Below are 113752 nucleotides of genomic sequence, written 5' to 3' on the forward strand. Positions count from 1 at the left end.
GCCGCCCCACCGCGCCACCGTGTCGTCGGCCTGGACGTTCGCGCGCAGCCGCCGGGCCGCCTGCGCGAGCACCTGGTCACCGGCCGCGTGCCCGTCGGAGTCGTTCACGGCGGTGAACCCGTCCAGGTCGACGAACACGACCGCGGCCTTGCCGCCGGACGCCTGCCGCGACAGCACCTCCCGCGTGCGCTCCTCGAAGTAGGACCGGTTCGGAAGGCCCGTCAGGCCGTCGTGGAAGGTCAGATGGGCGACCTGCCGTTGTAGCGCCGCCCGCTCGCTCAGGTCGCGGGTGGTGACCAGCAGCCGCGACGGCGCCCCGTCCGAGCCCTTGTAGCGGGAGATCGTGGACTCCGTCGGCAGCCACGTCCCGTCCGCCGCGCGCAGCCGGCACGACACCCGCAGCGCGTCCTGCGGCCCGACGTCGCCGGACGGCTCGTCCAGGAACTCGGTGAACACCTGCTGGACGCGCGGCAGGTCCTCCGGGTGGATGATCTCGTTCAGCGGCCGGCCGAGCAGCTCGTCCTGGGTGTAGCGGTAGGTCCGCAGGGCGCCCGCGCTGGCGTGCCGGACGGTGGCGTCCAGGTCGCAGATCAGCACCGCGTCGTTGATGCTCTCCGACAGCGCCCGGAAGTGCTCCTCGCCGGTGTCCACGGCCCGGCGCAGCGCCTCGTTCTCCCGCAGCAGCGCGGCCAGCCGCGCGATCAGCACCAGCGCGGCCGAGCCCGCGGCGATCGAGATCGCCGGCTCCAGGCCGTCGTTGCCGGCGATCGAGTGGCCCGCGATGAACAGCGCGGCCGCGGCGGCCACCGCGGCGGGCGCGAGACCGGGGCCGAGCATGCGGCCGCACTCCTCGGCGGGCGCCGCGACGTCCTCGGGGATGTCGTCGACCGGCAGCTCCGGCTCGGCCGCCGGGCCCGTCCACGGCACCAGCAGCAGGAGCAGCAGCCCCGCCAGGCGCAGGATGTCGGAGGGGTCCTCGGCGGACCCGCCCCCGTCCAGCCGGACGAAGGTGGTCACGATGTCGGCCGCCGCGATGGCGGCCAGCGCGCCGTACCCCATCCAGGCGAGGCGGCGGTGCCCGCGCGCGGCGCCGAGGACGAACGGCAGCGCCCCGCAGACGAACACGATGTCGATCAGCGGGTACAGCAGCTCCAGCAGGAACTCCGGCGGCGACTCCCCCGACCGGTGGTACAGGTTCCCGAACAGGGCCACCCAGCCGAGGACGAACAGCGCGCAGGCGCAGACATAGGTGTCGGCGGCGTAGCGCAGCCAGGTCCCCGTGTCGCGGGGCAGCCGGATCGGCGCGACCAGGCCCGTGACGAGCGCGACCAGCGCGAGCAGGTAGAACAGGTCGGGCACCGACAGCGACAGCGCGCTGCGGCCCGAGCCGTACGCCAGCGCGCCGCCGACCGCACCCACGAACCAGGAGGCGGCGGCGATGCCGTACCACCGCCAGGACGCGCGCCAGATGCCGGCGGGAGCGCCGGCCGGGTCGGCGGACGGGCCGTCGGGACGCCGGGACGACAGCAGCAGGGAGATCGCCGCGGCGCCCGCGGCGCCCGCCTCGGTCCAGGCGATGAAGGCGCGGCCGCCCCAGCCGAGCAGCGAGCCGGTGGCGTACAGCACACCGACGATCGCCGCCAAGGCGACCGGCAGCGCACGCGGCGGAACCCGCCTGGCGTAGTCGCCGCTCATCGCGCCGTGTCCCTTCCTGCCCGATGGGCTGGTCGGCCCTGGCGGAGGCCGCGCCGTGCCAGGGGAGTTCGGGGTCCACGACCCCCGCCGCCTGGATAACGGCCCGAAGGTCACGGATCGTGCCCCGCGCCGGATCGGCGCGGACCGGTGGCGAGCGCACCGGCCTCGCCTGCCGGCAATCAGCGACGTTGCTGCACTACGGGATCACCGTGTCGCTCACTGTACGTTCGGTAGGTCACGGAGCGATTGAGGCTGGGCGACCTTCCCGCGACGAACGGCCTCGTCTCGGATCCGTTTGGGACGTCCGAAAGCCGAACGTCACCGGATCGCCGCCTTGCCCGGGATTACCCTGCGTCACAGGGAACGGTGAGCAACGGGGGATCCGTACCACCTGCGGGAGGCGCTCATGCGACAGCACACGACCATCCTCGTCCCGGCCGTCCTGGCCTCGGTGGCCGCGCTCCTCGCGGCCTGCTCGTCCTCGCCGTCCGGGGGCGGGCAGGGACGGACCCCGCCGCCGGCGTCCGCTTCCCCGTCCGGGACCGCGAGCGGCACGCCGGGCATGCCCCGCACCGTCACCGACGGCCTCAAGGTGCCGTGGGCCGTGGCGTTCCTGCCCGGAGGCGACGCGCTGGTCACCGAACGCGACACCGCCCGGCTCCTGCGCGTCGCGCCGTCCGGCCGCAAGACGACGGTCGGCACGGTGCCCGGCGTGGACGCGCAAGGTGAGGGCGGCCTCCTCGGCGTCGCCGTGTCCCCGTCTTACGGAACCGACCATTTCGTCTACCTGTACTACACGGCCGCGTCCGACAACCGTGTCGTGCGCGCCACCTATGACGGCCGTCTCGGCGACCTGAAACCGATCGTCACCGGCATCCCCAAGGGCGCCATCCACAACGGCGGGCGCCTGGCTTTCGGTCCGGACAAGATGCTCTACGTCACCACCGGCGAGACCGGCGAGGGCGGCAAGGCCCAGGACAGGAACTCCCTCGGCGGCAAGATCCTCCGCGTCACCCCCGACGGCGCGCCCGCGCCCGGCAACCCGTTCGGCACCCGCGTCTGGACGTACGGGCACCGCAACGTCCAGGGCCTCGCCTGGGACGGTGCGGGCCGCATGTACGCCACCGAGTTCGGCCAGGACCGCTTCGACGAGATCAACCTGATCGTCAAGGGCCGCAACTACGGCTGGCCGGTGGTCGAAGGGGTCGGCCACCGCAAGGGCTTCACCGACCCGCTCCTGACCTGGACGACCGACCAGGCGTCGCCGTCCGGCCTCGCCTACGCGGACGGTTCCCTGTGGGCCGCCGCGCTGCGCGGCGAGCGCCTCTGGCAGATCCCCCTCGACAACGGCGAGGCGGGACGCCCCATCGCCCGCTTCCAGGGCCGCTACGGACGGCTGCGTGCGGTCGCCCGCACGCCCACCGGCTCGCTGTGGGTGACGACCAGCAACCAGGACGGCCGAGGCACCCCCCGGCCAGGCGACGACCGCATCCTCGACATCCCCCTCCACTGACCCACCCGACACGCCCCAAACCACCGGAGCAGGCGCATCCGCGTGGGAAATGCTCGGTAGCCCGGAACGGCCTGGTCGTGCCGGGCCGTTCCGGGATGCGGAGACGGCCCGGCTTCGCATATCGGGCGTCCCGGGCTTCGCCGGGACGCCTGCCAGGTACGGGACGCCCTGGGCACCGCCCCGGACGTCCGGGGCGGTGCGGGTCAGGAGGCGCCGAGCTTCTCCAGGATCAGTTCGCGGGCGCGGCCGGCGTCGGCCTGGCCGCGGGTGGCCTTCATCACGGCGCCGACGAGGGCGCCGGCGGCGGCGACCTTCCCGGCGCGGATCTTGTCGGCCACGTCCGCGTTGCCGGCGATCACCTGGTCGATGACCGAGGACAGCTCGCCCTCGTCGCTGACGACCTTCAGGCCCCGCGCGGCGACGACCTCGTCCGGGCCGCCCTCGCCCGCGAGGACGCCCTCGAACACCTTGCGGGCCAGCTTGTCGTTCAGTTCCCCCGCGGTGATCATCGCCTGGACGCGGGCGACCTGCTCGGGCGTGATCGGCAGCTCGGCCAGCTCGACGCCCTGCTCGGTGGCGCGCCGCGACAGCTCGTTCATCCACCACTTGCGGGCCGCGGCGGCGTCGGTGCCCTGCGCGACCGTCGCCTCGATGAGGTCGACGGCGCCGGCGTTCACGACGTCCCGCAGCTCCAGGTCCGACAGGTTCCACTCCCGCTGGATGCGGCGGCGGCGCGCGGCCGGAAGCTCCGGCAGGGACGCCCGCACCTCCTCCACCCACTCCCGCGACGGCGCCATCGGCACCAGGTCGGGCTCGGGGAAGTAGCGGTAGTCCTGCGCCTCCTCCTTGCTGCGCCCGCTCGTGGTGCGGCCGGTGTCCTCGTGGAAGTGGCGGGTCTCCTGGACGACGGTGCCTCCGGCGTCCAGCACGCCCGCCTGGCGCTCGATCTCCGAGCGGACGGACCGCTCGACCGACCGCAGCGAGTTGACGTTCTTGGTCTCGGTCCGCGTGCCCCACTTCTCGGCGCCGCGCGGCATCAGCGAGACGTTCACGTCGCAGCGCATCGAGCCCTGCTCCATGCGCACGTCCGACACGCCCAGGGAACGGACCAGCTCGCGCAGCTCCGTCGCGTACGCCCGCGCCACCAGCGGCGCCCGGTCGCCGGTCGCCGGGATCGGCTTGGTGACGATCTCCACCAGCGGGATGCCCGCCCGGTTGTAGTCGACGAGGGAGTACTCGGCGCCGTGGATGCGCCCGGTCGAGCCGCCCACGTGCAGCGACTTGCCGGTGTCCTCCTCCATGTGGACGCGCTCGATGCCGATCCGGTACTTCTCGCCGTCGACCTCGACGTCCAGGTGGCCGTCCACGCAGAGCGGCTCGTCGTACTGCGAGATCTGGTAGTTCTTCGGCATGTCCGGGTAGAAGTAGTTCTTCCGGGCGAACCGGCACCACTCCACGATGTCGCAGTTCAGCGCGAGGCCGATCTTGATGATGCCCTCGATCGCGGCGTGGTTGGTGACCGGCAGCGATCCCGGCAGCCCCAGGCACACCGGGCACACCTGCGTGTTCGGCTCCGCGCCGAACGCCGTCGGGCACCCGCAGAACATCTTGGACGCGGTACCGAGCTCGATGTGGGTCTCGATACCGAGCACCGGCTCGAACTTCGCCAGCGCCTCGTCGTAGTCCATCAGGACCGGAGTGCTCACTTCGCCTCCACCAGTTCCGGGGCCTTGGCCAGCAGCGGCCCGCCCCAGCGGTCTTCGAGGGCCCGCTCGACGGCGGCGCCGACGCGGTAGACGCGGTCGTCGCCGAGGACGGGGGCCATGATCTGCAGGCCGACGGGCAGGCCGTCCGACAGGCCGCAGGGCACCGAGATCGCGGCGTTGCCGGTGAGGTTGGCCGGGATCGTGCACAGGTCGGCCAGGTACATGGCGACCGGGTCGTCGGCGCGCTCGCCGATCGGGAACGCGGTGGTCGGCGTGGTCGGCGAGACCAGCACGTCCACCTGCTCGAACGCGGCCTCGAAGTCGCGCTTGATCAGGGTGCGGACCTGCTGCGCCTTGCCGTAGTAGGCGTCGTAGTAGCCCGACGACAGCGCGTAGGTGCCGAGCATGATGCGCCGCTTGACCTCGGGCCCGAAGCCCTCGGCGCGGGTCAGCGCCATGACCTCCTCGGCGCTGCGGCTGCCGTCGTCGCCGACGCGCAGGCCGTACCGCATCGCGTCGAAGCGCGCCAGGTTGGACGAGCACTCCGACGGCGCGATCAGGTAGTAGGCGGGCAGCGCGTAGGAGAAGTTCGGGCAGGACACCTCGACGACCTTCGCGCCGAGGGCCTCCAGCAGCTCGACCGCCTCGTTGAAGCGCGCGGAGACGCCCGCCTCGTAGCCCTCGCCCGCGAACTCCTTCACGACCCCGACGCGCAGCCCGTTGACGTCGGCGCGGCGCGCGGCCTCCACGACCGGCGGGACGGCCTGGTCCACCGAGGTGGAGTCCATCACGTCATGGCCGCTGAACGCCTCGTGCAGCAGCGCCGCGTCCAGCACGTTGCGGGCGAACGGGCCCGGCGTGTCGAGCGAGGACGCGAACGCGATGACGCCGTAGCGCGACGAGCCGCCGTACGTGGGCTTCATGCCGACGATGCCGGTGACGGCGGCGGGCTGCCGGATGGAGCCGCCGGTGTCGGTGCCGGTGGACAGCGGCGCCTCGTACGCGGCGACCGCCGCCGACGACCCGCCGGACGACCCGCCCGGGACCCGCTCCAGGTCCCACGGGTTGCGGGAGGTGACGTAGGCGCTGTTCTCCGTGGACGAGCCCATCGCGAACTCGTCCATGTTCGTCTTGCCGAGGATCACCAGCCCGGCCTGCCGCAGCCGCGCCGTCACGGTCGCGTCGTACGGCGGCCGCCAGCCCTCAAGGATCTTGGATCCGGCGGTCGTGGGCATGTCCGCGGTGGTGAACACGTCCTTGTGCGCGATGGGGACGCCGGCCAGCGGGCCGAGCTCCTCCCCCGCCGCGCGCCGCTCGTCCACCCCGCGAGCCTGCGCCAGCGTCGTCTCGCGGTCGACGTGCAGGAACGCGTTGACGCTGCCGTCCACCGCCGCGATGCGGTCCAGGTGCGCCTCGGCCACCTCGACGGCCGACGCCTCACCCGAGGCGATCAGCTCCCCGAGCTCCGCCGCACTCTTCCTCACCAGCTCACTCACCGCTCAGGCCTCCTCGTCCAGGATCCGCGGCACGCGGAAGCGCTGCTCCTCGGCGGCCGGGGCGCCGGCGAGTGCCTGCTCGGGCCGGAGGCACTGCCGCACCTCGTCCGTCCGGTAGACGTTGGTCAGCGGCAGCGCGTGGGAGGTGGGCGGGATGTCCTCCGCCGCGACCTCCTGCACCCGCGCGACCGCGGAGATGATCTGGTCGAGCTGGGCGGCGAGATGGTCGAGCTCATCGTCGCCGAGCGCCAGCCGGGACAGCCGGGCGAGGTGCGAGACCTCGTCACGGGAGATGGCGGACATTCGAGAAACCGTTCCTGCGATGAAGTGGGTTCACGGCCATCCTATGGGCCAGCACCGCCGCCTCCCGACCCGTTTACGCGGGCGCGCCCGGGGCGGGTCGGCGAGACCGTCCGTTTGATCCCCGCACGGAGGGAACGCTTCTTGCGTCCACCCCCGGGACGAGGAGAGGAGACCGCCGTGACCATCGGCGGCAGCATCGCCCTGATCATTATCGGCGCGATCCTGGCATACGCAGTCAACTACGACATCAGCGGGATCGACATCCGGCTGGTCGGCGTCATCCTGATGATCGGCGGCGTGATCGGCCTGGTCGTCGGCATCGTGCGGATCATGTCCGCCCGGCGCGCCGTCGACCGCCGGCCCCCGCCGGCAGCGGTCCGCGAGGAGTACTACCCGGACGAGTACGAGGCCCGCCGCCGCTACTGACCGCGGACACCGACGCACGCACCACGCCCGGCAGCGGGCACAGGGCGCCGCCTTCCCCGGGCGGCGCCCCGCCCGCGCGTCCGCCGACGGACGACTTGAGCTCGGCGCGGTAGGCGTCCTGCCGTGCGCAGGCACGTGAGCCCGCGCCCTGTTACGGGGCGCCTGCCAGAAGGCGGCGCTCCGCCGCGGCCCGGTCCTTCGGCGTATGGCAGAGCACCGCGCAGGGAGTCCCCGGCAGCGAGCGCATCGGCGGGGCGATCCTAGGGTCCGGCCGGCTTCGCGGACACCGGGACGGCCACGCGGGCGATCCCACGGCCATGCGGTCGGCGCCTTGGGGGCGGCGGCCCGCCGGGCAGGTCAGGCGCCTCCGGGGGCCTTGACCGAGGGAACGGCGAAGGAGTAGAGCCAGTCGGTCGCGGTCGCTGCGTCCATGGGGCGGCAGAAGTGCCAGCCCTGGGCGGCGTCGCAGCCCATCTCGCGGAGCCTCTCGGCGGTCGCGGGGTCCTCGACGCCCTCGGCGACCGAGCGCAGGCCGAGGGTGCGGACGAGGTCGACGATCGAGCGGACGATGACGGCGTCGTCGGGCGAGTCGGCCAGGCGCCGCACGAACGAGGAGTCGATCTTGATCTCCTCGACGGGCAGGCGCTTGAGCCGGACGAGGGAGGAGTAGCCGGTGCCGAAGTCGTCCAGGCTGAGCGGGATGCCGAGCTCGGCGAGGGCGCTGACGGTGTCGGAGGCGTAGGCGGGCTCGTTCATCAGGATGCGCTCGGTGATCTCCAGCTGGAGCGCGGCGGCGGGCAGGCCGCGGGCGAGCAGGCCCTCCTCGATGACCTCGGTGAGGCCGGTGTCGAGCAGGTCGCGTCCCGAGGCGTTCACCGCCACCTGGACGGGCATGTCGGCCCGCCACCACGCGGCGGTCTGGGCGAGCGCGGCCTGCACCACGTAGTGGGTGATCGAGCGCATCAGGTAGGTCTGCTCGGCGACCGACAGGAACGCCTCGGGTTCCAGGAGGCCCTGGTCGGGGTGGCGCCAGCGCAGCAGGGCCTCCATGCCGACGAGGTGGCCGTCCCGCAGCGCGATCTTCGGCTGGTAGAACAGCTCCAGCTCGGAGCGGTCGAGGGCGCGGCGCAGGTCGCCGAGCATGCTGAGCCGGGCCGGGGAGTTGCGGTCCTTGCCGGGCGAGTACGTCTCGACGCCGGTCCGGGCCTCCTTGGCGTTGTACATGGCGACGTCGGCGCGTTGCAGCAGCAGCTCGAAGTCGGGCGCGTGGTCGGGGAACAGCGCGATGCCGACGCTGGCCTCCAGGTCGAACGACATGCCGTCCAGCCGGACGGGTTCGGACAGCGCGGCGCGCAGCCGGGCGGCGACCTCGCGGGCGGCGGCCTCGTCCCGGACGGTGGGCAGCAGCACCGCGAACTCGTCGCCGCCGAGCCGCGCGACGAGGTCGCCGGGGCGGACGCTGTGGGTGAGCCGGTGCGCGACGAGCTGCAGCAGCCGGTCGCCGGTGGGGTGCCCGAGGGTGTCGTTGACCTCCTTGAACCGGTCGAGGTCGAGCAGGAACAGCCCGGCGCGCTGGTCCGGCGGTTCGGCCGCCTTGCGCCGCCGGGCCCCGAGGCCGGCGGCGCGCGGGAGCCGCCGGTCCGCGCCGCGCGCCTCGGCGAGGGCCTCCTCGGTGCGGACGATCAGCAGCTTGCGGTTGGGCAGGCCGGTCAGCCCGTCGTGCAGCGCCTGGTGCTCGCGCCGGACCGAGACGGAGGCGTTGAGGTAGACGGCGATGAACGGCAGGACGATCAGCGGCACGAAGACGGCGGACCGGTCCATCGCGATCACCATCAGCGGGGCGAGGCCGAGCAGCGCCAGGTGCACGAGGACCTGGTAGGCGAGGTCCCAGCGGAGCGCCTTGACGAGCGAGACGCGGGCGTGCAGCGCGACGGCGGCGCCGACGAGGGTGTCGTTGCAGGCGAAGTAGACGGCGCCGGCGAGCGCGATCGCGGGCAGGTCGGAGCCGTGCGGCACCCACAGATGCGAGGGGGTCGCGAGGTCGCCGGAGAGCGCGAGGACGAGCTGGGCGGCGGCCAGGCTGAGGGTGTACTGGGCGACGTTGAAGGCGATGCGGTGCGGGGAGCGGCCGCGGAAGATCCCGCAGGTGATCACGGCGGCGGCCTGGAGGGCGGCGGCGATGGGCAGCCCCGCGTACAGCAGCGCGGCGAACGAGAACGTGGTCGAGGTGGTGGCGCCGTTGTTCTCGGTGCTCCCGGGCGTGATGATCGGCCTCAGCTCGCCGAAGATGATGAAGCAGGCGAGGATCCAGAACACCGGGGTGCCGGCGAGGGCGTCCAGGTCGGCGCGGGTCAGCCCGGAGAACGCGGCGACCCCGGCGGCGACGCCGAGCAGGATGACGACGACGAAGTAGATCCACAACGGGGAGCCACGGCGTGGCGCCGTGTTCCGCGTGTTGTTCGGGTCCTTCATCACATCCTCGGGGGGCTGCGGGGGGCCGTCCCCCGGCACCGGGCGTCCCCGACCTCGGGGGACGCCCCCCGGGTGTTACGTCCGGAGATTTCAGGTGTGGGTCGTGATGTGAGGGAGGGTACGGCCTTCGCTCAACTTCGCGAAACCGGTTGCGTACGTTCCGTTATTTCCTTTCCACGCCCGTCCCTCGGCGGTGGGTAGTGGAAGTGTACCCCTGAGTAACGCAACCCTGGTCGAAACCCTCGCAACCACACCGTGTTAGACCTCGGCGCGCATAGTTACGTTTTTGGCCGCATCTGGCCCATCGGACAGGAGGACCCGGAACCCCTCCTCGGCGAGGACCGGGACGCCCAACTTGACCGCTTTGTCGTATTTCGACCCTGGGCTGTCGCCGACGACCACGAAGCCCGTCTTCTTCGACACCGAGCCGGACACCTTGCCGCCGAGCCGCTGCACCGCCTCGGTCGCCGAGTCGCGGCTGAACCCCTCCAGCGACCCGGTGATCACCACCGTGACGCCCTCCAGCGGGCGCGGGCCCGCGGCGCCCTCGTCCTCCATCCGGACACCGGCGGCCCGCCACTTGTCGACGATCTCGCGGTGCCAGGGCTCCTCGAACCACTTCTTGATCGACGCGGCGATGGTCGGGCCGACGCCGTCGACCGCGGCGAGCTCCTCCTCCGACGCCTCGGCGATCGCGTCCAGCGAGCGCATCTCGCGCGCGAGGTCCTGGGCGGCGGACGGCCCCACGTGCCGGATCGACAGCGCCACCAGCACCCGCCACAGCGGCTGCCGCTTGGCCTTCTCCAGCTCCTCGAAGAGGATCTCGACCGTCTTCTTCGGCTCGCCCTCCTTGTTGGCGAAGAACGACACGACCTTCGGCTCGCCGGTCTTCGGGTCGGTCTTGGTCGTCCCGGTCCGCTGGTCGAGGACGAGGCTCCTGATCGGGAGCAGCTGGTCGACGGTGATGTGGAACAGGTCGCCCTCGTTCTTCACCGGCGGGTCGCTCGGCTCCAGCGGCTGGGTGAGCGCCGTCGCCGCGACGTAGCCGAGCGCCTCGATGTCGAGCACCTTGCGGCTCGCCAGGTAGAACAGCCGCTCGCGCAGCTGGCCGGGGCAGCTCCTGGCGTTCGGGCAGCGGATGTCGACGTCGCCCTCCTTCTCGTACGCCAGCTCCGTCCCGCACTCGGGGCACGTGCCCGGCATGACGAACTCGCGCTCCGACCCGTCGCGCAGCCCGGTCACCGGCGCGACGATCTCGGGGATGACGTCGCCCGCCTTGCGCAGCACGACCGTGTCGCCGATCAGCACGCCCTTGCGCCTGACCTCGCTCGCGTTGTGCAGCGTCGCCCGCTCGACCGTGGACCCGGCGACCTTGATCGGCTCCATCACCCCGTAGGGGGTGACGCGCCCCGTCCGCCCCACCCCGACCTTGATGTCGAGGAGCTTGGTGTTGACCTCCTCGGGCGGGTACTTCCACGCGATCGCCCAGCGCGGCGCCCGGCTCGTCGACCCGAGCCGCCGCTGCAGCGCGAACTGGTCGACCTTGACCACGACCCCGTCGATCTCGTAGGCGGTGCCGTGCCGGTCCTCGCCGTACTCCTCGATGTACTCGCGGACGGCGCCGAGCCCGCCGACGACCTTGTAGCGGTCGCTGACCGGCAGGCCCCAGCCGCGCATCAGCTCGTACGCGCCGGACTGGCTGTCGGGCTGCGTTCCGCCCCGCCACGCGCCGAACCCGTGGACGAGCATGCCGAGCGGGCGGTGCGCGGTGACCCGCGGGTCCTTCTGCCGCAGCGAGCCCGCCGCCGCGTTGCGCGGGTTGGCGAAGGGCTCCTTGCCCGCCTCGATCTGGACCGCGTTGACCTGCTCGAACCCCTCGACCGGCAGGAAGACCTCGCCGCGGACCTCCAGCACGTCCGGCCAGCCGTCGCCGGCCAGCCGGGCGGGGATGTCGGCGATGGTGCGGACGTTGTTGGTGACGTCCTCGCCGGTGCGCCCGTCGCCGCGGGTGACCCCGCGCGTGAGCCGCCCCTCCTCGTAGGTCAGCGCGATCGCCAGACCGTCGATCTTCAGCTCGCACAGGTAGCCGGCGACCTCGCCGACCTCCTTGACGACCCGCTCGTCCCAGGCGAGCAGCTCGTCGGCGCTCATGGCGTTGTCCAGGCTCTGCATCCGCTCCAGGTGCTGGACGGTCGCGAAGTCGGTGACGATCGGCGCGCCGACCCGCTGCGTCGGCGAGTCGGGCGTGACCAGCTCCGGATGCCGCTCCTCCAGCGCGCGGATGTCGCGCATCATCCGGTCGTACTCGGCGTCGGAGAGCGTCGGCTGGTCGAGGACGTAGTACCGGTAGTTGGCCTCGTCGAGCCGCTCGCTCAGCTCCTTGTGGCGCTGCCGCGCCTCGGCCGGAACGCCGTCGCTCATGGTCATGCCCCCATTCTCGCCAACGGGTCCGACAATCGGCCGCACGAGGGGCGGTCGGCCGAGCGTGTCGGACTCCGATCCATGCTCGTTACTTTTGTCCACATCTGTCATCTTGTTGGCCGCATCGGCCGCGGTCCGCCGCCCGGCGGCGGCTTGACGGCCCGACCGACAGTCGGTCACCTCTCCGGGACGAACCGGGATCCCCCGGTAGCGAGATCATCAACAGCGTCCCCGCGGGGCACGCCCTGGCTCCCTCGCCCGCCCCAACGGCGTCCACGTCCCCCCGACATTGGTCGAACTGCGCGTGTAAGCATCTCTTCGACCGAAATGCCGACGGGGCGAATCACCAGGCGGCACACTCTTCCCCCGGGCCGGGGGATGCCAGGAAGGGAGACACGTGCTCGACGCACGACATGTCATCATCACTCACTCCGCGGCCGACCGCGCGGCGGCGATCCTCGGCTACAACCGCGCCCAGGCCAGGACCTGGCTCGACAGGGAGAAGCGCAAGGGCCGCGTCGTCGACCGGCTGCCGCACCCGTTCAGCGGGAAGCGCAGCCGCTCCGGCCACTTCGTCCTCATCGACGAAACACTGATCATGCAGCTGACCCGCACCGAGAAGGGCGAGTGGCTGGCCACCGGCTGCGAGTTCTTCCCGGCCTGGCTGCGGGCCCGCGGCCTGGGCGGCGAGAAGATCGACCCGTTCGCGCTGGCGAGCAACGAACTGACCGCCCGGATCGGCTTCAGCGAGCACGCCCTGGACCGCTACGCCCAACGCACGGCGGGCTTCCCCGAGCGCCGGCTGAGCGACTGGGAGAAGGACCAGGCCAAGGCCGAACTACGGCGGCAGTTGTCCCGCGACGCCCACGCTTCGCGCGAACGCCCCGCCTGGTACCGCTCGCGCACACCCAACGACTTCTTCGTCGTCGCCGAGGGCGGAGAGATCTGCATCCCGATGCGGCACACCCCCGGCAGCGCCACGCCGTTCACCGCGCTGACGGTCCTGCACCAGTCGATGAGGCTGTTCGACAAGACACCGGACGATCTGGCCAGAGCCTGCCAGTTCACCCCGGAGGCACTGGAGCAGGCGGCCCTCCTCTCCACCAACGGCGACAAGCCGGGCACGTGGCTCTCAACCCAGATCACCGGCTCAGGCCAACTGTCGTGGCATCCGCCCCGTGGCCACCGCCCGTACCCCGGAGCCAGGTTCTACGTCCACGCAGGCTCGGTCTTCCTCCCAGCCGCCTGGGATAAGCAGAGCCGCCAACCCCTAGTAATCCTCGGCAGCCACCGCATCAGACTGCCCCTCGCCCAGCGCATCCTCGCCTGGCTCCGGGGCCGCTTCGCCCTACGCGTGAGCTGACACGGCACGAGCCGGCGACAAAGAACGGCGGCTCGACCCCACCAGCTAGGAAGAAGGTCTTGCCGCCGCTTGCCAGGAGGGGCTTACACGGTTTCAGCCGCAGCGCGCTCGCCGCGAAGCGTTTCGGGTCACTCGGCGGCTTCGTGGAGCATGCGGGCGGTTTCGCGGGAGCGCTTCAGGGCTGCGCGGACGTGGCGAGGGGAGGCGCCTGCCATTCCGCAGGTCGGGGTGATCACGACTTGTTCCGCCAGTTGCCTGGGTGGGAAGCCGAAGCGGCGCCACAGGTCCCGCACCGGTTCGGCGGTCGCCTTGAGGGGCGGGAGGGCTGCGTCGGTGGCGGGGACTGCGCCTAGGAGCAGGGCTATCCCTGCGTCGATCGCCTCTCCTACCTCGTCGTCGTCGCGTCTTGGGACCAGGCGCAGGTCGATGGAGAGGGCCTTTGCGCCGGCGCCGCGCAGGAGGTTGTAAGGGACGTTCCGGGCGCAGCAGTGGACGACGGGGTAGGCGTCCGTCGCATCGATCACGGTGCGGAGGGCCTCTTCGGCGATCGGCTCCTCGATCGCGCGGAGGCGGGAGAAGCCGCTGGCGGTCGGGACCGTCCCGGCCAGGGCGGCGGGCAGGCTGGGCTCGTCCAGCTGGAGGACGATCTGCGCCGCCGGCAGTCGGCGCTGGACGTCGGCCACGTGGGCGGCGACGCCCTCGGCCAGCGAGGCGGTCAGGTCGCGGACGGCGCCGGGGTCCTTGAGGGCCCGGTCGCCGTGCCGCAGTTCGATCGAGGCGGCCAGGGTCCAGGGGCCGCAGACCTGGATCTTGAACGGGCCGTCGTGGGCGCCCGCGAGTTCCTCCAGGACGTCCAGGTCGCGGGCGAGGTGGTCGCGGGAGCGCTGCGTGTCGCGGCCCGGGCGGTCGGAGAAGCGCCAGCCGGACGGCTCCAGGTGCACGGGCATCTCGACCAGCAGGCCGGCGGTCCGTCCCGCCAGGTCGGCGCCGGGGCCGCGGGCGGGCAGTTCGGGCAGGTGCGGCAGGTCGGGCAGTTCTCCGAGGACGATCCGCAGCGCCTCGGCGGGGTCCTCTCCCGGATAGGACCCGACGCCGGTCGCCGTCCCGGCCTGCCACGGAAAGCTCGTCACCCTCGAAGCCTATCGGCGCCGCGATGCGCTGATCACAGCAGCGCGGCGAGCCGGTCGAGGTTGCGGAGGGTGTCGTCCTCCGGCTCGGTGCGCAGGTGGAACAGGACCTCGTCGGCGCCCGCGGCCTCCAGTTCGGCGACGGCCTCCGGTCTGCCCGGGACGGCGAAGACGGTGACCGGCATCCGGCGGTTCGTTCGTTCGCGCAGGTCAGCGATGCGGGTGGCGAGGTCGCCGGTTCCGTAGAGCGGCATCCATCCGTCGCCGTACTCGGCGACACGGTCGAGCGCCGTCGGCCCCGAGCCGCCGACCAGTACGGGCGGATGCGGGTCCTGGACGGGCTTAGGGTAGGAGAACACCGGGGCGAAGTCGACGAACTCGCCGTGGAACTCGGCGTGTTCCTGCGTCCACAGCTCCTTGACCGCGAGGACCCGTTCGCGCATCAGCCGCATCCGGGTCGCCGGGTCGGTGCCGTGGTTGCGCATCTCCTCCCGGTTCCAGCCGGCGCCGACGCCGAGCGCGGCGCGGCCGCCGGAGACCAGGTCGAGGGAGGCGACCTCCTTCGCCAGGGTGATCGGGTCGCGCTGGACGACCAGCGCGACGCCCGTCCCGAGCCGGAGCCGCGCGGTGACGGCGGCGGCCGCCGACAGGACGACGAACGGGTCGAGCGTCCGGTAGTAGACGCGCGGCAGGTCGCCGCCGCCCGGATAGGCCGTCTCCCGGCTCACCGGGATGTGCGTGTGCTCGGTGACGAACAGGGACCCGAACCCGCGCTCCTCCAGCGCCCGTCCGAGCGCGGCGGGGCCGATCCCCTCATCGGTCACGAACGTGGAGACTCCGAACCGCATCGCACTCTCCTTCCGGCGCCCTGGTCAGGCGGTGACGCGCGCGGTCTCGGCGATCGTGGCGGACGCGAGGACGCGGTCGCCGTCGTAGAGGACGGCGGCCTGGCCGGTCGCCACTCCCCGCGCGGGGGTGGCCAGCCGGATGCGGAGATCGTCCCCGGTCTGCTCGGCCGTGCAGTCGTAGACCTCGCCGTGCGCGCGGAGCTGGACCTGGCAGCCGAAGGGACGCTGCGGGGCCTCGCTCAGCCACACCGGGCGCTCACCGGTGATCTCGTGGACGTCCAGCGACTCGCGCGGCCCGACGGTCACGGTGTTGGTGACCGGGGAGATGTCGAGGACGTAGCGGGGCCGGCCGTCCGGCGCCGGGGTGCCGATCCGCAGGCCCTTGCGCTGGCCGATCGTGTAGGCGTACGCGCCGTCGTGCTCGCCGACCTCGTTGCCGTCGGCGTCGACGATCGGGCCGGGCGCCGCCCCCAGCCGCTCCGCGAGGAAGCCCCGGGTGTCGCCGTCGGCGATGAAGCAGATGTCGTGGCTGTCGGGCTTGTCGGCGACCTGGATGCCGCGCCGCTCCGCCTCCCGCCGGATGTCGGCCTTGGAGGTGTCGCCGAGCGGGAACAGGGCGTGCGCGAGCTGCTCGGGCGTGCAGACGGCCAGCACGTACGACTGGTCCTTGCCCGCGTCGACGCCGCGGCGCAGGACGCCGCCGTCGAGCCGCGCGTAGTGGCCGGTGCAGACGGCGTCGAACCCGAGCGCCATCGCGCGGTCCAGCAGCGCGGCGAACTTGATCTTCTCGTTGCAGCGCAGGCACGGGTTCGGGGTGCGGCCCGCCGCGTACTCGCTGACGAAGTCCTCCACGACGTCCCGGTGGAAGCGTTCGGCGAGGTCCCAGACGTAGAACGGGATGCCGATCACGTCGGCGGCGCGGCGGGCGTCCCTGGAGTCCTCCAGGGTGCAGCATCCGCGCGCCCCCGTCCGGTACGACTGGGGGTTGCTGGACAGGGCCATGTGGACGCCGGTCACGTCGTGCCCGGCCTCGGCGGCGCGGGCGGCGGCCACGGCGGAGTCGACGCCGCCCGACATGGCGGCGAGTACACGGAGAGGCATAGTCCTTCGAGCGTACGCGGCGTGGCCCGGTCCGCCGACGTCATTTCCGCGTACGATTGGGGCCGCTATGGGAATCTTCCGCCGTCCGCGCGAGGCGTCAGCCGCCGCACCGCCCGCCATCAGCGAGTTCTGGGAGTGGTGGGCGCAGGCCCGCCCGACGATCGAGGCCTCGCTGGCCGCCGGGCCGGAGCAGTCCGAGGAGTCCGATCCGGCCGTGCCCGGCGAGGGCCTGTCCGCCGAGACGATGGAGGAGCTGTCCCGCCGCGTCCACAAGATCCATCCCGGGCTGCAGTGGGAGATCGGCGGCGCCGACGACCGCAACCCCTCGCTGACCGTCACCGGCGGCGGCGACCCCGAACTGCGCGGCCTGACCGAGCGCTGGGCGCGCTCCGCCCCGGCCGGCTCCGCGGCGGGCGGCTGGAGCTTCCACCCGTCCCGCCAGGCCGACCCGGAGATGCTCGGGCAGGACCTCATCCTCGGCGACCACGAGTTCGACCTGGAGTACGTCCGGCTCGGCATGCGCGCCGACGCCGACCGCGCCCGCGTGCACATCACCGCCTACCACCCCGACTTCCTGTTCGTCTCCGAGGAGCAGCAGCTCCAGGTCGCGCTGAACGTCCTGCACTGGGCGCTCGGCGAGGACGACGTGGCCCGCTGGGTCGGCGAGATCACGATCGCGACCGAGGCGCCGATCGACTCGCTGCCGCCGTCCATGCTGTCCGCGGTCGTGGAGCAGATCTCCGAGCCGTTCGCCGAGCCCGCCTGGCTGACCGGCGAGGGCCGCACGCCCCGCGGCCACCCCGCCCGCCTCGGCGCCCGGTTCCCGCTGCACCGGCAGGACTACCCGCTCTGCGACCTGCACGTGGCGATCAGCGTCCCGTACGCCAACAGCAACCCCGACCGGCTGCCCGTCGAGCCGTCGTCGGGCGCGCTGCGCGCGTTCGAGAAGAAGCTCGCCAGGCTCGGCGACCGGGCCGTCCTCGCCGTCCGCGAGACGGGCGACGGCCTGCGCGTCTTCCACCTGTACGCCGACCCCGACTCCGGCGTCATCTCCGAGCTCGACCAGCTCGCCGCCGGCTGGCCGGAGGGCAAGGCCAAGGTCGCCTCCACCAACGACCCCGGCTGGCGAGCCCTCGCTCCGTATCAGCCGTAACTCCCAGGGGGGCGACCCCCTGGAACCCCCGTTGCGAGCCGGGCGATCCTCACGCCACGGTGCGGGTTTCCGTGCCCGTGCGGGTTCTCGTCGTGTCGCTGCGGTCGCCCGGCTCGACGGGCATGCGCGTTGCGCTCGCTGCGCTCGCTCCACGCGCCTGCCCGTGACCGGAAGCTGAGGTTCGAGCCTGGGGGTCGACGTTCGAGCCTGGAGGTCGACGTTCGAACCTGAGGGGACGGCGTTCGAGTCCGGGGGTTAGTTGCTCGCGTCGACCTTGCGGTAGCGGGCCTCGCAGAAGTTGTAGAGGCCGAAGGTTATGACGCCCAGGGCTATGGCGGCCAGGCCCCAGGGGCCGGCGGGGGTGTCGGCGAACTCGCGGAGGGTTCCGTCCAGGCCCTGGGCCTTGTCGGGCTGGAAGCTGATGGCCGCGTAGGCGAGGAAGGCGCCGACGGCGGCGACGACGAGGCCGCGGGCGGTGTTGCCGACCATGGCGAGGGGCTTGACGACGCGGCGGGCGGTCCTGCCCATCTCCCAGGACTTCAGTTCCTTCATGAACTTGTGCCGGAAAGCGTTCACGACCATGACCGCGCCCACGACGACGAAGCCCACCGCGACCGCCAGGACGAGCCAGCGGCCCCCGGGCGCGTCCATGAGCCGCCCGGTGTAGGTCTTGGACTGCTTGTCGCTGGACGAGCCGTGGTGGCCGAAGAGGAACGCGAGGGTCCCCACGAACGCGACCGCGTAGATGACGGCGCGTGCGGCCGACCCCAGGCGCTTGGTCGCCTTGTCGCCGTCCGGGACGGGACGGCCGAGCAGGGCCTCCGCGACCTGCCAGAGGACGAGCGCGGCGAAACCGACCGCCATCAGCCCGATGAGGACGAGGCCGCCCGGCTTGTCGGCGATGGTCTCCAGCGCGCCCGTGCGGTCGGCCTCCTTCCCGCCGCCGCCGAAGGCGACCTGGAGGGCCAGCCAGCCGATGAGGAGGTAGAGCAGGCCGCGCGCGACCAGCCCCACCCGGGACATGTGGTGGAACCAGGGGTGTCCCGCCGCCTGCTTGAGCCCGTGGCTCACATCCGTCGTCACGGCCACGCTGTCCCCGTTCAAGGGACGGTCAAACCAGCGTCAGCTGAGACCCGCGCGGCGGGCGCGCTCGACTACCGGGCCGATGGCGCCGGCGAGGGCCTTCACGTCGGCCTCCGTACTGGTGTGGCCGAGGGAGAAGCGCAGCGAGCCGCGGGCGCGTTCGGCCCCCGCGTCCATGGCGACCAGGACGTGGCTGGGCTGGGAGACGCCCGCCGAGCACGCCGAGCCGGTGGAGCAGGCGATGCCGCGCGCGTCCAGCAGCATGAGGAGGGCGTCGCCCTCGCAGCCGGGGAAGGAGAAGTGCGCGTTGCCGGGGAGGCGGTCGTCCGGGTCGCCGTTCAGCACCGCCTCGGGGACGGCGTCCCGCACGGCGGCGATCAGCTCGTCGCGCAGCCCGGCGAGGCGGGCGGCCTCGGCGTCGCGGTGGGCGAGCGCGGCCTGGACGGCGGCGGCGAACCCCGCGATGGCGGGGGCGTCGAGCGTCCCGGACCGGACGTCGCGCTCCTGGCCGCCGCCGTGCAGCAGCGGCACCGGGTCGAGGAACACCGGCGGCTTCGGCTTGGCCAGCAGCAGGGCGCCGACGCCGATGGGGCCGCCGAGCTTGTGGCCGGTGATGGTCAGGGCCTGCGCGCCGCTCGCCGCGAACCCGACGGGCAGCTGGCCCGCGGCCTGGACGGCGTCGGTGTGCAGCGGGACGCCGCGCTCCCCGGCGGCGGCGGCCAGCTCGGCGACGGGCTGGACGGTGCCGACCTCGTTGTTGGCCCACATCACGGTGGCGAGCGCCACGTCGTCGCCGGAGCCGAGCAGTTCGCGCAGCGCGTCGGGGGTGACGCGGCCGAGCCCGTCGACCGGGACGACGTCGACCCGGGCGCCCTCGTGGGCGGCGAGCCACTGGACCGCGTCCAGGACGGCGTGGTGCTCGACGGCGCCGACGAGCACGCGGGTGCGGGCCGGGTCGGCGGCGCGGCGCGCCCAGTAGATCCCCTTGACGGCGAGGTTGTCGGCCTCGGTGCCGCCGGAGGTGAACACGACCTCGCTCGGGCGGGCGCCGAACGCCTCGGCGATGATCTCGCGGGACTCCTCGACGACGCGCCGGGCCCGCCGGCCCGCCGCGTGCAGCGACGAGGGGTTGCCGAGCTCGCGCAGCTCCGCCGTCATCGCCTCGACGGCCTCGGGCCGCATCGGAGTGGTCGCCGCATGGTCGAGGTAGGTCACCACGCGGACAACAGTATCCGCGCCCTTCCTGTTCCCTTCGCGGGGCCGGGGGGACGGCCGGAACCCGCCTCGCGACCAGGGCGGAATAGCGGCCGGTACGGCGCTGTTGGCCGTATACCGTCCAGCCGGTACAGTAGGAGCGTCATGAAACGAGAAGCCCTCCTGGACGCCGCCGAGTCCGTGCTCTTCGAGCAGGGGACGCAGGCGCTGACGCTCAGCGCGGTCGCCGACCGCGCCGGCGTCAGCAAGGGAGGGCTGCTCTACCACTTCCCCACCAAGGAGGCGCTCGTGCGGGCCATGGTGGCGCGGGTCATCGAGGAGTTCGACGGCCTGATCGCCTCCCACGACGACGGCACGCCGGGCTCCTACACCCGCGCCTACGTCGAGGCCACGTTCGAGATCCTCACCGGTGAGGCCCGCGCCTACCGGCGGTGGTCGGCCATCACGGCCGCGGCCGCCGACCCCGAGCAGGCCGAGCCGCTGAACGAGGCGATGCGCCGCTGGCACGCGCCCGACCCGGCGGGCGGTCCCGACCCGGGCAACGCGGCGGTCGTCAGGCTGGCGGCCGAGGGCCTCTGGGAGGTGGTCAGCCATGACCCCGGGCTGTACGACGCCGAACAGCTCCGAGCGCTGAGACAGCGGCTGCTGGAGCTGCTGGAGCGCTGACGCCGGGGCGCCGCGCGCCCCGCCCGATCTTCCGGACGTTCCGCCCCCATCCGGGCTTGGAGCGTTCCATGACGCACGTCACACGACGCCGCACGCCATCCGCCGGGGTGCGCCCCGCCGAGCCGAGAAAGAGGTGAACAATGCTGTTCCGTGCCCGTTCGGGGACGTTCCTGACCTTCGCACTGGCCGGTCTGCTGACCGGAGTGTGGGTGGCGCGCATGCCCGCGCTGGCCGGCAAGTTCGGGACGAACGAGGGCGAGATCGGCATCGTCGTCCTCGTCTGGGGGCTCGGCGCGATCGCGGCCATGCAGGCGCTGCGCGGCGTGATGGCGCGCGCCGGCAGCCGCACCGTCCTGCGGGTCGCCCTGCCGCTGACGGGACTGTCCTACGCGGCCGTGGCGCTCGCCCCCACCTACGGCGTGCTCCTCGGCGCCGTCGCGGTGTTCGGCATGACGTTCGGGATCACCGACATCGCGATGAACGCGCAGGGCAGCGTCGTCGAGCAGGCGTACCGCCGGTCCATCCTAAGCGGCATGCACGCCGGCTGGTGCGTCGGCGCGATGAGCGGCGGCCTGTTCGGCGTCGCCACGGCCGCGGCCGGTTTCGGGTTCACCGAGACCGTGCTGGTCACCGCGCTGCTGTCGGTGCCCGCCGGGCTCGCGCTCGGCCGCACCTACCTGCCCGACCCCGCCGCGCACGCCGCATCCGGGACGGGACGCAGGGCGCGCCGGATGCCCGCCGCCGTCTACCTGATCGGTGTGCTCGCGTTCATCGCGTTCATGACCGAGGGGTCGATCGCCGACTGGAGCGGGCTGCTGCTGCACGACGAGCTCGGCGCGACCGAGGCCGTCGCCGCGGCGGGCTACCCGGTGTTCGAGCTGGCGATGCTGCTCGGCCGGCTCGTCGGCGACCGTGTCCGGATGCGGGTCGGCACCCGCCGGCTGCTGGTCGGCGCGGGCCTCGGCACCGCCGTCGGGATGACCGTCGTCGTGCTGGCGCCGGTCCCGGCGGTGGCGATCGCCGGGTTCTTCCTGACCGGGCTCGTGGTCTGCACGGTCGTCCCGACGACGATCTCGCTGGCGGGCTCCGCCGCGCCGGACCGTCCCGCCGCGGCCGTCGCGCAGGTCGGCGCGATGGGCTATGGCGGCCTGCTGCTCGGCCCGGTCGTGGTCGGCTTCCTGTCGGAGGCCACGTCCCTGCGGGTCGGCGTCGGCGTGGTCGTCGTGCTGGCGCTGCTGATCGCGGCGGGCGCCCGGTACGCGCCGCTGCGCACGGCCTCGGACGTCTCCGTCCCCGCCCCGGCCGAGCCCGCGGAGGCTCCGGCGCGGGACGGCTCGCGGCCGGAACCCGTCGCCGCCTGAGGCCGCCATCCGATATAACCCCTTCCACGACGGGTGTGTGGGGGCGATATGAGCGGATGGCGGGTTCCGGGCTACAGCGAGCTGCGCGTGCTCGGCGAGGGCGCGCAGGGTCGCGTCGTGCTGGCGCGGCACGACGCGACGGGCCGCCCGGCGGCGATCAAGTATCTTTCGCCGTCCCTCGCCGGGGACGCGGAGTTCCGCGAGCGGTTCCGCGGCGAGGCCGGCCTGCTCAGCCGGCTGCGCGACCCGTTCGTCGCCCAGCTGTTCGGGCTCGTCGAGACGCCGGACGGCGCGGCGATCGTCATGGAGGCGGTGGACGGGGCACCGCTGAAGTCGGTGCTCGCCGAGCGGGGGCCGCTGGCGCCCGAGGCCGCCCTGGCGGTGCTCAAGGGCTCGCTGCTCGGCCTCGCCGCCGCGCACGGCCTCGGCATCGTCCACCGCGACTACAAGCCCGCGAACGTGATCGTGCGCGCCGACGGGCTGAGCAAGCTGATCGACTTCGGCATCGCGGTGGACGCGGGCGCGTCCGGCCGGTCGGGGACGCCCGTCTACATGGCGCCCGAGCAGTGGCGGGACGAGCCCGCCTCCCCCGCGACCGACGTCTACGCGGCGGCGTGCGTGTTCTTCGAGTGCGTGACGGGACGCCGCCCGTACACCGCGCAGGACCAGACCGCGCTGATGGGCCGCCACCTCACGGCCCCGATCCCGGTGCACGACGTCCCCGGGCCGCTCCGCCCGCTGATCGAGCGCGGGCTGGCGAAGAACCCGTGGGACCGTCCGATGGGCGCCGCCGCGTTCGTCTCCGAACTGGAGTCGGTGGCGGCGGCCGCGTACGGGCCCGACTGGGAGGGGCGCGGCGTCCGCACGCTCGCGGGCGCCGCCGCCGCGCTGTCGGTGCTGTTCCCGCTGACCGCGCTCGGGCTCGGCGGAGGCGGCGCGTCGGCGGGGGCGGCCGGAGCCGCGGGCGCCGCCGGGGCGGCCGGGACGGGAGGCGCCGCGGGGACGGGCGGAGCCGGCGCGGCCGGCGCGGCGGGCAAGGGCGTCATCGGCACGCTCGGCGCGAAGGGGGCGGCGGCCGTCGCGGGCGGTGCCGCGGCCGTGGCCGTGGGCGGCGGCGCGGCGGTCTACGTCGCGACGGCGGGCGAGGCGCCCAAGCCGATCGTCGCGCGGCTGGTCGCGCTCAGCGAGCCGCGGCAGAGCCTCGGCGGCGGAATGACGTTCCAGGCGCAGGGCCGGGTCGTGCGGGTCACGGGCGGGGGCGCCGCACTCAACCGCAAGATCAACCAGGCGCTCCGGGCGCCGCTCGACCAGCGCTGGGCGAAGACGCTCGGCGGCCTGAAGGACATCGGCCGCGGCGCCTACACCGATGTCGTGACGCCGGAGATCCTCCTGCGCAACGACCGGCTGCTGTCCGTCTGGTACAAGGTCGAGCTGCGCGGCGAGCGCGGGACGGGCTGGGACCAGTCCCAGGCCGCGACCGTCGATCTCAGGACGGGGGCGTCCTACAAGCCGCTCGACCTGTTCCGCGTCCCGACCGAGCAGGGCCTCAAGCCGCTGGACCGCAGGATCAAGGCGGGCCAGCCGGGCGGCGCCTTCTGCGGCAGGGGCGAGACGGGCGGAGCCGGCCTGCCGCAGGGCACCGACAACCCGTCCGCCTTCGTCAAGTCGGGCGACGTCACCATGGCGCTCACCCCGAGGGGCCTGCGCGTCGCCTTCTACCTCTCGGTCCTGGGGTACGAGTCGGCGTGCGGCCAGCTGGACACCGTCCTGCCCTACGCGGAGGTCAACGACGTGGTGAAGCCCGCGCTGCTCAAGGCCGTCCCGTACCCGTCGCCCGAGCGCTCCTGACCGACGGGGCCGGAACCGCGAAAGGCCCGGCGACGCGTGCGTCGCCGGGCCGTCCGCGCGGGATCACTTGCGCTTGCTGATCTCCTCGGTGAGCTGCGGCGCGACCTGGAACAGGTCGCCCACCACGCCGTAGTCGACGAGCTCGAAGATCGGCGCCTCGGGGTCCTTGTTGACCGCGATGATGGTCTTCGAGGTCTGCATGCCGGCCCGGTGCTGGATGGCGCCGGAGATGCCGACCGCGATGTACAGCTGCGGCGACACCGTCTTGCCGGTCTGGCCGACCTGGAACGAGTGCGGGTACCAGCCGGCGTCGGTCGCGGCGCGGGAGGCGCCGACGGCCGCGCCGAGCGAGTCGGCCAGCCCCTCGATGATCTTGAAGTTCTCGGCGCCGCCGACGCCGCGGCCGCCGGAGACCACGATCGCGGCCTCGGTCAGGTCCGGGCGCTCGCCCTTCTCCTGGACGACCTTCTCCACGATCCTGGCGCCCTTGTCGGCGTCCGAGAGCGTGACCGACACCTGCTCCTCGGCCGGGGTGGCCGGGGACGCCACGGGGGCGACCGAGTTCGGCCGCACCGCGATGATCGGCGTACCCGTCTTCACCTTGGCGTGCGCGATGATCGCGCCACCGAAGATGGAGTGCTCGCCGACGAAGCCGTCGGCGACGTCCACGACGTCGGTGAGCACGCCGGAGCCGGTCTTGACGGCGAGGCGGCCCGCGATCTCCTTGCCCTCGCCGGTCGCGGCCACCAGCACCGCGGCCGGGGACTTCTCGCCGACGAGCTGGGCCAGCAGCGCGGCCTTCGGGGCGACGACGTAGGAGGTCAGCTCCTCGTCGGCGGCCACGTAGACCTTGCCGGCACCGTACTCGGCGAGCCTGTCCCTGGCGTTCTCGTAGCCTGGGCCCACCCATACCGCGGCGGCCTCGCCGAGCCGGTTCGCCAGCGTCAGCAGTTCGAGCGTGACCTTCTTGACCTCACCGTCGACGTGGTCGACGAGGACGAGAATCTCGGCCATGTCTGCAATCCCCTTCCTCGGTCAGACGAACTTCTTCGACGCGAGGAACTCGGCGATCTTCGCACCGCCGTCGCCCTCGTCGGTGACGATCTCGCCCTTGGCGCGCGGCGGCGCCTCGGCGAAGTCGACCACCTCGGTCGAAGCGTTCGCCAGGCCGACCCGGGACGCGTCGATGCCGGCGTCGCCGATGCCGAGCGTCTCGACCGGCTTCTTCTTGGCCGCCATGATCCCCTTGAACGAGGGGTAGCGCGGCTCGTTGATCTTCTCCACCACGGACACCACCGCGGGCAGGCTGGCCTCGACCCGGTCGAAGCCGTAGTCGGTCTGCCGCTGCACCTTGATGGACGTCCCGTCGATCTCGACCTTGTTGGCGAGCGACAGCTGCGGGACGCCGAGGCGCTCGGCGAGCATCGCGGCGATCATGCCGGTGCGCGCGTCGGTGGACTCCGCGCCGAGGACGACCAGGTCGAACCCGGTGCGTCCGAGCGCCTGCTCCAGCGCGTACGAGGTCGACAGCGCGTCGGAGCCCGCGAGGCCGTCGTCGAGGAGGTGGACGGCCTTGTCGGCGCCCATCGCCAGCGACTTGCGGATGGAGTCGGTGGCCTTGTCGGGGCCCATGGTGAGGACGGTCACCTCGCCGCCGTGGGCCTCCTTGATGCGCAGCGCCTCTTCGATGGCGTACTCGCAGAGTTCGTTGATGACGCCGTCCGCCGCGGCGCGGTCGAGCGTGCTGTCATCGGACTTCAGCTTGCGCGGGCTCTCCGTATCGGGAACCTGCTTCACCAGGACGACGATGTTCATGGCCGGTGGCCGACCTCCCTGCACTCAGTTGGCCGCTGAGGTAAGCGGCAGAGGGGCGCCGCCCATGACGGGTCGACGCGGGCATGCGCTTTCGCAGTCACAGCCTGCCAAACACCCGAACGCGCTTCGGAGCCGGGTCCCCGGTTCGGCCGTGCACCCTAATGTTACTCGCCGGTAGCCTACTGGCAAATCCCAGTTCGTGAGACCTTACCCACGTGCCCGGGGGGTTTGCGGTGCATGAGGCGTTCCGAACCGGACGTGACGGACATCATGCCTCACACCCTGTTGACGGCGTGCTGGAGACGGTCCATCGAGCTCTCCAGCGTCCGCTGGAGCCCGTAGGTCGGGGAGAAGCTCGGCGTCAGCGTCATCGCGCCGACGCCGACGAGCAGGCACAGCACGCCGAGGCCCACGACCGCGGCGGCGACGGCGCGCGGCCGCCGCGCCACCGGCAGGAACATCCGCTCCAGCTGGCGGCGCGGGGCGCTGACGCCCGGCGCCGTCCACAGCACCGCGGCCCCGGCTCCGGCGCCGAACGCGCAGGCCGTGAGGGAGTCCAGCTTCCCGCCGACCGCCGACGCCGCAGCGAGCCCGAGCGGGACGGCGACCGTGAACACCGCCGCGTAGGGGACGGTCAGCAGCGTCCGCCCGAACGCCCACGCCCAGCCGCGCGCCGTCGTGCCCGCCACGCGCAGCAGCGTCACCGCGACCAGGGTCAGGACGAGTCCCGCGATCGGCAGCATGATCACGACACCGACGCCGGCCACCACGACCATGGCCGCGAGCAGCCGCGCCCAGCCCAGCGTCACCGCCATGTCATGGGCCGCCGTCTCATGGGCCGCCGTCTCCCGCTGCGCGGCGGGGCCCGGCGCGGCCGGGGCCGGGGCCGCGGGCGCGGGCGCCTCGGCGGGACGGGGAGCGGGGGCGGCGGCCGGGAGCTTCAGGCGGGACGAGGCCTCCGCCAGCTCCGCCGCCGACGGCCGCGCGGCCGGGTCCGGATGCGAGGCGGCCGCCACCAGCGGGCGCAGGTCGGCGGGCAGCGCCTCGGCGGGCGCGTCCGGACGGCCGGTGGCGGCGAACGCCACCGTGGCCGCCCATGCGCGGACGTCGTCGCCCGCGTCGGCGCCGGCGGTCAGCGCGAAGTCGACGACGACCGGCGCGTCGTCCACGACCAGGACCGTCCCCGGCCCGAGCTCGCCGTGCGCGAGGCCGGTCAGGTGGATGGCGGCGAGCGCCTTGGCCAGCCCGAACGCCATGCGGCGCAGCGCGTCCCCCGACATCGGCCCCTGCCCGGCGACCGTCTCCCCGAGCGGGCGCCCGGGGACGAACCGGAACACCACGTAGGGGCGCGGGCCGGTGGCCTCGCCGTCCAGGACGTCCGCGACGTAGGGGCTGAGCACCTCGCGCATCCGCGCCACGTCGGGGGCGGCGCCCGGGGGCAGGAGCCGGATCGCCACGTCGCGGCCGTCGGGACCCGCGGCGCGGTGGACGTCGCCGGTACCGCCGCCCAGCCTGGACAGCAGCCGGTACGGACCGATGTGCGCCTGGTGGCTCGTCTCACCGCTCATAATGGGTCGCCACCCTACCGACCCGGGAGGGGCCGCGCCCCCGTCGCGGGAGCGCCGCGCGTCACGTCCCGGGGATGCTCGCGACGAGATCGTGGACGTCGGCGCGCAGGCTCTCCAGGTCCTGGCTCATCCCGTCCACCGGCGTGGTGTCGGGCGGCTGCCGCTGCGACAGCCCGACCAGCACCGCGGCGAAGATCCCGAGGATGAGCGCGCCGACGAGCGCGGCCTCGGCGCGCGGCAGCACCGCGCCCCAGACGCGGGCGAGCTGGCGGCGTGGCGCACCGCTGCCCGGCGCGAGGCACAGCAGCCCGATCACCGCCATGGCCGTGTAGGCGATGGCCCTGGCCGCGTTCATGTCCGGGTTCGCGAAGATCAGCACGCCGAGCAGGACCAGCCCGGCGACGCCGCTGAGCGACGTCCACAGCACGGTGGACATCAGGGCGCCGGGCAGGTGCAGCGGCGTCCGGAACGCGGCGGCGACGGCGTCGCCCGAGCGCGGCCCCCGCCGCGTCTGGCGGCCCTCCATGCCCTTGGCCGCCTTGTCGCCCATCCGCAGGACGAACACGCCGGCGACGGTGACGCCGAGGGCGAGCAGCGGCGCGATGTTGGCGAACCCGAGCAGCGCCACCAGGACGATGAGGCTGAGCACCCGGTACCAGCCGTAGGGCTTGCGCCGTTCCTTGTCGCGCTCGGACCCGTCGGCGCGGGCCTGGTCGGGACGCTGCCGCGCCTCCGGCTCGTAGGGGCCGCGCTGGAGCGCGCCCTGCGGGGGCTGCGGGGGCTGGTTCTGCGGGGGCCCGTACTGCGGCGGCGGATAGCCGCCCTGGTAGGGCCCCTGGTCGTAGGGGGCGGGCGGCCCGTAGCCGCGCTGCCCGTACTGCTCCCCCGCCTTGAACGGCGCGGGCCCGGGCGGCGGGACGGGCGGCGGCGCGGCGGGCGGCAACTGGCCCACGAAGTCCTTCGGCTGGGCCGGGACGGGCGCGGGCGACGGGACGGGCGCGGGCGAGGGAACCGGCAGCCCGGGCGCCGCCGAGGACGTCCCGGGCGACGGCGGGTCCTGCGGCGACGACGCCGGCATGGAGAACTGCCGGGAGTGGTCGGCCGCCGGATCATCCGGCCGCGACGCTCCCACCGCGCCGGCCGCACCGGCCGCGCCCGCCGCGCCCGCCGCACCCGGCGCCGGGTAGTGCCGGTCGACGCGCGTCTGGTCGGTGATGGTGGCTTCGAGGTGGATGCGGCGCGTGAGCTGCACCAGGTTGACCGCCGTGGGGCGCTCGGCCGGGTGCCGCGCCATCGCCGACCGCAGCACGGGCAGCATCGCCTCGGGCACGCCGTCCAGGTCGGGCGTGCTCTGCATGATCTTGTAGAAGATCGACTCGAAGGTGCCGGAGCCGAAGGGCGGGCGGCCGGTCGCGGCGTAGGCGACCGTCCCGCCCCAGGCGTGCACATCCGACGGCGGGCCCGCGTCCTCGCCCTCGATGATCTCCGGGGCGAGGTAGCCGGGGGTGCCGATGACCATGCCGGTCGCGGTCAGCCGGGTCGCGTCGGCGGCCTGCGCGATGCCGAAGTCGATCACGACGGGCTCGCCGTCCACGAGCATCACGTTGCCGGGCTTCATGTCGCGGTGCACGATCCCGGCGCCGTGGATCGCCGACAGCGCCGAGGCCAGCCCCACGCCGAGCCGCTGCAGCGCCGGCCCGTAGATCGGGCCGGACTCCTCGACGATCTCCTCCAGCGTGCGGCCGGGCACGTACTGGGTCACGATGTAGGGCTGGTCGGCCGTCACGTCGGCGTCGAGGATCTCGGCGACGTGCGGGCTGTGCACCCTGCGCATCGAGTCGACCTCGCGGGCCAGCCGGCGACGCGCCGTGGCGTCCCCCGCGACCGCGGGCCGCAGCACCTTGATGGCCACGTTGCGCCCCTCGGGGTCGGCGCCGAGGTAGACGACGCCCATGCCCCCTTCCCCCAGGGTCTGCTGAACGCTGTAGTGGCCGATACGGTCCCCGGACGTGACGGCTCCCTTCATCGTTTCCGAAACCCTACCCTTGCCCATCCCGCCGACGAGATCCAGCCATCAGGCCGCCACCACCCCGTCGCCCTCCGTGGCGGCCAGCGCCCCCGCGAACCAGCGCGCGGAGGGGCGCTGCGCGGGGTCGCGGCGGAACGCCGCCCGCAGCAGGCCCGCCAGCGGCTCCGGAGCGCCGCCGATGTCGGCCTGGCCGCGCAGGATCCTGAAGCACACCCCGTGCAGCGACCCGCGCCCGAACGGCGGGCGGCCCGTCGCCGCGTAGGCCACGGTCGACGCCCACGAGAACACGTCCGACGCGGTGGTGGCGCGCTCCCCCTCGATCAGCTCGGGCGCCAGGTAGGCGGGCGTCCCCACGACCATGCCGCGCCTGGTGATCTGCTCCGCGCCGGACTCGTGCGCGATACCGAAGTCGATCAGCGTCGGCCGGTCGCCCAGCACGATGACGTTGCCGGGCGACACGTCGCGGTGCAGCACGCCCGCGTCGTGGACGTCCCCGAGCGCCAGCGCCAGCCGCCGCGCGAACCGGACGAGCCGGTCGCCGCGCAGCGGCCCGTACGCCGCGACGAGGTCGTTCAGCGGGCAGCCCGGCACGTACTGCATGACCACGTGCGGCCGCGGCGCCGAGAGCGCGCCGTCCAGCAGCCGGGCGACGTAGGCGCTGCGCACCCGCGCCTGCGCCCGCACCTCCCGCGCCAGCCGGCTGATCGCCTCCGGCTCCCCCGTGAGCTCCGGAACGAGCTCCTTGACCGCGACCTCCCGGCCGCCGGCGTCCATGGCCAGGTAGACCACCGCCGTGCTCCCCCGGCCGATCTCGTCCAGTAACCGATATCCGCCCAGTCGCCTGTGCGTCCCCATGCACCCTTTGACGCCGGAAAGCGCCCCCCGGTTTCCCGGCTCGTCAGCCCTTGCGGGCCGCCTGGCGGGCGCGGCGCTCTTCGCGGCGGGTCTCGAACTTGGTGGCGGCGGCGTCGAGGTGCTCCAGGAACTCGGCGAGCTCCTCGCGGGCCTTCTCGCCGTCGCCGGTCAGGTCGGTGCGGTCGAAGACGCCCCACTTGCGCAGCACCGGGACGAGCACGTCGTCATGGTGGAGCCGCAGGTCGTAGATGCCGGCGTTGGCGATGACGACCGACTTGCGCAGGAAGCCGTCGATGCTGTGGCCGGGCATCTGGAACGTCGTCACGACGTCGGTGACCGCCCGCAGCGTCTCGTTCGGGGCGGCCTCCAGCGCGGCGGCCATCAGGTTCCGGTAGAAGATCATGTGGAGGTTCTCGTCGGCGGCGATGCGGGTCATCATCTGCTCGCAGACGGGGTCGCCGGACGCCTTGCCGGTGTTGCGGTGCGACACGCGGGTCGCGAGCTCCTGGAACGACACGTACGCCGTCCCGTGCAGGAACGAGTCGCCGTGGTCGGCCTCGTAGCCGGCCTCCATGTGGTGCATGCGGGCGCGCTCCAGCGCGACCGGGTCGACCGCGCGGCTCACGGTGAGGTAGTCGCGCAGGGCGATGCCGTGCCGGTTCTCCTCGGCCGTCCAGCGGTTCACCCAGGTGCCCCAGGCGCCGTCGCGGCCGAAGACCGTGGCGATGGCGCGGTGGTAGCCGGGGAGGTTGTCCTCGGTGAGCAGGTTCACGATCAGCGAGTCGCGCGCCTCGGGTGTCACCTTCGACTGCTCGATGGACCACGGCTCGCCGTTCAGCGGCCCGTCGAAGTCGCGGCCCTCGCTCCACGGGACGTACTGGTGCGGGAACCATTCCTTGGCCGTCGACAGGTGCCGGTTCAGTTCCTGCTCGACCACCGGCTCGAGGTCGAGCATGAGGCCGGTCTGGGACTTCTCTTCGGGGGTCAGGGACATGCGGTTCCTTCGCTGGACGAGGTCGTCTTTGCGGGCGCCAGCAGGCCGTTCACAACCTACTCAAGCGTAGGTTCGATCGTCGCGAGTCGGCACGAGCCCCGTCAAGTCAGCACCGCGACAAGCGCGGCGCGGTAACTTTTGTAGATCCGCGCGAAACGGCGTGACGTCATGTCACCGCGTGTCGGCGGCCTGTTGCCACATGCGGTTCACGGCGGCCCTGAGCAGCGGCCTCGGGACGAGGCGCAGCGCGGGGAGCGCGGCCTTGTACTGCATGCCGGGAACGCACAGCGCGCGGCCCGTCGCCACCGCCTCCAGCCCCGCCCGCGCCACGTCCTCGCGCCGCAGCCAGAGGAGGTTGGCCGGGACGTCGTCGTCGGTGCGGGTGAATCCCGGGCACAGCGCCGTCACATGGACGCCCTTCGCCGCGACCTCCGAGTGCAGGCTCTCGGAGAACGACGCCACGTACGCCTTCGTCGCCCCGTAGGTGGCGCTGCCGGGCGAGGGCGTGAACCCCGCCATCGACGCGACGTTCAGCACCCCGCCCCGGCCGCGCGCGATCATCCCGGGCAGGGCGGCGTGGGTGAGCCGCACGAGGGCGGCCACGTTCAGCTCGATCTGCGCCAGGTGGTCGTCCACCGGCAGTTCCGCGAACGCTCCGAAGGCCCCGTACCCGGCGTTGTTGACCAGCAGCTCGACCGGCTCGGCGCGCAGCCGCCCCTCGACCTCGGCGCGCCGCGCTGGATCGGTGAGGTCGGCGGCCATGACCTCCACGGCCACCCGGTACCGTTCGACGAGTTCGCGGGCCAGTCCGTCCAGCCGCTCGCTCCGGCGGGCCACGATCACCAGGTCGGTGCCGCGGCCGGCCAGGAGGCGGGCGAAGCTCTCGCCGATACCGCTGGACGCCCCCGTCACGAGCGCGGTCCGGTACGCATGTCGCATGGCGGCAGATGCTATCGGCGGTTCTTCGCGCACCCCCACAGCACGCCCAAAAAACACAAATAACGTTTCAGCCCGCGAGTTCTGAGGTGCGCTCAGGGTCGCCCCCAGCGTACTCGGGAGGCGGCAGCATCGTGGCCGGGTCCTCGCCGGCCACCCACAACCCCACCATGAACGCGGTCGCCGCCTCCAGGAGCCCGGCTCTCTCCAGGCTCCCGCCGTCCATCGGCACGCAGCCGAGGTCGCCCACCAGGCCCCGCACCACGGCGAGGGCCTCCTCGTCGTCCCCGCACAGCGGAACCCCGAGGGGACGCCCCGCGAACGCCGGGGGCGTCATCCGCCACACGCTCTCGTGGCAGGTGCTGAAGGCCTTGACGACCCGCGCGCCGGTGGCGTCGGCGATCCGCCGCGCCGCGGACGGGCCGCCCGCCGTCTTGAGCCGCTCGAAGGGCGGCTCCATGGGGTTGGTGCAGTCGATCAGCACGCGGCCCTCCAGCGGCCCCGCCTCGCGCAGGACGTCCTGGACGCCCTCGTGCCAGACGGCGAGGAGCACCGCGTCCCCGGACTCCGCGGCCTCCCGCAGCGTGCCGCCGGTCGCGCCGTGCCCGATCCGTCCGGCCAGCGCGACCGCCTTCGCGGGCGTCCGCGCCCCGATCCGCACCTGGTGTCCCTTGCGCGCCCACTGCGTGGCGAGCGCGTCCGCCATGGCGCCCGCGCCGAGCACTCCGATCCGCATGACGTCCCTCCCGTTCGTTTACCGTCGGTCGGGACGTTAGGCGGTCCGTTCCGCACCATCCGGTGCGTATCGGAAGGGGCAGGATGGCGGGCGAACCCATGGACGAGTACGAGTACATCGCCGACTGCCGGACGCGGCTCGGCCTCGACCTGCTGTCCGGCACGTGGACGGGCGTCGTGCTGTGGACGCTCCAGCACGGCCCGCTGCGTCCGGGCGAGATGCGGGCGCGGATCGGCGGCATCAGCCACAAGGTGCTGACCGAGACGCTCCGCCGCCTCGAACGCGACGGCCCTGGTGGCCCGCCGCCGCTACGCCGAGGCGCCCCCGCGCGTCGAGTACGAGCTGACCGCGCCGGGGCGCGGGATGCTCGAACCCCTCGCCGCCCTCGGCCGCTGGACCGAGCGCTACGCCGAGGAGGTGCTCGACACGCGGGAGAGCGCGCTCAGCGACCGGTGAAGGTGGCCTTGCCGGGCCCCTCCTCCATGAAGCTCTTCATCCCGATGGCCTGGTCCTCGGTGGCGAACAGCGCCGCGAACTGCGTCCGCTCGATCTCCAGCCCGGTGTCGAGGTCGGCCTCAAGGCCCCGGTCGATGGCCTGCTTGGCGGCGCGCAGCGCGATCGCCGGACCGCCCACGAACGTCGACGCCCACTCCCGGGCGGCGGTGTAGACGGCGTCGTCCGCGACGACCCGGTCGACCAGGCCCATCGCGAGTGCCTCGTCCGCCGCGACGTGCCGTCCCGAGAAGATCAGGTCCTTGGCCTTCGACGGGCCGACCAGCCGGGCCAGCCGCTGCGTGCCGCCCGCGCCGGGGATGATGCCGAGCTGGATCTCCGGCTGCCCCACCTTCGCGCCCTCGCCCGCGACGCGGAAGTCGGCGGTCAGCGCCACCTCCAGCCCGCCGCCGAGCGCGTACCCGGTGATCGCGGCGATGACCGGCTTCGGGATCGCCGCGAGCGCCTTGGCGAAGTCCTGCAGCAGCCGCGAGTGGCCCGCCGACATCTCCGCGTACGACATCGGGGCCATCTCCTTGATGTCCGCACCCGCCGCGAACACCCGCTCGCCCCCGTACAGCACGACCGCGCCGACCGCCTCGTCCTGCGTGACCTGCCGGGCCGCGTCGATCAGCTCGCGCTGCATCTGGGCGTTCAGGGCGTTCATCTTCGGACGGTCCAGCCTGATCGTCGCGATCCCGTCCTCGACCTCGACCCGTACGAACTCGCCCACGGCGACCCTCCCTGTGCAACCCGATGGCAGACGCCCCGAGCCTAACCAGCGGGGCGCCGCACGCCCGCCGCCGGGCTCGCGGTCCGGCGGCGCGGGTCAGGCGGGGGCGGGGGTGGCGGACGGGTTCACGCCGACCGTGATCGTGGCGAGCAGCCCGCGCTCGATCCGGCCCCGGTGGACCGGGCGGACGGTCAGCAGGCCCGAACCCGCCTGCCGGTAGATGCCGTCCTCCTCCAGCTTCACCCGGGTGACCGTGTTGCTCCTGTACGGCTCCAGCGCGGCGACCTTCTCCGCCAGGTCCTCGGCGAAGAAGAACTGCCCGGTGTGGCTGACATGCCCGCCCGTGTAGGTCTTCTTCTCCGCGTCGACCCTGCCGCCGACGTGCACCTTCACGTGGATGTGCAGCGCCCGTCCCTGGTACCAGCCCGGGTGGATCGTCCGGAGTTCGGCGGTGCCGTGGCCGTTGGTGAGCTGGACGCCGCGAAGGAACGTCAGGTCGTTGTCGGGCTCGGCGTGCCCGCCGCCACCGCCGGGCGGCGGGCCGGCCGGTGTTCCCGTGGGCGGGGCCGTCGGGGTACCGGACGGCGGCGGCCCGCCCGGCAGCGTGTTGCCCTCGTACCCGGAGTAGACGCCGCCCGCGTCGCAGTGCCAGATGTCCACGGCGGCGCGCTTGACCGGACGGCAGCCGGCGCCGGTGTCCACGACCGCGACCCGCAGGATCATCGGGACGCCCGGCCGGTCCTCGGTGACGTCCCGGCGGACCATCTCGTAGTCCAGGTAGTACGGGCCCTCGGTGGTCTCCGGGGACAGCACGCAGGCCGGGGCCGTCCCGTCCGTGACCTCCGCCACCGGGGCACCGGTCCTGCTCTGCGAGCCGTCCGCCAGGGCGGCGCCGCCGCCGACCGCGCCGAGCCCCGCGCCGCCCATCGCGGTGAGCGCCGCGCGGCGGCTCACCCTGCCCTTTCCTTTCGCCGCCTGTCCGTTCGCTGCCATCGGGGAGCCTCCTCGTCACGGGGACAGTGGTCTGGAGGGAGCCTCCATCTATCGGGTTAGAGGGGAATTTGACCAATATGAGAATTGCCTGAGTGACGGCTGTCAGGAAGCGTGAAGCGCGGCGGTGTCCGAGGCTGCTGGTAGCTTCGGGGACCATGCTCGTCGCCCACGCCACCTGGCATGGCGGTGCGCTCTGCCTGTGGGCCGAACGCACCGGCCCGTACGAGCCCTCCCCGGACGTCCACCCCTTCGCGACCTGCGACTTCACCGGCACGTCCTACGAGCCGCTGCTGCGCGCCGCGTTCCGCGTCGAGCTGGCGATGTCGCTGCCCACCGCGGGCGACCACCCGCTCCCGTCGGCCGAGCTCGGCCCCGAGCCGGTGCGCGACGAGCCCGAGCTGCGGCCGTGGCGGGTCCCGGCCCTGGTCCTCGCGCCGTTCCCCGCGATGGCGCTGCTCCAGGCGGCCGAGCACAGCGCCGACGTCATCGCGGGCACCGACCTGCGCTTCCTGTGCATGCTCGCGGACGAGGCGGTGCACCTCGCCGGGCGCGGCCACGTCCTGCCCGCCCTCCTGCGCGAGGACGGCGACCTCGTGGCCCGCTGGCGGCCGGTGATCGACGACCCGGCGCGGTTCCGCGCGCTGGCCCGCGCCATGCCCGCCGCCTGCCGCGCGGCGGGCGGTGGGCGCCCCGCCGCCGAGGTGCTGCGCGAGGCGCTGTCGGCCCTGGTCGACACGGCCGTGCGGGGCGTGGTGCCGCATCCGCTGCTGGTGTCGCGGCGCAAGGAGCTCGACCGGCTGCCCCTCGCCGAACGCTGGGTGATGGCGCTGACCGGGCCCTCCCCCGAGGTGGCCCGCGAACCCCGCGACGACCCCGACGACCTGATCGCCGAGCTGGACGCGTGGGCCGCCGCGGCGCGCCGCCCGTCCGGCCCGCTGCGCGCCTGCTTCCGCCTCGCCGAACCGGGCGCCGAGGAGTTCCAGGAAGACGCCGAACCCGGCGACTCCTGGCGGGTCGAGTTCGCCCTCCAGGGCACCGACGACCCGAGCCTCTACATTCCCGCCGCGCTGGTCTGGGACGGCGAGGCCACCTCGATCCCGCAGGCCGAGGAGACCCTCCTCGCCGGGCTCGGCCGCGCCCTGCGCCTCTTCCCCGACCTGGCGCCCGCGCTCGACGGCCCCGCTCCCTGCGAGCTCCTGCTCGACACGGCGGGCGCGTTCCGCTTCCTCCGCCAGGCGGCCCCGATGCTCGCCGCGGCGGGCTTCGGCGTCCTGCTCCCCCAGTGGGCGGGCAAGGCCAAGCTCGGCATGAAGCTCACCGCCCGCAACGAGGACCCGGAGGCCTCCGCGGGGTCGGCGGCGCCGTCGGGCTTCGACCTGAAGTCGATGGTCGACTTCCGCTGGGACCTCGCCATCGGCGACGAAAGCATCGACGAGGCCGAGCTGGAGGAACTGGCCCGGCTGAAGACCCCCCTCGTCCGCCTGCGCGGCCAGTGGGTGGAGCTCGACGAGCACCAGCTGGAGGCGGCTCTCGACTTCCTGCGCCACCCGCGCCGCGGCCGCATGACCGCCGCCGAGGCGATCCGCGCGATCGTGCACGCCGGCGACGACGTCCTCCCCCTGACCGAGGTCGACGCCACCGGCCCCCTCGGCGACCTCCTCTCCGGCGAGGCCGACCGCCGCCTCACCCCCATGCGCACCCCCGAGGACCTGAACGCCGAGCTGCGGCCCTACCAGGAGCGCGGGCTCGCCTGGCTGACGTTCATGAACGACCTCGGCCTGGGCGCCCTTCTCGCGGACGACATGGGGCTCGGGAAGACGATATCGGTGCTCTCACTGCTTGTTCACGAACGAAAAGATGGTGCGACGACCCCTCCCACACTAGCCATTCTCCCGATGTCGCTGGTGGGGAACTGGCAGCGGGAGGCGGCTCGGTTCACGCCCAAGCTGCGGGTGTACGTGCACCACGGGACGGGGCGGCACCGGGGCGAGGATCTCGCCGCGGCGGTGGCGTCGGCCGATCTGGTGCTCACCACGTACGGGACGGCGGCGCGAGACGCGGAGACGCTCGCGCCGTTCGAGTGGGAGCGGGTCATCTGCGACGAGGCGCAGGCGCTCAAGAACAGCGGGACGCGGCAGGCGCGGGCGGTGCGGAGCATCCCGGCGCGGAGCCGGATCGCGCTCACCGGCACGCCGGTGGAGAACCACCTGACCGAGCTGTGGTCGATCATGGAGTTCGCGAACCCGGGGCTGCTCGGGCCGCGGAGCGCGTTCCGGCGGCGGTTCGCGATCCCGATCGAGCGGGAGGGCGACGAGCAGGCGGCACTGGCGCTGCGGCGGGCGACGCAGCCGTTCGTCCTGCGCCGCCTCAAGACCGACAAGTCGATCATCTCGGACCTGCCGGAGAAGCAGGAGATCAAGGTCTACTGCAACCTGACGGCCGAGCAGGCGTCGCTCTACCGGGCGACCGTCGACGACATGCTCCAGCAGATCGCCGAGGCGGAGGAGGCCAAGCGGCGCGGGCTGGTGCTGGCGACGATGGCCAAGCTCAAGCAGGTCTGCAACCATCCGGCGCAGCTGCTCAAGGACGGCTCGCGCCTGCCCGGCCGGTCGGGCAAGCTCGAACGGCTGGAGGAGATCTGCGCCGAGGTCCTCGACCAGGGCGAGAAGGCGCTCGTCTTCACCCAGTACGCCGAGTTCGGGTCGATGCTCCAGCCCTACCTGGCGGCGCGGCTCGAACGGCCGGTGCTGTGGCTGCACGGCGGGACGTCCAAGCAGGGGCGCGACGACCTGGTCCAGCGGTTCCAGCGGGACTCCGAACCCTCGATCTTCCTGCTGTCCCTCAAGGCCGCCGGGACGGGCCTGACGCTGACCGCCGCCAACCACGTCGTGCACGTCGACCGCTGGTGGAACCCGGCCGTGGAGGACCAGGCCACCGACCGGGCGTTCCGCATCGGGCAGACCCGCGACGTCCAGGTCCGCAAGTTCATCTGCGTCGGGACGATGGAGGAGCGCGTCGACGAGATGATCGAGCGCAAGAAGGCCCTGGCCGACTCGATCGTCGGCACCGGGGAGGACTGGCTGACCGAGCTGTCGGTCGCCGAGCTGCGCGACGTGCTGCGGCTGTCGCCGGAGGCGGTGAGCGAGTAGTGGACGAGGGCCTCAGGGCGCGCACCAGGCGGGGGTCGATCGGGGCGCGGTGGTGGTCGCGGCGCTTCATCGACCTGGTGGAGTCGTTCGCCGACGCCGGGCGCCTCCAGCGGGGCCGCGCCTACGCCCGCGGGGGCAACGTGTTCGACCTGCGGGTGGAGGCGCACGAGGTGACCGCGAAGGTGCGGGGCTCGGCGCCGGAGCCGTACGAGGTGGCGCTCGGCATCGAGGCGATCGACGAGGACGGCTGGCGCGCGGTGGAGGCGGAGCTGGCGTCCCGCGCGCTGTTCCGGGCCCGGCTGCTGGCCGGGGAGATGCCGCCGGAGATCGAGTGGGTGTTCGCCGAACTGGGGCTCGCGCTGTTCCCGGACTCCGCGTCCGACCTGCACCTGATGTGCGACTGCCCCGACTGGGGCGACCCGTGCAAGCACGCCGCCGCCGTCCTCTATCTGCTGGCCGAGGCGTTCGACGACGACCCGTTCCTCATCCTCCAGTGGAACGGGCGGCGCCGTGACCAGCTGCTCGGCGCGCTGCGGCGCGCCACCGGCACCGAGCCCGACCCGCTGGAGATGCGGGAGGAGCCGCTCACCGCCGAGGGGTTCTGGACGCCGCCGTCCGGGCTGGCCCGGCTGCGCGAGCGCCCGCCCGCGCCGCCCGTCCCGCCGGGGTTCGTGCTGCAGCTTGCCGCGCCCCCGCCGGTCCGCGTCCGGCGCCGCGCGCTGGCGGACGTGCTGGCCCCCGCCTACGAGGCGCTCGCCGGGCAGGACGAGGACTAGAGCGGCAGGCGGGCGCGGACGGTGAAGCCGCCGTCCGGGCCGGGCCCGGCGTCGAGGCCGCCGCCGAGCGCCTCGGCGCGGTCCCGCATCCCGCGGATGCCGCTGCCGCCGGCCGACGGCGCGCCGGATCCGGGCGTCCCGTCGTCCTCGACGCTGACGACGACGTCCTCGGCGCCGTAGCGGACGCGGACGACGGCGGACGTCGCGCCGGAGTGCCGGGTGACGTTGGTGAGCGCCTCCTGGACGATCCGGTACGCGGCGAGGTCGGCCTCGGCGGGCAGCGGGCGCGGCTCGCCCTCCACCTCGGTGCGGATCTTCAGCCCGGCCGCCGCGAGGCCCCCGGTCAGCTCGTCCAGCCGGGCGAGGCCGGGGGCGGGCGCGACCGGGGCGGCCTCGTCGACCTGCCGCAGGACGCCGAGGGTGGCGCGCATCTCCCGCAGCACGTCCTTGCTGGCCTGCTTGATCGCGGTGAGGGCGTCCTCGGCGCGCTGCGGCTCGCGGCGCAGGCCGTGCAGCGCGGCGGTGGCCTGCACGTTGATGAGCGAGATGTTGTGGCCGAGGACGTCGTGCAGCTCGCGGGCGATGCGCAGCCGCTCCTCGATGGCGCGGCGGCGGGCCTCGGCCTCGCGGCCGCGCTCGGCGACGCGGGCGCGCTCCTGCGCCTCGCGCAGGTAGGCGCGGCGGTTGCGGACGACGCCGCCGATGGCGACGACCGCGACGAACCAGCCGATGAGCAGGAAGCCGGCCGCGTCGGCGAGGTGGTTGACGTCGTCGCGGCGGTCGCCGGCCACGGTGCCGGCCACCGCGATCCCGACGAGGACGACGGCCGCGGTGAGGTGGCCTTCGGCCGCCGCCGTGTAGAGGGCGACGACGAAGGTGAGCACGGCCGGGCCGTCCGGTTCGGTGACCGGGTAGTAGACGGCGCAGGCGGCCAGCGTGACGGCGGCGACCGCGACCGGATGGCTCCGGCGGAAGTACAGCGCCCCGCAGGCGACCACCAGCAGCGCCCAGCTGTAGAGGGGCATCCGCGAGGGCGACCCCGTGTGGATCGACACGAGGGTCATCGCGGCCAGGACGGCGAAGGCTCCGCCGGCCAGCGCGGCGTCCGCGGTACGGCCGGTCGGCAGCCAGGGGACCGGCCGCGCGTCCCGGTCAGCAAGTCGCACATGTCCATCCTGCCAGCATCGGCTCGCTTGCATGTCCGATACGAGATGTAGTACTTCTACTATCAACAGATGCATCCATGCTGCGTTACGTCCAAGGACAGATACAGGAGGTGCGCGTGAGCGGGACCCTCGAAGGGCGCGGGCCGTGATCCGCAAGGCCGACCCGGCGTCCGCCGAGAAGGAGACCGTCTACAACCGGATCCCGGTGCTGAGGGCGGAGCGCGGTGTCTCGCGGCGCGACCTCGCCACCGCGCTGGGGGTGCACTACCAGACGGTCGGCTACCTGGAACGGGGCGAGTACAGCCCCAGCCTGCACCTCGCCCTGCGCATCGCCGAGTACTTCGAGGTGCCGGTCGAGGTCGTCTTCTCCCTCAAGCCGTTCCCGAGAATCGGAGACACACCATGACGAACCGTACCGACGGATGGCTGGAGCGGTCCCGCCGCAAGCGCGCGGACCGTTTCGCCAGGCTCGACGAGGAACTGGAGCGGCGGATGCCCGCCCGCTACGCGCGCCGCCGCCCCCGCCGGGTGCTGGCGGGGGCGGGCGCGGCCATGCTGGGCCTGTTCTGGGTGGACGCCGCGGTGTCCTGGGCGCTGGCCCCGAGCGACACCGCGATGATCGTCAACTTCGTGATCCTCGGCGTGCTGGTGGTGGCCGGGATGCCGCTGGCCGGCCAGCTGATCGCGATGACCCGGGGCCTGACCTCCCGGCGGGAGCGGGAGCTGGACGAGCGGCAGCTCGCGGCGCGGCTCCGCGCGTTCGCGACGTCGCACCAGGCCACCACGGTCGTGATCTTCGCGGTGCTGGTGGCGACGATGGTCGCCGACCGGGACGGCCGCGAGTCGCGGATCCCCGGCGCCGCGCTCTTCCTGATCCTGTTCGCGCTGCTGGCGACGCACACGCTGCTCCCCCTCGTCGTCGCGGCCTGGCAGACGCCCGATCCGCCGCCCGCCGACGACGAGGGGGAGGACGGCTAGCGCAGGTCGCCGTTCGTCATGCCCTGCGGCGCGGGCGGCAGCGCGACGAGGCCCATCTCGGCCCGTCCCGACAGCAGCGGGTGGCTCGGCACCACCCGCACGCTGTAGCCGAACGCGCCACTGCGCCCGAGCGGCACCTCGCCGGTGTAGCGGCGCCGCCCGCTCTCCGCCGGGCCGCCGTCCTCCAGCTCCAGGTAGGACGGGTCGACGAGCGCGTCCGCGTCGTCCACCCGGCCGTAGGCGACCTCGACGGCGACGTCCTGCGGGGCGAGCCCGTCGAGGTCCACCACGACGCGGACCGGCAGCCGCGCGCCGACCTGCGGGCTCTCCTCCCCGGTGGACTCGATGTGCTCGACGGCGACCCGCGACCAGGCCGAGCGGACCTGCCGCTTCCAGCCGGCGAGCTCGCGGGCGCCCGCGAACTTGTCGGCGACCATGGAGCGCTCCGACACGGCGGCCGGGGTGTACAGGTCGTCGACGTAGTCGCGGAGCATCCGGGACGCGAGGACCTTCGGGCCGAGGGTGGCGATGGTGTGCTTGACCATCTCCAGCCAGCGGCGCGGCATCCCGGCCGAGTCCCGGTCGTAGAACGTGACGGACACGTGGTCCTCGATCAGCTCGTACAGGGCGGCGGCCTCCAGCTCGTCGCGCCTGTCGGGGGCGGCGAGGCCGTCGGCGGAGGGGATCGCCCAGCCGTTCTGGCCGTCGTACCACTCGTCCCACCAGCCGTCGCGGATCGACAGGTTCAGCCCGCCGTTCAGCGCGGCCTTCATCCCGGACGTGCCGCACGCCTCCAGCGGGCGCAGCGGGTTGTTCATCCACACGTCGCAGCCCTGGACCATGAGCTGCCCGAGCGCCATGTCGTAGTCGGGCAGGAACACGATCCGGTGCCGGACGTCCTCGGAGCCGGTGAAGCGGACGATCTCCTGGATGAGCCGCTTGCCGCCCTCGTCGGCCGGGTGCGCCTTCCCGGCAATGACGATCTGCACGGGCCGGTCGGGGTCCAGCAGGATCGCGCGGAGCCGGTCCGGGTCGCTCATCATCAGCGTGAGCCGCTTGTAGGACGGGACGCGCCGCGCGAACCCGATCGTCAGGACGTCGGGGTCGAGGGCGTCGTCGATCCAGGAGGTCTCGGCCTCGCTGGCGCCGCGCTGGCGCCACGACTCGCGGAGGCGGCGGCGCGCGTCCGTCACGAGGCGGCGGCGCAGCAGGTTCCGCATCCGCCAGACCTCCGGCTCGGGGACGTCGCGCACCGCCTCCCAGCCGCGCCCGGACTCCATCACCGACGGCAGCTCCCGGGCGGTGAACTCCAGCACCTCGCGCGCGACCCAGGTCCCCGCGTGCACGCCGTTGGTGATCGACCCGACGGGGACCTCGGCGGTGTCGAACCCGCCCCACAGCCCGCCGAACATCTCCCGGCTGACCTCGCCGTGCAGGCGGCTGACGCCGTTCACGCGCTGCGCGAGCCGCATCCCCATCACGGCCATGTTGAACACGGTGCGGTCGCCGCCGGGGTAGTCCTCGGCGCCGAGCGCGAGGATCCGGTCGACGGGGACCTGCTCCTCCTCGTTCGCGCCGCCGAAGTAGCGGGCGATCAGCTCGCGGGGGAACCGGTCGATGCCGGCCGGGACGGGCGTGTGGGTGGTGAAGACCGTGCCCGCCCGGACCGCCTCCAGCGCCTCGTCGAAGGTCAGGCCCTCCTCCTTGGCCAGCTCGCGGATGCGCTCCAGGCCGAGGAACCCGGCGTGGCCCTCGTTGGTGTGGAACACCTCCGGCGCCGGGTGGCCGGTGATGCGGCAGTACGCGCGGATGGCCCGCACGCCGCCGATGCCGAGCAGCATCTCCTGGAGGAGGCGGTGGTCGCCGCCGCCCCCGTACAGCCGGTCGGTGACGTCGCGGGCGGCCTGGTCGTTCTCCTCGACGTCGGAGTCGAGGAGCAGCTGCGGGACGCGGCCGACCCGCGCGATCCACACCTGCGCGTGCAGGCCGCCGCCCTTGGGCAGGCCGATGACGACGCGCACCGGCGTCCCGTCCCGCTCGCGCAGGAGGGTGAGGGGCAGGCCGTTGGGGTCGATCGGGGGGTAGCGCTCCAGCTGCCAGCCGTCCGGCGACAGCGACTGGGAGAAGTAGCCGTGCCGGTAGAGGAGGCCGACCCCGAGGATGGGGACGCCGAGGTCGCTGGCGGTCTTCAGGTGATCGCCCGCGAGGATGCCGAGGCCCCCGGAGTACTGCGGCAGCGCGGCGGTGATCCCGTACTCGGGTGAGAAGTAGGCGATGCTCACCGGCGAGTCCCCCGGCCGCGACTGGTACCAGCGCGGAGCCGTGAGGTACTCCTGCAGGTCCTCGGCGGTGTCCTGGAGGCGCCGCAGGAAGCGCCGGTCCTCCGCCAGCCGCGCGAGCCGCTCGGGGGCGACCTCGCCGAGCAGCCGGACCGGATCGTGGTGGACGGCCTTCCAGAGCGCCGGGTCCACGTCGCGGAAGAGGTCGAGCGTCTCGTGGTGCCACGACCAGCGCAGGTTGAGGACCAGCTCTTCCAACTGCCGGAGAGGCTCGGGAAGGACGGTGCGTACCGTGAAACGTCGGATTGCCTTCACGCAACGTCACGCTATGCGCTCCGGGGGCATGGGCGCGACGGCGGGGACCACACCGTCACCTCGCGGACCGGTCGGCCCCGCGGTGGCTCGAATCCCCGGAGCCCCTTCCCCACAAGGGCTCTCGTCCCGTCCCAGGCGGTCGTCACCTGGGCGGGCCTCCGCGTCGCGGCCGACCGTTTGCCCAAACTCGACCTTCCCGAGACCCGCGCGGGGCGGCCGGGGTCGGCCATGGGCGGGGCCGCACACCACCGCACGCCACCGCGCGTCCTCGGTCGAACGCGGAAAATCACCCGGGCTACTCGGCGGTAGTCGGCGGGTTCCGGGCATGGACGTTTTGGATCTCTCGAGAGGGTAGGTGTGGCACATGCACGTCGAGTCCGGAACGTCCAGCATGCCCGGCATTCCGAGGCTTGGCCGCATTCCGATCGTCAACGTCGAACCGGTGGTGGGGTGCGGCCGGTGGCCGGCGAAGGCCGTCGTGGGTCAGACGGTCGAGGTGTCGGCGACGGTGTTCCGGGAGGGGCACGAGCGGCTGGGCGCGGCGGTGGTGCTGCGGACGCCGGAGGGCGAGGAGCTGGCGCCGCAGCGGATGAGCGAGGTCGGGGCGGGGCTGGACCGGTGGTCGGCTCTGGTGACGCCGACGGAGATGGGGTCGTGGTCGTTCCGGGTGGAGGCCTGGGGCGATCCGATCGCGCACTGGCGCCACGACGCCGAGATCAAGGTTCCGCGAGGTCAGGACGTCGAGCTCATGCTCGCCGAGGGGGCGCGGCTGTTCGCGCGCGCGGCCGAGGCCGTCCCGGGCAAGGACCGCCCGACCGTGGAGCGGCTGGCCAAGCGCCTCGGGGACGAGACCGTGCCGGTCGCCGACCGGATGGAGGCCGTGGCCGATCCCGACGTCGAGGACGTCCTGGAACGGCATCCGTTGCGGGATCTGCTGACGGTCAGTGACTGGTACCCGCTGGTGGTGCACCGGCAGCGGGCGCTGTTCGGGGCCTGGTACGAGTTCTTCCCCCGCTCCGAGGGCGCCGCCTTCGACCCCCTGGGACGCCGCGGCCCGACCTCGGGCACCTTCCGCACCGCGATGAAACGCCTCCCCGCGATCGCCGACATGGGCTTCGACGTGGTCTACCTCCCACCCGTCCACCCCATCGGCACCACCCACCGCAAAGGCCCCAACAACACCCTGGACGCCGGCCCCTACGACCCCGGATCACCCTGGGCCATCGGATCACCCGACGGCGGCCACGACGCCGTCCACCCTGACCTGGGCACCCTGGACGACTTCGACGCCTTCGTCGCCCACGCCGGCGACTGCGGCCTGGAAATCGCCCTCGACCTCGCCCTGCAATGCTCCCCCGACCACCCCTGGGTCCGCGACCACCCCGAATGGTTCACCACCCGCGCCGACGGCACCATCGCCTACGCCGAGAACCCGCCCAAGAAATACCAGGACATCTACCCCCTCAACTTCGACAACGACCCCGACGGCCTCTACACCGCCGTCAAGAACCTCATCCACCACTGGACCGACCACGGCGTCACCATCTTCAGAGTCGACAACCCCCACACCAAACCCGTCGCATTCTGGGAACGACTCCTGGCCGACATCCACACCACCCACCCCGACGTCCTGTTCCTCGCCGAGGCCTTCACCCGCCCCGCCATGATGCACACCCTCGCCAAAATCGGATTCCACCAGTCCTACACCTACTTCACCTGGCGCAACAACGCCCAGGAACTCACCGAATACATGGCCGAACTCACCGGCCCCGCCGCCACCTACATGCGCCCCAACTTCTTCACCAACACCCCCGACATCCTCAACGAATACCTCCAGCACGGCGGCCGCCCCGCCTTCGAAATCCGCGCCATCCTCGCCGCCCTCCTCTCCCCCACATGGGGCATCTACTCCGGCTACGAACTCTGCGAGAACACCCCCCAACGCCCCGGCAGCGAGGAATACCGCGACTCAGAGAAATACCAGTACCGCCCCCGCGACTGGGAAACCGCCGACCGCACCGACACCACCATCGCCCCCCTCATCACCACCCTCAACACACTCCGCAACACCCACCCCGCCCTCCAACAACTCACCAACCTGCACTTCCACCACATCGACCAACCCGAACTCCTCGCCTTCTCCAAACGCCACCTCCACGACACCGTCCTCACCATCATCAACCTCAACCCCCACCAACCCCGCGAAGCCACCGTCCACCTCGACCTGCCCGCCCTCGGCCTCCCCGACGACCCCGACCAACCCCACACCGTCACCGACCAACTCGACGGCACCACCTACACCTGGCGCGGATCGAACTACGTCCACCTCGATCCCCAGGTCCGACCCGCACATGTCCTGACGTTCGGGAGCAGCGAGAGTTGAGCGGACCCCACGAGCCCCAGTCCCCGGCCGGCCCGCCGGAAGCCCCTCCTGGCGCGGTGCCCTGGGAAGAACCCCTCACCGAGATACCGCCGGACGCCCTTCCGGCGACGTCCGAACCCGTCCCGGACGCGTTCGACCCGGAAACTCCGCGTGACCCGCACTGGTTCAAGACCGCGGTGTTCTACGAGGTGTCGGTCCGGGGCTTCGCCGATTCCAACAACGACGGTTACGGCGACCTGCGCGGGCTGATCTCCAAGCTGGACCATCTGCAATGGCTCGGCATCGACTGCCTATGGCTGCTGCCGATCTATCAATCGCCTCTGAAAGACGGCGGCTACGACATCGCCGAGTACACGAAGATCCTGCCCGACTTCGGGGAGCTCGGGGACTTCGTCGAGCTGATCGAGCAGGCGCACGCCCGGGGCATCCGGGTGATCGCGGATCTGGTGATGAACCACACCTCCGACCAGCACCCCTGGTTCCAGGCATCGCGCACCGATCCGGACGGGCCCTTCGGCGACTTCTACATGTGGGCCGACGACGACACCGGCTACCCCGACGCCCGCATCATCTTCGTCGACACCGAGTCCTCCAACTGGACCTACGACCCCGTCCGCGGCCAGTACTACTGGCACCGCTTCTTCACCCACCAGCCCGACCTCAACTACGACAACCCCGACGTCCAGGACGCCATGCTGGAGAACCTGCGGTTCTGGCTCGACCTGGGCATCGACGGCTTCCGCCTGGACGCCGTCCCCTACCTGTACGCCCGCGAAGGCACCAACTGCGAGAACCTCCCCGAAACCCACGCCTACCTCAAACGCGTCCGCGCCGAAGTCGACCGCCTCTACCCCGACCGCGTCCTGCTCGCCGAAGCCAACCAATGGCCCGCCGACGTCGTGGAGTACTTCGGCGACCCCGCCGCCGGCGGCGACGAATGCCACATGGCCTTCCACTTCCCCGTCATGCCCCGCATCTTCATGGCCGTGCGCCGCGAACAGCGCTACCCCATCTCCGAGATCATGGCCCAGACCCCCAAGATCCCCGACAACTGCCAATGGGGCATCTTCCTACGCAACCACGACGAACTCACCCTGGAGATGGTCACCGACGAAGAACGCGACTACATGTACACCGAATACGCCAAAGACCCCCGCATGAAAGCCAACATCGGCATCCGCCGCCGCCTGGCCCCCCTCCTGGACAACGACCGCAACCAACTCGAACTCTTCACCGCACTCCTGCTCTCCCTCCCAGGCTCCCCCGTCCTGTACTACGGCGACGAAATCGGCATGGGCGACAACATCTGGCTCGGCGACCGCGACGCCGTCAGAACCCCCATGCAATGGACCCCCGACCGCAACGCCGGATTCTCCACCTGCGACCCCGCACGCCTCTACCTGCCCGTCATCATGGACCCCATCTACGGCTACCAAGCCGTCAACGTCGAGGCCCAGACCAACAACCCCGGCTCCCTGCTCCACTGGACCCGCAAAATGATCGAAATCCGCCAGCGCCACCCCGTCTTCGGCGTCGGCTCCTACGTCGAATTGTCCGCCTCCAACCCCTCCGTCCTCGCCTTCACCCGCGAGATCAACGGCGGGGACGCCAACCAGTGGGGCGGCGCGAACACGGTCCTGTGCGTGAACAACCTGTCCCGGTTCCCCCAGCCCGTGGAACTGGACCTGCGGCGTTTCCGGGGCTCGTACCCGATCGAGTGCATGGGCGGCGTGCAGTTCCCCGCCATCGGCGACCTGCCCTACCTGCTGACCCTTCCCGGGCACGGCTTCTACTGGTTCCTGCTCCCGCCGCCGCCGGACGAGCAGGAGCCGGGAGAGGGAGTGATGTGACCGTGGCGCCGTCCGATCCGCCGACCGGAACCTCGCTCGTCCGGCTCCTGGCAGGCTGGCTGCCCCAGCAGCGGTGGTTCGGCGGCAAGGACGGTCCCATCCACGACCTCACCATCGGCACCGCCACCGAACTCCGCCCCGGCGACCCCGCCCTGCACCACCTCGTCCTCGACGTCCGCCAGGACGACACCACCGACCACTACCAGCTCCTCCTCGGCGTCCGCCGCGACCTGCCCGAGCATCTGGCGCCGGTCGTGATCGGGCGGCTGGAGGACCTGGAGCAGGGCATCACCGGGTACGTCTACGACGCCGCGCACGACGCGGAGCTGACGCGCCCGCTGCTGGAGCTCATGGCGGAGGAGCGGACGGTCGGGCCGCTGGCGTTCCGCCGCGCGCCCGGCACCGGCATCCGGACGGACCTGGACGGCGCGCCGATCCAGGGCGAGCAGAGCAACACCTCGCTGATCTTCGGCGACGCCTACATCTGCAAGCTGTTCCGCCGCCTGTCCCCCGGCGTCAGCCCCGACCTGGAGGTCAATCTCGCTCTGTCGCGGCGGGGCTGCGAGCACGTGCCGAGCGTGCACGGCTGGATCGAGCTGGAACCGGGCACGCTGGCGACCGCCGGCCGCCCCTCCGCGAACGGTCCTTCGAGCGGTGCGGGCTCCAGCGGGGACGAGCCGGTCACGCTCGCGCTGCTGTCGGAGTTCCTGCTCACCGCGACGGACGGCTGGCAGCTCGCGCTCACGAGCGTCCGCGACTGGTTCGCCCAGCCCACAACGCCGGGGACGGCGCCCGCGTTCACCGCCGAGGACGCCGGGGCCGCCGGCGGCGACTTCGCCGCCGAGGCCGAACGGCTCGGCGCGGCCACCGCCGAGGTGCACCGCGACCTCGCCGCCGCGTTCGGCGTGACCCAGGCGCCGCCCGAGCTGGTCCGCAGGATCGTCTTCGCGATGCACGAGCAGCTCGACCAGGTCAGCGCCGCCGTCCCGCAGCTGCGCCCCTACGCGCCCGCGATCCGCGAGGTGTTCGACCGGGTCGCCGCCGAGGCCGCCCCGCTGCCGTTCCAGCGCGTGCACGGCGACTACCACCTCGGCCAGGTCCTGCGCACCGACTCGGGGTGGACGCTGCTGGACTTCGAGGGCGAACCGGCACGCACGCCCGCCGAACGCCGGGCGCCCGCGCACCCGCTGCGCGACGTCGCCGGGATGCTCCGCTCGTTCGAGTACGCGGCGCGGTTCCTGCTGGCGCGGGAGGGCGACCTCCCGCCGCAGGCGGCGGACGCGCTGGAGCTGCGCGCCCAGGCGTGGGCCGAACGGAACCGGGCGGCGTTCTGCGCCGGCTACGCGGCCGCGGGCGGGCCCGACCCCGCGGCGTACGCGACGCTGGTGCGGGCGTTCGAGTTCGACAAGGCCGTCTACGAGATCCGCTACGAGGCGCGCAACCGGCCGTCCTGGCTGCCCGTCCCGCTGCGGTCCCTCGCCCGGCTCGCGGGCTGACCGGGCGGGGACCGCGCCGGCCTCCCCTCCACCGGCCGCGCCTCCACCGGCCGCCTCACAGGTCGATGGCGTAGTCGAGGACGACCCGGTCGGCGGGCAGCACGATCTCGCGGCAGACCTCCATGACGCCCGCGCGCGACAGCATGCGGCGGGTGATGCCGAGCACCGGTACCCCGCCCGTCATGTTCAGGGTCTCGGCCTCCTCGGGCGTCGGCATCCGGGACCGGACGGCCTCCTCGACCCGGATCGGCGGGTGCCCGAGGTAGGCCAGCTGCGCGAGCGTCCCGCCGGGCCAGGGCTCGCGGGCCGGGTCCGCGACGGGAGTCTCGCCGACCACGTCCCACGGCAGGTAGTTGACGGAGATCTGCTGCGGCTCCTCGCGGGCGTAGAAGACGAACCTGCGGCGCAGCAGTTCGGTGCCGGACGGCAGCTCGAACAGCGCGCCGAGGTCGTCGTCGGCCCGGACGCGGGAGAACTCCCGCTCCAGCCGGTAGTCCTCCCAGGTGATCTTCTGGTCGCGGGTGAACGTGGTCTGCGGGGACGCCGCCGGCCCGGTCACCGCGCGGTAGCGGTCCATCGCCACGCGCCGGGCCGGCGGGACGACGCGGACGAGCGTGCCGCCGCCGCGGCGGGTCTCCACCAGGCCCTCGCCGCGCAGCAGCCCGACGGCCTGCCGCACGACGATCTCCGAGACGCCGTGGCGGTCGCACAGTTCGGCGAGGGTCGGCAGCCGCGTCCCCGGTGGGAGGCTGCCGTCCCGGATCCCTTCTCGCAGGGTGTCGGCGATGCGCAGGTAGGCGGGACGGTCCGGCACCGGCGTCACCTCCCTCTCCTCGGGCGCGCCCCCCGGCCTCCGGCCCGCGGCAACGTTCGAACAGCATTCGATGCCGCGTTCGATCCTGCTCGTCCCTCCAGTCATCCATACCTTCCAGGCGCTATCCGCGGGGGCACGGTCCGCTTACGGACAGCTTGACACCTCTCAGGCCGAGTAAGACTTTTGTATACAGAAGCGCGGCCTCGGGGAAGGGACGACCTTGATGGGCGACTTCGAGGATCTGAAGGCGGCCATCGAGGGCGAGTTTCCGGGTTGGCAGGTGTGGCGCAGCGACGCGGGGCGCTGGTACGCGACGCGCAGCGGCGACCTCACCGACGCCCAACTCCAGGCGGGATGTGCGATGACGGTGGCCGCGGACGACTCGGAGGGGCTCCGGCGGACGCTGCTCGACCAGACGCGAGGGGAGTCCGGAGACCGGTGACGGGAGGCAGGGGAGCCGGGGCGGCCCGGTCCGCGTGCGGGGGCGGGCCGGGCTGGGACATTCCGGTACGGAAGGTACCTGTGTCGCTGAGGTGACACAGGAATGGAGCCCAGGGCGGTGGGGTCGGGGTCACCCCTGGGGCGAGGTAGACGTGGCCGCACGGACGGCACATTCGACGCGACCCCACGACGAAGAGTCGTGCCGGCCGTGCGGCCGCAACACCCGCACCGGAACGCTCCGCGCGCGAAAACAGGTCGGCCCGTCATGTGAGAGCGCCGGATCTCGGGGCAACCTCATGGGGTAAACGGCTCTTTGACGGGAGGCCATGACGCCATGGCACGGGTGACGCGCGCGGAGATCGATCGACTCGTCGGCGGCGACCACCATGATCCGCACGGCGTCCTCGGGGCGCATCCCGGCCGGGACGGGGTGACGGTGCGGGCGTTGCGCCCGCTCGCCGAGAAGGTCGAGGTCGTCCTGCCCAGCGGTGACCGGCATCCGCTCCGGCACTTCCACCAGGGGCTGTTCGCCGGGACGCTGCCCGCCGGGACGTCGCTCGCGGGCACCGAGCGGGACCGGGCGCCCCTCGCCGTCCCCGACTACCGGCTCGCCGTCACCTACGGGGACGGGATCGAGACGATCCAGGACGACCCCTACCGGCACCTGCCGACGCTCGGCGAGCTCGACCTGCACCTCATCGGCGAGGGACGGCACGAGGAGCTGTGGCGCGCGCTCGGCGCCCGCGTCCGCTCCTACGCCTCCGCGCTCGGCGCCGTCTCCGGGACGGCCTTCGCGGTGTGGGCGCCGACGGCGCGGGGCGTGCGGGTGGTCGGCGACTTCAACCACTGGGACGGCCGCGCGTACCCGATGCGGTCGCTCGGCTCCACCGGCGTCTGGGAACTGTTCGTCCCGGGCGTCGGCGACGGGACGCGCTACAAGTACGAGATCCTCGGCGCGGACGGCGTGTGGCGCGCCAAGGCCGACCCGATGGCGCAGGCCACCGAGTGTCCGCCCGCGACGGCGTCCCGCGTCTTCACCTCCTCCTACGAGTGGGAGGACGGCGCGTGGATGGACTCGCGCAAGGAGCACGACTGGCTGCACGAACCCATGAGCGCCTACGAGGTGCACCTCGGGTCCTGGCGGCCCGGGCTCGGCTACAGGGAACTGGCCGAGGAACTGACGCAGTACGTCAGCGACATGGGCTTCACGCACGTGGAACTGCTGCCGGTCACCGAGCACCCGTACGGCCCGTCCTGGGGCTACCAGGTGACGTCGTACTACGCGCCCACCGCGCGGTTCGGCGACCCCGACGACTTCCGGTACCTCATCGACCGCCTCCACCAGGCCGGTATCGGCGTCCTCATGGACTGGGTGCCCGCCCACTTCCCCAAGGACGAGTGGGCCCTGGCCCGGTTCGACGGCACCGCCCTCTACGAGCACGACGATCCGAAGCGCGGCGAGCACCCCGACTGGGGGACGCTCGTGTTCAACTTCGGCCGCGCGGAGGTCCGCAACTTCCTGGTGGCGAACGCGTCGTTCTGGCTGGAGGAGTTCCACATCGACGGGCTGCGCGTGGACGCCGTCGCCTCGATGCTGTACCTCGACTACTCGCGCAACGAGGGCGAGTGGACGCCCAACATCTACGGCGGGCGGGAGAACCTGGAGGCCATCTCCTTCCTCCAGGAGATGAACGCGACGGTCTACAAGCGCAACCCCGGCATCGTGACGATCGCGGAGGAGTCGACGGCGTGGCCCGGGGTGTCGCGTCCGACCCATCTCGGCGGGCTCGGCTTCGGGTTCAAGTGGAACATGGGCTGGATGCACGACACGCTCGAATACCTGCGCCACGAGCCGGTGTTCCGGCACTACCACCACAACGAGATCACGTTCTCGCTGGTGTACGCGTTCTCGGAGAACTACGTCCTGCCGCTGTCGCACGACGAGGTCGTCCACGGCAAGGGCTCGCTGCTGAGCAAGATGCCGGGCGACTCCTGGCAGCAGTTCGCCGGGCTGCGGGCGCTGCTCGCCTACATGTGGTCGCATCCCGGCAAGCAGTTGCTGTTCATGGGGCAGGAGTTCGGGCAGGGCGCCGAATGGGCGGAGGAGCGCCCGCTGGACTGGTGGCTGCTCGACAACGCCGCCGAGGGGGCCGACCACCTCGGGCTGCAGAAGCTCGTACGCGACCTGAACCACGCCTACCAGGGCGAGCCCGCGCTGTGGACGCGCGACAGCGACGAGGAGGGGTTCCGCTGGATCGACGGCAACGACGCGGGCGGCAACACCCTGTCCTACCTGCGCTACGGGACGGCCCCGGACGGCGGCGAACCGCCCGTCCTGGCGTGCGTCGTCAACTTCGCCGGGAATCCGCACGAGAACTACCGGGTGGGCCTGCCGCACACGGGCCGCTGGCGCGAACTCGTCAACACCGACGCCTACGAGTACGGCGGCAGCGGCGTCGGCAACCTCGGCCGGGTCGAGGCTGAACCGGTGCCGTGGCACGGGCTGCCCGCGTCCGCGGAGTTGCGGGTTCCGCCCCTGGGGGCGGTGTGGCTCGTCCCTGAATAGGGTGACGGGATGCGCCTGCACATCGTCCCCGGTCAGTTCATGGTGGAGCACCTCCCGCACGCGACGTTCCCGGAGGACGACGAGTGGGTCGCGCTCATCCGCGCCCCCGAGGGCCTCACCGTGATCCGGGACGCCTCACCGTTCGCCGAGACGGAACGCTGGGTCGGCTTCTACGGCGACGCGGGCCACGGCCTCGACACGCCCGGCGTCCTCGCCGCGATCGTGGGACCGCTGGCCGAATCCGGCGTGCCCGTCTTCGTCGCCTCGACGTACCACTCCGACCTCGTCCTCGTCCCGGAGCACCGGTCGAAGGAGGCGGCGGAGGCCCTGCGCGACGCCGGCCACCGCGTCGAGAACTAGGGACTCACAGCCTGACTCGAAGTGGCCTCGGCCGTCTGCGCGAACGCGTGACCTGGCCGGTGGAGCGAGGCCGGTGGCGAGCGGAACCGGGCAGATCGCGAAGCGATGCCGCGTTCGCCCAGGCACGGTCACGTAGCGAGCCGCCAGGCGAGCGAAGTGGGCCGGGACTGTGAAAACACAGCCTAAAGGCGTTCGAGTAGCCAGCGGGGGCCGGTGATGGCGGCGCCCGCCTCCTCGCAGCGGGCGCGCAGCTCCCGGTCGGCCGTGACCACCAGGTGGGCCTTGCCGGGGTCGCCCTGCCGGACGAGGTCGACGATCGTGTCGTCGCCGCTTCCGGGCGCGGCCACGACGCGCAGGCCGTCGACCGGCTCGTCGGCGACGCTCCGCGCCGCGCCCTCGACGACGAGGACGACCTCCGGGAAGCAGCGGTCATAGGGGAACAGTCCGCTCGGCAGGCCGTGCACGCCGCCGTCCAGGCGTTTCAGGTCGTCGCGGAGCCGCGCGTTCGCGCCCGCCCTGTCCTTCCACCAGCCGTCGGCGCGGGCGCCCACGACGTTCGCGGCGTCCACGACGAGGACGAGCTGCTGCATCGCGTCGCGCACGCGGGGCCAGCACCGGGCGAACGGCTCGAACAGCTTGCGGTCGGTGACCTCCTCCTCGCGCACCCATTCGGCTCCGCGCGTCTCCCGCGACGCGGGCAGCACCGGCGCGCGTTCGGACAGCGAACCCACGATGGAGGTGTAGGACCAGCCGCCGTGGTCCTCGACGATCGTGCCGTGGACGCTGACCGTGCCGGTGTCGAGCGTGCATTCCTCGGACGTCTCGCGCAGCGCGCCGGTGACGACGTCCTCGTGGCTGTGCAAGGCGCCGCCGAACATGCCCCACGTCCCGCCGCCGAGCCCCCACCACGCGCGCTGCTGGAGCAGCACCCACACCTGGCCGGAGGAGTCGCGGTGGTAGGCCAGAAGGCCCGCGGCGCCGAACCGCCCCCAGTGCGTGTGCCCCAGGCCGCAGCTTGCCCAGCCGTCGCCGTCTCCCATGCGTCCGACGATAGCGCCGCGGACCCGTGACCAAGGGCACAGTGCCCTCACCCGCCTCGCCGAATACCATTCGGAGGTCACCGTGATCAGGGAGAGCGAGTTGAGCGTCGAGGCGACCCCCCATCGGGAGGCGGCCGATCTGTGGAACACCCTGTCGGGCGCCGAGCTGATCCAGGCGATGGCGGACGAACGGTTCCCGCAGATCTCCGACATCAACGACTACATCGGGCAGGCCATCGCCTCCGCCGAACCGGGCCGGATCGAGATCGCGTGGACGCCGGGCGAGCGGCTCTGCAACCCCGGCGGCACCGTGCACGGCGGCTACATCGCGATGATCCTCGACAACGCGGTCTGCCTCGCGGCGAGCAGCACCTGCGAGCACTTCATGCCGATGCTCACGCTCAACCTGAACGTCGACTACCTGCGCGGCGTCCGGGCGGGCGAGACGTACACCGTGACCGGGACGTGCGTGCACCCCGGCGGCACCCGCATGGTCTCCAACGCGGTGGTCGCCGACGGTCGCGGCCGCCCGGTCGCGCAGGCGTCGGCCAGCGTGGTCCCCAACAAGGCGTTCGCGCGCTGACCCGTCCCCGCCCGGCGCGGCCCGCGGCCCGGCCGGGGGCCCGGCCGGGGGCGCGGGAGCGGCGCCCGGCGAACGCATAGGCTGGGGCCATGGTGGATCCCGGCACAGTCGTCAACGTGATCAAACAGGCCCGCGACCGGCGGACGGCCCCGCTGATCCTCGAACTCGACCTCACCGAGGGCATCGTCGAGACCGCGCCGGCCGACCCCCTCTCGGCGCTGCTGGCCATGCGGCGGCCGGGCCTGCGGGACGTCCTGGACGGGCTGCGCCGCGCCCGCTCCGACAGCCGGGTGCGCGCCCTCGTCGTGAAGGTCAGCGGCACCGTAGGGCTGGCCCTCGCCCAGGAGCTGCGCGAGGCCGTGCAGGGGCTGCGGGACGCGGGCAAGCACACCGTCGCCTGGGCCGAGACGTTCGGCGAGGGAGGCCGCGGCACCGTCCCGTTCTACCTGGCCACCGGATTCGACAAGGTCTACCTGCAGCCCACCGGCGAGGTCGGGCTCACCGGCGTCGCGCTCGAAGAGCCGTTCTTCGCCGGCGCGCTGGAGAAGGCCGGCGTCCGGCCGCGGTTCGCCAAGCGCTACGAGTACAAGACCATGGCGAACACGTTCATGGAGAAGACCTACACGCCCGAGCACGAGGAGTCGTCGCAGCGCCTCGTCACCTCGCTCGGCGAGCAGATCACCGCCGGGATCGCCGCCTCCCGCGGCCTGGCGGAGGAGAAGGTCCGCGAGCTCACCGACCGCGGCCCGCTGCTGGCCGCCGAGGCGCTGGAGGCGGGCCTGGTCGACGGCCTCGCCTACCGCGACGAGATCTACGGCGCCCTGCGCGAGGAGTTCGGCGAGGAGGCGCAGCTGCGCTACGTCTCGCGCTACAACCGCGCGCACGGCCTGGCCGACCGCCTCCCGCAGCCCGGCAGGCAGGACGTCGTGGCGTTCATCAACGGGCAGGGCCCGATCCGGCTCGGCCGCAGCGGCCGCGGCGGCCCGCTCCCGAACTCCGGGCCCGCGATGGGCTCGGACACGATCGGGGCCGCGTTCCGCGCCGCCGTGAAGGACGACCGGGTCAAGGCGATCGTGTTCCGCGTCAACTCCCCGGGCGGCTCCGCCGTCGCCTCCGACTCGATCTGGCGCGAGGTCGTGCTCGCCCGCCGCGCCGGCAAGCCCGTGATCGTCTCGATGGGCAACGTGGCCGCGTCCGGCGGCTACTACGTCGCGATGGCGGCCGACAGGATCGTCGCGCAGCCCGGGACCATCACCGGCTCGATCGGCGTCGTGGTCGGCAAGGCCGTGGTGAACGACCTGCTGGAGCGGGTCGGGGTCGGCCTCGGCTCGGTCGCCGACGGCGACCACGCCCGCATGTTCAGCGCCACCAAGGACTTCAGCGACTCCGAGTGGGAGCGCGTCAACGCCTCCCTCGACAAGATCTACGACGACTTCACCGCGAAGGTCGCCGAGGGCCGCGACCTGTCCCGCGAGCGGGTCCACGAGCTGGCCCGGGGCCGGGTCTGGACGGGCGCGGACGCGCGCGAGCGCGGCCTCGTCGACGAGCTCGGCGGCATCGACCTGGCCCTGGACATCGCCCGCAAGAGGGCGGGGATGGCCTCCGACGCGCCGGTCCGGATCTACCCGCACACCTCGCCGCTGGAGCGGCTGCGCCCGCCGGAGTCCAGCGAGGACCGCACCGCCGCGTCCGCGCGCTTCGACGGGTGGGGCTCGCTCGGCGGGCTCGCCGCGCGCCTCGGTCTGCCCTCCGCGGGCCCGCTCACGCTGCCCGGCTCCTGGGAGATCCGCTGAGCGCCGACTTCGTCGAGGCCGTCGCGGGCTTCGCCACCGGCGTGGTCGTGCTGACCGTCCGCGACGGCCGCGACGACCTCGGCACCACGATCACCTCGTTCATGTCGGTGTCGCTGGATCCCCCGATGGTGCTGGCGAGCGTGGCGTCCTCGTCCTACCTCACCGAGGTGCTGCTACGGCGCCCGCACTGGGCCGCGACGATCCTGTCCGCGTCCCAGCGCGCCCTGGCCGGGCGGTTCGCCGCCGAGGGACGGCCGGGCGCCCGCATCCTGCTGGCGAGCGAGCCCCACCACCGGGGCGAGCACTCCGGCGCCCTCGTCCCCGACGCGGGCGTCTCGGCGCTGGAGTGCGAGACCCGCCGGACGGTCGAGGCGGGCGACCACACCCTCTTCGTCGCCGAGGTCGTCTCGACCGACTACGTCAGCGCCGGGCGAGCCCCCCTCGTGAGGGCCGCCCGGCGCTACCTGACCGCCTAGGCTGTGTTTCAAAGCCCCGGCCCACTTCGCTACAGGCCCTAGGACTTCGGGAAGCGCTCCAGGAAGCCGCGCAGGTCGTCGGCGTGCTCCTCCTCCTGCGCGAGGATCTGCTCGAAGACGCGCTTGGTGGTCGGGTCGCCGTCGCCGAGCCACTGGATGATCTCGGTGTAGGACGCGATGGCGATCCGCTCCGCCACCAGGTCCTCCTTGAGCATCTCCACGAGGTCGAGGCTGGAGTTGTACTCGGCGTGCGCGCGGGTGGTGAGGGTGTCGGGCGAGAAGTCGGGCTCGCCGCCGAGCTGGACGATCCGCTCGGCCAGCATGTCGGCGTGCTGCTGCTCCTCGGCCGCGTGCTGGAGGAACTCGCTCGCGACGGTCTCGGCGTGGATGCCGGTGGCCGTGTAGTAGTGCCGCTTGTACCGCAGCACGCACACGATCTCCGTGGCCAGGGCCTCGTTGCAGACCTGGATCACGCGCTCGACGTCCGCGCCGTACGCCTCGGTGATCGGGCCTTTGTCGATCTCCTGCCGAGCACGCTCGCGCAGGGTCTTGATGTCCGTCAGGAACTCCGCCATCTAGGGGCCTCCACAGTCGACTACAGGAGGCCCTTTACCCGGCGCCCGTGCTTCCACACGGCGTGTGTCAGGGGTACGCCCGGCCGGTATGCGAGGTGGATGTAGGACGGGGCGTCCAGGACGTGGACGTCGGCGCGGGCGCCGGGCGCGAGGTGCCCCACGTCGGTGCGGCGCAGGGCGCGGGCACCGCCCGCGGTGGCCGCCCAGACGGCCTCGGCGGGCGTCATGCGCATGTCGCGGACGGCCACGGCGATGCAGAACGCCATGCTGGAGCTGTAGCAGGACCCGGGGTTGCAGTCGGTCGCGAGGGCGACGGTGGCTCCGGCGTCCAGGAGGCGGCGGGCGTCCGGGTAGGGCTGGCGGGTGGAGAACTCGACGCCGGGCAGGAGCGTCGCGACCGTCCGGGACGAGGCCAGCGCGTCCACGTCGGCGTCGCCGAGGAACGTGCAGTGGTCGGCGGACGCGGCCTCCAGCTCGACCGCGAGCCGCACGGCGGGCCCCTGGGTGAGCTGGTTGGCGTGCAGGCGCGGCGCCAGGCCCGCCTTGACGCCCGCGGTGAGGACCTCCCGGGCCTGGTCGGCGTCGAAGGCGCCCTCCTCGCAGAAGACGTCCACCCAGCGGGCGTGCGGGGCGCAGGCGGCGAGCATGTCGGTGGCGGCGAGGCGGGCGTACCCGGCGGCGTCGCCCGCGTACTCGGCCGGGACGACGTGGGCGCCCAGGTAGGTGACCTCGTCGGCGTACTCGGCGGCGATGCGGACGGCGCGCGCCTCCTGGTCGACCGTGAGGCCGTAGCCGGACTTGCACTCCACCGTCGTGACGCCCTGCCGGGCCATCTCGTGCACGAGGCGGCGCACGTTGGCGCGCAGCTCGTCGTCGGACGCGGCGCGGGTGCGCTCGACGGTCGTGCGGATGCCGCCCGCGGCGTACTTCTCGCCGCTCATCCGGGCGGCGAACTCCTCGGCGCGCTCACCGGCGAAGACGAGGTGGGCGTGGGAGTCCACGAAGCCGGGCAGCACCGCCCGCCCGCCGGCGTCGAAGGACTCGTCGGCGGCGGGGGCGCGCGAGGACGGGCCCGTCCACGCGACCGCGCCGTCCTCGATCACCAGCGCGGCGTCGCGGACGACGGCCAGGCCGCCGCCCCGGTGAGTGGATACGGCGGGATCGTTGGTGACCAGCTCTCCGATGTTGGTGATGACCGTGCTCATCGGCGCAGGATCTCACGGGGCGGGGACGGGCCGGTGGTGACGGCGGCGATGGAGCGGGCCAGCGCGGCGGGGACGTCTTCGACCAGCAGGTGCCGGCCGTCGCGGACGATCTGGCGGCCGGAGACGACGACGTGCCGCACGTCGGCGGCGGTGGCGGCGAACACGGCGGCCTCGGCGGCGTGGTCCGGGGCCGCGCCCGCGGTGCGGACCGAGTCGAGGGCGACGGTGACGAGGTCGGCGTAGGCGCCGGGTTCCAGCCGTCCCGCCTCGGGCCAGCCGAGCCCGTAGTGGCCGTTGGACGTGGCCGCCGTGAGCAGCTCCCCCGCCGTCCAGTGGCCGCGGGCGCGGGTGCGGAGCCGCTCGTGCAGCTCGACCGCGCGGGCCTCCTCGAACAGGTCGACGACGGCGTGCTGGTCGGAGCCGAGGCAGATCGGGGAGCCCGCGTCCGCCAGGTCGCGGGCGGGGCCGATGCCGTCGGCGAGGTCCCGCTCGGTGGTCGGGCACATGCACACGCCGGTCATCGTCGTCCCGAGCAGGCCGATGTCCTCCTCGGTGAGGTGCGTCGCGTGCACGGCCGTGGTGAGCGCGCCGAGCGCCCCGGCCTCGGCCAGCAGGCGGGCCGGCGTCATGCCGTAGGCGTCCAGGCAGTCGCGGTTCTCGGCGGGCTGCTCGGACAGGTGGACGTGCAGCGGCGCGCGGTGCTCGCGCGCCCACGAGGCGACGGCGTGCAGCTGCTCGCGCGGCACGGCCCGGACGGAGTGGATCGCTGCGCCGACGCGGGCGTGGGACCGCCCCGACTTGCCGGTCCGCTCGTGCAGGCTGTCGACGCGCCGCGCCCAGTTCCCGGCGGTGCCGTCCCCGAACCGCAGCTGCGGCCCGGCGAGCGGCCGGCCGATGCCGCCGGTCAGGTAGCAGGTGTCGAGCAGGGTGATGCGGATGCCCGCGTCGGACGCGGCGGCGATCAGCGCCTCGCCCATGGCGTTCGGGTCCCCGTAGGGGGCGCCGCCCGGGCGGTGGTGCAGGTAGTGGAACTCGCCGACGCAGCTGATCCCCGCGAGGGCCATCTCGGCGAACACCGCGGTCGCGAGCGCGCGGTAGGAGTCCGGGTCGAGCCGGTCGGCGACCCGGTACATCTGCTCGCGCCACGTCCAGAACGTCCCGGAGTGCGCCTGGACGCGGGAGCGCAGCGCGCGGTGGAACGCGTGGGAGTGGGCGTTGGCGAGGCCCGGCAGGGTCAGGCCGGGCAGGTGCCGGGCGTCGGGCGGGGCCGGGACGCGGGGGGTGATGCCGGAGATCCGCTCGCCGTCGGCCTCGATGAGCACGTCGGCCGCGACGCCGTCGCCTAGCCAGGCGAACTGGGCATGCCACTGCATGACGGATCCCCTACCCGCGCGCCAGGTCGTCCAGTACGGCGGCGAGGGCCTCGACGCCGGCCAGGCGGTCGGCCGGCTCGGCGAACTCCTCCGGCGCGTGCGACACCCCCGTCGGGTTCCGCACGAACAGCATCGCGGTCGGCAGCCGCGCCGACAGGACGCCCGCGTCGTGGCCCGCGCCCGTCGGCAGGACGGGGACGCCGCCGAGCGCCGCGCCGACGCGGTCGCGCAGCGCCAGGTTGAAGTCGACGATCTCGGTGTAGGACTCCTCGGCGAGGTCGACGCTCACCCGGTGCGGGCGCGCCGCGACCCGCGCGGCCTCGTCCACCTCCAGCACGGTCCGGCGGACGGCGTCGTCGGCGGGGCCGCGGGCGTCCAGCCAGGCGGTGACCGCCGACGGGATCGCGTTGACGCCGTTCGGCTCGACCCGGACCTTCCCGACCGTGGCGACGGTCCCGTTGCGCTCGGCGGCCTCCCGCGCGGCGATGACCATGTGCGCGAACGGCAGCATCGGGTCGCGCCGGTCGGGCAGCCCGGTCGTCCCGGCGTGGTTGCCCTCGCCCGCGAAGTCGAACCGCCACCGGCCGTGCGGCACGATCGCGCTCGCGACGCCGACCGGCTGCTCCAGCGACCGGCCCTGCTCCACGTGGAGCTCGACGTAGCAGGCGATCCGGCCGAGCAGGTCCTCGTCCGGGCCGATCGCGTGCGGGTCGAGCCCGGCGTTGTGGACGACCTCGGCGAACGTGTGCCCGCCGGCGTCGGTGAGCCCGCGCGCCCGGGCCGGGTCGATCGCCCCGGCCAGCAGCCGGGAGCCGAGGCACGCCACCCCGAACCGGGCGCCCTCCTCCTCGGCGAACGCCCCGATCCCGATCGGCCGCGCCGGCCGGACGCCGCGCTCGCGGAGCAGGTCGACCGCCGCGAACGCCGACACGATGCCGAGCGGCCCGTCGAACGCTCCGCCGCCCGGCACGGAGTCGAGATGGCTGCCGGTCAGGACGGCGCCCGTGCGGGACCCGTCCTCCGGGTACCACCAGGCGATCATGTTGCCGTTGGGGTCGTGCTCGAGGTCGAGGCCGCGGCGCCGCGCCTCGTCCGCGAACCAGGCGCGGCACTCCAGCTCCGGCGGCGTCCACGCGAACCGGTGGTAGCCGCCGGTCACCGCGTCCCGCCCGACCGGCAGCAGCTCCGCCCACATCTCCTCGAAGCTCATGGCCGCATGGGGATGCGCACGCCGCGCTCGTCGGCGACCTCGGCGGCCCGCTCGTAGCCGGCGTCGACGTGCCGCATGACGCCGGTGCCCGGGTCGTTGGTCAGGACGCGCCGGAGCTTCTCCCCCGCGAGGGCCGTGCCGTCGGCGACGCAGACCTGCCCGGCGTGGATGGAGCGGCCGATGCCGACCCCGCCGCCGTGGTGGACGGACACCCACGTCGCGCCGGAGGAGGTGTTGAGCATCGCGTTCAGCAGCGGCCAGTCGGCGATCGCGTCCGATCCGTCCTTCATGCCCTCGGTCTCCCGGTACGGGCTGGCGACCGAGCCGCAGTCGAGGTGGTCGCGGCCGAGCACGATCGGCGCGCTGATCTCGCCGCGCGCCACCAGGTCGTTGAACACCTCGCCCGCCCTGTCGCGCTCGCCGTAGCCGAGCCAGCAGATCCGCGACGGCAGGCCCTGGAAGTGGACCTTCTCCTGCGCCATCCGGATCCACCGGGTCAGCGGCTCGTTGTCGGGGAACAGGTCGAGGATCGCCTGGTCGGTGCGGGCGATGTCCTTCGGGTCGCCCGACAGCGCCGCCCACCGGAACGGCCCCTTGCCCTCGCAGAACAGCGGCCGGATGTAGGCGGGCACGAACCCGGGGAACTCGAAGGCGCGCGCGTAGCCGGCGAGCTGCGCCTCGCCCCGGATGGAGTTGCCGTAGTCGAACACCTCGGCGCCCGCGTCCTGGAACCCGACCATCGCCTCGACGTGGACGGCCATGGAGGCGCGGGCCTTGGCGATGAAGCCGTCGCGGTCCTTGTCGCGCTCGGCGGCCATGTCCTCGAAAGCGACGCCCTGCGGCAGGTACGCCAGCGGGTCGTGGGCGCTGGTCTGGTCGGTGACGATGTCGATCGGGGCGCCGCGGCGCAGCAGTTCCGGGACGATGTCGGCGGCGTTGCCCGGTACCGCGATCGACAGCGGCCGGCGCTCGGCCCTGGCCTCCTCGGCGAGCCGCAGCGCCTCGTCCAGCGAACCGGCCCGCACGTCGCAGTAGCGGTGCGCGACCCGGCGCTCGATCCGGGACGGGTCGCACTCGACGCAGATCGCGACGCCGCCGTTCATCGTGACGGCGAGGGGCTGCGCGCCGCCCATCCCGCCGAGCCCGGCGGTCAACGTGATCGTCCCGGCGAGGGTGCCGCCGAACCGCTTCTCGGCGACGGCGGCGAACGTCTCGTAGGTGCCCTGCAGGATCCCCTGCGTCCCGATGTAGATCCACGATCCGGCGGTCATCTGGCCGAACATCGTCAGGCCGAGCGACTCCAGGCGGCGGAACTCCTCCCACGTGCCCCACTGCGGGACGAGGTTGGAGTTCGCGATGAGCACGCGCGGCGCCCACTCGTGCGTCTGGAAGATCCCGACCGGCTTGCCGGACTGGACGAGCAGCGTCTCGTCCCCCTCCAGGTCGGACAGCGACCGGATGATGCCGTCGAAGGCGTCCCAGTTCCGGGCCGCCTTCCCGGACCCGCCGTAGACGACCAGCTCGTCCGGGTGCTCGGCGACCTCGGGATCGAGGTTGTTCTGGATCATGCGCAGGGCGGCCTCCTGCGGCCACCCCTTGGCGGCGGTCAGCGAGGTGCCGCGCGGCGCGCGGACGGGACGGGGACCGGACATCTGGGACTCCTTCAGGAGAGCGGGCCGGTGACGGCCTCGGCGGCGGCGACGAGCGAGCCGTCCCGGACCAGTGCGGTCGCGGCGGCGATCTCGGGGGCGAGGTAGCGGTCCGGGCCGGGCGGCGGCACGGCCTCGCGGAGCCTGGAGACCACGGCGGCGGTGGCCGGGCCGGGAAGCAGCGGGGTGCGCAGTTCCAGCGCCCGCGCGGCGGTGAGGATCTCGACGGCGACCACCTGGGCGAGGCCGTCCACCGCGCGGCGCAGCTTGCGGGCCGCGCTCCACCCCATCGAGACGTGGTCCTCCTGCATGGCCGAGCTCGGGATCGAGTCGGCGCTCGCGGGCACGGCGAGGCGCTTCAGCTCCGACACGATCGCGGCCTGCGTGTACTGGGCGATCATGTGCCCGGAGTCGACGCCCGGGTCGTCGGCGAGGAAGGCGGGCAGCCCCGCGGAGCGCCCCCTGTCCAGCATCCGGTCGGTGCGGCGCTCGGACATCGAGGCGACGTCGGCCGTCGGGACGGCGAGGAAGTCCAGCACGTAGGCGACCGGAGCGCCGTGGAAGTTGCCGTTCGACTCGACCCGCCCGTCCGGCAGGACGACCGGGTTGTCCACGGCGGACGCCAGCTCCCGTCCCGCGACCAGTTCGGCGTGCGCGAGCGTGTCGCGGGCGGCGCCGTTGACCTGCGGGGCGCAGCGCAGCGAGTAGGCGTCCTGCACGCGGGTGCAGTCGGGCCCCCGGTGCGACTCCATGATCTGCGAGTCGGCCAGCAGCGCCCGCAGGTTCGCGGCCGACGCGGCCTGGCCGGGGTGGGGCCGCAGGTCCTGCAGGTCGGCGGCGAAGACGCGGTCGGTGCCGAGCAGCGCCTCGACGCTCATCGCGGCGGCGACGTCGGCGGCGGTGAGCAGCCTCCGCAGGTCGTTGATGGCCAGGACGAGCATGCCGAGCATCCCGTCCGTGCCGTTCAGCAGGGCGAGCCCCTCCTTGGCGCCGAGCGTGACCGGGGCGATCCCCGCGTCCCGCAGAGCGTCGGCCGCCGGCCTCAGCTCACCGGCGGCGTCCCGGACCGACCCCTCGCCGATCAGCGCGAGGGCCACGTGGGCGAGCGGCGCGAGGTCGCCGGAGCAGCCGAGGCTCCCGTACTCGAAGACCTGCGGGGTGATGCCCGCGTTGAGCAGCCCGGCCAGGGTCCGGGCGGTGACGGGCTGGACGCCGGTCCGGCCGGTGGCGAGCGTCCGCAGCCGGAGCAGCATCAGCGCCCGGACGACCTCGCGCTCGACCTCGGCCCCCGACCCCGCCGCGTGCGACCGGACGATGTTCAGCTGGAGCTGCGCCCGGAGCTCGGGCGCGATGTGCCGGGTGGCGAGGGCCCCGAAGCCGGTCGAGACGCCGTAGACCGGCGTCGGGCGCGCCGACAGCTCCTCGATGTGGGCCCGCGCCTCACCGATCAGCTTCAGCGCCCCGTCCGTCAGCGCGACCCTGGCACCGTCCCGCGCCACCGCCACGATCTGCTCGAACGCCAGCGGTTCCGGGCCGACCTCGACCCCTGCGTCCCCCATACCCAAACCCATACCCACCATTGGAGCGCGTCCGGGGCCGCACCCCCAGCCCCGGACGGCGCTCTGTGTCTCGTATACGAGACAATCGGAGCATGAGCCAGGTCCCCGCCGCCCGCCGCGCCCTCGCGGTGCTGCGCCTGCTGGCGGGCGCGCCCGGCCCGCTGCCCGCCTCGGCGATCGCCCGCTCCCTCGCCCTCCCCCGCTCCAGCGCCTACCACCTGCTGACCGCGATGGCCGAGGACGGCTTCGTCACCTACATCCCCGAGGAGCGCCGCTGGGGCCTCGGCGTCGCCGCCTTCGAGATCGGCTCCGCCTACCTGCGCCACGAGCCCCTGGAACGCCTCGCCCGCCCCCTCCTGCGCCGCCTGGTCGACCGCGTCGGCGAGATCGCGCAGCTCGGCGTCCTGCACGGCGCCGAGACCCTCTACCTGCTGAAGGAGCAGCCGCCCCGGCACGCCGCCCTGGTCACCGACGTGGGCGTCCGGATGCCCGCGCAGCTCACCGCGAGCGGCCGCTCGATCCTGGCGTACCTGCCGCCCGCGCAGGTCAGGGCCCTGTTCCCGGGCCGCTTCGTGGACCGCACCGGCCGGGGCCCCGCCACCCTGCGCGACCTGCGCCGCACCCTCGCCGAGGACGCCCGCCGGGGCTGGGCGGTCGAGGACGGCCACGTCACCGAGGGCTTCGCGAGCATCGCCGCCTGCGCCTTCGACCACACCGGCCGCCCCACCGCCGCGATCACGGTGACGTTCCGCCGCGAGGACCACCCGGAGGAGACGTGGCCCGCCCTGGCGCACCAGGTGCGCGCCACGGCCGCCGCCCTCACCACCCGCCTCACCGGCCGCCCTCCGGCCTGACGCCGAAACGGTCCGCGACCAGCCGGCCGGCCCAGAGGCGCAGCGCGTCCTCCACGGGCGGGTGGCTCAGCCCGGCCTCCTTGGCCAGCGCGTCCGCCGACGACGTGTCGTACCGGTCCTCGGACAGGAAGGACAGCGTCTCGGGCTCGACCCCGGTGAGCGCGCGCGGCAGCCGCCGCACGAGCCCGACCGGCACCGTCACCCGGGGCGGGCGCACGCCGAGGTGCCGCGCCAGGAGCCCGACCAGCTCGGGCAGGGGCGGCGTGGCATCGTCCAGAACCCGGTGGGCGCGGTAGGCCCCCTCGTCGTACTCGGGCACGGCCGCCATGAAACGGGCCAGGTGATCGACGGTGACCACGGGCACGAACGTGCGCCGCGACCCGGCCAGGGCGGGCAGGCGCCCGGCCCAGAGATCCCGCACCATCTCGGCGAGCCCGATGTACTGCCCGGCCTCCCCGGTGGCCGAGTGCCCGATCACGGTCGCGGGATGCACCGCGGTGAGGGGCGCCCCCGTCTCCGCCGCGACCGCGCGCACCGCCGCGTCCCCTTCGAGCTTGGACGCCTCATACGCGCCCAGGCGCCGGTAGAGCGCGTCGAGTTCCTTCGCTGGCACCGGGTAGGCGAGCCTCCCTTCGGAGGCCACGCGATAACCGGAGACGTGGACCAGGCGCCGGAGCCGCGGACGCGCGGCCGCCCACCGCGCCACGTTCACGGCACCGTCGACGTTCGCCCGCCGCGCCTCCTCCCGGCCGAGCCCGAACCGGAACAGGGCGGCGGCGTTGAAGACGTCCCGCACGGCCTCCAGCCGCTCGCGGTCCTCCTCGTCCAGGCCCAGGTCCGGCCGCGTGATGTCGGCGCCGACGACCATCAGCCCCTGATCGTCGACGCCGTGCTCGCGCAGCCATCCCCGCAGCTCGCCACCGCGCCCGGCGCCGCCCCGGACGGCCACGGCGACCGCCCGCCCCCGTCCCAGCAGTTCCGCCGTCAGCCATCGGCCGACGAACCCCGTCGCCCCGACCACCAGGGCACCGCCGGCCCCGCTCTCCCTGAACGTCATGGGGAGAAACTAGACCGGTCTACCTATTTTGTCGAGCGCGTGTCAGCGCTTCTTCGCCCTTCCGCCACTGCAGGTCGCCCTGGTACCCGAGGGCGGCGTTGACGCTTCCCACCGTGGCGCCGAGCGAGACGGTGACCGCAGGCCCGATCGTGAAGGTGTTGGAGGCGTCTTCGCCGCGACGCTGGTGGCCGGCCTGGCCTCCCCGCCGCCGGACGCCACCGTGGTCCCCACCACGGCCGCCGTGCCCAGAACGGCCACACCGGCCAGCGCCACCCCTGCCTTCTTCATTCGGGAGTTCCCCTCTGTGACCCGATCCGTCCCTTGGACCGCACGAGCCATTCTTCGAAGAATTCCGCCCCGGAATCAGGGCCCTAGGACCCCAACCCCCCACCCCCGGGCCCTACCCGGCGGATCCAGTCGGCGCGGAGGAGTTCGTACTCGACCTCGCCGTGTTCGGTGCCGGGAATGGGGTCGTCCCAGTGCTGGTGGAAGGTGCGCAGGTAGATCAGGCCGCACTTCTCCATGACGCGGCGGGAGGCGGCGTTGACGGCCATGGTCTGGGCGAAGACGCGGTGGACGCCGAGGTCGGTGAACGCCTTGGCGATCAGGGCGCGCGACGCCTCGGTGGCGTATCCCCGGCCCCAGCTGGCCGCGCGCAGGCAGTAGCCGAGTTCGGCCTGCCGGAGGTCGTGGCCATCACCCGGTTCGAGGGCGAACCAGCCGATGAAGTCGCCACTGGAGAGCTCGACCGCGGCCCAGCGGCTGAGAGGGCCCTGCTCGTACCAGGCGAGGATCTTGGCGAGGGTCTGGTCCCTCAGATGGGCGCGCGGGGTGGGCCTGCCGCCGGTGAGGAAACGCACGACCTCCGGGTCGCCGTGGAGCCAGACCAGGTCGTCCAGGTCGTCCTCGGTGAAACGACGCAGCAGCAGGCGGTCGGTGGTGAGAAATACCCGCACGGAGCCGAGCCCTCCAGATGGCCGTACGAGCCAGTGTAGAGCGGCGCCGTCGACGCGGCCCTAGCGGCGGGTGAGGGCGGTGAGTATGCGGTCGGCGTGCGTCCACAGGACGGCGCCGCCGATCCCTTCCACCGTGTGACGTCTCGCGCCGGGGATGCGAGCCGCGAGCGCGGCACCGTTGTCGGGCGAATGAGCGGTGTCCTGCTCGCCGTACCAGAGGCTGACGGGGACGTCGATGCCGGAGAGGTCGAACGGCCACCGGCCCATGGCGAGGGCGGTGTCGCGCGCATAGCCCTCCGGGCCCTGCGCGAAGGCCTCGTCCAGTGCGCGGCGGTACGCGGCGGCGAACACCGGTTCGCCGTACACGTCCAGGTCGGAGGCCGGGCTCCCGTTCATGACCATCGTCCACATCGCGTCGGCGCCGAACCCGCGGAAGAAGCGTTCGGCATCGTCGGGTTCGGCGGCCACGCGGTCGACCAGGGCGCGCAACTCCTCCGGCAGCGCGTCCGCGAACTCGGGGGCGGCGATCTCGTCCGCCCCGGAGACCACGGCCACGGCGGAGGCAAGCCCCGCGACGGCGCAGGCGAGCGCGAACGGAGCGCCCTGCGAATTCCCCACCATGGCGGGCCGCCCCAGGCCGCGCGACGCGATCAGCGCGCGCATGTCCGTCGTGAAGTCGGCGAAGGTCCTGCCCGGCGAGGGGGACGACGCGCCGAGTCCCGGGCGGTCCGCCGAGACGAGCCGCACGCCGAGACGGTGGACGGCATCCGGGCCGAATCCGAGCCGGCGGCTCGTGGCCGCGCCAGGGCAGAGCAGGACGGGCGCTCCGTCCTCCGGGCCCCACTCGGCCCAGCCGAGCACCCGGCCGTCCGGGAGCGCGATCCGTCCGAGCCGTTCGGGGTCGGCGACGATCGTCATGATCCCCATTATGGCGTCGCTGGAACGGTCCTTTTGGCGTGAATGCCGCTAATGATCGAAATCGTCCGGGTTCGTCTCTACAATCACAGGCGATCGGATACCCGGACAGGGAGGTCCGTCCGTGAGCGGTGAGCACCATCCGGAATGGTTGGTCGATTCCGAGACGCCCAGCGTGGCCCGGATGTACGACTACTACCTCGGCGGCAAGGACAACTTCGCGGCGGACCGCGAGGCGGCCGACCAGGTGGTGGCCGCGATGCCGAACGTGCTGGAGTTCACCCGCGCCAACCGCGGGCTGCTCTCGCGGGCCGTGACGATGATGGCCGACCGCGGCATCCGGCAGTTCCTCGACATCGGCTCCGGGCTTCCGACGCAGGAGAACGTGCACCAGGTGGCCCAGCGCGCGGCCCCCGGATCGACCGTCATCTACGTCGACAACGACCCGATCGTGCTCACGCACGCGCGGGCGCTGCTGGCCGACAACCCGCTGACGACGGTCATCCAGGCCGACTTACGCGAGCCGGAGAGCATCCTGGACGACCCCGAGGTCAAGGCCCGGATCGACTTCGGCCGGCCGGTGGGCCTGCTGCTCCTGGCGATCCTGCACTTCATCCCGGACGAGGCGCGCCCGGCGGAGATCGTCGCGAGGCTCCGCGCGCCGCTGGCCCCCGGCAGCTGCCTGGCCATCACGCACGGCCACCGGGGCGAGGTCACCACGCAGGTCGAGGAGCAGGTCCGGGGCGCCTACGGCAGGACGGGGGCGGGCGACATCATTCCGCGCGGGATCGACGAGGTCATGACGTTCTTCGAAGGCACCGAACTGGTCGGCCCCGGTCTGGTCCAGGTGGCCGACTGGCGGGCGGACGCCGAGCCGTCCCCGCCCGACATGTCGCGGCCGGGGTTCCTCGCCGGCGTCGGGAGGGTGATCTGATGCTGCCGACACACCTGCTGTTCGGCCGGGCGTTCAGCGAGGACCCGTACGCCGTGTACGCCGAACTGCGGGCGGCGGGGCCCGTCCATCCGATCGACTTCCCGCCCGGCGCCGCCGCCTTCCTCGTGGTCGACCACGAGCACGGCCGCGCGGCGCTGAGCGACCCGCGCCTGTCCAAGGACACCGCGTTCAGCGCCGTGCCGGTGAACCCCGAGCTCTTCTTCGGCGGCACGATGCTCGGGATGGACCCGCCCGACCACACCCGGATGCGCGGGCTCGTGGCCAAGGCGTTCACCGCCCGGCGGGTGGAGCGGCTGCGCCCCCGCGTCGAGGAGATCGCCGGCGGGCTGCTGGACGGCATCGCGGACCGCGGCGAGGCCGACCTGATCGAGGACTTCGCCGTCCCGCTGCCGATCCGGGTCATCTGCGAGCTGCTCGGCGTCCCGGCGCGCGACCGGGCCCGGTTCCGCGAGTGGACGGCCGTGCTGACCGTGCCGGCGCTGACCGCCGAGGCCCGCGGGCGCCGCCGCGAGGCGGCCCGGGCGTTCAACGGCTACCTGCTCGACGTCATCGCCGAGCGGCGGGACGAGCCCCGCGACGACCTGGTCAGCGGACTGATCACCGCCCGCGACGGGGACGCCGCCCTCACCGAGGCGGAGATGCTCGGCACCGTCGCGCTGCTGCTCATCGCCGGGCACGAGACCACCGTCAACCTCATCGGCAACGGGATGCTCGCCCTGCTCCAGGCGCCCGGCCAGCTCGAACTGCTCCGGTCGCGGCCCGAGCTGGTGCCGTCCGCGGTCGAGGAGCTGCTGCGGTTCGACGGCCCGGTCGAACGGGCGAGCCAGCGCATCGCCCTGGAGGACATGGAGATAGCCGGGACGCCGATCCCCAAGGGCGCCTGGGTGCACGTCTCGCTCGGCGCCGCGGACCGGGACCCCGCGGTCTTCGAGGCCCCCGACACGCTGGACGTGACCAGGGCCGCCAACGTTGGCCGACAGCGGGGGCACGTCGCCTTCGGCCACGGCCCGCACTTCTGCCTCGGCGCCCCGCTGGCCAGGCTGGAGGGGCAGATCGCCATCGGCGGCCTGCTGGACCGCTTCCCCGATCTCTCCCTCGCCGTCCCGGCCGACGAGCTGCGCCACCACCGCACCGGCTCGATCGTCCGCGGCCTGGTCTCGCTCCCCGTCCGGGTCTGACCGCCGCACGCGCAATCAAGCGGCATGTCCGGATCGCAGACCGCGATCTATGCTCGGAGCGGTGGCAGGACGGGCGGGTGGTGACATGGCGACGCTGCGCCGCCGATGGTTCTGGCCGGTGGCCGCGGCCGCGGCGATCCTGCTCGTCTCCGGGTTCGTGCTGGTCGAGCCCAAGGCGGCCGGGGACGCGTCGGTCCGGGTCATGACGTACAACCTGCGGGGCGTGAACGATCCGCCTCCGCGCGACTGGAGGACCCGGCTGCCGCTGGTCAGGCGCCTGCTGCGCGAGCACGACCCGGATCTGCTCGGGGTGCAGGAGGCCCGCTGGCACCAGGTGCGGGATCTCGCCCGGACGCTGCCGGAGTACCGCTGGATCGGGCTCGGCAGCCAGGGCGGCACCCGCGACCAGTTCCTGGCGATCTTCTACCGGGAGCGGCGGTTCGAGGTGCTGGACTTCGACCACTTCTGGCTCTCCGACACGCCCTCCGTGATCGGCTCGGCCACCTGGGGCAACCGGTACGTCCGGATGGTGACGTGGGCGAAGTTCCGCGACCGCCGCACCGGGACGGTCTTCTACCAGGCCAACACGCACCTGGACAACCTGTCGGCGGGCTCGCGGGTGAGGAGCGCCCGGCTCATCCTCGACCGCGTCCGCGGCTTCCAGGCGGGGGCGCCGGTCGTTCTCACCGGCGACTTCAACGACACGGCCGGGGCGTCCCCGGCGTACGCGATCCTCACCGGGCCCGGCGCCCTGCGCGACACCTGGACGGCCGGCCGGCACGGGCCCCAGTACCGCACCGAGAACCACTGGGAGCCCCCGGAGCCGGGCGGCAGGCGGATCGACTGGATCCTCGTGCGGGGCCGGGTCAGGACGGTGTGGGCCGAGATCGACCCGTACCGCGCGGGCGGCGTCCACCCGTCCGACCACGACCCCGTGATCGCCCGCCTGGCCTTCCGGAGGTGAGCCGCCCGGGACGGCGAACGGCCGAGCCCCAGGCGGGGCTCGGCCGTCGACGACGTGCGGGGATTACGCGAGGCCGGACTTCTTCAGCCACTCCTCGGCGACCTTCTCCTGGTCGTCCTTGTCGATGGCGACGCGCTTCATCATGTCCAGGAGGTCCTGGGTGGTGAGCTTCGCGGAGACGCCGTTCAGCGCCGCCCTGGCCTTCTCGTCCACCGCCTTCGTGTTGACCAGCGGCGTGACGTTCTGGGCGGAGAAGACGTTCTCCGGGTCCTCCAGCACGACGAGCTTGTTCTGCTGGATCGTCGGGTCGGTGGTGAACAGGTCGGCGGCCTGGACCTTGTTCTCGGTGAGCAGCTTCACCAGGGTGGCCTGGGCGCCGGCGTCGAACGGCTGGAACTTCTTGAACTTCAGGCCGTAGGACTTCTCGAGGCCGACGAGGCCCTGCTGGCGGGTCTTGAACTCCGAGGGACCGGCGATCACGAGGTCCTTGGCGACCGGCTTGAGGTCGGCGATCGACTTCAGGCTGTACTTGGCGGCCGTCTGCGGGTTGACGGTGACGGAGTCCTTGTCCTCGGCCTTCGCGGAGTCCAGGATCTCGACGCCGGCGGGCAGCTTGGCCTTGAGCGCGGCGTTGATCTCCTCGGTGGTGGCGGCCGTGCTGGTCTTGTCGACCGAGGTGGTGAGCAGGGCGCCGTTGTACTCGGGCATCACGCTGATGCCGCCCTTGACGACCTGGTCGTAGTAGATCTCGCGGGCGCCGATGTTGAACTTGCGGGTGACCTTGACGCCCTTGGCCTCCAGCGCCTGCGCGTACAGCTCGCCGAGGAGGTTGCTCTCGGGGAAGTTCGCGCCGCCGACGGTGACGGTGCCGTTCCCGCCGCCTCCGGAGAGCGGGTTCGAGTCGTCTCCGGAGTCGCCGCTCCCGCAGGCGGACAGCGACAGGGCGGCCACGAGGCCGACGACCGCGCCCCTGATGAGTTTGTTCATGGTGCTCTTCCTTCGGTGTCAGGAGGATCGGGCGGAGCCGAGCAGGCCCGGTGAGACGAGGAGGCGGCGCAGTGCCGCGAAGGCCGCCTGGACGATCAGCGCGAGCAGCACCACCAGGACGGTGCCCCCGACGACGAGCTGGTAGTCGTTGCGGGCCAGGCCGTCGATGATGTAGCGGCCGAGGCCGCCGAATCCGGGGTAGGCGGCGATGGTGGCGGTGGCGACGACCTGGATCGCGGAGGTGCGCAGCCCCAGCAGGATGAGGGGCAGCGCCATCGGCAGCTCGACCCGCCACAGTACGCCCCAGCCGGTCATGCCCATGCCGCTGGCCGCGTCCCTGGCGTCGGCGTCGACGCCGCGGACGCCCTCGAAGGTGTTGACCAGGATCGGCGGGACGGCGAGGGCGACGAGCGCGACGAGCACCGGCGTGATGCTGTACTCGATCACCACGACGATCAGCACCAGGCCGAAGGTGGGGACGGCGCGGGCGACGTTCGCCAGGCTGATCGCGAGGAACCCGCCCCGGCCGGTGTGCCCGACGAGCAGCCCGAGCGCGAGCCCGATGACCGCGGCGCACACCAGCGCCACGCCGCTGTAGTAGACGTGCTGGAGCAGGCGGTGCGGGATGCCGTCGCCGCCGTGCCACTGCGAGGACGTGGTCAGCCACGTCCAGAACAGGTCGATCTGGTTCCACAGCTCGTTCATGAGGTCATCCGGGCTCGGGCCCACGGGGTGAGCAGGCGTTGGACGGTGACCAGGATCGCGTCGGTGACCAGGGCCAGCAGGACGATCAGGACGGTGGCGGCCACGATCTGCGTCTGGAACTGGAGCTGGTAGCCGCGGATGATGTCGTAGCCGAGGCCGCCCTGCCCGATCAGCTGGCCGACGGCGACGAGGCTGATGGAGGAGACGGCGGCGACGCGCGTCCCGGCGATGACGATGGGCACGGCGATCGGCAGCTCCACCTGGAGCAGGCGCCGCAGCGGGCCGAAGCCCATCGCGGTGGCCGCCTGCCGGACGGGTTCGGACACCGACGCCAGCCCGTCCACCACGTTCGGGACGAGCACCGACAGGCTGTACAGCGTCAGCGGGATCATGACCGTGGCCGCGGTCAGGCCGGTGTACTGGATGAAGACCATGAACAGCGCGAGCGACGGGATCGCGTAGAAGACGTTCGAGACCGTCAGCGCCGGCGGGTAGAGCCAGCCCCAGCGGCGGCACAGCATGCCGACCGGCAGCGAGATGATCAGGCCGAACAGCACCGGCAGCAGCGCGAGCCGCAGGTGGATGAGGGCGTGCTCGGTCAGCGTGTCGGTGTGCTCGCCGATCCAGCCCCAGTCGATGTCCATCAGCCGGCGCCTCCGGCGTCGGCCTCCTCGGCATCGCCGGGCTCCTCGGGCGCGGCGGGGGCGGCGGGCGCGTCCTGGCCGCCGCCGCGGCCGTGGGTGGGGACGGCCAGCAGGTCGGTCCCGCTCGCGGTGCCGACGACCGCGCCGGTCTCGTCGACGCCGACCGCCAGCCCGGACGGGGACAGCACGGCCGCGTCCAGCGCGGTCCGCACGGAGTCGCCCCCGACCTGGAACGTCGGGCCGACCGGGCTGAGCCTGGCCTTCCCGAGCTGGCCGGTCACCTCGGGCGGGCGGGCCCAGCCGAGGGGGCGCCGGTCGTCGTCGACGACGAGGACCCACTCCGCGCCGGCCGCGTCCGCCGCGTCGGCGGTCGCCGTGCGGACGGTGTCGGAGCTCAGCCGCAGGCCGCCCGTCTCGGCGAAGGAGAGGGTGCGGATGCCGCGGTTCTGGCCGATGAACCCGGCGACGAAGTCGTCGGCCGGGTGGGCGAGGAGGTTCTCGGGGCTGTCGATCTGGACGAGCCTGCCGCCGGTCTGGAACACCGCGATCCGGTCGCCGAGCTTGATGGCCTCGTCGATGTCGTGGGTGACGAAAACGATCGTCTTGTGCAGTTCCTCCTGGAGGCGGAGGAACTCGTCCTGCAGCTCGGCGCGGACGACGGGGTCGACGGCGCTGAACGGCTCGTCCATCAGCATGATCGGCGGGTCGGCGGCGAGGGCCCGCGCGACGCCGACGCGCTGCTGCTGGCCGCCCGACAGCTGGAACGGGTACCGCTTGCCCATCGCGGGGTCGAGCCCGACCCGCTCCATCAGCTCCAGCGCCCGGTCCCGGGCCTTCTTCTTGTTCCAGGAGAGCAGGTACGGGACGGTGGCGATGTTGTCGAGGATGGTGCGGTGCGGGAAGAGCCCGGCGTGCTGGATCACGTAGCCGATGCCGCGCCGCAGCTCGGCGGGCTTGCGCTCGCGGACGTCCTTGCCGTCGATCAGCACGCGGCCGGACGTCGGCTCGACCATCCGGTTGATGGTCCGCAGCGCGGTGGTCTTGCCGCCGCCGGAGGTGCCGACGAACACGGTGATGCGGCCCGTCTGGCATTCGAGGCTCACGTCGTCGAGCGCGACGGTGCCCCCCGGATAGCGTTTGGTGACGCCCTCAAAGGTGATCAACGAATCACGTCCTCGCCGGGCGTCCCGCGCGACGCCGATGATCGAATTGCTGCTGTGAACCAACCGTAACCAATGGATACCGTCATCTCAGTGTCCCAGCATGTCCGGAACGACAAGCATGAAAGCATATCTACCGGTAATGCAGGGAAAGTAGCGTGTCGCCGTGGAGAACAGCCGAATCGTTATCGACGGGACTTTGCTCACATGCGCTCAGGTGGCGCGCGCCGCCCGGGAGGATGTGACGGTCGCCATAGCCGCCGCCGGTGTGGAGCGGGCGCGCGACGCCTGGCGGGTCGTCCGCGAGGTCACCGAGGCGCAGCCCGTGTACGGGCGGACGACGGGGGTCGGCGCCAACCGCGTCGTGGACGTCGAGTGGGAGGACTCCGACGCCCACGGCCTGCGGCTGCTGCGCAGCCACGCGGCCGGGGCCGGGCCGCTGGTCGCGCCGGAGATCGTCCGGGCGATGCTGGCCGTCCGGCTGAACCAGATCGCGGCGGGCGGATCGGGCGTGGAGCCGGGCGTGCTGCAGGCCCTGGCGGACGTGCTCAACCTGGGCCTGCTCCCCCCGGTGCCCGTGTACGGGGCGATCGGCACCGGCGACCTGACGGCGCTGGCCTCGACCGCGCTGTGCCTGCTCGGCGAGCGGGCGTGGCTTCCGGGCCCGGACGGCGGGCCGGAGCGCGGCCCCGGCTACCGGCTCCGGTCCGCCGACGCGCTGGCGTTCATCAGCTCCAACGCCGCCACGCTCGGCGAGGCGGCGCTCGCGGTCGCCGACCTGCGGGCGGCGCTGCGCGCCTCGACCGTCGTGGCGGCGCTGTCGCACTTCGCCGTCCGGGGCTCGGAGGAGCCGTTCGCGCAGCCGGTGCAGGACGCGTGCCCCCATCCGGGCCAGCAGCAGGCCGCGGCGGCGATGCGCGGGCTGCTCGCCTTCGACCGGACGCCGCCGATGCGCATCCAGGACCCCTACGGCTACCGGGCGTTCCCGCAGGTGCACGGCCCCGCGCTGGAGGCGGCCGGGTACGCCGAGCAGGTCGTCACGCGGGAGATCAACGCCGCCTCCGAGAACCCGCTGGTGGACGTCCCCGGGCGGACGGTCTGGCACAACGGCAACTTCCACACCGCCTACGTCGGGCTCGCCCTGGACGCGGCCCGCGCCGCGCTGTTCCAGACGATGGCGCTGGCCGCCGCCCGCCTCGGCACGCTCGCCGAGCCGTCGTTCACCGGCCTCTACCCGTTCCAGGGCGAGACGGAGGCCTCGTCCGGGATCATGATCCTGGAGTACGTGGCGCACTCGTGCCTGGCCGACGTGCGGCGCCTCGCCACCCCCGCGGCGCTGGGCAGCGCGGTGCTGTCGCGCGGCGTCGAGGAGCACGCGGGCTTCTCGACGCAGTCGGCGCGGGCGACCACCGACGCGGTCGCCGCCTACCGGCTCGGGCTCGGCTGCGAACTGGTGGCCGCCGTCCGCGCGCTGCGGATGCAGGGCCGGGCGCCCTCCGGCGGGCCGCTGCGCTCGGCTTGGGACATGGCGGGCGCCGTCCTCGACCCGCGGATCGAGGACCGGCCCCTGGACGCCGACATCGCCGCCGCCGCGGACCTCCTGCCGCACCTGGACCGGCTCCACCCCTGACCCTCAGCCCGCCGGCGCCGTCTCGCCGGTCGAGGCGCGGACGCGCAGCGACGGCTCGCGGACGACGCGGCGCTTGCGCGGCTTGCCGTCGATGACGTCCACGACGAGGCGGACGGCGGAGTGGACGATGCCGTCGATGTCCCACTCGACGCTGGTGAGCGGCGGGGACAGCAGCGCCGACATCGGATGGTTGTCGTAGCCGCAGACGGCCACGTCGCCGGGGACGGCGAGGCCCAGCTCGCGGGTGGCGGCGTAGACGCCGTAGGCGATGGAGTCGGCGAAGCAGAAGACGGCCGTGGGCCGGCCGGGGCCGCCGAGCACCCGCAGCGCGACCTCGGTGGACTCGGCCAGGGACTGCGGCACGACCACGACGTCCACGCTCAGGCCGAGCCGCTCGGCCTCGGCGTTGACGTACACGTCGGCCGGGCGGTCCGGCGTGCTGGCGAGGGTGGGGGTGAACACGGTGAGGCGCTCGTGCCCGAGGGCCCGCAGGTGCTCCAGCGCGAGCGTCACGCCCCGCCGGTTGTCGAAGACGACCTCGCCCTGCGCCTGGCCGCCGTGCAGGGCGTCGCCGATGGACACGACGGGGATCGCGGCCGCCAGCTCCGACCACAGCGCGGCGGACGGGTCGAGCGGCTGGACGATCAGGCCGTCCACCCGCTGGTCGCGCAGGCGCCGGGCGAGGGCCAGCTCGCGTTCGGGGTCGCCGCCGGCGTCCACGATCAGGGCGTAGCGGCCGCGGGCGAGCAGCGCCCGCCCGATGCCGACCGCGAGGGACTGCTGCCAGTAGTCCTCCAGCGAGCCGCACAGCAGGCCGACCTGGTCGGTGCGGCCGCTGGCCAGCGCCCGCGCGATCGGGTGGGCCTCGTAGCCGAGCTCGCGCGCCGCGGCGCGGACGCGCTCCTGCGTCTCCTCGGAGGTCTGGATGCCGCGCAGCGCGTATGAGACGGCCGCCGGCGACAGCCCCGTCGCCTGCGCCACTTCCCGGATGGTCGCGCGCTTGCGCTTTTCCGACATCCCTCCAAGCCTAGAGGCCGCCACCGACAGAGCACGGCACCCGCCCTTGACGAATTCGCCACTGAAGCGGTTCACTGAAACGGTTAACTGATGCGGTTCAGAAGCCTTGGCCTGGCGGTTCGCGGCCGGTCCCGGGCTTAACGGACCGTACCCACCGACGGTTTCGGAGAGGAGCGAACCCCGTGTCTTCCGAGGTCCTGCCCCGTCCCAGCGGACTGGGGCACCTGCCCGGCCGCCCCCTCGACAAGCGGGAACTGCGGGAACTGGTCGACGACCTGGCCGCGCGGCCCGGCGTGTGGCGACCGCACGTCGCGTTCCCCGAGGGCCGCCGCCACTACGTCTCCCTGCACCGGGACGAGCACGTCGACGTCTGGCTGCTGTGCTGGACGCCCGAGAACGACACCGGCTGGCACGACCACGACATCTCCTCGGGCGCCGTCCGCGTCGTCGCCGGCGCCATCGAGGAGAACAACCCGCGCATGGGCGGCGACCCCCTGCGGACCGTCATGCACGAGGGCGCGTCCTTCTGCTTCGGCCCCGAGCACATCCACCGGCTCACCGGGGTGGAGGAGGCCAGCGTCTCGATCCACGCCTACTCGCCGCCGCTGTGGCGGCTCGGCCAGTACTCCGTCGACGAGTCCGGCGTGATGCGCCGGACGCCGGTCAGCTACACCGAGGAACTCCAGTCACCGGACGAGGCGGCCTGACCCCGGGGGCACCGGTCTTATATCCCCAGCGGGCCCGCCCGGGGGAGACGGGCCCGCCAGAGGCGGCGCGTCCGGTCGATGCCCGCTCACAACGACCGGACGCCCATATCTCCCTCAGCGCGGGCGGACTCGAATGTGTCACACCGCCGTCCGAAATAGCGGTCGCTCAGCGCGCAGACCGCGATGACGGCGGCGAGGCAGGAGGCGGCGCCCCTCAGCAGGCCCGCCTCGTAGTAGGCGTCCGTGACCAGGCGGACGGCGGTGTAGCCGGTCGCGGCTCCGGCGAGAAGCGCCACCGCCGCCTGCACGGCCCAAAGCGCGATACGGGCCGTGCCGAGGCCGGACAGCACGTTCCGCAGAGCGCACACGGCGGCCATCACGCAGACGAGCAGCCCGGCCGCCGCCGCCAGGAGCGGTATGCCGAAGTTCACTCCGTAGCGGATGGCGAGCGCCGGGACGAAGAAGAGAAGCAGCCCCCACCGCAGTCCGCTGATGACCGACGCCAGGGCGACACCCGTCTCGCCTGGTCGCAGACGGGACGACGCCCATCGCGCTCCCGCGAGGACGCAAACGGCTACGGCCGCGCCTGGTAGGCGTCCGCAGCACCGTCACGTACGCGAGCAGAACCAACGGCAGTTCGAGGAACGGCTCCGGGCGGGCCCAGCGCCGCCCAGCGCCGGAGGAAGGGTCAGGTGCGCGCCGCTTCCACCGGGGCGCGATCGCGAGGCTCACCGCCGTCGAGGTCAGCACCGCCCCGTCCACTCCGATCGCCACGAGCGACCAACGTAGACGTTTCCCCATGCGGCCGCATGGGCTTCAACGACGCCATGAGCCGGGCCCTCATCCACGCCGCGCCGGGACGCTCCACCAGGCGGTGCACGGCGTAGGCGGCCAGCAGGGAGGCCCCGACGGCGACGGCCAGCGCCGCCCAGCGGTCGAGCCCCGGATACACCGCGTCCAGCAGGGGAAGCGCGAGCTGGGAGTGGACGAGGTAGAGGGGGTAGGTGAGCGCCCCGAGAACGGTCAGGCCCCGCCGGCGCAGCCGGCTCAGCCGCCCGGTGGCGACGAGGATCATCACCGCGAAGATGCCCGTGATGACGGCGCTGACCACGGTCTCGTCCGCGCCCCTGAACACGTTCTCCGCGCGCCAGGCGCCCCAGCGCAGCGCGATCAGGTAGGACGCGGCGACGTACCCCCAGAGCAGCAGCGTCGGGCCGAACCGGTGGATCATGTAGAGCGCCATGCCCGCGATGAAGTAGCAGCTCCAGGTCGGGACCAGCATGACCTGGAGGATCTTGCTGTCGGCCTCGTCGGCGAAGACCCCGCCGAGCATCCAGGCCGCCATGAAGACCAGGCAGGAGCGGTAGGTGATCCCGATCCCCGCGAGGACGGCGGCGAGCACGTAGAAGTGCAGCTCGACCCAGAGCGTCCAGTAGACGGCGTCCACGTTCCGCAGGCCGAGCCCGCCCTGGAGCATCGTCAGGTTGGGGACGATCAGGCCGGGGACGCCGTGGCCCGTCCGGAACAGCGCGTAGACGGCGGCGCCCAGCAGCACGCTCACCCAGTAGGCGGGCATCAGCCGGACGAGCCGGGAGATACCGAACTCGCCCGGGCCGCGTCCCCACGCGCTCATGAGGATCACGAACCCGCTGATGACGAAGAACAGGTCGACGCCCAGGTAGCCGAACCGGGTGACCGGCGCGATCTCGGGGAAGACCTCCTGCGAGGGCACGGGCCATGCCCCGGCGCCGCCGAATCCCGTGAAGTGGTAGAGCACCACCGCCAGCGCGGCCGCGAAGCGCAGCAGGTCGAGTTCGCTCAGCCGTTCCCGTCGAGTCACCGCGGCACCCTCCCGCCGCCAGGTGGCCCGGTCCGATCCGCCGGGTGAACGGCGGATGTAGGGAAGGACGCGATTCGTCACCGCCCCGCGGGCGCGGCGCCGCCGCACGGTGACGAGACGGCCGCGGCACGGTGACGGCATGGTCGCGGAGTGCGCGCGTGAGCGGCGCGAGGTCAGTAAGATGCGGAGGCGTCCCCCGATCTCCTTGGTGGTACTCCATGACATCTCGCCGCGCCCGACGCGGCGCGGCGACCCGGCTGCTGTGCCTGAGCCTGGCGGCGGTCCTGTCGCTCGCCGGAAGTTCCCTGATCGCGGGGTGCTCCCTGCTCGCGGGGTCGGTGCACAAGCAGGCCGCGGCGGACGGCCCGAAGAGCGACGGGGCGCGCGAGGCGCCGCCCGTCGTGATGTTCCTCGGCGACAGCTACACGGTCGGCGACCGCGGCGTCGAGCCGGAGTCGACCTACGCCTCCGCGACCGCGCGGCTGCTCGGCTGGCAGGTCGTCGTCGGCGGGCGGTCCGGGACCGGCTACGTCCAGAGGGGCCGCGGCCCGCACGCGTTCCTCGGCCTGTTCGAGAGCCAGCTCGGCTGGCGCCCGGCGCCCGACATGCTGGTCGTGTCCGGCGGCCACAACGACTGGCGGATCCCCCCGGCGCAGGTCGCGGCGGCGGCGCACGTGCTGCTGGAGCGCGCCCGGCAGCGCTGGCCGGGCACCCGCCTGGTGCTGGTGGGCCCGCTCTGGGGGACGGGGACGCCGCTGCCCGGCGCCCTCGCCGTCCGGGACGCGCTGAAGAACCTCGCCGGGCAGCTCGGCGTCCCGTTCGTCGACCCGATGGGCGAGGGCTGGATCACCGGCGACCTGCTGACGGGCCAGGGCAACGCGCCGCGCCTCATCAAGCAGGACCGCACCCATCCGACGCCGGCGGGCCACCTGTACGTGGCGACCCGCCTGGCGGCGGACCTCAAGCGGATGGGCCTCGCGCACCCCGTCCGCAAGGGCTGAGCGTCAGCGGGAGGCGGGGGCCGCGAGGGTGAGGGAGAAGTCCCCGGCCTCGTCCGTCCAGAACTCGGCGAGCTCCATCCCGGCGGCGCCGAGCTCCGCCTCCAGCCGTTCCCGGCGGAACTTGGCGGAGATCTCGGTGCGCATCTCCTCCCCCTCCGCGAACGACACGTCGAGGTCGAGGCCGCCGACGTGGACGTCCTGGGCGCGCAGCGACCGCAGCCGCATCTCGATCTGCTCCTCGGCCGCGTTCCAGGCCGCGACGTGCTCGAACGCGCCGATGTCGAAGTCGGCGTCCAGCTCCCGGTTGACGACCGACAGGACGTTGCGGTTGAACTCGGCGGTGACGCCCGCCGCGTCGTCGTAGGCGCGCACGAGCCGCCCGGGGTCCTTGACGAGGTCGGCGCCGACGAGCAGGAAGTCGTCCTCGGCCATGGTGGCGCGCACGCCGCCGAGGAACCCGATGCGCTCGGCGGGCGGCATGTTCCCGATCGTCCCGCCGAGGAAGGCGATGAGGCGCCGCTCGCCGCCGGGCAGCAGGGGCAGGTGCTGCTCGTAGTCGGCGGCGACGGCCCGGACGGTCAGGCCGGGGTGGTCGGCGGCGATCCCGGCCGCGGCCTGCTCCAGGAAGTCGCCGCTGACGTCCACCGGAACGTAGGTCTCCAGCGTGCCGGCCAGCGCGTCCAGCAGCACCCGGGTCTTCTCCCCCGAGCCCGCGCCGAGCTCCAGCAGCGTCCGGGCGCCGGTGGCGGCGGCGATGCCGGGCGCCCGGGCGGCGAGGATCTCCCGCTCCCGCCGGGTCGGGTAGTACTCCTCCAGCCGCGTGATCTCCTCGAAGAGCGCGCTGCCGCGCTCGTCGTAGAACCACTTGGGCGGCAGCGTCTTGGGCACGCCGGTGAGCCCGGCCCGGACGTCCTGGCGGAGGGACTTGGCGAGGTCGTCGGCGGTCAGGAACCGGTCCACGTGGTTCTCCTTCGGTGGCGGGCGATGGCAGAAGCGGGTGATGTCGGAGGCGGTGCTGTCAGAGGCGGGTGATGCGGACGCCGTCGGCGGGCCCGGCGGTGACGAGCGAGCGGTCGGGGACGCGGCGCCACGCGGGGTCGCCGTCCGGCGGCTCGGAGGCGATCTGGACCGCGTCCCCGCCCTCGCGGACGAACAGGGAGTCGCCCCAGGTCGTGGCGGCCAGGGCCGTCCCGTCCGAGGCGAGCAGGTTGTAGCGGCCGGGGGCCAGCGCGGTGATCGCGGTGACGACGGCGGCGAGGCCCTCGCCGAGCGCCGCGCCCTCCCGCCAGTTCCGGACCGCGAGGGCGAACAGCGGCGCGGAGTCGACGGGCGCGCGGGCGTCGGGGATCTCGGCGATGTCCCCGGCCAGCTCCCGCAGCTTGGACTCGACGCCGCCGTAGCCCTCGATCTTCCCGTTGTGGCTGAACAGCCACGGGCCGGCGCGGAACGGCTGGGCGCACGACTCGTCCACGGGGAACCCGACGGTCGCCGACCGCAGCGCCGCGACCGCGCACGACGCGCGGACGGCCCCGGCGACCTCGCGGAACGACTGGTCGGTCCAGATGGGCTGGGCGCGGCGGAACCGGACGGCCTCGCCGTCCTGGTACCAGCCGACGCCGTACCCGTCGGCGTTGAGGATGGCGCCCTGCGTCATGCGCGGCGCGTACGACTGGGTCTCCAGCGAGTGCTCCCCTTCGTAGATGAGGGAGTGCAGCGTCCGCTCGGGCCCCAGGTAGGCGAGATGGCGGCACATCTAGCGCGCCTCCCCGGCCGCCGAGCGGGCGCAGCGGAACCCGGAGAAGATCTGCCGGCGGATGGGGTAGTCCCAGTTGCGGAACGAGCCGCGTATGGCGAGGGGGTGCGTGGCCCAGGATCCGCCCCTCAGCACCTTGTAGTCGGGTCCGAAGAAGGCCTCCGAGTACTCCTTGTAGGGGAACGAGCGGAAGCCGGGGTACCCGTGGAAGTCGGACGACGTCCACTCCCACACGTCCCCTAGCAGGCGCCTCACCCCGTACGCCGACGCTCCGGCCGCGTAGGAGCCCGTCTCGGACGGACGGAGCGAGCGCTGTCCGAGGTTGGCGCGCCCCTCCTCGTAGACGTCGCCCCAGGGATAGCGGCGCGACCGTTCCGCGACGGGGTCCCAGCGGGCGGCCTTCTCCCATTCGGCCTCGGTCGGCAGCCGCTTCCCCGCCCACCGCGCGTACGCGTCGGCCTCGTACCAGCACACGTGCTGGACGGGTTCGCCTGGCGGGACGGGTTCCGTCCGCCCGAAGCGACGCCGCGACCACTGTCCCCCTTCACGCTCCCAGAAGGCGGGGGCGCGCTTGCCGCCGCTGTTGCGCCACTCCCACCCGGCCGGGTCCCACCAGCGCGGGTCGTCGTAGCCACCGGCCTCGATGAAGGCGGTGTAGGCGGCGTTGGTGACCGGTTCCACGTCGATGTAGTACGCGGGCAGGTCGACGAGGTGCACGGGACGTTCGTTGTCGTACGCCCACGGTTCGTCCGAGGTCCCCATCTGGAAGGGGCCCGCCTCGATGAGCACCTCGTCCGCGCCGGACGCCTCGCCGGGGACCTGGAGTGGCTCCGCCTTGGGGTCGAGCAGGGCGGGGGCACCGCGGCGCAGCTGGTGCGTGGCCAGCATGGTCTCGTCGTGCATGTGCTCGTGCTGGACGACCATCCCGTACACGAACCCGCCGGACGTCAGCGGGTCCGGGGTGTCGAAGCGCACCGACGGCAGCGAGTCGAGCACCTTGGAGCGGACCGTGCCGAGGTAGGACCGCGCCTCCTCCGGCTTCAGCAGCGGCAGCGCCGGCCGCTCCGCGCGCGGATGCTCGAACGCGTCGTACAGGTCGTCGATCTCGGGGCGCATCGCCTCCTGCCCGGTGGCCGCGCGCAGCAGCCACAGCTCCTCGTAGTTGCCGACGTGCGCGAGGTCCCAGACGAGCGGCGACATCAGCGGCGACACCTGCGCGGTGAGATCGTCCTCGGCGAGGACGTCGGTGGTGAGGCCGAAGCTGCGGTCGCGCACCGCGCCGAGCTCGTCGGCGATCAGTTCCTTCAGGGCGGCCTCGTCGGCGGACGGGCCAGGCGAGCTCATGTCGGATCCTCCAGCGGACGTGTCGGGGGGCCGGCGGGGCGGTCGTCGGCGGGACTGCGGCCTCGCAGGACGTACCGGACGGCGTACTCCTCGACCAGCGGGACGAGCCCGGGCGCGCCGAGCCGCGGAAGCGCGTCCAGCACCGCCGCGAAGCACGCCCGCGCGGCCCTGGCGAGGGCGGGGTCCGACAGTCCGTGCCGGGCGGCCTGCGCCCACCGGTGCGCCACGGGTTCGGCCGCGGCCTCGGCGGCGCGCGAGGCGGCCGGGTCGTCCAGCAGGGCCGTGGCGACGGCGACCGGGACCGGCCAGTACGGGCCGGGCAGCGCGTCGATCATGCGCAGCTCCAGCCAGCCGCGCGGCCGCACCGGCGGGAACAGCGTGGACAGGTGGTAGGCGAGGTCGTCCTCGCCCGGCTCGCCCTTGGCCAGCCACTCCAGGAAGGACATCCCGGGGGCGGGCACCCACTGGTCGTCCGGGGTGTGGACGAGCATGACCTGCGCGTCGAGCGCGTACCGCGTCCAGGCCTCGGCGGGGTCGCCGTCCGCCCCGTCCCGCAGCACCGGCAGCGTGCGGCACGGGTCGAGCTCGGTCCAGATGGCCTGCCGGGACGAGCGCATCCCGGTGCGGCGGCCCTCCCGCAGGGGCGAGTTGGCGAACGCGGCGACCAGCACCGGGCCGAGCGCGTGCACGAGCCTCCAGCGGCGGGACGCGTCCGCGTCGTCGGCGCCGATGTCCAGGTTCACCTGGACCGACGCGGTCGAGCACATCATCGCCAGCCCCGCGTCGTGGAAGCCGCCCGCGCAGAAGTAGTCCCGCATGCACGCGTAGCGGGGGTGGTCGGCCTGGAACCGCGGAACGCGGACGGGGTCGACGCCGTGCCCGGCGAGCGCGAGCCCGTCCGGCGCGAGCACGTCCCGCACGTGGTCGATGTCCCGGCCGAGCGAGACGGTCAGGTCGTCGAGCGTCCCGAACGGGGCGGAGCTGAGCTCGAGCTGCCCGCCGGGCTCGTAGGTCACCTTGCTCCCGCCGGCCGGCGGACCGGCCCCGTCGACGAGGGCGCGCACCCGCTCGGCGGGCACGTGGGCCGCCGGATCGCCGGCGTCGACGACGAGCCACTCGGTCTCCGCGCCGACCGTCCCGGGCGGGCCCGTCTTGAAGCAGACGCCGCGAATGTGCTGGTAGACGTCGTCCACTGTGAGCCGGGTCACCATTGACTCCTCCGGTAATTCGATAACGGGTTCGAGTCTTCCCTGCTGAACCGGATCAGAAATCAGCGGTTTTTCAGGAAGTTTCTTAAATCTCCGTGAACGTCACCGTCCGCAGCGGTCCCTGCTACCTTCCGTGCTATTCGACGTGGTGTCCGATCCCTGGCTTCTCATGGGTTGATCAGAGGCGCTAGAGTCCCCCTGGCCAGCGATATGCACGATTTGTCGGAAGTGAAACCGGCCGGAGACGGGGGGCAACATGGGCGGAGACCTGGGCTCGCTCTACGACGCGCACGCCGACCGCCTGTACGCCTACTGCTGGTCGCTGGTCGGCGACCAGCTCGCGGCGGCGGCCGTCGGCGACACGTTCAGCGCGGCCGTGCACCAGCCGCCGCGCGGCGACAGCGTGCTCTGGCTCTACTCGCTCTCCCGGACGGCCTGCGCCGAGCGCGGCGCGTTCACCGGCGAGCCGGGCCTCGGCGCCGCCGCCGGGCGCGGCCCCCTGTTCGCCGGCCCCGACCCGCTGCTGCGCGCCGCCGGAAGCCTGCGCTCCGACCACCGCGAGGTGCTGCTGCTGTCGGCGGGCGAATGGCTCGAACCCCACGACATCGCCCGCGTCCTCGGCCTCGCGCCGGACACCGTCCTGCAACTGCTCAACGCGGCGCGGACGCGGCTGGAGCGGGCCGTCCTCGACATCCTGATGCGCGGCGCCACCGAGGCTCGGCTCGACCTCATCGCGGCGTTCGAGAAGGGGCGGCTGCCGCGGCTGCTCGCCCAGCGGGCCCCCGCTCACGCGCCCGGCTGGCTGCGCGACCAGGTCCTCGCGGCCTGCGAGGAGGAGGCCGCCCGGCCGCTGCCGAGCGTCATCTCGCCGAGCCCCCTCGTCGTGATCGGACCCGCGCGGCCGGACCGCCGCAAGCGCGGCGCCTCCGGCCCGCTCTCCAAGGGCCTCGGCGCGGTCGCGGGCGTCGCCGCCTCGGCCGCCGCCGTCATCGGGCTGCTGGTGTCCTGGCCGGCGGCCAAGGGCGGCAGCGCCGCCTCGCTCACCCCGACGGCGAGCAAGGGGCAGACGCACCCGGCGTCCACGTCGAGCCACGGCGTCCCGCAGGACCCGGCGCCCGGCCTGACCGGCTCCGAGCGCGCCGACGGCGGGTCGCGGAACCCGGTGACGACCGCGTACGGCACGCCGCCGCGGCAGGCGGGCGGCTCCCCGGCCGGCGGGGCGGCGCCCGCGCCGCCCGCGACGTCGCCGTCGAAGGAGCCCGCCCGCGCGAAGCCGCCGGCCTCCGGCACCCCCTCGAAGCCGGAGCAGCCGTCCACGCCCCCGGACGACACGACGCCGACCACTCCCCCGGACACGCCGTCCGACCCGCCGACCCCGCCGGACGACGGGTCCGCCGACCCGACGACGCCGCCGCCGACCGGCACCCCGTCCGACCCGCCGACCGACCCGGGCACCCCGAGCCCGAGCCCCACCTCGAACCCGGCCCCCCAGCCGGGCGGCGAGGGCTGACCGGGGGTCAGGTCTCCGCGGCTCCGGCGGCCGGAGGACCGGCGGGCACCGCGCCGAGCGGCGCGGGCCCGCGGCGGCGTTCGAGGAGCGAGAGCAGCCGGCCGGCGACCGCGCCGGTCAGCATGGCCACCAGGTGGCCGACGGCGGCGACCTCCAGCGTGGACAGGCCGTCCAGCAGGACGGGCACGAGCGCGCACCAGCAGGCCAGCGCGGCCAGCCGGCGGGCCCGGCCGTGCCCGTACAGGAAGGCCGCGACGAGCGCCGCGCACAGCACGTAGGACGGCCCGACGTCGGGGACGGTGCGGATGGAGTCCGACAGCAGGCCCGCCTCCAGCCGCGCCAGCGCGATGCCCTGGCTGATGAGCGTGCCGAGCACGTGCGAGGCCGTGATGAGGGCGACGGCCCGCAGGTTCCCGAATCTCCGGGTGACGGGGAACAGCCCGACCGCCGCCACGACCAGCAGCACGCCCTGCGACCCCTCGGCGACGAACGCCGAGGCGACCATCGTCCCGACCGGGTTGACCGCGAGATTTGCCAGGTTGGTGCTGGCCCAGGCGATCAGCGCATGCCGCGCGCCCGGAGGCAGGATCAGGGCCTGCACCGTCCACATGGCCGCGAACAGTCCGAGGAACGTCAGCGGCATCGGATAGGACCGGAGGATCCGGCCGAGCCTCGCGCAACCCGTCACACCGGCAGCCTAGACCGGGACCTACGCGGCGGCCGCGCCCTCGACCGGAGAACTCCCCCGCCGCACCAGGAGCGCGGCGAGGACCGCGACGAGAGCGACGGCGCCCGCCACGGTCAGGGACGTCTGGAACCCGTCCATGAACGCGAGGTGGCTCCCGGTCGTGATGGCGTCGGCCGCCGGCTTCGACGTGCCGGGCGGTACGGGCGCCACCCCCTGCGAGACGAGCCCGCCCTGTCCTTCGAGCTGACGCGCCGCCGCCCCGGGCAGGCCCGCTTCGGTGAGCCGCCCGAACAGCACGTCCCCGACCTTGGTCGACAGCAGCACGCCCAGCACCGACGTGCCGAGGACGCCGCCGACCTGCGCGGCGGTCTGCTGGAGGCCTCCCGCGACGCCCGCGAGGTGGGCGGGCGCGTTGCCGACGATGGCCTCGGTGCCGGCGACGATGACCATCCCGAACGCCAGGCCGACGAGCACGAACCACGGCCACAGCTGCACGTACGGGGCGTCCACCCCGATGCGCGACAGGCCGAACATCGCGGTCGCGGTGAACGCCATCCCGAGGACGAGCGGCACCCGCGGCCCGAACCGGCTGGTCAGCGCGCCCGCCACCGGGGAGGCGACGATGAACACGCCGGTCATCGGCAGCATCCGCACGCCGGCGTCAACCGGGCTCATGCCGTGCACCTGCTGCAGGTACAGGGTGATGAAGAAGATCGTCCCGAACATCCCGAAGAAGCCGAGCACGATGAGGCCGGTGGCCGCCGACAGCGACACCGACCGGAACAGCCCGAGCGGCAGCAGCGGGCGCTCCACCCGCAGCTCGTTCCAGACGAACGCGGCGAACAGCACGGCGGACGCGGCGAACGACACGAGCGGGACGGCGTCGCCGAACCCGTTCTCGCCGGCCTTGATGAGCCCCCAGACCAGGGCGAACAGCGCGCCGCTGAGCAGCGCGACGCCCGGCAGGTCGAACGAGCCGGCGGCCTCCTCGTCCCGCGACTCGCGGATCACCCACAGGCCGACGAGCAGCGCGACCAGCCCGAGCGGGGCGTTCAGGAAGAACACCGACTCCCAGTTGACGTTCTCCACCAGCAGCCCGGCGACGATCGGGCCGCCGGCGATGGAGATGCCGACCGTGGACCCCCAGATGCCGATCGCGGCGTTGAGCCGCTCGGCCGGGAACGTGTTGCGCAGGAGGGCGAGGCTCGCGGGTTGCAGGAGGGCCCCCGCGAACCCCTGCACGACCCGCCAGAAGATCACCATGCCGAGCCCGCCCGAGAGCCCGATCAGCACCGACGACACGGCGAACCCGACGACGCCCGCGAGGAAGGTGCGCTTGCGGCCGAACCGGTCGGCGATCTTCCCTGCCGGGATCAGCGTGACGGCGAGGGCCAGCAGGTAGGCGTTGGTGACCCACTGCAGGCCGGACAGGTTCGCGCCGAGGTCCTTGGCGATCGCGGGGTTGGCGATGGACACGACGGTCGCGTCCAGACCGACCATCATCACGCCCAGCGCGACCGCGACGAGTGTGAGCCAGGGATGCCCGTGCCCGGCCCTGGCGGGACGGTCGCGCGCCTGGTCGCGCGGGGGTAGGTGGACGGCGCCCGGTTCGAGGGTCTCGGCGCCATGGGGTTGAGTCATCATCGACCTCCGGCTTGGCAGGGCTTCAAACTGTCATGGCATGACAGATGTCGTCAACTGCCCTTCGCATGCATGCGACATGTTTCACGTCACGACAAAGCGGGGTCGACGGACGATCGCCGGGCGATTACAATGCGCGCATGACCGCGACCGCCCCCGAGACCGGCACGTCCGGCCCCGGTTCCCAGCCCCCGGGCAGGCGCGAACGCAAGAAGCAGCGCACCCGAGAGGCGCTCGTCGACGCGGCGTTCACCCTCTTCGCCGAGAAGGGGTTCGACGCCACCACCGTCGAGGAGATCGCCGACGCCGTGGACGTCTCGTCCCGGACGTTCTTCCGCTACTTCGCCTCGAAAGAGGACGTCGCCCTCACCTTCCAGGAAGAGCAGACCCGCGCCGTCCTCGGCAAGTTCGCCGAACGCCCGCCGGACGAGCCGATCATGACCGCGCTGCGGCACACCGTGGTGGAGATCGCGCGGGCGTGCGAGGCCGGCGAGCTCGGCTTCGACACCGGCCGCTTCGAGTGCATGCTCTCGATGATGAGCGACAGCCCGACGCTGATGGCGGGCAGCCTGGAGCACGCCCAGAAGAAGCAGGCGCTGCTCACCGAGGTCATCGCCGAGCGCATGGGCCTCGACCCCGCGAAGGACCTGCGCCCCCACGTCGTCGCCGCCGCCAGCACCTGCGCGTTCCAGGCCGCCGCCGACGCCACCCGCCGCCTCGGCGGGACGTTCGCCACGCTGTCGGAGACCGTCGACCAGGCCTTCGCCATCCTGGAGAACGGGCTGAACGAGCCCGCCCCGCCGCGCGACTGACCCGCCCGCGGCACGGCCCGGCCCGCGCCGGCCTGCGACGACACACTCACCCTGTGTGTGCGCGGCGCCGGCGCGGGTACTTGTCGTGCGGTGCCGGGGGACGCCGCGTCCCCGCACGGACGAGGAGGGCGACATGGCTCCGAAGCACCCGCCCCGCGCCGGGCGCGGCGGCCGCGACCTGGAGGTCAATCCGATCTTCACGCGGGAGCCCCTGACGGTCCCGCGGTACCGGCTGCCCGCCGGGGAGATGGAGCCGTCCACCGCCTACCAGGTGGTCCACGACGAGCTGATGCTGGACGGCAACGCGCGGCTGAACCTGGCGACGTTCGTGTCCACGTGGGCCGAGCCGGAGGCTCGGATGCTGATGGCCGAGTGCGAGGCCAAGAACATGATCGACAAGGACGAGTACCCGCGCACCGCCGAGCTGGAGCTGCGCTGCGTGCGCATGCTCGCCCGGCTCTGGAACGCCGGCGACCCGCACCACGCGGTGGGGTGCTCCACCACCGGGTCCAGCGAGGCCGCGATGCTCGGCGGCCTCGCGCTCAAGCGCCGCTGGCGGGAGCGGCGGCGGGCCGCGGGCGAACCGGCGGACCGCCCCAACCTCGTCATGGGCGTCAACGTGCAGATCTGCTGGGAGAAGTTCGCGAACTACTTCGAGGTCGAGCCCCGCTACGTGCCGATGGAGGGCGACCGCTACCACCTCGGCGCGCGGGAGGCCGTGGAACTGTGCGACGAGAACACCATCGGCGTCGTCGCCGTCCTCGGCTCCACGTTCGACGGCAGCTACGAGCCCGTGGCCGACATCGCGGCCGCGCTCGACGACCTCCAGGCGCGCACCGGGCTCGACGTCCCGATCCACGTCGACGGCGCGTCCGGCGCGATGATCGCCCCGTTCCTCGACCCGGACCTGCTCTGGGACTTCCGGCTGCCCCGGGTCGCCTCCATCAACACCTCCGGCCACAAGTACGGGCTGGTCATGCCCGGCGTGGGCTGGGCGCTGTGGCGGGACGAGGAGGCCCTGCCGGACGACCTCGTCTTCCACGTCAACTACCTCGGCGGCGACATGCCGACGTTCGCGCTGAACTTCTCGCGCCCCGGGGCGCAGGTCGTCGCCCAGTACTACAACTTCCTGCGGCTCGGCTTCGACGGGTACCGCCGCGTCCAGCAGACGTGCCGGGACGTCGCCACCCGGCTGGCCGCCGAGATCGACGGGCTCTACCCCTACTACAGGCTCACCGGAGGCGGCGACCTCCCCGTCTTCGCGTTCCGCGTCCGGGAGGACTTCGACGGCTTCACCGTCTACGACGTCTCCGCCGCGCTGCGCGAGTCCGGCTGGCTCGTGCCCGCCTACAGCTTCCCCGAGAACCGCACCGACCTCGACGTCCTGCGCGTCGTCGTGCGCAACGGGTTCGGGCACGACCTCGCCGAGCTGTTCATGGACGACCTCCGCCGCACCACGCTCCGGCTCCGCTCCCAGAAGCAGCCCCACCGCGACCCGCGGCAGGCCAGCGGCTTCGCCCACGGCGCCGAACCCAAGAAGGTCCAGGCCAGGAAGGTCTGACGGGCGGCCGGCGGGCCGCCCGTCACACCCGGCCGGCTCCGGGCCGGTGCGTCAGCGGGGCGCCCGGGGCAGGCCGAGCCCGATCATCGCGATCAGCTCGCGCTGGATCTCGTTGACGCCGCCGCCGAAGGTCAGCACGAGCGCGCCCTTCGCGAGCCGGTCCTGGGCCTCCATGAACGCCGCCGTCTCGGGGTCGCCCGGGTCGCCGTAGCGGGCCAGGACGTCCCCGACGATGCGGCCGACCTCCTGCATCCGCTCCGAAGCGTAGATCTTGGTGGCGGACGCGTCGGCGGCGCCGAGCCAGCCGAGGTCCTGGTTCGCCGCGACCTGCCAGTTGAGGAACTCGTTGGCGCGCAGGTAGGCGTACACCTGCGCGACCGCGCGGCGCACGGCCGGCTCCTCGATGAGCGGGCGGCCGCCCGGTCCCGCGGTCGTGCGGGCCCAGCGCGCGAACCGGACGTGGGTGTGCCCGATGTTCCCGGCCGGGCCGAGCGTGACCCGCTCGTGGTTGAGCTGGTTGACGATGAGGTCCCAGCCCTTGTTCTCCTCGCCGACCAGCATGTCGGCCGGGACCCGGACGTCCTGGAAGTACGTCGAGTTGGTGTGGTGCGCGCCGTCCATCGTGATGATCGGCGTCCAGGAGAACCCCGGGTCCTTGCAGTCCACGACGAGCATCGAGATGCCCTTGTGCTTCTTGGCCTGTGGGTCGGTGCGGGCCGCGAGCCACACGTAGTCGGCATGGTGGGCGCCCGAGGTGAAGATCTTCTGGCCGTTGACCACGTAGTGGTCGCCGTCCCGGACGGCGGTGGTGCGCAGGGCCGCGAGGTCGGTCCCGGCGCCCGGCTCGCTGTAGCCGATCGCGAAGTGGCACTCGCCGGCGAGGATGCGCGGGATGAACTGCTCCTTGTGCGCGTCCGACCCGTACTGCAGGATCGTCGGCGCCACCGAGTTCAGCGTGATCAGCGGGTAGGTGACCTCCGCGCGGGCGATCTCCGTGGCGAAGATCGTCTGCTCGACCGGGCCGTAGCCGCGGCCGCCGTACTCCTTCGGGAGCGCGACGCCGAGCATCCCGTCGCGGCCGAGGCGCCGGCAGTGCTCCAGGTAGGGCGGGCCGAACGGGTCGGCGCGGATCGCGGCGCGCTGCTCGGCGGTCAGGCAGTTCTCGAAGTACTCGCGCAGCTCGGCGCGCAGCCGCTTCTGCTCGTCGGTCAGGTCGATGAACATTCAGGCCTCCTGGGCGATGAGGGCGCCGAGCGCGTCGAGACGGTCCTCACCGCCGCCGAGCAGATGCCCGCAGTGCTTGCCCCAGGCGAAGTACCGGTGCAGCGGGTAGGTGATGTCCAGGCCGATGCCGCCGTGCAGGTGCTGGCAGGTGTACAGCGCCTTCACCACGGGGTCGCACGCGTTGTAGGCGGCGATGGCGAGGACCTCCTCGGCGTCGCCCGCGCCCTGCGCGAGGCGCCACACGCCCGCCCACACGGCCACGTCCAGCGCCCGCTTGGCGATGTAGACGTCCCCGATCTGCATCGTGACCGCCTGGAACTGCGCGAGCGCCCGGCCGAACTGCTCGCGCGTCTTCGTGTACTCCTTCGTCAGCTCCAGCGCGCCCTCGATGACGCCGGACGCGACGGCGACCGCGCCCGCGACGGCCGAGCGGCGCAACGTGTCCCAGGCGGCGCCGTCCGCCGTCCCGCCGAGCAGGGCGTCCGCGCCGACCCGGACGCCGTCCAGGGCGACCCGCGACAGCGGCTCGGACGTCGCCGACGGCTGCCCGGTGATCATCACGGCGGCGGGTTCCACGAGGAAGACCCCGACGCCACCGCCCTCGACGCGGGCCGGGACGAGGATCCGTGACGCCTCCCGCGCGTACGGGACGAACGTCTTCACGCCGTCCAGCACATGGCCGTCGCCGTCCGCGCGGGCCGTCGCCGCGATCTCACCGGCCGGGCCGACCTCGCGGTAGGCGCCCGTCAGGATCGTCGCGCCCTCGGTGAGCGGGGCCAGCAGGGCGCGCTGCTCCGGCGTCCCGTGCGCCCCGATCGGGACGGCCGCCAGCGCGAGCGAGGCGTACACCGGGACGGGCGCGGTGCGGACCCCGACCTCCCGCAGGATCACCGCCAGCTCCACCGGCCCGAGCCCGGCACCGCCGGCGTCCTCGGGCAGGACGACGCCGAGCAGCCCCGCCTGCGCGAGCGCCTTCCACGTCACGTCGTCATAGGGCGCCTCGCTCTTCTCGAACGCCTCCAGCCGCTCCTGCGCGGCCTCCCGCGCGAGCACGTCCGCCGCGAGCCCCCTGATCTCTCGCTGGGTCTCGTCGAGGTCGAAGTCCACTCATCCGCTCCCTTCCAGCAGGTGCAGCCGGCCGCGGCGCTCGAACTCGGCCCGCAGCGCGGCCGCGTCCGCCGCGCTCATCGGGCGGTAGTCCAGGTCGCGGCCGGGCCGCCACCACACCGGGTCGTCGGTGCGCCAGGCGTCCCGGGCCAGCCGGCGCTTGAGGATCTTGTTGGAGGCGGTCGCGGGCAGCTCCCGCGCCACCCGCACGTACCGCGGGATCCACTTCGGGCCGAGGTCGGCGCGCCCGCGCAGGTACTCGGCGAACGCACCCGGGTCGAAGTCGTCGGCGGCGACGGCGAGCATCACCTGGTCGCCGGACGCCTCGTCCGGGACCCCGTACACGGCGAGCTGCCGGACCCCGGGCAACTCCGCCAGAACGCGTTCCACCTGCACGGCGCCGAAGTTCTCGCCGTCCACGCGGAGCCGGTCGCCGCTGCGGCCGGCGAAGAAGATGTAGCCGTCCGCGTCGGCGTAGGCGAGGTCGCCGCTCCAGAACATGCCGTCGCGGAGCCGGTCGGGGGCGTCCTCCTTGTAGTACCCGTCGAACAGGCCGAGGTCGCCGGTGTTGACCAGCTCCCCCACGGCCTCGTCGCCGTTCACCAGCCGTCCGGCCCCGTCGAACACGCCGGGAGGGCACGGCCGTCCCGCCGGGTCGAGGATCGCGATGCCCTCGGTCAGCCTCCCCAGCGCGCCCTGCGGGCCGAACGGGTCGGGCGCCAGCGAGATCGCGGTCTCCGTCGAGCCGTAGCCGTCGATGACGAAACACCCGAAACGCTCGCCGAACGCCTTCTGCTCCAGCGGCGCCGCCTCGTTCCCGAAGGCGAACTGCAGTGGATTGTCGGCGTCGTCCTCTCCCTCCGGCGTGGCCAGCACGTACGAGAGGGCTTTGCCGACGTAGTGCAGGTAGGTGCAGCCGTGGGCGCGCGCGTCCGGCAGGACGGCCGACGCCGAGAACCGGGAGCGCAGCACCAGCTCGGCCCCGGCGGCCAGCGCCGGCGCGTACGCCGCCATGACCGCGCCCGAGTGGAACAGCGGCATCGGGCAGTAGACGACCGCCTCCGGCGACAGCATGCGCCCGGCGAGCATCTCCCCCGGCACGGCCACCTTCCGATGGGTGACGCGGACGGCCCGCGGCCGCCCCGACGTCCCGGAGGTGAAGATCAACATCAGCAGGGTCCCGGGGCCGGTCGCCGCGGCGCCGGGCAGCGGCGAGCCCGTGTGGGGCGCGACCAGCTCACCGAAGGCGTCCACGTCCACGACCGGGAGCCCGAGCGCGGCGGCCTTCCCGGCGTACCGCGGCTGGGTCAGCACGAGATCGCAGTCGGCGCGCTCGGCGTCGCCCGCCAGCTCGGCGCCGCTCCGCGTCGGGTTCAGCGCCACGACCACCGCCCCCGACAGCGCCGCGCCTCCGAGGAGGAACACCACCTCGGGAAGGTTGTCGAGGAGCACACCGACGTGGACCGGCCGTTCGGGACGCGCCTCGCCGCGCAGCCACGCCGCGCGGGCCGCGCACTCGGCCACGACCTCCCGCCACGTCCAGGCACGGCCGTCGTCGGCGGACCGCAGCCCGGGGCGGTCGTCGTCCGCCCGCGCCTCCAGCAGCGCCGCGACGCTCACCGGCCCACCTCCCCGATCCGTCCCACGGCGAAAAAGTAGAACAGATTCTACTAAGTGTCCAGAGGGACGATCTCTCCCGTCCACGACCCGGTTCGCCTGGGTGTCATGGGAAACCGGACGGGCATGGGGCACCGGGGACGAGATCGCGATGAACCGATCAGATAACAGGTTCTCGCGAGAGCGGTACCCTGGGGAGGACGCGTCGGGCGACCGTGCCCGCACAGAAGGGAAGGCGACCGTGACCGCAGAGCCGACAGTGACCGGGGACGAGACCCGGGGTCAGCCGGGCGGCCAGGGCGTACGCTCCCGCAGCCAGCACCAGCGGCGCAAGCGTATCGTCCAGGCGGCCGCGGCGCTCGCATCGCGCGGCGGGATCGAGGCGATGCAGATGCGCACCGTGTCCGAGCGCGCGGGCGTCGCCCTCGGCACCCTCTACCGCTACTTCCCGTCCAAGATGGACCTGGTCGTCGCCGTCGTCAGCGAGGAGCTCGACCTCCTGGAGGGCAGCATCGAGCGCCGCCCGCCCCGCGCCGGCGGCGCACCGGACCGCGCCGTCGAGGTGCTGATGCGCGCCACCCGCGGCCTGATGCGCGAGCCGGAGCTGGCCGAGGCGCTGATCCGCTCCCTCCTCCTGTCCGACGTCAAGACCGACTTCGGCGACCGCATGAGCGAGCTCCTCCTGCGCGCCGCGTCCGGCCCGCCGGAGGACATCCCCGCCGAGGACCCCCGCCGCCTCGTCGCCCGCGCCCTGTCCGGCATCTGGACGATGGAGATGATCGAGATGCTGCGCGGCAACGCCACCGCCGAGGAGATCCAGGCCCGCCTGGAGATCACCGCCTCCCGCCTCCTCATCGACTGAGCGACACGGGAGCGAACGCAGAGTCACCGCTTTCCCATGTGCCGCCCGCCCCTTCCCCATTAGCCTTGGACCCGTCAGAGCCCAGGACGAACAAGGGGTGCCAGTGACCGGACAGGAACCGATCCTCAGCGACGGGGTCATCATCGAGTTCATCGATGGCAAGGACGTCCCCGTCCAGCACAAGGACTTCGGTGAGCGGGCCGTCGTGATGCGCGACGCCAAGAACCCGGAGGGCCCGATCCTCTACTTCACCGAGGCCGAGTGGGACGCCTTCATCGCCGGCGTCAAGGACGGCGAGTTCGACGACCTCCTGGAAGACCCCACCGAGGCCCCGTGACCGGAAAACGCCCCCGGCCACCACCGGGGGCGTCCTCACCTGACGACCGGCAGACGGCTCAGCCGAACAGATCGTCGACGCACTCGACCTTGATGGCGCGGACCAGCCACTGATCCAGCAGCTGCTCGTCAGTGCAGGCCAGGATCTGCTCCCGCACCTCGTCCGACACCGACAGCCCCCGCGCATCGAGGACCTTCAGCACCGACTTCGCCTCGCCCTTGACCTCGCCCTTGGCCTGGGAGCGCAGGAAGAGGTCGCTCTTGAACTCGTAGTCGACGATGTCAGTTTTCACAAGTTCCTCCAGGATGCGACGCGCGGCCTTCGGCAGCGCGTTGAGCACGAGGTCAGTGTATAGGTCGGCATTCTCGCGGCCCGCGTTCTCGATGGTGACGAGGGCGGCATGAATGATCTCTATCGCCTCCCGGTCGGGAGGGGTGACGTTCGCCAGGGCGCCCACGATGGCCATCTCAGGTGCCTGTGCAGCCTGCTCGGTACTGGCGACGAGTGGGCCGACTCCGGGACCGACCACCAGTGGCCGGAGGTCGAAGCCCGGATGGCCGATCTTGATCGGTTCGCGGGCCCAGTCGGCCACCGGGCGTTCGGGGCAGATGACGAGCAGGTAGCACGGGCAGCGCGTCCTGGCTTTGAGGGTGGTGAGGTAGACGGGCCACGAGCGGCGCTTCGCCGGATCCTGGCGCTGCTGGACCTCCACGACGACCGCCATGCTGGGGCGAGCGGAGTCGCCTTCACAGATCTCGATGACACTGTCGGCCCGGTAGGCGGTCGGAGCGATATTGGTGAACTCTTCCGAGGCCGTCCTGATGACCAGGTCCGTCGAGAGTTCGATGCGAAAGGCGGTTGTAAGTAATTGGGCCACGACTTCCGGGTTGTCCCGAATGATCTGGATGGGCCCTTCGTGTTTGGCTGAGACCATGCACGGCAAGTTACTTGACCGCCACTGTTAGATACCGTGACTATCCAATGACTGTGAATGTGATGTGCATCACAGTACATTATTATTCGTAAATATGTGCGTTCCAGCGGGCTGTTATGGCTTGTTCGGATTTGGGGGTTAGTAAGCCCCAAAGGCGTAGGCGGGCCAGGCCGCCGTCGGGGTGGATGTCCAGGCGGACTTTTTCCACTTCTGGGGTTTTCAGGCGGTAGCGGTGGCGGGTGTCGGGTTGCAGGCGGGTGCGCGGGAGGATGACGGTCTGGTCGCCTTCGGTGGTGGTGGCCGTCAGTTGGGCTTCGGCGGGGGCGTTGAATTTGAGGTTCGAGGTGTCGAGCTCGGCCAGTTCGATGGTGCCGGGGGCGAACAAGGCTATTTCGGCCCAGTCGTTGCCCGTGTCGCGGCGGCGGGCGGTTTCCCAGCCTTCGGCCTGGGTGCGGGCCAGGCCGGGGAACAGCATGTTGTCGGGAGACGAGTAGAAGCGGTCGGAGCAGTCGAGGACGCGGGCGCCGTTCTCCAGGGCCGCGAGGTCCACGGTCAAGCCCGTCAGGTAGGCGGGGTTCGGGACGACCCTGCCGTGGACGCGGAGGCGCGCGATGCCGCCGTCCGGGAACATGTTGAGTCTGACGTGGGTGAAGACGCGTTCTGATCCGGTGGTCGGAAGAGTGTGCGTGGTGTCGCCCTTGAGGGGGGTCCTCGGGACGATCTCCAGCCAGTCGGCGGCTTCGAGTTCGGCGGGGGCCGGGTGGCCGTCGGCGAAGCATGCCTCCACCGAGGCGTGCGGGGGGTAGTTGCCCTTGAACCAGGCGGTGTCGATGACGATGCCGTGGATCTGGCCCGGGAGGCCCAGGCGGACCAGGGCCCAGTCGTGGCCGGGGGTGCGGCGGCGGGCGGTCTCCCAGCCGTCGTAGAGCTGGCCCTTCGGGCCGAAGGTCTCCGGGTGGAACGCGGGTTTCCACGGGTTGAGCAGGTTCTCCTTCTCGGCGAAGGACTCGTCGCTGGCGGCGACGACCGACCCGCCGAGCGTGCGGACGGCCAGGTCCGGCAGGGACGTGAAGTCGGTCATCGTGCCTCCGGTCGGGTGAGCAGGCGTCCGGCCGGGGCGTCGCCGACGGGTGCGCCGCGCAGCCAGGTGGCCTGGACGACGCCCGTCAGCGTTCTGCCCTCGTACGGGGTGACGGGGTGGCGGTGGTGGAGGGACGCGGGGTCGACGGTGAAGGTCGCGTCGGCGGCGAAGGCGACGAGGTCGGCGTCGTTTCCGGGGGCGATGGCGCCCTTGCCGGGGACGGCGGCGAGTGCGGCGGGGGCCTCGGACATCCATCGGACGACCGTGGCGAGGTCGTGGCCTCGTGCGCGGGCGGCCGTCCAGACGGCGGGCAGCCCGAGTTGCAGGGACGAGATGCCGCCCCACGCGGTGGCGAAGTCGCCGCGTTTCAGGTCGGGCGCGCAGGGCGAGTGGTCGGTGACGACGCAGGAGATCGTGCCGGAGGCGAGGCCCTGCCAGAGCCGGTCGCGGTTGGCGGCGTCGCGGATGGGCGGGCAGCATTTGAACGCGGCGGTCCCGGCGTCGCCGTCGCAGAGGGTCAGGTAGTGCGGGCAGGTCTCGGCCGTCACCGGGAGGCCGCCGGCCTGCGCGGCGGCGAGGACGTCCAGGCAGTCGGCCGCCGAGAGGTGCAGGATGTGGGCGCGCGCGCCGGTCTCCTCCGCCAGCCGGACGACCTGTTCGACGGCCCGGCGTTCGGCGGACGGCGGGCGCGAGGTGAGGAACGCGGCGTAGTCGCCGCCGGACGGCGGGGACAGCGCGGCGGGGTCCTCGGCGTGCACGATGACCAGGCCGCCGAAGGCGGCGATCTCCTGGAAGGCCGCCCTCATCTCGGCGGGCGCCAGGGGCGGGAACTCCGGGACGCCCGAGTCGGAGGTGAAGCACTTGAATCCGAAGACCCCGAGGTCGTGCAGCGGGCGGAGCGAGGACGTGTTGCCGGGGATCGCGCCGCCCCAGAAGCCGACGTCCACGGCGCAGGCGCCTTCGGCGGCGGCGCGTTTGGCCGCGAGCGCGGCCGGGTCGACGGTCGGGGGCAGCGAGTTGAGCGGCATGTCGACGAGCGTGGTGACGCCGCCCGCCGCCGCGGCGCGGGTCGCGGTGGCGAAGCCCTCCCATTCGGTGCGGCCCGGTTCGTTGATGTGGACGTGGGTGTCGACGAGCCCGGGGAGCAGCGCGATGTCGCCCAGGTCCACCGAGGCGGGCGTGTCGTAGGGCGAGATCGCGGTGATGCGGCCGGAACGGATCGAGACGGCCGCCGGCCGCTCTCCCTCCGGCAGGACGGTCCGGCGGGAACGGATGACGAGGTCGTCCCCGGTCACGGGCCGGCCACGATGTGCTCCGGCCGGACGGGGACCCGTGTCAGCGCCCTGCCCGTCGCGTCCCTGATCGCGGCGACGACGGCGGGCGTGGACGACAGCGTGGGCGGCTCCCCGGCGCCGCGGAGCCCGTAGGGCGCCTCCGGGTCGGGGTTCTCCAGGATGTCCAGGCGCATCGGCGGCATGTCGAGGATGGTGGGGATCAGGTAGTCGGTGAAGGACGGGTTGCGGACCAGGCCGCCCGTCACGACGATCTCCTCCATCAGCGCCAGGCCGAGGCCCTGCGCGGTGCCGCCGTGGATCTGCCCCTCCAGCGCGGTCCGGTTGAGGATCCGGCCGACGTCCTGGACGGCGGCGAGCTCGACGACCTTGACGAGGCCGAGGTCGACGTCCACGTCGACGACGGCGCGGTGCACGCAGAGCGCGAGCTGGGTGTGGCTGCGGCCCTGGCCGGTGACCGGGTCCAGGGGGGTGGTGGGCCGGTGGTGGTACTCGCGGGTCTCCTCGATGGCGGTGTCGCCGAGGACGTCCTCGATCGTGCCGAGCACGCCCCCGGCCCGCGACACGATCTTCCCGCCGGCGACGGCGAGGCCGGTGCGGCCGAAGCGGCGCGCGGCGCGGGCGAGGAGTTCGGCGCGGACGGCCTCGCAGGCCGTCTTGACCGCCCCGCCCGTCATGTACGACTGGCGGGACGCGCTGGAGGACCCGGCGTCGCCGACCCGGTTGTCGGCCGGGGCGATCGTGACCTTCTGGACGCCGAGCTCGGTCCGCGCGATCTGCGCCTTGACCGTGACGAGGCCCTGCCCGACCTCGGCGGCGGCGGTGTGCACGAGGGCGGTGGCCTCGCCGCCGATGACCTCCAGCCGGACGCGGGCCGTGGACAGGTCGTCGAAGCCCTCGGAGAAGCAGATGTTCTTGATCCCGACGCCGTAGCCGACGCCGCGCACGACGCCCTCGCCGTGGGTCGTCTGGGAGACGCCGCCCGGCAGGTTCCGCAGGTCGGAGCGGTCCGGGTCGGGAGGCATCGGCATGGCCTCCAGCCGGGTGAGCATCTCGGCGAGCGGCGCGGGCGACTCGATGACCTGCCCGGTCGCGAGCCTGGACCCCTGGGAGACGGCGTTGCGGCGGCGGATCTCGACCGGGCCGAGCCCGCAGGCGGCGCCCAGTTTGTCCATCATCGACTCGTAGGCGAAGCATGCCTGGACGGCGCCGAAGCCGCGCATCGCGCCGCACGGCGGGTTGTTGGTGTAGACGCCGTACCCGTCGATGCGGATGTTGGGGATCTCGTAGGGGCCGACGCCCAGCGAGGCGGCGTTCCCGACGACGTTCATGGTGGACGAGGTGTACGCGCCGCCGTCCAGGACGATCTCGACGTCGGCGTAGAGGAGCCGTCCGTCCCGCGTGGCGCCGAACTCGTACCGCATCTGCGCGGGATGCCGGTGGACGTGCCCGAAGAACGACTCGTACCGGTTGTACGACATCTTCACGGGCCGGCCGGTGTGCAGCGCCAGCATCGCCGCGTGGATCTGCATCGACAGGTCCTCGCGGCCGCCGAAGGCGCCGCCGACGCCGGCGAGCGTCATGTGGATCTGGTCCTCGCGCAGCGCGAGGCAGGGCGCGATCTGCTTGAGGTCGTTGTGGATCCACTGCGTGGAGACGTGCAGGTCGACGCCGCCGTCCTCGGCCGGGATCGCCAGGCCCGCCTCGGGCCCGAGGAACGCCTGGTCCTGGATGCCGACCTCGTACTCGCCGGACACCACGACGGCCGCCTCGGCCCTGGCCGCGTCCACGTCCCCGACCCGGACCGGCTGGTGCCGGGTGATGCCGCCGCGGTCCTGGACCTTCAGGCCCTCCGGGTCGGCGATCACCGCGCGCGGGTCGGTGACCGGCTCCAGCACCTCGTACTCGACGGCGATCCGGTCCATCGCGCGGCGCGCCGTCTCGGGGTGGTCGGCGGCGACGAGCGCGACCGGCTCGCCCTGGTGCCGGACCTGGTCGACGGCGAGGACGGGCTGGTCGTCGGTGTGGTCGATGCCGAACACCTTGCGGCCGGGCACGTCCTCGTGGGTGAGGACGGCGCGGACGCCGGGCAGCGCGAGGGCGGGCCCGACGTCCAGCGACCGGATCCGCGCCCGGGGGTGCGGGCTGCGGAGCGTCGCGCCCCAGAGCATCCCGTCCAGCCACAGGTCGGAGGCGTAGGCGAACTCGCCGGCGACCTTGAGGGTGCCGTCCGGGCGCAGGGGGCTCTCGCCGACTCCGCCGATGCCGGGTGTGGCCGTATGGGCCGGGCTCCTGGTCGGGGACGTCATTCAGAGCACCTCCTCGGCGAGGCGCATCAGGCGGCGGTGGGCGTCCGCGCCGCGCCGCCCGGCCTCGTCCTGCGGGACGGTGACGAGCGTGTCGCCGTCCACGACGGTGCGCCCGCCGACGAGCAGGCGCTCCAGCGGCGGCGTCGGCCCGAACGCCAGCGCGACGACGGGGTCGTCGACGGCGGCGCGGAAGCCGTCGATCCGCCACAGCGCGATGTCGGCGAGCCGGCCGGGCGCGAGGGCGCCGAGCTCGTCGTCGCGGCCGAGGCAGCGGGCGCCGCCGAGCGTCGCCATCTCCAGGGCCTGCCGAGCGTTCAGCGCGGTCGGCCCGTACCGGGCGCGCTGCATGTAGATCGCCTGCCGCAGCTCCCCGGCCAGCGGGACGAGTTCGGCCGACGCCGCACCGTCGACGCCGAGCCCGACCGCCGCGCCCGCCTCCAGCAGGTGCGACACGCGGGCGATCCCGGCGCCGAGGCGGGCGTTGGAGCTCGGGCAGTGCGCCGTTCCGGTGCGGGTCTCGGCGAGCCGCTTGACGTCGGTGTCGTGCAGGTGGACGCAGTGCGCGAGCCACACGTCGGGGCCCAGCCAGCCGATCGAGTCCATGTACTCGGTGGGCGTCATGCCGAACTGCTCGCGCGTGTGCTCCTCCTCGTCGAGCGTCTCGGCGAGGTGGGTGTGCAGGCGCACGCCCTTGTCGCGCGCCAGCCGGGCCGACTCGACCAGCAGGTCCCGCGTGACGGAGAACGGCGAGCAGGGCGCGACGGCGACGCGCAGCAGCGACCCGGGCGAGGGGTCGTGGTACCGGTCGATCGCGGCCTCGGTCTCGGCGAGGACGGTGTCGATGTCCTCGACGACCTCGTCCGGGGGCAGCCCGCCCTGCGACTCGCCCCGGTCCATCGATCCCCGGCACGGATGGAACCGGACGCCGATCTCCCGGGCGGCCTCGATCCCGGCCGCGAACAGGTCGCCGCGTCCCTTGGGGAACAGGTAGTGGTGGTCGGTGGACGTCGTGCAGCCCGACTTGGCGAGCCATCCGAGCCCGGCGGTGGCGGCGCCGGCGACGACCTCGGCGTCCATCTTCGACCACGGCTTGTAGAGGGTGGTCAGCCACTCGAACAGGGTGCCGTCGACGGCCGTGCCCTGGCTGGCCCACTGGTAGAGGTGGTGGTGGGAGTTGACCAGGCCGGGGGTGGCGAGGCAGCCCGTGCCGTCGATCCGCTCGGCGCCGGCTTCGGTCTCCGGCGCGGGGCCTGGTCCGACCGCCGTGATCCGGTCGCCCTCGACCACGATGTGGCCGCCCGGGTACTCGTCCCCGGACACGGTGGCCACGTGGGCGTTCTCGATGACGACGCGCCTCATCGCGCGGCCGCCCTGCGCTCGGCCGCGAGGCGCACCGCGTCGAGGATCTTCTCGTAGCCGGTGCAGCGGCACAGGTTCCCGGCCAGCGCCTCGCGGATCTCCGCGTCGGACGGCGCCGGGTTCCGCTCGATCAGGTCGTGCGTCTGGACGATCAGGCCGGGCGTGCAGAACCCGCACTGGACGGCCCCCGCCTCGACGAACGCCTCCTGCACGGCGTCGAGCCGCTCCTCGCCGGGCGGCCCCTGCGCCAGCCCCTCCACGGTGACGACCTCGCGGTCCTGCGCCTGGCCCGCCGCGACCAGGCAGGCGCACACCGGCACGCCGTCCAGGTAGACGGTGCACGAGCCGCATTCGCCCTGCTCGCAGGCATTCTTGGAACCGGGGAGGCCCATCCGCTCGCGGAGCATGTAGAGCAGGCTCTCGCCCTCCCACACCTCGTCCACGGCCTCCTCGGACCCGTTGACGGTCAGGTTCACGCGCATCACGAGGCCGCCTTTCCCACGGTCGTCTTGCGGTGGTCGTTCCAGGCCCAGGTGAGCGTGCGGCGCGCCAGCACCGCCAGGGCGTGGCTGCGGTAGCCGCCCGTCCCGCGGACGTCGTCGATCGGCGACGCCGCGTCCCGCACCAGTTCGCCGAAGCGCCGGGCGGCGGCCTCGGCAAGCGGGCCGCGCCCGTCCCAGTCCAGCTCGGCGGAGATGAACGCCTCGGCCTCGGTGGCGCGGCGCGGGGTCGGGGCGGCCGAGCCGAGGCCGGTGCCGACGCGGCGCTCGCCCGGGTGCAGCGCGACGGCGAAGGAGCAGACCGCGATCACCATCGCGTTCCGGGTGCCGATCTTGGAGAAGTACTGCGGGCCGGACGCGGGCGGCGCCCAGAACGCGCGGATCAGCTCGTCCGGCGCGAGCGCGTTGCGCTTCACGCCGGTGAAGAACTCCGCGACCGGGATCATCCGGACGCCGCGCTCGGCCGACTCGGCCTCGATCACCGCGTCCCCGGCCAGCAGCGGCGGATGGCCGTCCCCGGCGGGCGACGCGGCGCCGAGGTTGCCGCCGACCGTGCCGCGGTTGCGGATCTGCGGCGACCCGACCGTGCGGGACGCCTGGGCGAGGCCGGGCAGCCGCCCGCCCAGCTCGGTGATCAGCCGCGCGTAGGGGACGCCGGCGCCGACGCGGAGCCGGCCGTCCGCGGTGTCCCATGCGGTGAGGGCGCGGATCCGGGTCAGGTCGAGCAGCGCCTCGGGCCGCCGCGCGTCGAAGTTGATCTCGACCATGACGTCGGTGCCGCCCTGGACGGGCAGGGCACCGGGCCGCGCGGCCTTGGCGGCCAGCGCGTCCTCCCAGGTCAGCGGTCGCAAGAAGTCCATGTCTCAGTATTCCTCCGGGACGGCGGTCTCAGTCGAAGGCCGCCGGTGCGGCGGGCGCGTCGTCGGTCAGCACCGTGCCTTCGATGAGCCCGTACGGGCGGTCCGCCGCGAAATAGACCTCGTTGTCGTTGTCCAGGCCGAACGGCTCCAGGTCGACCAGGAAGTGGTGCTTGTTGGGCAGCGACAGCCTGACCTCGCAGATCTCCGGCCGCTCGGTGAGGACGCGGCGCCCCATCTGGTAGAGCGTCTGCTGGAGCGACAGGCTGTGCGTCCCGGCGAACGCGCGCAGCAGGCCGTCGCGGGCGGCGGCGTAGGAGTCGTCCCAGCCCGCGGTGGTGCCGCGGTGCCGCCACCGGGCGGTGACCGCCGTGGCGAGGATCCGGTCGTCGGTCGGTTCGAGCGTCGTGTACCCGTCCCGGGCGAAGCCGTGGAACTCGCTTCCGGTGGAGTTGAGGACGACCAGGTCGGTGAGGCCCGAGACGACCGACTCCGCCTCGCCGCCGTGGACCAGCGCCGTGCGCACCTCGCCGCCGTCCCGGACGAACGAGTGCCCGCCCGCGATGCGCCGCCAGCCGTACTCGCGGATCTCCACCCGGGCGTGCGCGACCGCGGGCTGGGAGGCCGTGAAGTGCCGCGCGAGCAGGAGGCCGAAGTCCTCGATCGCGCCGATGCCGTGCTCGCGGGCGAACGCGAACACGGTGTTCTTCTGGGTGTCGGTGGGCAGCACGGCGGCGTTGTCGCCGGTCAGGTGGACCTCGTCCATCGCGCCGGACAGCGCCACGCTGACGTTCAGGTCCCTGATCCGGTGGGTGCCGCCGTCCCGCGTCACGCGCACGACGCGCGTCTCCGCCTTGCCGTAACGGTTGGGCCCGAGAACGATCGCCACTAGCTCCCCCGGTACGTCGAGTACGCGAACGGGCTGATCAGGAGGGGGACGTGGTAGTGCCGGCCCGGGTCGTCGATGGTGAACGCGACCGTGACCTCGGGGTAGAAGTCCGACAGTCCCTCGGTGGCGAAGGTCAGCCGGTGCACCCCCTCGCCGGGCTCGGCGCCCCACTCCCGGACGCGGCCGTCGGCGTCGGTGCGGGCCTCGGCGAGCGGAGTCCAGCCGCCGCCCGCGTCGCGGCGCTCCAGCCGGACGGCCACGCCCGCGGCGGGCATCCCCTTCGCCGCGTCGAGTACGTGGGTCGAAAGGCTCACGCGTCCTCCTCCATCAGCCTGGCCAGCCGCAGGTCGACGATCTCCCCCAGTTCCCGGCGGACGGCGTCGCGCTCGGTGTCAGGGTCGTTGCCGAGCCGTTCCCGCAGCGCGGCGAGCATCTCCAGCGCGGAGCGCCCGGACGCGCGGATCAGGAACACGTGGCCGAAACGCTCCTCGTAGGCGCGGTTTCCCGCTATCAGGGCGTCCTGAACGTCGGCCGGCGCCGCGGCCGCCCCGGCCTGCTCTCCTCGCGACCAGCGGGCCTCGCGCGCGGCGCCGCCCACCCGGTCCCCGATGCGCGGATGCGCCGCGAGCGCCTCCTCGACGTCCGCCCACTCCAGGTCGTCCAGTGCGCGCCTCGACGCGGCGCGCAGCGCGGCGGGATCGGCGTAGGCCCGGCCGCCGACCTCGGCGATCCACCGGCGGGACGCGCAGCACGCCGCCAGCTCCTCGCTGCTCGGTTCCACCACGCTTGCAGTACACAAGCCCGCCCCGGGCGCGGTCGAGTCACAGGACGTCCGAAGCGAGGCCATGGTCGCGCGCGGTCTTTTGTAGCTTGCTACATATGAAGCTGCGTTCGCTGCTCGCGATGCCCGGGCTGCGGCTGGAGGTCGTCAGCGGGGAGGACGAGCTCGACCGGCCGATCCGCTGGGTCGTCACCACCGACCTGATCGACCCCGGCCGCTACCTGCGCGGCGGCGAGCTCGTGCTCACCGGCCTGGTCTGGCGGACGGGCCCGGCCGACTCGGAGGCGTTCGCCGCGGCCCTCGCCGGGGCGGGCGTGTCGGGGCTGGCCGCGTGGGACCTCACGCTCGGCGCCATCCCGGACGATCTCGTGGCGGCGTGCCGCCGGCACCGGCTGCCGCTGTTCAAGGTCCCCGAGGACGTGGCGTTCGCGACCGTGACCGAGGAGGTCGTCCGGCACCTGTCCGGCGCCCGCGCGGCCGACCTCACCGCTCTGCTGGACCGGCACCGCCGCCTGGTCGAGGGGACCGGGCTCGGCGCCGTCCTCGACCTGGTCGGCCACTGCCACGTCCTCGCCCCGACCGGGCGGGTCGTCGCGGGGCCGCCGCCCGCCGACCCGGCCGCTCTGGCCTCCGCGTTCCTCACCGCCCCCCGGCTGCCGCACCACGTCCCGGGCCAGGACATGTCGCTCTTCCCGGTGTCCCCCGGCGACACGCCGCGGGTCGCCGACTGGTTCGTGGCGCTGGAGGGGGACTTCGAGGACTGGCCGCCCGAACGCCACACGATGGCCGGGGAGCTGGCCGCGATCGTCGACCTCGAACGGGCCCGCCTCCGCGCCGACGACCGCTCGTCCCAGGACATCGTGACCGCCGCCTTCTCCGGGAACGATCTGCCGAGGCCGGAGGAGCTCGCCTCCCCGGTCGTGGCGGTCGCCGCGTCCGCGCAGGGCCCGCTGCGTCCGGGCGAGCTGCGCACCGTGCTCGCCGAGGTCGTGGGCGTGCCGCGGCCGGTGGTCGGGCTGCTGGACGGGGAGGCCGTCGCGCTCGTCCCCTCCGGCGGGCTGGACGTCGCCGCCGCCGTCCAGGACGCCCTCGGTCTCCTCGCCCCCGGTCTGGCGGGCACCCGCGTGGCCGTCGGGGTGAGCGGCGCCGCCGTGCCCCCCGACCTGCGCGGCGCCATCGAGGAGGCCCGCCACGCCCGCCGCCTCGCCGCGACCCGCCCCTCCCCGGTGTGCGTCGTCCGGCACGAGGAACTCGCGACCCACGTTCTGCTGCTCGCCAGCGTGCCGGACGACGTCCGCCAGATGTTCCGGGTGCGCCTCCTGGACCCGCTGCGCTCCTACGACGAGGTCCACGGAGCCGGCCTCGTCCAGACGCTGGAGACGTTCCTGCGCAACTCCGGCTCCTGGACGCGCTGCGCCGAGGAGCTCCATCTCCACGTCAACTCGGTCCGGTACCGCGTCCAGCGCATCCAGGATCTGACCGGCCGGGACCTGTCCCGGATGGAGGACCGGGTCGACTTCTTCCTCGCCCTCCTCGTCTGACCGCGCCGGCTCCGGGCGCGCGTCAGGCCGTGGTGTGCCGCAGGAGCGCGGGGACGACCGTGTCCCAGGTCCGGCGCGGGAGCTCGCTGCCCGTGCCGGGCAGGACGAGGAGCTCGGCGGACGGGATCTCGGCGGCCAGCGCCCGGCCGTTGCCCAGCGGGAAGAAGGGGTCGTCCTCCCCGTGGACGACGAGGGTCGGGGCGGCGATCTCCGGGAGGCGCTCGCGCCAGCGATCGCCGGAGTCCAGGGCCGCGAAGACGGTCCCCATCTGGTTCGCCCGGTGCGCCTTGCCGGGGTCGGCTCCCGTGACGGTGCGGTCGAAGATCCGCTCGATGTTCGCGCGGGCCTCGGCCTCGTCGAAGGACGGGCCCGACATGTGGCGGGCGTTCTCGACCTGGAAGGCGACCACGGACTCCCGGTCCGTCCAGTCGACCTTCGGCCGCTCCATGAAGCGGGCCATCAGCTCCGGGGCGTGGTCGGGCAGGTCGGCGTCGGCCGGCCCCGGGGCGGTGGGCCTGGTCGCGATGAGGGTGAGGGTGGCGACGCGGGCCGGGTGGTCCAGGGCGAGGAGCTGGGCGATCCAGCCGCCGACGCCGAACCCGGCGACGTGCGCGGACGGCAGCCCGAAGGCGTCGAGGACGCCGGCGGCGTCGGCGACGAGGTCGCGCAGCGTGTAGCGGGGGGCCTCGGGGTCGGCGGTCTCGGACCGGCCCGTGTCGCGCAGGTCGTAGCGGACGGCGAACCTGCGCAGCGCGGCGAGGCGCTCGCACAGGTCGTCCGGCCACGTGAGCATCGTGTTGCCGATCAGCAGGATCGGCGGGTCGGACGGATCACCGAACGTCTCCGCGCACAGTTCCGCCCCGCCCGCCTTGATGAGTTTCTCCATGGAGGGGTGGACCGTGCGCGGAGCCGGAACTCATCGCCTCACGGCGTGTCCGTCTTGGCGGCGATCGCCTCCAGGGCGGCGGTGATGTTCGCCTCGGCGGCCGCCTTGTCGACGCCGGTGCCGGAGAGGATGCCCGTGCCGTCCTCGAACTCCAGCAGGGCGAGCAGGATGTGCTCGGTGCCGACGTAGTTGTGGCCGAGGCGCAGGGCCTCGCGGAACGTCAGTTCGAGGGCCTTCTTGGCGTCCTGGCCGAAGGGGATGAGCTCGGGGAGCTCACCGTCCGCCTCCGCGGGGAGCGCCGCCGTGGCGGCCTGCCGGACGGTGTCGAGCAGGACGTCCTGGGCGAGGATCGCCTTGGCGGCCAGCGCCTCGGGCTCGGTGAGCAGGGCGAGGACGAGGTGGGCCGGGGTGATCTCGGCGTTGCCGGCGGCGCGGGCCTCGCTCATCGAGGCCACGACGACCTTGCGGGCGCGCTCGGTGTAGCGGGAGAAGCCCTGGGAGGGGTCGAGGTCGGGCTTCTCGCCCTTGGCGACGAAGCGCTTCTGCGCCGCCTGCTTGCTGACGCCCATGCTCTTGCCGATCTCCGTCCAGGACGCGCCGGAGCGGCGGGCCTGGTCGACGAAGTGGCCGATGAGGTGGTCGGCGACCTCGCCGAGGTGCTCGGCGGCGAGGACGGCGCTGGTCAGCTGTTCGAGGGCGTCGGTGTGGACCTTCTTGATGCCGTTGATCAGGTCGTCGAGGCGGACCTGGACCGGCGGCCGCTGGGGTTCGGTCATGCGTCAACCATAGGTTGACGATCTCGGATCGTCAACCCTGGGTTGACGCTCACCAGCCGGCGGCCCCGGCGAAGGACGTCGGGGCGGGGTCGTAGCCGAGGGCCTCCCGGGCGGCGGTGGTGTCGAGGGTGCGCTCCAGGGCGAGATGGCTGATCGCGTAGCGGGTGAGCCGCGGCGGTTCGGGACGCCGGGCCAGCAGGAACGCCCCCTCGGCGACGGCGGCGAGCGGGCGGGCGGCGCGGGCCGGGACGTACACCGGGCGCGCCTGGACGCCGCGCTCGCGCAGGATCGCGCGGAACGCGTCGTCGATCGCGACCGGCGCCGCGTCCGCGACGTTGAAGACGCCGGAGGCCACGGAGCCCGTCGCGGCCAGGACGCACGCCTGGACCAGGTTCCCGACCGAGGTCAGGCTGACGCGCTGGCGGCCGGTCCCGACGGCGGGCAGCACCGGGCCCCGCACGGCGGACAGGACGCGCGGAAGGAGCGTCGTGTCGCCGGGCCCGTAGACCGCGTGCGGGCGCAGGATGATCGCACCGGCGCTCGCGGCGGCCCTCTCGGCGGCGGCCTTGGAGGCGCCATAGGCGTTCATGTAGCGGCGCACCGGGGCCTCGTCCTCGCGCGCCATGACGCTCGGTGTGAACGGGTCGTACACGCTGGCCGTGCTGACGTGCACGAACCTCGCTCCCGGGAAGCTCCCCAGAGCGTTGCGGGTGCCGGTGAGGTTCGCGGCGAAGAGGGCCGCCGAGGGTCCCCAGTCGGTGACGCTTCCCGCGCAGTGGACGACCGCGTCCACGGCGGGCGCGTCCGGCAGCGGACCTCGCGTGAGGTCCCAGGACCGGTAGGGCGCGCCGCCCACGCGGCCGGGGGCCACCGCCGGACGGCGGCCGAACGCGAGAACGGCCGTCCCCTCGGACGCGAGCGCCCGGCACACCGCGCCGCCGACGAAACCCGAGGCTCCCGTCACCGCGATCCTCACGGCGCCACCACCTCGCGGAGCCGGTCCCGGTCGAGCTTGCGGGTGCGCCCGGAGCGGGGCAGCTCGTCCAGGACGACGATGCGGTCCGGGAGGGCGTCGTGGTCGATGACGTCCGGGAGCCTGCGGTGCAGCCGCTCGTGCAGGTCGCCGGTGCCGACCACCGCGAGCACGACCTCCTCGTCCCCCGTGCGCGGGTCCGGCACGCCCACGATGGCGGCCTCGGCCACGCCGGGCAGCGCGGCGATCGACGGCTCGTACAGGCCGGGGTAGAGGTTGAACTTGCCGCGGATCAGCATGTCCTTCTTGCGTCCCGTCAGGACGAGGCGGCCGCCGTCCAGCCGCGCGAGATCGCCGGTCGGCAGCTCGGCGACGGGGTCGGCGCCGAGGTACCCGCGGCACAGGTTGGGGCCGGACAGCAGCAGCTCGCCGTCCCCGGCCAGGCGGGCGCCGACCCCGGGGAGGGGCGCGCCGAGCAGGTCGCCGGGCCCGCCGTGCGCGAGCTTCTCCCGCGCCGACGCGATCGCCACGGGCAGGATCTCCGTCATCGCGTACACCGACAGGACCTCCGCGGAGGGGGCCGCCTCGACCGCCTGCCGGAGCACGGCCGCGGGCGCGGGCGCCGCGCCGAGCAGCACGTACCGGACGGACGGCGGCAGCTCGCGGCACGCGTCCAGGATCTCGGCGAGGTGGACGGGGACGCAGAACGTGTGCGTGGCCCGCCGCTCGCGCATCAGCCGCGCGAAGTCGGCCGGGGCGCAGAACAGGGGCGGCATCGACCAGCGGGCGCCCGCGATCAGGGTCGGCAGGCCGAGCATGAGCTGGTCGGTGTGGACGACGTCCCCCGGCCCGAGGGGCAGCCGGGACCGGAACAGGTCGAGCGCCGCCGCCAGCGACGCCTGCGTGTGGACGACCGCGCGCGGGTCCGCCGTCGTGCCCGACGTGAAGATCACGGCGGCGGGGGCGTCCGGATCGGGCTCGCGGTCCGGCTCGGGCGCCTCGCCCCGGGCCAGGCGCGCGAAGGACAGCGCACCCCGGGGCACGCCCGGCAGCCGGCGGCCGACGTGGATGTGCCGCATCGGGCCCTCGCCCGGGATCTGCAGGTCGGCGAGGTTCGGCAGGAGGAGCCCGCGCCGCCGCGCGTACGCCCGGACGGGCCGGAGCCTGCTGCCCGCGTACAGCACCGATTCCGCCGCCGACCAGCGGGGACGGGCCAGCCGCAGCCGCGCGGTGAACATCTCGGGCCCGGCGCCCGGGTCGGCGAACACGACCACTCCCCCGGCCGCGACCACGCCCAGCGCGAGGACGAGCGACTCCGGCGAGGGGCGCACCGAGAACAGCACGCCGTCGCCCGCGGCGAGCCCGCCGGACAGCAGCCCGTGCCGGACGGCGAGCACCTGCCGCCGCAGGTCGCCGTAGGTCAGCTCCGTGCCGTCCCCGGAGACCAGGGCGACGGCGGCGGGCGTCCGCGCCGCCTGGTCGAGCAGCCGCCGGACGAGCGTCATGCCGCCCTCACTTTCCGAGGATCTCCCGACCGGACGGCCAGGTGGCGATAGGTCGGGATCAGAACGTTCCGGGCGGCGGCGCGGCGCGTGACGGTGAGCGGCGCGGCGGCGAGCAGCGCCCGGGCGACCAGGCGGATCTGCGCCATGGCCAGCGGGTACCCGATGCAGAAGTGCGGCCCGGCGCCGAACCACAGGCGGCGCAGCTCGGGCGGGTGCGGGCGGTCCAGGTCGAACGGGCCGTGGGCGCGGCAGCAGTTGTGCGTGGCGATCAGCACCCGGTCGCCGGGGCGGATCGCCGCGCCCCCGACCACGGCCGGGCGGTGCACGCTGCGCAGCATGACCGGCGTCGGCGTCGCGACCCGCATCGCCTCCTCGACGGCCCGGTCCAGGAGAGCGGGATCCCCGGCGACGCGGTCGAGCTGCCCGTGGTCGGCGAGCAGGGCGACCAGGCGCGGCAGCAGCGTCGCGACGGTCTCGGTACCGGTCAGGAAGAACGCTCCGGCGGCGCCGCGCGCCTCGTCCTGCGACAGGCCGAGGGCCCGCATCCGTCCCATGACCGTGGACTCGTCCCCCGCCAGGTAGGACTTGGCCGCGATGTCGCCGAGCGGGTCGAGCACCGCGCGGGCCCGGCGGGCCTGGGACGGGGAGAGCCGCCGCGTGCGCAGCGACACCATCGAGACGATCTTCTCGCCCTGCTCGAACAGGTCCCGGTAGGCGGCCTCGGTGCCGCCTTCGAGCCCGATGACCTCGCCGATCACGGTCCCGGCCATGACCCGCGCCGCGTCCACCAGGTCGACGGCCGCGCCGCGTCCGAGGCGGTCCGACAGCGCGGCCAGCGGCTCGGCCAGCAC

99 protein-coding genes and 1 pseudogene (2 of these 100 cut by a window edge) are annotated in these 113752 nt (G+C 73.3%); 35 read left to right on the plus strand and 65 right to left on the minus strand.

What is annotated here, in order from left to right; all coding sequences use genetic code 11:
• Positions 1-1695: the 5' portion of a putative bifunctional diguanylate cyclase/phosphodiesterase gene (locus BJY14_RS10435; protein WP_179843419.1), read on the minus strand. 1134 nt of this gene lie to the left of the window's left edge; only the first 1695 of its 2829 coding nucleotides appear in the window; the start codon lies at positions 1693-1695; its stop codon lies beyond the left edge, outside the window.
• A gap of 406 nt (positions 1696-2101) precedes the next feature.
• Here BJY14_RS10435 and BJY14_RS10440 point away from each other — a divergent pair, with 406 nt between their 5' ends.
• Complete coding sequence (locus tag BJY14_RS10440; RefSeq protein WP_179843420.1) at positions 2102-3208, plus strand: PQQ-dependent sugar dehydrogenase; 1107 nt, start codon at positions 2102-2104, stop codon at positions 3206-3208.
• A 203-nt stretch (positions 3209-3411) separates the two neighbouring features.
• Here the strand turns inward: BJY14_RS10440 and gatB are convergent, their stop codons facing one another.
• From gatB to gatC, 3 genes are read right to left on the minus strand one after another with little or no spacing between them, the layout of a single operon-like run.
• A complete protein-coding gene (gatB, locus tag BJY14_RS10445) occupies positions 3412-4896 on the minus strand; it encodes an Asp-tRNA(Asn)/Glu-tRNA(Gln) amidotransferase subunit GatB (RefSeq protein ID WP_179849286.1) in 1485 nt (494 codons plus the stop codon).
• A gap of 14 nt (positions 4897-4910) precedes the next feature.
• Positions 4911-6410 carry an Asp-tRNA(Asn)/Glu-tRNA(Gln) amidotransferase subunit GatA gene (gene gatA / locus BJY14_RS10450; RefSeq protein WP_179843421.1) on the minus strand — a complete coding sequence of 500 codons (1500 nt, stop codon included), beginning with the start codon at positions 6408-6410 and terminating at the stop codon, positions 4911-4913.
• Positions 6411-6413: 3 nt separating this feature from the next.
• Entirely contained in the window at positions 6414-6713 is a 300-nt protein-coding gene (gene gatC / locus BJY14_RS10455) for an Asp-tRNA(Asn)/Glu-tRNA(Gln) amidotransferase subunit GatC (protein ID WP_179843422.1), read from the minus strand.
• Positions 6714-6890: 177 nt separating this feature from the next.
• Between gatC and BJY14_RS10460 the strand changes: the two genes are divergently transcribed.
• Positions 6891-7139, plus strand: a complete 249-nt coding sequence (locus tag BJY14_RS10460) for a DUF6458 family protein (protein ID WP_179843423.1) — start codon at positions 6891-6893, stop codon at positions 7137-7139.
• A 357-nt stretch (positions 7140-7496) separates the two neighbouring features.
• Here the strand turns inward: BJY14_RS10460 and BJY14_RS10465 are convergent, their stop codons facing one another.
• Positions 7497-9611 carry a putative bifunctional diguanylate cyclase/phosphodiesterase gene (locus BJY14_RS10465; protein WP_179843424.1) on the minus strand — a complete coding sequence of 705 codons (2115 nt, stop codon included), beginning with the start codon at positions 9609-9611 and terminating at the stop codon, positions 7497-7499.
• A 258-nt stretch (positions 9612-9869) separates the two neighbouring features.
• Positions 9870-12038, minus strand: a complete 2169-nt coding sequence (ligA, locus tag BJY14_RS10470; RefSeq protein ID WP_179843425.1) for an NAD-dependent DNA ligase LigA — start codon at positions 12036-12038, stop codon at positions 9870-9872.
• Between the two features lie 391 nt (positions 12039-12429).
• Between ligA and BJY14_RS10475 the strand changes: the two genes are divergently transcribed.
• Complete coding sequence (locus BJY14_RS10475; protein WP_179843426.1) at positions 12430-13395, plus strand: hypothetical protein; 966 nt, start codon at positions 12430-12432, stop codon at positions 13393-13395.
• Positions 13396-13523: 128 nt separating this feature from the next.
• Here BJY14_RS10475 and BJY14_RS10480 read toward each other — a convergent pair whose 3' ends face one another.
• From BJY14_RS10480 to mnmA, 3 genes are read right to left on the minus strand one after another with little or no spacing between them, the layout of a single operon-like run.
• Positions 13524-14525 (minus strand): methionine synthase, encoded by a 1002-nt coding sequence (locus BJY14_RS10480; RefSeq protein WP_179843427.1) that lies wholly within the window; start codon positions 14523-14525, stop codon positions 13524-13526.
• A 32-nt stretch (positions 14526-14557) separates the two neighbouring features.
• Positions 14558-15370: an LLM class F420-dependent oxidoreductase gene (locus tag BJY14_RS10485; protein WP_179843428.1), complete on the minus strand. Its 813-nt coding sequence runs from the start codon at positions 15368-15370 to the stop codon at positions 14558-14560.
• Between the two features lie 24 nt (positions 15371-15394).
• A complete protein-coding gene (gene mnmA / locus BJY14_RS10490) occupies positions 15395-16471 on the minus strand; it encodes a tRNA 2-thiouridine(34) synthase MnmA (protein WP_179843429.1) in 1077 nt (358 codons plus the stop codon).
• Positions 16472-16538: 67 nt separating this feature from the next.
• Between mnmA and BJY14_RS10495 the strand changes: the two genes are divergently transcribed.
• Positions 16539-17624, plus strand: a complete 1086-nt coding sequence (locus tag BJY14_RS10495; RefSeq protein ID WP_179843430.1) for a DUF695 domain-containing protein — start codon at positions 16539-16541, stop codon at positions 17622-17624.
• A 255-nt stretch (positions 17625-17879) separates the two neighbouring features.
• Here BJY14_RS10495 and BJY14_RS10500 read toward each other — a convergent pair whose 3' ends face one another.
• Entirely contained in the window at positions 17880-18707 is an 828-nt protein-coding gene (locus BJY14_RS10500) for a DUF1206 domain-containing protein (protein ID WP_312879125.1), read from the minus strand.
• A gap of 39 nt (positions 18708-18746) precedes the next feature.
• A complete protein-coding gene (locus BJY14_RS10505; protein WP_179849288.1) occupies positions 18747-19922 on the minus strand; it encodes a cysteine desulfurase family protein in 1176 nt (391 codons plus the stop codon).
• A gap of 144 nt (positions 19923-20066) precedes the next feature.
• Here BJY14_RS10505 and BJY14_RS10510 point away from each other — a divergent pair, with 144 nt between their 5' ends.
• The 3 genes from BJY14_RS10510 to BJY14_RS44370 all read left to right on the plus strand — a co-directional run bounded on the left by BJY14_RS10510 (position 20067) and on the right by BJY14_RS44370 (position 23797).
• Entirely contained in the window at positions 20067-20588 is a 522-nt protein-coding gene (locus BJY14_RS10510; protein WP_179843431.1) for a TetR/AcrR family transcriptional regulator, read from the plus strand.
• Positions 20589-20728: 140 nt separating this feature from the next.
• Positions 20729-21949 (plus strand): MFS transporter, encoded by a 1221-nt coding sequence (locus BJY14_RS10515; protein ID WP_179843432.1) that lies wholly within the window; start codon positions 20729-20731, stop codon positions 21947-21949.
• A 48-nt stretch (positions 21950-21997) separates the two neighbouring features.
• A complete protein-coding gene (locus tag BJY14_RS44370) occupies positions 21998-23797 on the plus strand; it encodes a serine/threonine-protein kinase (protein ID WP_218905263.1) in 1800 nt (599 codons plus the stop codon).
• Between the two features lie 63 nt (positions 23798-23860).
• Here the strand turns inward: BJY14_RS44370 and BJY14_RS10525 are convergent, their stop codons facing one another.
• The 8 genes from BJY14_RS10525 to BJY14_RS10560 all read right to left on the minus strand — a co-directional run bounded on the left by BJY14_RS10525 (position 23861) and on the right by BJY14_RS10560 (position 32730).
• Positions 23861-24811, minus strand: a complete 951-nt coding sequence (locus BJY14_RS10525) for an electron transfer flavoprotein subunit alpha/FixB family protein (protein WP_179843433.1) — start codon at positions 24809-24811, stop codon at positions 23861-23863.
• Positions 24812-24832: 21 nt separating this feature from the next.
• The gene (locus tag BJY14_RS10530) at positions 24833-25612 is read right to left on the minus strand and encodes an electron transfer flavoprotein subunit beta/FixA family protein (protein WP_179843434.1); all 780 of its coding nucleotides are present in this window, start codon (positions 25610-25612) and stop codon (positions 24833-24835) included.
• Between the two features lie 275 nt (positions 25613-25887).
• Complete coding sequence (locus BJY14_RS10535) at positions 25888-27180, minus strand: hypothetical protein (protein ID WP_179843435.1); 1293 nt, start codon at positions 27178-27180, stop codon at positions 25888-25890.
• A 61-nt stretch (positions 27181-27241) separates the two neighbouring features.
• A complete protein-coding gene (locus BJY14_RS10540; protein ID WP_179843436.1) occupies positions 27242-29206 on the minus strand; it encodes a serine/threonine-protein kinase in 1965 nt (654 codons plus the stop codon).
• A 48-nt stretch (positions 29207-29254) separates the two neighbouring features.
• On the minus strand, positions 29255-30064 hold the full coding sequence (locus tag BJY14_RS10545; protein WP_179843437.1) for a serine/threonine-protein kinase: 810 nt from the start codon (positions 30062-30064) through the stop codon (positions 29255-29257).
• Between the two features lie 43 nt (positions 30065-30107).
• The gene (locus BJY14_RS10550; RefSeq protein ID WP_179843438.1) at positions 30108-31058 is read right to left on the minus strand and encodes an acyl-ACP desaturase; all 951 of its coding nucleotides are present in this window, start codon (positions 31056-31058) and stop codon (positions 30108-30110) included.
• Positions 31059-31229: 171 nt separating this feature from the next.
• Entirely contained in the window at positions 31230-31997 is a 768-nt protein-coding gene (locus BJY14_RS10555; protein ID WP_179843439.1) for an SDR family NAD(P)-dependent oxidoreductase, read from the minus strand.
• A gap of 67 nt (positions 31998-32064) precedes the next feature.
• Positions 32065-32730 (minus strand): NADPH-dependent F420 reductase, encoded by a 666-nt coding sequence (locus tag BJY14_RS10560; RefSeq protein WP_179843440.1) that lies wholly within the window; start codon positions 32728-32730, stop codon positions 32065-32067.
• 98 nt (positions 32731-32828) lie between these two features.
• Here BJY14_RS10560 and BJY14_RS46445 point away from each other — a divergent pair.
• Together BJY14_RS46445 and BJY14_RS46450 are read left to right on the plus strand one after the other, a co-directional pair.
• Positions 32829-32954: pseudogene (locus BJY14_RS46445) on the plus strand (winged helix-turn-helix transcriptional regulator); the annotation flags it as partial.
• Positions 32955-33024: 70 nt separating this feature from the next.
• Positions 33025-33186: a winged helix-turn-helix transcriptional regulator gene (locus tag BJY14_RS46450; protein ID WP_312879126.1), complete on the plus strand. Its 162-nt coding sequence runs from the start codon at positions 33025-33027 to the stop codon at positions 33184-33186.
• On the opposite strand, the gene BJY14_RS10570 is transcribed toward BJY14_RS46450, so the two are convergent.
• Positions 33173-33955: an enoyl-CoA hydratase/isomerase family protein gene (locus tag BJY14_RS10570; protein WP_179843441.1), complete on the minus strand. Its 783-nt coding sequence runs from the start codon at positions 33953-33955 to the stop codon at positions 33173-33175. The genes BJY14_RS46450 and BJY14_RS10570 overlap by 14 nt on opposite strands.
• A 96-nt stretch (positions 33956-34051) precedes the next feature.
• On the minus strand, positions 34052-34948 hold the full coding sequence (locus BJY14_RS10575) for an intradiol ring-cleavage dioxygenase (protein WP_179843442.1): 897 nt from the start codon (positions 34946-34948) through the stop codon (positions 34052-34054).
• Positions 34949-35103: 155 nt separating this feature from the next.
• On the opposite strand from BJY14_RS10575, the gene BJY14_RS10580 reads away from it, so the two are divergent.
• Together BJY14_RS10580 and BJY14_RS10585 are read left to right on the plus strand one after the other, a co-directional pair.
• On the plus strand, positions 35104-38097 hold the full coding sequence (locus BJY14_RS10580; RefSeq protein WP_179843443.1) for a DEAD/DEAH box helicase: 2994 nt from the start codon (positions 35104-35106) through the stop codon (positions 38095-38097).
• On the plus strand, positions 38097-38873 hold the full coding sequence (locus BJY14_RS10585) for an SWIM zinc finger family protein (RefSeq protein ID WP_179843444.1): 777 nt from the start codon (positions 38097-38099) through the stop codon (positions 38871-38873). Before BJY14_RS10580 ends, BJY14_RS10585 begins: the two co-directional genes overlap by 1 nt.
• On the opposite strand, the gene BJY14_RS10590 is transcribed toward BJY14_RS10585, so the two are convergent.
• Complete coding sequence (locus tag BJY14_RS10590; RefSeq protein ID WP_312879127.1) at positions 38870-40039, minus strand: sensor histidine kinase; 1170 nt, start codon at positions 40037-40039, stop codon at positions 38870-38872. The genes BJY14_RS10585 and BJY14_RS10590 overlap by 4 nt on opposite strands.
• 148 nt (positions 40040-40187) lie before the next feature.
• On the opposite strand from BJY14_RS10590, the gene BJY14_RS45060 reads away from it, so the two are divergent.
• A complete protein-coding gene (locus BJY14_RS45060; RefSeq protein WP_312879783.1) occupies positions 40188-40445 on the plus strand; it encodes a helix-turn-helix transcriptional regulator in 258 nt (85 codons plus the stop codon).
• Positions 40442-41017 (plus strand): hypothetical protein, encoded by a 576-nt coding sequence (locus BJY14_RS10600; RefSeq protein WP_179843447.1) that lies wholly within the window; start codon positions 40442-40444, stop codon positions 41015-41017. Before BJY14_RS45060 ends, BJY14_RS10600 begins: the two co-directional genes overlap by 4 nt.
• Here BJY14_RS10600 and glgP read toward each other — a convergent pair.
• Positions 41014-43611 (minus strand): alpha-glucan family phosphorylase, encoded by a 2598-nt coding sequence (gene glgP, locus BJY14_RS10605; protein WP_179843448.1) that lies wholly within the window; start codon positions 43609-43611, stop codon positions 41014-41016. The two genes, BJY14_RS10600 and glgP, sit on opposite strands and share 4 nt — an antisense overlap.
• Before the next feature lie 364 nt (positions 43612-43975).
• Here glgP and BJY14_RS10610 point away from each other — a divergent pair, with 364 nt between their 5' ends.
• From BJY14_RS10610 to BJY14_RS10620, 3 genes are read left to right on the plus strand one after another with little or no spacing between them, the layout of a single operon-like run.
• The gene (locus BJY14_RS10610; protein ID WP_179843449.1) at positions 43976-45994 is read left to right on the plus strand and encodes an alpha-1,4-glucan--maltose-1-phosphate maltosyltransferase; all 2019 of its coding nucleotides are present in this window, start codon (positions 43976-43978) and stop codon (positions 45992-45994) included.
• A gap of 56 nt (positions 45995-46050) precedes the next feature.
• Positions 46051-47844: a maltose alpha-D-glucosyltransferase gene (gene treS / locus BJY14_RS10615; RefSeq protein WP_312879128.1), complete on the plus strand. Its 1794-nt coding sequence runs from the start codon at positions 46051-46053 to the stop codon at positions 47842-47844.
• Positions 47841-49340, plus strand: coding sequence for a maltokinase N-terminal cap-like domain-containing protein (locus BJY14_RS10620; protein ID WP_312879129.1), 1500 nt, complete (start codon positions 47841-47843; stop codon positions 49338-49340). The genes treS and BJY14_RS10620 overlap by 4 nt, the downstream gene beginning before the upstream one ends.
• Positions 49341-49395: 55 nt before the next feature.
• On the opposite strand, the gene BJY14_RS10625 is transcribed toward BJY14_RS10620, so the two are convergent.
• The gene (locus BJY14_RS10625) at positions 49396-50163 is read right to left on the minus strand and encodes a GntR family transcriptional regulator (protein WP_312879130.1); all 768 of its coding nucleotides are present in this window, start codon (positions 50161-50163) and stop codon (positions 49396-49398) included.
• A 214-nt stretch (positions 50164-50377) separates the two neighbouring features.
• Between BJY14_RS10625 and BJY14_RS10630 the strand changes: the two genes are divergently transcribed.
• The 3 genes from BJY14_RS10630 (at position 50378) to BJY14_RS10640 (ending at position 53521) form a co-directional block, all read left to right on the plus strand.
• Complete coding sequence (locus BJY14_RS10630; protein ID WP_179843451.1) at positions 50378-50596, plus strand: hypothetical protein; 219 nt, start codon at positions 50378-50380, stop codon at positions 50594-50596.
• A gap of 333 nt (positions 50597-50929) precedes the next feature.
• Complete coding sequence (gene glgB / locus BJY14_RS10635) at positions 50930-53161, plus strand: 1,4-alpha-glucan branching protein GlgB (RefSeq protein ID WP_179843452.1); 2232 nt, start codon at positions 50930-50932, stop codon at positions 53159-53161.
• Positions 53162-53170: 9 nt separating this feature from the next.
• Complete coding sequence (locus tag BJY14_RS10640; protein ID WP_179843453.1) at positions 53171-53521, plus strand: ACT domain-containing protein; 351 nt, start codon at positions 53171-53173, stop codon at positions 53519-53521.
• Between the two features lie 182 nt (positions 53522-53703).
• On the opposite strand, the gene BJY14_RS10645 is transcribed toward BJY14_RS10640, so the two are convergent.
• On the minus strand, positions 53704-54561 hold the full coding sequence (locus BJY14_RS10645; RefSeq protein WP_179843454.1) for an NUDIX domain-containing protein: 858 nt from the start codon (positions 54559-54561) through the stop codon (positions 53704-53706).
• A gap of 82 nt (positions 54562-54643) precedes the next feature.
• Between BJY14_RS10645 and BJY14_RS10650 the strand changes: the two genes are divergently transcribed.
• From BJY14_RS10650 to BJY14_RS10660, 3 genes are all read left to right on the plus strand, one after another.
• Positions 54644-55144 (plus strand): PaaI family thioesterase, encoded by a 501-nt coding sequence (locus BJY14_RS10650; protein ID WP_312879132.1) that lies wholly within the window; start codon positions 54644-54646, stop codon positions 55142-55144.
• 89 nt (positions 55145-55233) lie between these two features.
• A complete protein-coding gene (gene sppA / locus BJY14_RS10655) occupies positions 55234-56937 on the plus strand; it encodes a signal peptide peptidase SppA (protein ID WP_179843456.1) in 1704 nt (567 codons plus the stop codon).
• Complete coding sequence (locus tag BJY14_RS10660) at positions 56922-57413, plus strand: flavin reductase family protein (protein WP_179849291.1); 492 nt, start codon at positions 56922-56924, stop codon at positions 57411-57413. The genes sppA and BJY14_RS10660 overlap by 16 nt, the downstream gene beginning before the upstream one ends.
• 38 nt (positions 57414-57451) lie before the next feature.
• Here BJY14_RS10660 and BJY14_RS10665 read toward each other — a convergent pair whose 3' ends face one another.
• Genes BJY14_RS10665 through hutH form a run of 6 tightly spaced genes read right to left on the minus strand, consistent with a single transcriptional unit; the run spans position 57452 to position 64984 of the window.
• Positions 57452-57988 (minus strand): ferritin-like domain-containing protein, encoded by a 537-nt coding sequence (locus BJY14_RS10665; protein WP_179843457.1) that lies wholly within the window; start codon positions 57986-57988, stop codon positions 57452-57454.
• Between the two features lie 20 nt (positions 57989-58008).
• Entirely contained in the window at positions 58009-59193 is a 1185-nt protein-coding gene (gene hutI / locus BJY14_RS10670) for an imidazolonepropionase (protein WP_179843458.1), read from the minus strand.
• Positions 59190-60566 carry a formimidoylglutamate deiminase gene (locus BJY14_RS10675; protein ID WP_179843459.1) on the minus strand — a complete coding sequence of 459 codons (1377 nt, stop codon included), beginning with the start codon at positions 60564-60566 and terminating at the stop codon, positions 59190-59192. The genes hutI and BJY14_RS10675 overlap by 4 nt, the downstream gene beginning before the upstream one ends.
• A 10-nt stretch (positions 60567-60576) precedes the next feature.
• The gene (locus BJY14_RS10680; protein ID WP_179843460.1) at positions 60577-61776 is read right to left on the minus strand and encodes an allantoate amidohydrolase; all 1200 of its coding nucleotides are present in this window, start codon (positions 61774-61776) and stop codon (positions 60577-60579) included.
• A complete protein-coding gene (hutU, locus tag BJY14_RS10685) occupies positions 61773-63428 on the minus strand; it encodes a urocanate hydratase (RefSeq protein WP_179843461.1) in 1656 nt (551 codons plus the stop codon). Before hutU ends, BJY14_RS10680 begins: the two co-directional genes overlap by 4 nt.
• An 11-nt stretch (positions 63429-63439) precedes the next feature.
• A complete protein-coding gene (gene hutH / locus BJY14_RS10690) occupies positions 63440-64984 on the minus strand; it encodes a histidine ammonia-lyase (protein ID WP_179843462.1) in 1545 nt (514 codons plus the stop codon).
• A gap of 92 nt (positions 64985-65076) precedes the next feature.
• On the opposite strand from hutH, the gene BJY14_RS10695 reads away from it, so the two are divergent.
• Complete coding sequence (locus BJY14_RS10695; RefSeq protein WP_179843463.1) at positions 65077-65838, plus strand: IclR family transcriptional regulator; 762 nt, start codon at positions 65077-65079, stop codon at positions 65836-65838.
• On the opposite strand, the gene BJY14_RS10700 is transcribed toward BJY14_RS10695, so the two are convergent.
• The 3 genes from BJY14_RS10700 to BJY14_RS10710 all read right to left on the minus strand — a co-directional run bounded on the left by BJY14_RS10700 (position 65816) and on the right by BJY14_RS10710 (position 68769).
• Positions 65816-66895: an SDR family oxidoreductase gene (locus tag BJY14_RS10700; RefSeq protein ID WP_179843464.1), complete on the minus strand. Its 1080-nt coding sequence runs from the start codon at positions 66893-66895 to the stop codon at positions 65816-65818. The genes BJY14_RS10695 and BJY14_RS10700 overlap by 23 nt on opposite strands.
• 371 nt (positions 66896-67266) lie before the next feature.
• Complete coding sequence (locus tag BJY14_RS10705) at positions 67267-67851, minus strand: GNAT family N-acetyltransferase (RefSeq protein ID WP_179843465.1); 585 nt, start codon at positions 67849-67851, stop codon at positions 67267-67269.
• A gap of 60 nt (positions 67852-67911) precedes the next feature.
• The gene (locus BJY14_RS10710) at positions 67912-68769 is read right to left on the minus strand and encodes an alpha/beta fold hydrolase (protein ID WP_179843466.1); all 858 of its coding nucleotides are present in this window, start codon (positions 68767-68769) and stop codon (positions 67912-67914) included.
• Positions 68770-68890: 121 nt separating this feature from the next.
• On the opposite strand from BJY14_RS10710, the gene BJY14_RS10715 reads away from it, so the two are divergent.
• The 3 genes from BJY14_RS10715 (at position 68891) to BJY14_RS10725 (ending at position 71863) form a co-directional block, all read left to right on the plus strand.
• Positions 68891-69700 (plus strand): SAM-dependent methyltransferase, encoded by an 810-nt coding sequence (locus BJY14_RS10715; RefSeq protein ID WP_179843467.1) that lies wholly within the window; start codon positions 68891-68893, stop codon positions 69698-69700.
• Positions 69700-70899 carry a cytochrome P450 family protein gene (locus BJY14_RS10720; RefSeq protein WP_179843468.1) on the plus strand — a complete coding sequence of 400 codons (1200 nt, stop codon included), beginning with the start codon at positions 69700-69702 and terminating at the stop codon, positions 70897-70899. The genes BJY14_RS10715 and BJY14_RS10720 overlap by 1 nt, the downstream gene beginning before the upstream one ends.
• A gap of 61 nt (positions 70900-70960) precedes the next feature.
• Positions 70961-71863 (plus strand): endonuclease/exonuclease/phosphatase family protein, encoded by a 903-nt coding sequence (locus BJY14_RS10725; RefSeq protein WP_218905265.1) that lies wholly within the window; start codon positions 70961-70963, stop codon positions 71861-71863.
• Positions 71864-71926: 63 nt separating this feature from the next.
• On the opposite strand, the gene BJY14_RS10730 is transcribed toward BJY14_RS10725, so the two are convergent.
• The 4 genes from BJY14_RS10730 to BJY14_RS10745 are packed head-to-tail and all read right to left on the minus strand — an operon-like array spanning position 71927 to position 75362.
• Entirely contained in the window at positions 71927-72850 is a 924-nt protein-coding gene (locus tag BJY14_RS10730; protein ID WP_179843470.1) for an ABC transporter substrate-binding protein, read from the minus strand.
• A gap of 18 nt (positions 72851-72868) precedes the next feature.
• Entirely contained in the window at positions 72869-73555 is a 687-nt protein-coding gene (locus BJY14_RS10735) for an ABC transporter permease (protein ID WP_179843471.1), read from the minus strand.
• Entirely contained in the window at positions 73552-74199 is a 648-nt protein-coding gene (locus BJY14_RS10740; RefSeq protein WP_179843472.1) for an ABC transporter permease, read from the minus strand. The genes BJY14_RS10735 and BJY14_RS10740 overlap by 4 nt, the downstream gene beginning before the upstream one ends.
• Positions 74199-75362, minus strand: a complete 1164-nt coding sequence (locus BJY14_RS10745; RefSeq protein ID WP_179843473.1) for an ABC transporter ATP-binding protein — start codon at positions 75360-75362, stop codon at positions 74199-74201. The genes BJY14_RS10740 and BJY14_RS10745 overlap by 1 nt, the downstream gene beginning before the upstream one ends.
• 163 nt (positions 75363-75525) lie before the next feature.
• Here BJY14_RS10745 and BJY14_RS10750 point away from each other — a divergent pair, with 163 nt between their 5' ends.
• Entirely contained in the window at positions 75526-76989 is a 1464-nt protein-coding gene (locus BJY14_RS10750) for an aromatic amino acid ammonia-lyase (RefSeq protein ID WP_179843474.1), read from the plus strand.
• Between the two features lie 3 nt (positions 76990-76992).
• Here the strand turns inward: BJY14_RS10750 and BJY14_RS10755 are convergent, their stop codons facing one another.
• Complete coding sequence (locus BJY14_RS10755; protein ID WP_179843475.1) at positions 76993-78006, minus strand: LacI family DNA-binding transcriptional regulator; 1014 nt, start codon at positions 78004-78006, stop codon at positions 76993-76995.
• 182 nt (positions 78007-78188) lie between these two features.
• On the opposite strand from BJY14_RS10755, the gene BJY14_RS10760 reads away from it, so the two are divergent.
• Entirely contained in the window at positions 78189-78713 is a 525-nt protein-coding gene (locus BJY14_RS10760; protein ID WP_179843476.1) for a cysteine dioxygenase, read from the plus strand.
• Positions 78714-78799: 86 nt separating this feature from the next.
• On the opposite strand, the gene BJY14_RS10765 is transcribed toward BJY14_RS10760, so the two are convergent.
• Entirely contained in the window at positions 78800-79144 is a 345-nt protein-coding gene (locus BJY14_RS10765) for a hypothetical protein (RefSeq protein WP_179843477.1), read from the minus strand.
• 257 nt (positions 79145-79401) lie between these two features.
• A complete protein-coding gene (locus BJY14_RS10770; protein ID WP_179843478.1) occupies positions 79402-80553 on the minus strand; it encodes an acyltransferase family protein in 1152 nt (383 codons plus the stop codon).
• Positions 80554-80771: 218 nt separating this feature from the next.
• On the opposite strand from BJY14_RS10770, the gene BJY14_RS10775 reads away from it, so the two are divergent.
• On the plus strand, positions 80772-81554 hold the full coding sequence (locus BJY14_RS10775) for an SGNH/GDSL hydrolase family protein (RefSeq protein WP_179843479.1): 783 nt from the start codon (positions 80772-80774) through the stop codon (positions 81552-81554).
• Between the two features lie 3 nt (positions 81555-81557).
• Here the strand turns inward: BJY14_RS10775 and egtD are convergent, their stop codons facing one another.
• Genes egtD through egtA form a run of 4 tightly spaced genes read right to left on the minus strand, consistent with a single transcriptional unit; the run spans position 81558 to position 85859 of the window.
• Positions 81558-82514, minus strand: coding sequence for an L-histidine N(alpha)-methyltransferase (gene egtD, locus BJY14_RS10780; protein ID WP_179843480.1), 957 nt, complete (start codon positions 82512-82514; stop codon positions 81558-81560).
• A 58-nt stretch (positions 82515-82572) separates the two neighbouring features.
• Positions 82573-83307 carry an ergothioneine biosynthesis protein EgtC gene (gene egtC, locus BJY14_RS10785; RefSeq protein ID WP_179843481.1) on the minus strand — a complete coding sequence of 245 codons (735 nt, stop codon included), beginning with the start codon at positions 83305-83307 and terminating at the stop codon, positions 82573-82575.
• Entirely contained in the window at positions 83308-84651 is a 1344-nt protein-coding gene (gene egtB, locus BJY14_RS10790) for an ergothioneine biosynthesis protein EgtB (RefSeq protein ID WP_179843482.1), read from the minus strand.
• Positions 84648-85859: an ergothioneine biosynthesis glutamate--cysteine ligase EgtA gene (egtA, locus tag BJY14_RS10795; RefSeq protein ID WP_179843483.1), complete on the minus strand. Its 1212-nt coding sequence runs from the start codon at positions 85857-85859 to the stop codon at positions 84648-84650. Before egtA ends, egtB begins: the two co-directional genes overlap by 4 nt.
• A 256-nt stretch (positions 85860-86115) precedes the next feature.
• Here egtA and BJY14_RS10800 point away from each other — a divergent pair, with 256 nt between their 5' ends.
• A complete protein-coding gene (locus tag BJY14_RS10800; RefSeq protein ID WP_179843484.1) occupies positions 86116-87369 on the plus strand; it encodes an RNA polymerase sigma factor in 1254 nt (417 codons plus the stop codon).
• Between the two features lie 7 nt (positions 87370-87376).
• On the opposite strand, the gene BJY14_RS10805 is transcribed toward BJY14_RS10800, so the two are convergent.
• Positions 87377-88057 carry a rhomboid-like protein gene (locus BJY14_RS10805; RefSeq protein WP_179843485.1) on the minus strand — a complete coding sequence of 227 codons (681 nt, stop codon included), beginning with the start codon at positions 88055-88057 and terminating at the stop codon, positions 87377-87379.
• Positions 88058-88078: 21 nt separating this feature from the next.
• Positions 88079-89698, minus strand: a complete 1620-nt coding sequence (locus tag BJY14_RS10810) for an MFS transporter (RefSeq protein WP_179843486.1) — start codon at positions 89696-89698, stop codon at positions 88079-88081.
• A gap of 140 nt (positions 89699-89838) precedes the next feature.
• Here BJY14_RS10810 and BJY14_RS10815 point away from each other — a divergent pair, with 140 nt between their 5' ends.
• Together BJY14_RS10815 and gad are read left to right on the plus strand one after the other, a co-directional pair.
• Positions 89839-90510 carry a TetR family transcriptional regulator gene (locus tag BJY14_RS10815; protein ID WP_179843487.1) on the plus strand — a complete coding sequence of 224 codons (672 nt, stop codon included), beginning with the start codon at positions 89839-89841 and terminating at the stop codon, positions 90508-90510.
• 133 nt (positions 90511-90643) lie between these two features.
• Positions 90644-92071 carry a glutamate decarboxylase gene (gene gad, locus BJY14_RS10820; protein ID WP_179843488.1) on the plus strand — a complete coding sequence of 476 codons (1428 nt, stop codon included), beginning with the start codon at positions 90644-90646 and terminating at the stop codon, positions 92069-92071.
• A 51-nt stretch (positions 92072-92122) separates the two neighbouring features.
• On the opposite strand, the gene BJY14_RS10825 is transcribed toward gad, so the two are convergent.
• The 3 genes from BJY14_RS10825 to BJY14_RS10835 are packed head-to-tail and all read right to left on the minus strand — an operon-like array spanning position 92123 to position 96022.
• Positions 92123-93295 (minus strand): acyl-CoA dehydrogenase family protein, encoded by a 1173-nt coding sequence (locus tag BJY14_RS10825; protein WP_179843489.1) that lies wholly within the window; start codon positions 93293-93295, stop codon positions 92123-92125.
• A complete protein-coding gene (locus tag BJY14_RS10830) occupies positions 93296-94402 on the minus strand; it encodes an acyl-CoA dehydrogenase family protein (protein ID WP_179843490.1) in 1107 nt (368 codons plus the stop codon).
• Positions 94403-96022, minus strand: a complete 1620-nt coding sequence (locus BJY14_RS10835) for an AMP-binding protein (protein ID WP_179843491.1) — start codon at positions 96020-96022, stop codon at positions 94403-94405. It lies immediately after the preceding gene.
• Between the two features lie 238 nt (positions 96023-96260).
• Here BJY14_RS10835 and BJY14_RS10840 point away from each other — a divergent pair, with 238 nt between their 5' ends.
• Both BJY14_RS10840 and BJY14_RS45065 read left to right on the plus strand, forming a co-directional pair.
• Complete coding sequence (locus tag BJY14_RS10840; protein WP_258943421.1) at positions 96261-96881, plus strand: TetR family transcriptional regulator; 621 nt, start codon at positions 96261-96263, stop codon at positions 96879-96881.
• Between the two features lie 103 nt (positions 96882-96984).
• Complete coding sequence (locus tag BJY14_RS45065) at positions 96985-97218, plus strand: DUF397 domain-containing protein (RefSeq protein ID WP_089314270.1); 234 nt, start codon at positions 96985-96987, stop codon at positions 97216-97218.
• A gap of 58 nt (positions 97219-97276) precedes the next feature.
• Here BJY14_RS45065 and BJY14_RS10850 read toward each other — a convergent pair whose 3' ends face one another.
• The 10 genes from BJY14_RS10850 to uraD form a co-directional block, all read right to left on the minus strand.
• A complete protein-coding gene (locus BJY14_RS10850) occupies positions 97277-98152 on the minus strand; it encodes a hypothetical protein (RefSeq protein WP_179843493.1) in 876 nt (291 codons plus the stop codon).
• An 82-nt stretch (positions 98153-98234) separates the two neighbouring features.
• Entirely contained in the window at positions 98235-99233 is a 999-nt protein-coding gene (gene alc / locus BJY14_RS10855; protein WP_179843494.1) for an allantoicase, read from the minus strand.
• Positions 99230-100528: an allantoinase AllB gene (gene allB / locus BJY14_RS10860; protein WP_179843495.1), complete on the minus strand. Its 1299-nt coding sequence runs from the start codon at positions 100526-100528 to the stop codon at positions 99230-99232. The genes alc and allB overlap by 4 nt, the downstream gene beginning before the upstream one ends.
• Entirely contained in the window at positions 100525-102834 is a 2310-nt protein-coding gene (pucD, locus tag BJY14_RS10865; RefSeq protein WP_179843496.1) for a xanthine dehydrogenase subunit D, read from the minus strand. The genes allB and pucD overlap by 4 nt, the downstream gene beginning before the upstream one ends.
• Positions 102835-104193 (minus strand): 8-oxoguanine deaminase, encoded by a 1359-nt coding sequence (locus BJY14_RS10870; protein WP_179843497.1) that lies wholly within the window; start codon positions 104191-104193, stop codon positions 102835-102837.
• The gene (locus BJY14_RS10875; RefSeq protein WP_179843498.1) at positions 104190-104675 is read right to left on the minus strand and encodes a (2Fe-2S)-binding protein; all 486 of its coding nucleotides are present in this window, start codon (positions 104673-104675) and stop codon (positions 104190-104192) included. Before BJY14_RS10875 ends, BJY14_RS10870 begins: the two co-directional genes overlap by 4 nt.
• Complete coding sequence (locus tag BJY14_RS10880) at positions 104675-105553, minus strand: FAD binding domain-containing protein (protein ID WP_179843499.1); 879 nt, start codon at positions 105551-105553, stop codon at positions 104675-104677. The genes BJY14_RS10875 and BJY14_RS10880 overlap by 1 nt, the downstream gene beginning before the upstream one ends.
• Positions 105554-105581: 28 nt before the next feature.
• Positions 105582-106439: a factor-independent urate hydroxylase gene (gene pucL / locus BJY14_RS10885; protein ID WP_179843500.1), complete on the minus strand. Its 858-nt coding sequence runs from the start codon at positions 106437-106439 to the stop codon at positions 105582-105584.
• A complete protein-coding gene (gene uraH, locus BJY14_RS10890) occupies positions 106439-106753 on the minus strand; it encodes a hydroxyisourate hydrolase (protein WP_179843501.1) in 315 nt (104 codons plus the stop codon). Before uraH ends, pucL begins: the two co-directional genes overlap by 1 nt.
• Entirely contained in the window at positions 106750-107223 is a 474-nt protein-coding gene (gene uraD, locus BJY14_RS10895; protein ID WP_312879136.1) for a 2-oxo-4-hydroxy-4-carboxy-5-ureidoimidazoline decarboxylase, read from the minus strand. Before uraD ends, uraH begins: the two co-directional genes overlap by 4 nt.
• 95 nt (positions 107224-107318) lie before the next feature.
• Between uraD and BJY14_RS10900 the strand changes: the two genes are divergently transcribed.
• Complete coding sequence (locus BJY14_RS10900; protein ID WP_179843503.1) at positions 107319-108761, plus strand: PucR family transcriptional regulator; 1443 nt, start codon at positions 107319-107321, stop codon at positions 108759-108761.
• A 22-nt stretch (positions 108762-108783) separates the two neighbouring features.
• Here the strand turns inward: BJY14_RS10900 and BJY14_RS10905 are convergent, their stop codons facing one another.
• The 5 genes in view from BJY14_RS10905 to BJY14_RS10925 are tightly spaced (at most 49 nt apart) and all read right to left on the minus strand, a layout consistent with a single transcriptional unit that may run on beyond the window.
• Positions 108784-109647, minus strand: a complete 864-nt coding sequence (locus BJY14_RS10905; RefSeq protein ID WP_179843504.1) for an alpha/beta fold hydrolase — start codon at positions 109645-109647, stop codon at positions 108784-108786.
• Positions 109648-109685: 38 nt separating this feature from the next.
• Entirely contained in the window at positions 109686-110423 is a 738-nt protein-coding gene (locus BJY14_RS10910) for a Clp protease N-terminal domain-containing protein (protein ID WP_179843505.1), read from the minus strand.
• A gap of 49 nt (positions 110424-110472) precedes the next feature.
• A complete protein-coding gene (locus tag BJY14_RS10915; protein ID WP_179843506.1) occupies positions 110473-111399 on the minus strand; it encodes an NAD-dependent epimerase/dehydratase family protein in 927 nt (308 codons plus the stop codon).
• Positions 111396-112901 (minus strand): class I adenylate-forming enzyme family protein, encoded by a 1506-nt coding sequence (locus BJY14_RS10920; RefSeq protein WP_179843507.1) that lies wholly within the window; start codon positions 112899-112901, stop codon positions 111396-111398. The genes BJY14_RS10915 and BJY14_RS10920 overlap by 4 nt, the downstream gene beginning before the upstream one ends.
• Positions 112898-113752 carry the 3' portion of a cytochrome P450 gene (locus BJY14_RS10925; protein WP_179843508.1) on the minus strand. Its footprint extends 315 nt past the window's final position, so only the last 855 of its 1170 coding nucleotides appear in the window; its start codon lies off the right edge, out of view; its stop codon occupies positions 112898-112900. The genes BJY14_RS10920 and BJY14_RS10925 overlap by 4 nt, the downstream gene beginning before the upstream one ends.

It is taken from the genome of Actinomadura luteofluorescens (assembly GCF_013409365.1).
Classification (GTDB): Bacteria; Actinomycetota; Actinomycetes; order Streptosporangiales; family Streptosporangiaceae; genus Spirillospora; species Spirillospora luteofluorescens.

Excerpts from the sequence above, each read along its gene's own strand:
- BJY14_RS10440 (WP_179843420.1), top strand. The coding sequence starts at position 2,102 with ATGCGACAGCACACGACCATCCTCGTCCCGGCCGTCCTGGCCTCGGTG.
- gatB (WP_179849286.1), bottom strand. The coding sequence starts at position 4,896 with ATGGACTACGACGAGGCGCTGGCGAAGTTCGAGCCGGTGCTCGGTATC.
- gatC (WP_179843422.1), bottom strand. The coding sequence starts at position 6,713 with ATGTCCGCCATCTCCCGTGACGAGGTCTCGCACCTCGCCCGGCTGTCC.
- BJY14_RS10465 (WP_179843424.1), bottom strand. The coding sequence starts at position 9,611 with ATGAAGGACCCGAACAACACGCGGAACACGGCGCCACGCCGTGGCTCC.
- ligA (WP_179843425.1), bottom strand. The coding sequence starts at position 12,038 with ATGACCATGAGCGACGGCGTTCCGGCCGAGGCGCGGCAGCGCCACAAG.
- BJY14_RS10485 (WP_179843428.1), bottom strand. The coding sequence starts at position 15,370 with ATGCGGTTCGGAGTCTCCACGTTCGTGACCGATGAGGGGATCGGCCCC.
- mnmA (WP_179843429.1), bottom strand. The coding sequence starts at position 16,471 with ATGCCTCTCCGTGTACTCGCCGCCATGTCGGGCGGCGTCGACTCCGCC.
- BJY14_RS10495 (WP_179843430.1), top strand. The coding sequence starts at position 16,539 with ATGGGAATCTTCCGCCGTCCGCGCGAGGCGTCAGCCGCCGCACCGCCC.
- BJY14_RS10510 (WP_179843431.1), top strand. The coding sequence starts at position 20,067 with ATGAAACGAGAAGCCCTCCTGGACGCCGCCGAGTCCGTGCTCTTCGAG.
- BJY14_RS10515 (WP_179843432.1), top strand. The coding sequence starts at position 20,729 with ATGCTGTTCCGTGCCCGTTCGGGGACGTTCCTGACCTTCGCACTGGCC.
- BJY14_RS44370 (WP_218905263.1), top strand. The coding sequence starts at position 21,998 with ATGAGCGGATGGCGGGTTCCGGGCTACAGCGAGCTGCGCGTGCTCGGC.
- BJY14_RS10525 (WP_179843433.1), bottom strand. The coding sequence starts at position 24,811 with ATGGCCGAGATTCTCGTCCTCGTCGACCACGTCGACGGTGAGGTCAAG.
- BJY14_RS10530 (WP_179843434.1), bottom strand. The coding sequence starts at position 25,612 with ATGAACATCGTCGTCCTGGTGAAGCAGGTTCCCGATACGGAGAGCCCG.
- BJY14_RS10535 (WP_179843435.1), bottom strand. The coding sequence starts at position 27,180 with ATGAGCGGTGAGACGAGCCACCAGGCGCACATCGGTCCGTACCGGCTG.
- BJY14_RS10540 (WP_179843436.1), bottom strand. The coding sequence starts at position 29,206 with ATGAAGGGAGCCGTCACGTCCGGGGACCGTATCGGCCACTACAGCGTT.
- BJY14_RS10545 (WP_179843437.1), bottom strand. The coding sequence starts at position 30,064 with ATGGGGACGCACAGGCGACTGGGCGGATATCGGTTACTGGACGAGATC.
- BJY14_RS10550 (WP_179843438.1), bottom strand. The coding sequence starts at position 31,058 with ATGTCCCTGACCCCCGAAGAGAAGTCCCAGACCGGCCTCATGCTCGAC.
- BJY14_RS10555 (WP_179843439.1), bottom strand. The coding sequence starts at position 31,997 with ATGCGACATGCGTACCGGACCGCGCTCGTGACGGGGGCGTCCAGCGGT.
- BJY14_RS10560 (WP_179843440.1), bottom strand. The coding sequence starts at position 32,730 with ATGCGGATCGGAGTGCTCGGCGCGGGCGCCATGGCGGACGCGCTCGCC.
- BJY14_RS10575 (WP_179843442.1), bottom strand. The coding sequence starts at position 34,948 with ATGGCAGCGAACGGACAGGCGGCGAAAGGAAAGGGCAGGGTGAGCCGC.
- BJY14_RS10580 (WP_179843443.1), top strand. The coding sequence starts at position 35,104 with ATGCTCGTCGCCCACGCCACCTGGCATGGCGGTGCGCTCTGCCTGTGG.
- BJY14_RS10600 (WP_179843447.1), top strand. The coding sequence starts at position 40,442 with ATGACGAACCGTACCGACGGATGGCTGGAGCGGTCCCGCCGCAAGCGC.
- BJY14_RS10610 (WP_179843449.1), top strand. The coding sequence starts at position 43,976 with ATGCACGTCGAGTCCGGAACGTCCAGCATGCCCGGCATTCCGAGGCTT.
- BJY14_RS10630 (WP_179843451.1), top strand. The coding sequence starts at position 50,378 with ATGGGCGACTTCGAGGATCTGAAGGCGGCCATCGAGGGCGAGTTTCCG.
- glgB (WP_179843452.1), top strand. The coding sequence starts at position 50,930 with ATGGCACGGGTGACGCGCGCGGAGATCGATCGACTCGTCGGCGGCGAC.
- BJY14_RS10640 (WP_179843453.1), top strand. The coding sequence starts at position 53,171 with ATGCGCCTGCACATCGTCCCCGGTCAGTTCATGGTGGAGCACCTCCCG.
- BJY14_RS10645 (WP_179843454.1), bottom strand. The coding sequence starts at position 54,561 with ATGGGAGACGGCGACGGCTGGGCAAGCTGCGGCCTGGGGCACACGCAC.
- sppA (WP_179843456.1), top strand. The coding sequence starts at position 55,234 with ATGGTGGATCCCGGCACAGTCGTCAACGTGATCAAACAGGCCCGCGAC.
- BJY14_RS10665 (WP_179843457.1), bottom strand. The coding sequence starts at position 57,988 with ATGGCGGAGTTCCTGACGGACATCAAGACCCTGCGCGAGCGTGCTCGG.
- hutI (WP_179843458.1), bottom strand. The coding sequence starts at position 59,193 with ATGAGCACGGTCATCACCAACATCGGAGAGCTGGTCACCAACGATCCC.
- BJY14_RS10675 (WP_179843459.1), bottom strand. The coding sequence starts at position 60,566 with ATGCAGTGGCATGCCCAGTTCGCCTGGCTAGGCGACGGCGTCGCGGCC.
- BJY14_RS10680 (WP_179843460.1), bottom strand. The coding sequence starts at position 61,776 with ATGAGCTTCGAGGAGATGTGGGCGGAGCTGCTGCCGGTCGGGCGGGAC.
- hutU (WP_179843461.1), bottom strand. The coding sequence starts at position 63,428 with ATGTCCGGTCCCCGTCCCGTCCGCGCGCCGCGCGGCACCTCGCTGACC.
- hutH (WP_179843462.1), bottom strand. The coding sequence starts at position 64,984 with ATGGGGGACGCAGGGGTCGAGGTCGGCCCGGAACCGCTGGCGTTCGAG.
- BJY14_RS10695 (WP_179843463.1), top strand. The coding sequence starts at position 65,077 with ATGAGCCAGGTCCCCGCCGCCCGCCGCGCCCTCGCGGTGCTGCGCCTG.
- BJY14_RS10700 (WP_179843464.1), bottom strand. The coding sequence starts at position 66,895 with ATGACGTTCAGGGAGAGCGGGGCCGGCGGTGCCCTGGTGGTCGGGGCG.
- BJY14_RS10710 (WP_179843466.1), bottom strand. The coding sequence starts at position 68,769 with ATGACGATCGTCGCCGACCCCGAACGGCTCGGACGGATCGCGCTCCCG.
- BJY14_RS10720 (WP_179843468.1), top strand. The coding sequence starts at position 69,700 with ATGCTGCCGACACACCTGCTGTTCGGCCGGGCGTTCAGCGAGGACCCG.
- BJY14_RS10730 (WP_179843470.1), bottom strand. The coding sequence starts at position 72,850 with ATGAACAAACTCATCAGGGGCGCGGTCGTCGGCCTCGTGGCCGCCCTG.
- BJY14_RS10735 (WP_179843471.1), bottom strand. The coding sequence starts at position 73,555 with ATGAACGAGCTGTGGAACCAGATCGACCTGTTCTGGACGTGGCTGACC.
- BJY14_RS10740 (WP_179843472.1), bottom strand. The coding sequence starts at position 74,199 with ATGGACATCGACTGGGGCTGGATCGGCGAGCACACCGACACGCTGACC.
- BJY14_RS10755 (WP_179843475.1), bottom strand. The coding sequence starts at position 78,006 with ATGTCGGAAAAGCGCAAGCGCGCGACCATCCGGGAAGTGGCGCAGGCG.
- BJY14_RS10775 (WP_179843479.1), top strand. The coding sequence starts at position 80,772 with ATGACATCTCGCCGCGCCCGACGCGGCGCGGCGACCCGGCTGCTGTGC.
- egtC (WP_179843481.1), bottom strand. The coding sequence starts at position 83,307 with ATGTGCCGCCATCTCGCCTACCTGGGGCCCGAGCGGACGCTGCACTCC.
- egtB (WP_179843482.1), bottom strand. The coding sequence starts at position 84,651 with ATGAGCTCGCCTGGCCCGTCCGCCGACGAGGCCGCCCTGAAGGAACTG.
- BJY14_RS10800 (WP_179843484.1), top strand. The coding sequence starts at position 86,116 with ATGGGCGGAGACCTGGGCTCGCTCTACGACGCGCACGCCGACCGCCTG.
- BJY14_RS10810 (WP_179843486.1), bottom strand. The coding sequence starts at position 89,698 with ATGACTCAACCCCATGGCGCCGAGACCCTCGAACCGGGCGCCGTCCAC.
- BJY14_RS10815 (WP_179843487.1), top strand. The coding sequence starts at position 89,839 with ATGACCGCGACCGCCCCCGAGACCGGCACGTCCGGCCCCGGTTCCCAG.
- gad (WP_179843488.1), top strand. The coding sequence starts at position 90,644 with ATGGCTCCGAAGCACCCGCCCCGCGCCGGGCGCGGCGGCCGCGACCTG.
- BJY14_RS10825 (WP_179843489.1), bottom strand. The coding sequence starts at position 93,295 with ATGTTCATCGACCTGACCGACGAGCAGAAGCGGCTGCGCGCCGAGCTG.
- BJY14_RS10850 (WP_179843493.1), bottom strand. The coding sequence starts at position 98,152 with ATGGTCTCAGCCAAACACGAAGGGCCCATCCAGATCATTCGGGACAAC.
- alc (WP_179843494.1), bottom strand. The coding sequence starts at position 99,233 with ATGACCGACTTCACGTCCCTGCCGGACCTGGCCGTCCGCACGCTCGGC.
- pucD (WP_179843496.1), bottom strand. The coding sequence starts at position 102,834 with ATGACGTCCCCGACCAGGAGCCCGGCCCATACGGCCACACCCGGCATC.
- BJY14_RS10870 (WP_179843497.1), bottom strand. The coding sequence starts at position 104,193 with ATGAGGCGCGTCGTCATCGAGAACGCCCACGTGGCCACCGTGTCCGGG.
- BJY14_RS10875 (WP_179843498.1), bottom strand. The coding sequence starts at position 104,675 with ATGCGCGTGAACCTGACCGTCAACGGGTCCGAGGAGGCCGTGGACGAG.
- BJY14_RS10880 (WP_179843499.1), bottom strand. The coding sequence starts at position 105,553 with ATGGACTTCTTGCGACCGCTGACCTGGGAGGACGCGCTGGCCGCCAAG.
- BJY14_RS10900 (WP_179843503.1), top strand. The coding sequence starts at position 107,319 with ATGAAGCTGCGTTCGCTGCTCGCGATGCCCGGGCTGCGGCTGGAGGTC.
- BJY14_RS10905 (WP_179843504.1), bottom strand. The coding sequence starts at position 109,647 with ATGGAGAAACTCATCAAGGCGGGCGGGGCGGAACTGTGCGCGGAGACG.
- BJY14_RS10910 (WP_179843505.1), bottom strand. The coding sequence starts at position 110,423 with ATGACCGAACCCCAGCGGCCGCCGGTCCAGGTCCGCCTCGACGACCTG.
- BJY14_RS10920 (WP_179843507.1), bottom strand. The coding sequence starts at position 112,901 with ATGACGCTCGTCCGGCGGCTGCTCGACCAGGCGGCGCGGACGCCCGCC.